Below are 115,343 nucleotides of genomic sequence, written 5' to 3' on the forward strand. Positions count from 1 at the left end.
AAATACACCGATCTGCTGACCAAGGGCCATGAGAACACGCAGTACATGCGCTTCGAACTGCACCGCGTGTGGGTGTTGCAGGCCACGCTCAAGTCCGGCTATCGCCATCAATACGCGAAACGGGTGCTGTATCTCGACGAGGACACGTGGAACGCAGTCGCCGCCGACAACTACGACGCCCGCGGCACGCTGTGGCGCACCAACTTCGCCCCGACGCTGTATGCCTACGACGCCAAATCGTTCTACTCGACCGCTGTGTTCTATCACGACCTGATCTCGGGCGCCTATTACGCGGACCGTCTGGCGAATCAGGAACCGATGCCGGTGCTCACACGTGGCTCGCAAATGACCGAAGCGTTTTTCTCACCCGACGCGATTCGTGGCGCGGGCAACTGATTTCGTTGCGTCTCTGTTAAAGCCAAAGCCGGGGACGAGTTCAGGTTCTGCCCCGGCGCTTTACTCTTTCTATTTTCGCTCGCCATGACTTCGACACTTCACGCCACACTCGGCGACGAGCTTTACCACGCATGGCGCGAACGCGCGCCGATTGCACCGTTCTCGGCGCGCGCCGGCGGTTTGCCGCTCGCCGACGCCTACCGTGTGCAGCAACACTTCGTCGCGCGCCGCATCGAAGCGGGTGAAACCATTGTCGGCAAGAAGATCGGCGTGACGAGCCAGGCCGTGCAGGACATGCTCGACGTACGCCAACCCGACTTCGGCGTGCTGCTTTCCGGCATGCACTACGTCGCCGGCGAGGACATCCCGATCGCGAAGCTGATCGCGCCGCGCGCGGAAGGCGAAATAGCGTTTTATCTGGAGCACGATTTGCGCGGCCCGGGCATCACCCGGGACGCCGTGCTTGCCGCGACGGAAGCAGTCGGCGCGTGCTTCGAGATTGTCGATTCGCGCATCCGCGACTGGGCGATCCGCATCGGCGACACGGTGGCCGACAACGCGTCATGCGGCGTCTACGTGCTAGGCGATGAACGCGTCGCACCTGACTCGCTCGATCTCGCCGCTTGCCGCATGACCCTCGACAAGAATGGTACGCGCGTAGCGGAAGGGCTCGGCGCTGCCGCGCTGGGTCACCCGGCCGACGCAGTCGCGTGGCTCGCGAACACGCTGGGCGAACTCGGCGTGCCGTTGCTCGCCGGAGAAGTCGTGCTGTCGGGTTCCCTGGCGGCATTGATTCCCGTTGCGTGTGGCGACCAGTTGCACATGCGGATTGAAGGCATCGGCAGTTGTTCCGTGCGCTTCATCTGACCGTTTGACTGTCTTTTCCTTGAGGATGCATTGAATGAGCAAGATCAAATGCGCGTTGATCGGGCCCGGCAATATCGGCACCGATCTGCTGTACAAATTGCGCCGCAGCGCGGTGCTCGAACCCGTCTGGATGGTCGGCGTCGACCCGGACTCCGACGGCCTCGCACGCGCCCGCGAAATGGGACTGAAGACGACCGCCGACGGCATTGACGGCTTGCTGCCGCATCTTGCCGCCGACGATATCCGCATCGCCTTCGACGCGACCTCCGCATATGTGCACCGCGAGCACTCCGACAAACTGACCGCGCGTGGCGTACGCGTGATCGACCTGACGCCCGCTGCAATCGGCCCGTTCTGCGTGCCACCGGTCAACCTCGCTGCGCAGATCGACCAGCTGGCCATGAACGTCAACATGGTCACGTGCGGCGGCCAGGCCACGATTCCGATGGTGTACGCAGTGTCGCGCGTGCAGCGCGTGGTGTATGGCGAAATCGTCGCGACTGTGTCGTCGCGTTCGGTCGGTCCCGGCACGCGCAAGAACATCGACGAGTTCACGCGCACCACGTCACGCGCGATCGAACAGATCGGCGGGGCGGCGGTAGGCAAGGCGATCATCGTGATCAATCCGGCCGAACCGCCGCTGATCATGCGCGACACGATCCATTGCCTGACTGAAACCGATCCGGATATCGAAGCGATTACGGCCTCGGTGCACGCAATGATCGACGAAGTACGCCAATACGTGCCTGGGTATACGTTGAAAAATGGCCCGGTGTTCGATGGCCGCCGCGTGTCCGTGTTCATGGAAGTTGAAGGCCTCGGCGACTACCTGCCGAAATATGCCGGCAACCTCGACATCATGACCGCCGCCGCCGCGCGTACCGCCGAACTGTTTGCCCAACAGATGCTTGCCGCATCGCCCGCCACCGCGTGAGGAGCCGACTATGTCTTTAGCAGGAACCCGAATTACCGTACACGACATGACCTTGCGTGACGGCATGCATCCCAAGCGCCATCAGATTTCACTTGACCAGATGTGCTCGATTGCGCGCGGACTCGACGCTGCCGGCGTGCCCTTGATCGAAGTGACCCACGGCGACGGCCTGGGCGGCGCATCGGTCAACTATGGTTTCCCGGCGCATACCGACGAAGCCTATCTGAGCGCCGTGATTGCCGAAGTGAAGCAGGCCAAGGTATCTGCCCTGTTGCTGCCGGGCATCGGTACGGTCGAGCATTTGCGCATGGCGCACGATCTCGGCGTGCATACGATCCGTGTGGCGACGCACTGCACCGAAGCAGACGTATCCGAGCAGCACATTGGTCTCGCGCGCAAGCTGGAGATGGATACTGTCGGCTTTCTGATGATGGCGCACATGTCGCCGCCCGAGCAACTTGTCAGCCAGGCGAAGCTGATGGAATCGTATGGGGCGAACTGTATCTACATCACCGATTCGGCCGGTTATATGCTGCCCGACGATGTGACCGCGCGCATCGGTCTAGTTCGCGCTGCGTTAAAGCCCGAAACCGAGCTGGGTTTTCACGGACATCACAATCTTGCGATGGGCGTCGCCAATTCGATTGCGGCTATTGCTGCCGGCGCCAATCGTATCGATGCGGCTGCTGCGGGGCTTGGTGCCGGCGCGGGAAATACGCCGATGGAAGTTTTTATCGCCGTGTGCGAGCGGATGGGGATTGAGACTGGCGTTGATGTTTTCGGGATTTCGGATGTTGCCGAGGATCTTGTGCTGCCGATTATGGATGCGCCTATTCGGATTGATCGCGATGCGTTGACGCTTGGGTATGTTGGTGTTTATTCGTCGTTTTTGTTGTTTGCCAAGCGGGCTGAAGCGAAGTATCGGGTTCCGGCGCGGGATATTCTTGTTGAGATGGGGAGGCAGCGGCTTGTCGGTGGGCAGGAGGATATGATTGAAGATACGGCGTTGACGCTTGCTCGGGAGCGGGGGGTTTTGGTGTAATTTTGTTTTTTTGCCTGCGCGGCGCTTGGGTGTTTTTTTATGGCGTTGGCCTTTCCTTGTTTTCTCAGTGGTCTATTAGCGTTCGCCCCTGTGCGGGGCAGGCACCTACTTTTCTTTGCCTGCTGCAAAGAAAAGTAGGCAAAAGAAAGCAGCTCACACCGCTAGCGCATAAGCGGGTCCCCCGCACAGTCGCGGTAGTGGTGCATCTGGAATCTGTGTTCTCGCACACTCCGCGTCAGTGACAAGGCCGTCATGCTTCCCGCCTCGCACTACGTGCTCGCCGGAACAGTTCATCGAAAACATGGGGCCCTGTTCTGGCGTGGTGGGTGCCATTGGCTTCGCCTCGCCAAGAATAGCGCTACACGGGAAACCAGTGCTTCATTTTCGAACGGCGAGCGCCATCGGTTTCGCCTCGATGAGAACAACGCGAGACGGGAAACCAGAGGCTTCGTTTGCGAGCGGCGAGTGCCATTGGTTTCGCCTCGGCGCGACGTAATGTCCGGTTACCTGGCCGTGAGATGCGCAAGTGCATGGTAGTTCAAACCCGATCTTCGAGTGAGGCGTCGGTACCCCGTAGCGCGTGAGACGATGAACCATTGCGCAGATCTGACGGCAGGCGCAAAAACAAGCAGACGGTTCGGGAAACAGGCTTCGGCGCGCGCAGCGCCGCCGGAAGAATGACTGCCTTGTCACTGACGCAGAATGTGCGAAAACACAGATTCCAGATGCACCACTACCGCGACTGTGCGGGGAACCCGATTATGCGCTAGCGGTGTGAGCTGCTTTCTTTTGCCTACTTTTCTTTGCAGCAGGCAAAGAAAAGTAGGTGCCTGCCCCGCACAGGGGCGACGCTAATAAACCGATAACAAATCAAGGAAAGGCCAACGCCATAGGCAGACAGGAAAGCGCCACGCAGGCAACCAAAATCAACCAAACTACAAACCTCAAAAACACAACCATGAAACACAACCCATATAGACCGGCAGCAATAGCTGCCCTGCTATCAGCAATAGCCCTAACAGCAACAGCACAACCCACCGCCGAAGGCAAACAAACCGACACCTACATCCAGATGGGAAAAATCCAGAACACCCGCGACCTGGCGGGCCTGACAACACCAGATGGCCAGCAAATCCAACCCGGCCGCCTCTACCGTAGTGGCAACCCGGCCTTCGCCACACCGACCGACATCGAAAAACTCAAGGCAATGCACCTGGACGTCGTGCTGGACTTCCGCGCTGCAAGCGAAAAGAAACCCGCCGAACAGGCCTTCGCCTCCCAATTCCCCTGGCAAGCCGACCCGGTGCTAGCTGGAAACCTCTCGCCCGAAGCGATCATTCCAATGCTCAAGCGCTCCACTCCAGCGCAGATGCATCAATTCATGGTCTCGCTTTACAGGCAATTTCCCAGCGACTACCAACCGCAATTCGGCCGTTTTCTGAAGCTGGCGGAAGAAGACAAAACCATCCTCTATCACTGCACCGCAGGTAAAGACCGCACGGGTTTCGCCACCGTCCTGCTGCTGTCCGCGCTAGGCGTCGATCGTGCAACCGTGATTGCCAACTACCTGGAATCGAACCGCTATAACGCGACAGGTAACGCACAAGCAACCGCGCAACTGCAAAAGATCGGCATCGCGCCCGACGTGCTGGCGCCACTGCAGGCCGTCGATCCCGACTACATTGGCGCGGCAATGGAAGTCATCGATCAGCAATACGGCGGCATGCAGCACTACCTCGTCGACGTCCTCCACGTGAATACGGCGAAGATTCGCCAGAATTATCTCGAGGCAACGCCGTCCGTCACTGCGAATCCCTGAGCCCATAAAAGGCACGGCATTTCTGGCCTCCCGCGCACGGTGCGGCGCGCCCCACGGCACGATTCGTCTTACCTGAAGAACAAAACCCCACGCTCCGAAGAACGTGGGGTTGACCGGCAGTCTGAAGGCGGTCCATGCACCGCCTTTGCTTCGTTTCGTTACCCCTCGAATACATGTCGCAACGGTGGCGGCACCGCGCCCTCGCGCACCTTGATTTCCACAACCTTTCTCGCCGTACTCGAAGGCCTCACATCCGCGGTGTCGACGTAAAACTGCGAGTACCAGTCGCGCATCTGATACAGCGGTCCATCGCCCTCGCACAAGAGCGGATTGTCGATTCGCGTCTTCGTGTCCCAGATCGCCACGTCCTCATAAAACGCGGCCTGCGCCTGCGCCGAATACGCGCGCGCAATCTCCATGTTCTGCTCGTCCGACAAGCCAGGGACCTTCTTTACCATCACGCCGTAACGCAGTTCGAAACTGTTCATGTCGATCGGCACATGGCAGTTCAACAGAATCGAATGAATCGGATGGCCGCCGCTCTGCCCCGTCATCTCGGTGATGTGATACGCCGGGCCAAAGTAAGTGGACAGCGCGATCAGCACGTCATCGCCAAGGCGTTCGCTGCGGCCAACCAGTAGTTGCGTGGCCTTGTGTCCTTCGAACAGATTCGCAAAGTAATCGATTGGCGCGCCGTGCACGGTTCCAAAGTGCGCCATGTCCGAAATGTTGTCGACCAGTTCGCGACAGTTGGTACCGATCACCATCTTGTCGACTACCCAATCCGACCATTCGTCGGAGAAACACGCGTCGATACGGGGAATCGTCACCTCTTCGGACGGCGGATTGCCCTCGGGATCGTGCCAGATGAACAGCAGTTGATTCTGCTCGCGAGTCTGCCACGTGCCAATTTTGGCTTTCGGCGGAATCCGCTTGCAGTAGGGGATTGACTGGCAATTACCGTCACCGTCCCATTGCCAGCCGTGAAACGGACACACCAGCGTGTCGCCGTCCACGCGGCCGGTGCTCAGATCGCCGCCCATATGCGGGCAAAAACCATCCACCACGTTCACGCGCCCCTGCGAATCCATGAACGCAGCAAGGCGTTGACCAAATATGTTCAACGTGTGCGGCTTGCCGTCTTTGTATTCGCTAGCCGGACCGAGGCAATGCCAACCGCGGGCGTAACGCTGCACCAGTGGCTGCGATTCAATTTTGTATGGACGTGCGGACATCTCTTATCTCCTCCAATGGAAAAGGCGGCGCTTCGGACCAGCCGCCGTCGTCAGTGTTCTTTCGAAGCGCGCAGACCTTCGCGCTCACGCCTGACGATAGACGTGGCGCGCACCGCTTTCATCGTCCCGACGGACTAGGGATTTCAGCTACCCGTTAGTGCTCCGGATTGCCATGCTCAAGCGCAGCCGGTTCGACTTCGCCGGAAGTCGATGCAGTGCCGCGCACGGGTGCACCAGGCGCTGTGGGCACATTCATCGGATTCCCTCTGCGTTCGCGACATTGGCGGCGTTTGCGATGTTTGCGATATTCGTGGCACTTGCGGCACTTGCGGCATTCGCAGCACTTGCGGCGTTCGCCGACTCCGCTGCATTCAGTACGCTCCCAACAGCCACGTTCGGCGCAGCACGCCGCTCCGCCCGCTCGACGCCAAGCCATGCCGCCAGCGCCGGCAACAGAAACACCGCGCCGAACAGATTGACGAGGAACATGAAGGCAAGCAGCACACCCATATCCACCTGGAACTTGAGCGCAGAAAATGCCCACGTTCCCACGCCGATGAACATCGTCACCGCGGTAAACAAGGCCGCGGTGCCGCGTTGACGCATCGCCGCCGCGAACGCATCGGACAAGGTGGCGCCGGCGCGCACCTCATGCTGCAGTCGTTCGTACAGATAGATGCCGTAGTCGACCCCTACCCCCACGCCCAGCGTAATCACCGGCAAAGTGGCAACCTTCAGGCCGATGCCGAGCCACGCCATCACCGCGTTGCATAAAATCGACACCACCGTCAGCGGCACGACGATGCACAACACAGCACGCCACGAACGGAAGGTCACGAAGCACAGCAATGCGATCGCGCCGAAAATCGACAGCAGCATCGCCACTTCGGCATCGCCGACCGCTTCGTTGGTCGCCGCCATCACGCCGACGTTGCCGCCGGCGAGCCGGAACGCAATATTCGGCGTGTGATCTTGCGCCGCCAGCCGTTTGATTTCATCGACGATATGCGCGATCGTCTTGCCCTCATGATCGGTGGTGTAGATCAAGACCTGAATCGCCTGGCAGTTCTCGGTGTTCATGCCGTTGTCCGGATCGAACGCACTCGCGCCTTGCGTGAGCCCATCACTCGAACGCGGCAGTGCGCCCCAACGCGGATTGCCTTCGTTGAAGGCGGCAATCGAGATTTTCGCGAGCGATGGCACGCTCACCACCGACTGCACGCCCGCCACCCCGCGCATTTCCATCTCGAAGCGCTCGATCGCGCTCATGACAGGGTAATGCAGACAGGCGTCATCGAAACCGGTTGTCTCGACGATCACCGCGAGCGCATCGACGCCGATGTTGTACTGGCTCGTGATTCGCGCGTTATCCAGGTTGTAACGCGACGTGCTGCGCAACTCGGGCGCGCCCGCGCCGATGTCGCCGATCTGCAGATTGCGCGACTCTTTCGCGCCGAACGCGAGCAGCAGCAACGCGACTACGAATACGCCAAGCGCCGGTACGGGTCGCGCGAACGTTGCGAAGCGCGTCCACAGGCGGCTGCCGCCTTGCGCCGCACGGCTTTGTGCACGCGCCAGAGTGCCTGCTTCCAGCCGCGTGTACGACAGCAGAATCGGCAGAAACACCTTGTTGGTGACGATCATCAGCAGCACACCGAGGCACGCCGTGACACCCAGCTCACGCACGATTTCGATCTGGATGCGCATGATCACCATGAAGCCGAGCGCATTCGTCAGCAAGGCCACCGTGCCTGGCACGAACAGCTTGCGAAACGCGTCGCGTGCCGCATCGGTCGAGGACATGCCGGCGACCAGTGCCTGCTTCCACGCATTCGTCATCTGCACAGCGTGCGAGACGCCGATCGAAAAGATCAGGAAGGGCACGAGGATCGACATCGGATCAATACCGAGACCCAGCACCGGCAACGCACCCAGCAACCAGACCACCGGCAGCAACGCGACAAACAGCGCGAGCACCGTGGTCTTCGCGGAACGTGTGTACGCAAACAGCAATGCCGCGGTAATCAGAAACGCGAGCGCGAAAAAGCCGATCACGCCACTGATTCCCGCCTCCACATCCCCTACCAGTTTCGCAAAGCCGATGATGTCGACCTCGACATCCTGATTCGAATAGCGCGCGCGGATCTGTTCGAGTTGCCGCGCCACCGCGCTGTAGTCCAGGTGCTTGCCGGTGACAGGGTCCGTCTCGCGCAATTCCGCGCGGATCAGCGCGGAATGCAGGTCGTTGCCGACCAGTCTGCCGATCTGTCCGGAACGCGCCACGTTGCGGCGCACTTTGGCGAGGTCGTCGGGATTCGCGCTGCTGAACTGGCCGGGCACCACGACGTCGCCGCGAAAGCCCGCTTCGGTGACCTCCGTATAGCGCACGTTCGGTGTGAAAAGCGAGAACACGCGCGAGCGGTTCACGCCGGGAATGAAGAACACGTCATCGGTTGCGTGACGCAGGTCGTCCATGAACGCCTGGTTGTAGATGTCGCCGTGACCCTTCCAGCGCAGACTCACGAGAATCGTATTTGCGCCCGGAAAGGCACTCGCATAGCGGTTGAACACCTGCATGTACGGATGCTGCATCGGGATCATCTTGTTGAACCCGGGATCGAGCCGCAGGCGCGTCGCGGAACAGCCCAGCGCGACCGTCAACGCGAGACATAGCATCAGCAGGATGCGCCGGTGTCGCATGATAGTGTCGGCGCAACGCTCGACAAAACGTGAAAGGCGGGACGAAGAAGGACGGGACGATGCGTTCATGATGCGTCTCACGGCAAGGCAAACGGGAAGCGCGACGGGCGTGGCGAGTCAGTGGCCGGCAAGCGCGCTATGGAGTTTCAGCGAACGAAGCCGCGCGTTCAGGAAGGTGACGCGCTGGGCGGCACAAGCGGGGACCCGAGCGGTGACGCAAGCGGCGACCGGACTGCGGGCGACACCGGCAGCAAGGCCACGCCGGCTTCCCCGCCCAATGCAAGCTCGCCATGCCCGGCGTCGACCACGGCAGCGAGGCTCTGCACGCCACCCACCTTGCGTATCGCGAAACTCTGTCCGTTATCGCGCGAGGTGACGATCGCGCCGCCCTGGCCGACCAGCACCAGTTCGCCGTCGGCGAGTTGCACCGCGCCGAAGTACGAGGTGCCGACGCGACTATCGATATGTGTCCACGTGTCGCCCTGATCGGTGCTGCGCAGCACGTTGCCACGCATGCCGTACGCGAGCCAGTCGCCATCAGCCAGCTTCAGCACGCCGAATAGCGAGCCCTGATAAGGCACGGGCCGCTTCTCCCAGCTCGCGCCGTTATCGGTTGAGCGCAGCAGCGTGCCCGTTTCGCCGGCGATCATCAGACGGCCGCTGGAATCGCCGGTAATTGCATTCAGGTGACGATCGTCGGCGGGCGTTTTCTGTTGAGCCCAGGTGGCGCCTGCATCGTGCGAGACAAACAACTGGCCGAAGCTCCCGCTGGCAAATACCAGTCCGCCCGCATTGCCCCACACGGACAGCAGCGGGTCCGAATGCTTGCGATCGAAGCGCACTTCGCTCCAGTGTGTGCCGCCATCGACGGTACGCACGATCCAGCCGTCGTGTCCCACCGCAATGCCGATACGCGGCGAGATGAAGAACACTTGCGTAAGCGCCGACGCTTCGTCGGACGTCACAGCGGCGCGCCGCCAGGACGCGCCCGCATCGTCGCTCAAGAGGATCACGCCGCGCTCGCCCACCGCGACGAGGCGCGTGCCTGCTCTGGCGAGTCCGTTGATCTGCAGGCGATCGGCCTGAATGGTCGTAGCCGCGAAAGCCGGCACCGGCCGAGGCGAAAACGCAAACAGCGCCGCGCCCAGCACCGCCGCCGAAAGCAGTAAACCAGGTATTGTCGATTTCATTTTTTGTCTCCTGTCGACCAGATGTCGATCGGAGTTGGCGCTTTAGCCCATGCAAAGCACTTACTCCGATCCCATGCAAAGCTGTTGGCGCTTCAGCGCACTACTCTGGTCCTATGCAAAGCTCCGAGCACGGTCTACGCCGCTGTTTCGAAGAGTGCCGCGGCGCCCATCCCGCCGCCGACGCACATCGTCACGACGACATAGCGCACGCCACGCCGCCGCGCTTCGAGCAACCCATGCATCGTCATGCGAGTGCCGGACATGCCGAACGGATGGCCGACCGAGATCGCGCCGCCATTCACGTTCAGACGGTCGGCAGGAATATGCAGTTGATCGCGGCAGTAAATGACCTGACACGCGAACGCCTCGTTCATCTCCCACAGGCCGATGTCGTTCACCGTCAGCCGATGACGCGCCAGCAGTTTCGGCACCGCGAGCGCCGGACCGATGCCCATCTCGTCGGCTTCACACCCCGCCACCGCCATTCCGCGGTAGATGCCGAGCGGCTTCAATCCTCGCTGCTTCGCCTCCGCTGCGCTCATCACGACCACCGCCGCCGCTCCATCGGACAGTTGCGACGCATTGCCCGCAGTAATGAATTCACCCTGTGCGACCGCTTCGCCGCCGCTCCAGACCGGCTTCAGCGCCGCCAGACTTGCCGCGCTCGTATCGGCGCGATTGCATTCATCACGTGTGGCCTGCACGCTTTCGCTGCCAACCTGCTTACCTTCCTTGTCGAACAACGCGCGCTGCGCCTCGAACGGCACGATCTCTTCGTCGAAACGGCCCGCTGCTTGCGCCGCCGCGGTACGCTGCTGGCTCGTCAGCGCGTATTCATCCTGCGCCTCACGCGAGATGCCATAACGGCGCGACACGATTTCCGCCGTTTCGATCATCGCCATGTATGCAGCCGGCTGATGCGCGAGCACCGCGTCCGAACGTGCACGGTACGTATTCTTGTGTTTGTTCTGCGTGAGCGTGATCGACTCGACGCCGCCCGCTACCACGATCCGTGCGTCGCCGCACAAGATGTTCTGTGCGGCCGTCGCGATCGTCATCAAACCCGACGAACACATCCGGTCCATCGCCATACCCGGCACCGAAGCCGGCAAACCCGCCGCAGCCGCCGAGAGCCGGCCGATGTTGTAGCCCTGGGTGCCCTGTTGCGCGGCGCAGCCCATCAGCACGTCGTCGATATCGGCGGGGTCGAGTTGTGCGCGCTCGATAGCAGATCGCACCACGTGGCCGCCGAGTGCGGGCGCTTCGGTGTCGTTGAATACACCGCGAAATGCCTTGCCGATCGGTGTACGTGCAACCGAGACGATGACCGCTTCGTTCATGAACTATTCCTCTACGGGTTCTACAGGGTTCTTCGGGTTTCTACAGGTAATAGCGGCTGATGGTGTCGGCCACGCACCCGGGTTTAGTCTCGCCGTCGATTTCCACGGTCACGCGAATCCAGGCCTGCACGCCGCCTTCTATCGCTTCAGCGCGCAGCAGTTGGCCGACGCCGCGAACGCGTGCACCGGCTCGCACGGGTGCGGGGAAACGGATCTTGTCGCAGCCGTAGTTGACACCGAGCCGCGCACCGTCGATACGTACGATCTGCGGCAAAAAGAAATTGACGAGCGAGAGCGTCAGGAAGCCATGAGCGATGCATCCGCCAAACGGACCAAGCCGCGCGCGTTCAGCATCGACATGAACCCATTGATGATCGAGCGTGGCGTCCGCGAACAGTGCGATGCGCGCCTGCTCGACCTGCATCCACGCGCTTTCGCCGAGCCGTTCGCCGACCGCTGCCACCAGTTCGTCCGGATGAGCGAACACACGAGCCGGTTGCGGGTTGCCGCACACTTCAGCCCGCACGTTAGCCATATTGCTATCCATCACGCGTGCTGACTGCTGACCGACAGCACTTCGCCGGTCATATATGACGCGTAGTCGCTTGCCAGAAAGACCATCACGTTCGCCACCTCCCACACTTCCGCGGCGCGTCCGAATGCTTCACGCGACGCCAGTTGATCGAGCAGATCGGCCGAAGCCGACTTCTTCAGAAAATCGTGCAGTGCAATACTCGGTGCCACCGCGTTGATGCGCACGCCGTACGGCGCAGCTTCGAGCGCGGCGCAGCGCGTCAGGGCCATCACCCCGGCCTTCGCTGCCGCGTAGTGCGCCTGTTCTGCCTGCGCCCGCCAGCCGAGCACCGACGCGTTATTCACGATCACGCCACGGCCACGCTGCTGCATATGCGGCAAGATCGCGCGTGTCATGCGGAAGGTGCCAGTGAGGCTAATGTCGATCACCCGCAACCATTCGGCATCGTCCATTTCGACGATGCGACGCGCGCCGCCGAGCCCGGCGTTGTTGATCAGCACGTCGACGCCTTGCATCCTGTCTTCGGCATCGGCCACCAGCGCACGTACGTCTTCTTCCACCGAGACGTTGCACAAACGCCCGTAGATCGCCTGCAAACCCGTTTCGGCGCGCAAGGTCTCGACCGCTTGCGCGAGGCGCCTCTCGTGAATGTCGGAGATGAAGAGCGCGCGGCAGCCTTCTTCGGCGCAGCGTTTGGCGGCGGCAAAGCCGATGCCCACACCGGCGGCCGCCGTAATCAGCACGGATTTGCCCGCCAGCAGTTGATGGCCCGGCACATAGGCAGGTGCGGTCCGCACCGTTTGAGACTCGTTCATAGGGTTCCTCGGGGTTCTCTTGGCATGCCGAGTCCGCGCTCGGCCATGATGTTCAATTGAATTTCGTTGGTGCCCGCGTAGATCGTGTCAGCGCGCGAGAAGAGGAACACGCCTTGCAGGCGGGTTCGCTTTGCATCGTCGCTGTCGATCAGATTGGCGTCGGGCCCAAGCACATCCATCGCCAGTTGGCCGAGCTCGCGATGCCAGTTCGACCAGTAGTATTTGTAGATCAGCGCTTCACGGCCCAACGCATTGCCGCCTTCATCGGCACCCGCGCCGGCCAGCATGCGCAGCGCGTTGTAACGCATCACGCGTAAGCCGGCCCACGCTCGCGCGATCCGTTGACGAATCAGCGGGTCGTTCGCGACACCCGCTTCATGCGCTGCGTCGACCACCCAATCGAGTTCGCGAATGAACTGCATCTGCTGACCGAGCGTGGACATGCCGCGCTCGAAACCGAGCAAAGTCATCGCGATGCGCCAGCCATCGCCGGGTTCGCCGACCAGATCTTCTGCTGCGGCAAGTGCGCCGTCGAAGAACACCTCGTTGAATTCGGCGCCGCCGTTCAATTGTTTGATCGGGCGAATCTCGACGCCGGGTTGATCGAGTGGCATCAACAGAAACGAAAGCCCGCGATTGCCGCGCGATTCCGGATCGGTGCGCGCGATCACAAAGATCCAGTCGGAATCGTGCGCGAGCGACGTCCAGACTTTCTGGCCATGCACGCGCCAATTGCCGTTTTCGTCACGGACTGCACGCGTACGGACGTTCGCGAGATCTGAACCCGCACCCGGCTCCGAATAGCCCTGGCACCAGAACTGCGTGCCGTTCAGGATGCCTGGCAGAAAACGCGTACGCTGATCGTCGGTGCCGCACGCAATCAAGGTGGGCCCGAGCAATCCTTCACCGATATGCCCCATGCGTCCTGGACCACCGGCGCGTGCGTACTCCTCGTGAAAAATCACCTGGTCGGCGACGGACATCGCCCGGCCGCCGTGTTCGGCGGACCAGTCCAGACCGGTCCAGCCGCCGCTTGCCAGTTCACGTTCCCATTTTTTTCGCAGCGCCGGATACGCTTCTTCGTCGCCGGGACCGCCGCGGTATTGCAGGCAGGCGAACTCGCCACGCAGATGCGTGCTCATCCAGTCGGCAACTTCCACGCGCAAGTGTTGCTGTTGCGTTTCGCTGTTCATCAGAGCACTCCCGCGAGGACGGCTTGCGCGTGATCGGCATGATTGAATGGCACAGGCCGCACTGCGCTCGAAGCCTCGCCGCGGTCGATCACCTGCTCAGCGATGAACGACAGCATCTGCGCGGTCGTGCCGAATTGCGCACTGCAAGCCTGCGCGCGTTTGAAATACAGTTGAGGGTCGTATTCCCAGGTGAAGCCGACGCCGCCGTGCAACTGGATCGCTTCCTGAGCGCAAAAGCGGAATGCATCGTTAGCGATGGCTTTTGCTGTGGCGATATCGGCAAGCACATCCGGCGGTAACGAAGCACCCGCCTGAGCGCGCATTGCGTCCGGCACCTGAGTTCGCGCTTGATCCCCAGCTTGATCCCACGCCTGCGCCGCGCCGAGCACGGCCGAACGGGCCGCCTCGATTTCGACCATCATCTGCGCGCAACGATGTTTGACCGCCTGAAACGATGCGATCGCACGGCCGAATTGCACGCGCTCTGCCGTATAGGAAAGCGTGAGGTCGAGGCATTGCTGCGCGCCACCGATCTGTTCGGCGGCCAGTGCCAGCGCCGCAAACCACGCGGTGACCGAGAGCGCGCGTTGCGCCTCGCGACCACACGCCAGCAGCGCGTTACGCGGCACATCGACCGCATTCAACTCGATATGCGCCAACGGACGCGTCGCGTCGAGCGTGACGAGCGGCGTGCGAGTGAGGCCGACAAGATCAGCGCAGTTCAATTCGAACAGCGCGATGGTTTGCGCTTCGTTCGCGATCAAAGCGGGCGCCAGCAACAGTCCGGCACTCGCTCCGTCAACGACCTGTGCCAAGGTTCCCGAAAGACGGTAACCGTCAGCCGTCTCTTCCGCATACACCGAAACCACCGGCGCATGAGCGCCAGGCGCAGCGTACGCCGAGGCTGTGCGCCCATCGACGCCAGTCGCTGCGTACGCAGAAGCCGTTCCTGCATCGAAGCCAGCGCCTGCTTGCAACGCAAGCGTCGCACTCACGTCGCCGCTCGCGATCCGCGAGAGCCATTCACGAGCCGCCGCTGATTCGCACTGCGCCAACGCCGTCGCCGCCAGGCATACCGTGCCGAAGTAAGGCACGCAGGCAAGGCGCCGCCCCATCTGCTCCATCAGCAACACCAGTTCCATCGCGCCCAGGCCCGCGCCGCCCACCGCTTCCGGCACGGTCAGCGCGCACCAGCCGAGCTCGCCTGCGAGCGTGTGCCACAGACCCGCGTCGCGGCCCGCGCTGTGTTCGATCGCCTGCCGCACCGCCGCCGAGGCGCTGCGCTCGGCCAGCACTTCGGCCGCCGAATCGCGGATCATGGTTTGTTCTTCGGAGAGAGCGAGGTTCATCGCTTCAGCTTCCGTAGACTTGCTGCGCCGGCCTACGTTGAGCGACCAGCGCCGCCACCGCGCCGCCAACGTCAGCAACATGCCAGCGCGCGCCATTGTCGATGCGCGGCCCTGTGTGCCAGCCTTCGGCGACCGCGATCATGCCGCCCGCCGCTTCGAACACCTGACCGTTGACCTCGCGCGATTGCGCACTGCCGAGCCAGACAACCAGCGGCGCGACGTTGGCCGGATCGAAGTAATCGAAGCCGTCGGCGGGCTTTTGCATCATCTCGGCGAACACGCCTTCGGTCATCGACGTGCGCGCCGCCGGGGCCAACGCGTTCACTCGTACACCGTAACGTTGCAACTCCGCAGCCTGCATCAACGTCAATGCCGCAATTGCCGCCTTGGCCGCGCCATAGTTCGCCTGACCGATCGAACCTTGCAGACCCGCACCCGAACTCGTATTGACGATGCGCGCATCCACCTCTCGCCCGGCCTTCGACGCGTCGCGCCACTCGCGCGCCAACAGTTGCGACAGACAGAAATGCCCGCGCAGATGCACCCGCATCACGTCATCCCAATCGGCTTCGGTCATGCTGGTGAACATCCGGTCGCGGCAGATGCCCGCGTTGTTCACCAGCACATGAATCTCGCCGAACGCCTCACGCGTGGCGTCGATGATGCGTTGCGCGGTGTCGATGCGCGTGATGTCGTCGGCATTCGCAAGTGCCCGGCCGCCGGCTCGAGCGATCTCGTCGCAGACGGCTTGCGCGGCTTCCTGACGAATATCGTTGACTACCACCGCCGCACCCTCGGCGGCAAACGCCAGCGCGTATTCACGGCCCAACCCTCCACCCGCGCCGGTGATGATCACGGTGCGGTCGTTGCAAATTCCCATGCTTTGATCCTCCAGACTGTGATGCGCTTACAGGCGCTCGATGATCGTGACGTTGGCAAGACCGCCGCCCTCGCACATCGTTTGCAAGCCGTAGCGGCCTTGCGTGCGTTCGAGTTCGTGCAGCAGGCTCGTCATCAGCCGTGCCCCGGTTGCGCCGAGCGGATGACCAAGCGCGATCGCGCCGCCGTTCGGATTGGTCTTCTCGTGCGGATAGCGCGTCTCAGCCAGCCACGCGAGCGCCACCGAGGCAAACGCTTCGTTCAGTTCCACCACGTCGATGTCCTCCAACCCGAGGCCGGCCTTCTTCAACGCGTGACGCGTCGCCGGAATCGGCGCGGTGAGCATCCATAGCGGATCGTCGCCGAGCACGCTCAGGTGATGGATGCGGGCACGCGGCGTGAGGCCGTAGCGCTTGAGTGCATCTTCCGAAACAATCAGCAGCGCCGCTGCCGCGTCACAGGTCTGGCTCGAGACAGCCGCCGTTAGCGCGCCACCGGGCATCAGCGGTTGAAGCGAAGCCATCTTGGCGAGCGTGGTGTCCTTGCGCGGCGTCTCGTCGTGAACGACACCGGCGAACGGCACGATTTCGCGCTTGAAGTGGCCACCTTCAATTGCCGCCAGCGCGCGCCGGTGACTCTCCAGCGCGTACCGTTCCATCGTTTCACGCGACAGGTTCCAGTGATCGGCGATTCGCTGCGCCGCATGGAACTGCGAGACCGGAGCATCGCCAAAACGTGCGCGCCAGCCGATGCTGCCCGAGAACGGATCGGTGAAACCAAGTGGCTCGGCCGCCGTCATCGCCGACGAAATCGGAATCTGCGTCATGGTCTGCACGCCACCGGCGACCACCACATCCTGCGTGCCGCTCATCACGGCCTGCGCGGCAAAGTGCACGGCCTGCTGCGAGGAACCGCATTGCCGGTCTATCGTGACGCCGGGCACGGTCAGCGGCAAACCGGCAGCGAGCCAGCAGGTGCGCGCGATATTGCCGGCCAGCGGGCCGATCGTATCGACACAGCCGAACACCACGTCGTCGTATTCATCGGCGGGAATGCCATTACGGGCGACCAGTTCCTTCAGCACGAAGCCGCCGAGATCCGCGGCATGCACCTGCGCGAGTCCGCCTTTGCGACGGCCGGTCGGCGTGCGCAGCGCATCGACGATATAAGCCTGTTTCATCACGATTCCAGTTCGAAAGTACGGGCCGGTCCGATCGGAGCACATGACTCGATCAGCGCGTCGGCCACGCGGGCCTTGTGAAACGTCGTGTCGCCCCAACTGCCGGAGAGTGCCCAGATGCGTTTCATGAAGATCTGCAGATCGAGCTCCCATGTGTAGCCGATCGCGCCATGCACCTGCATCGCATGGCGCGCGGCGAGCTGCGCCGCGGCGGTGGCGGCGAGCTTTGCGTGGGAGACATACAGCGCGCGGTTCGGGTCGTTGTCGGCGATCGCACAGGCGGCCCGATATACCACCGGCCGCGCGAACTCATAACGGATCGCAACGTCGGCGAGCAGATGCTTGAGCGCCTGATACGAGCCGATCGGCTTGCCGAACTGCTTGCGTTGCGCGCTGTAGTCGATTGCAACGTCGAGCACGCGTTGCGTGAGGCCGAGCAATTGCGCCGCGACGGCGAATGCGCCCTGGTCGAGTGCACGCGCCAGCAACGGCCGCGCCTCGGCGGCCGTTGCCACGCGTGTAGTCGACGTCGCCTGCCAATCGAGTTCGAACAGCCGACGCGAAGGGTCGATGCTCTCCACCGCGTTCAATCCGCAAGCGTCAGGTGTGAGCCAATGCAATTCGCCATCCCGCTCGCATAACAGAACCTGTGCGACGTGCGCATCGCTGACATACGGATTCACCGGATGCGCTATTGCCACGCGCGCCGTGCCCGCTGCGATATCGCGCAACAGCGCGTCGCGTTGTACGCTAGCGGGCAGACCTTCCAGCACGCCGACGGCCACGAGCGCCGTATCGAGTAACGGCTCAGGTCCCGCGAAATAACCATAGGTCTGCGCGAGCAACGCCCACTCCACAACGCCCAGCCCCAACCCGTCATGACTTTCCGGCACCGACACGGCTGTCAGCCCTTGTGAGGCGAACAGGTCCCACATGCGCTCTGAGCGGCCCGTGGGCGTGTTCCACAACTCGCGGATCAGCTCCGGCGTCATCTCCGTCATCAGAAAGCGCTTGACGCTACTCGCCAACGCCTCCTGATCTTCGTTGAATACGAAATCCATAGTTCCTCGCTCAATCCTTTAAGCGTCTGAATGCAGAGTGCATGCTGGTTGCAGCACCGGCATCATGAGCGCGGCATCCCCAACATCCGTTCCGCGATGATGTTGCGCTGGATCTCGTTGGTGCCCGCATAGATCGGCCCGGCCTGCGCGAACAGGAAACCGTCGAGCCAGGTGCCAAGCGCCGCGTGTTGCTCGTGCGTTTGCGGCACGACCTCGGCCCGCGCGCCGAGAATATCGAGCGCGGTCTGGTGCATGCGCAGATCGAGTTCGGACCAGAACACCTTGTTGGTACTCGACTCCGCACCGATGTGGCCGCCCTTCTGCAAACGGCCCGCGGTGGCGTAGGTGGAGAGCGCGTAGGCCTGCGCGTCCATCCAGGCACTGATTACCCGGTCGCGCAAGGTCGGATCGCGGTCAGCCTCCGCGCGGTGCGCCAGATAGAGCGCGCGTAGCGCTTCGGCGGTACGTTGAAAACGCGCGGGCGAGCGCAGCATCAAACCGCGCTCGAACCCGGCGGTTGCCATGGCGACCTGCCAGCCCATGCCCTCACCGGCGAGACGGTTCTCGACCGGCACGCGCACGTCGTCGAAGAAAATCTCAGCGAAACCGGTTTGGCCGTTCAATTGACGAATCGGCCGCACGGTAATGCCCGGTGTTGAAAGCGGCACCATCAGGAAAGTCAGCCCGTGGTGGCGCGTGGATTGCGGATCGCTGCGAAACAGGCCAAACAGCCAGTCGGCCCACACCGCGCGGGTCGACCAGATCTTCTGCCCGTTCAGGATGTACTCGCCGCCGGTACCGCCGTCAGTTCGAATAGCACTCGCGCGGATCGCGGCCATGTCGGAGCCCGCGTTGGGCTCGGACCAGCCTTGCGCCCATACGTGTTCGCCCGCCGCCATCGCGGGCAAGAAACGGGCCTTTTGCTCTTCCGTGCCGAAGTCCATCAAGGTCGGGCCGAGCAGGAAGATGCCGTTCTGATTGACGCGCATCGGTGCATCGGCGCGCCAGTATTCTTCTTCGAAGATCAGCCACTCGATCAGATCGCAGCCACGGCCACCCAGTTCACGCGGCCACGTCACCATGCTCCAGCGGCCCGAATGCAACGTGCGCTCCCATTCCCGATGCGCGGCAAAACCCGCTTCGGTATCGAAGCTCGGCAACGGTTCGCGCGGCACGTGGGCCGCGAGCCAACTGCGAATCTCCGCGCGGAACGCGCGCTGCGCCGGCGTGTAGTCGAGCTTCATGCGCGCGCTCCGGCTTTGCGTTCGGCTTCATTGGCACCATTGAACTGCGCGTCGCGCTTTTCGACGAAGGCCGAGCGTGCTTCCGCCGAATCGTTCGTCATATACGCCTGCAATGTAAAGCCCTGCTCCCAGCGGTATTTGTCTTCGAGGTCGCCGTCTTCGACACCGTTTAACGCTTCTTTCGCGAGTTGCAGCATCGCGGGGCTTTTCGCGGCGATCTTGCGGGCAATCTCGAACGCCGCCTCGCGCAGTTGTTCGCGCGGCACCACGCGCTCGACCGCGCCGAGCCGGTAAGCTTCAGCGGCGTCGACCATATCGCCCGTGAAATACATGGCACGCACTTTCTGCACGCCGAACATGCGCTGCAGATGCGCGCCGCCCCCCATCGCACCGCGGTCGATTTCGGGTACGCCGAAACGCGCACAGTCGGACGCGACAATCACGTCCGCCGCACCGCAAATGCCGATGCCACCACCCAGCACGAAACCATGCACCGCGACGATCACCGGCTTCGGATTGCGGTGTACGGCGCGAAAGGTCGCGTAATTTCCGGCGTTGACTGCGATGATCCGCTCGGGATGTGCCGCCAGTTCCTTGATATCGACACCCGCGCAAAAACCGCGGCCTGCGCCGCGCAGCACGATCACGTGCACGCTGTCATCGCGGCCGAGTGCATCGATTGCGTCGGCCAGCGCTTGCCATCCGCTTGCATCGAGCGCGTTGACCGGCGGCTGGTCGATCACCAGTTCGCCGATGCCGCCCTCGCGTTCTATTCTGAACGGCAGCGAGCGGACGCTATTGATAGGTTCTGTCATGTCTCCGTCCCTGGTGAATGATGTAGATTTGCTTTATGAGGTCACGCATGGCGTAGCGCAACGGCGGTGCATACGTTGGATCGTGTGTCCCGTCATGGGTCGATTCACACGTGAACCGGCGCGCCGCGCATCGCCGCCAGCGCGTCGAGCCTCGCCACGGCTTCGTCGACGATGCGCGCGATCAAGGTCTCGCACGGCTCGATCGCGCCGATCACCGCAGCGACCTGGCCGCTCGGCAATACGCCCTCGTCTGGATTCCCGTCGACGATCGCACGCTGGATCAGAAACGGTGCGTTCGCCGCCATCAACGTCTGGCTCGCGGTGTAGCTGTGATCGCGTAGTGCCTTGAAGCCGAGCGCCGCCATCTGGCTCAGGCTCATGCCGCTCTGACGGCGCCACGCTTCAGCCGTGCGCAACGCGAATAGCGTGCGACGCAACGGGCCGAATGCTTCAAGGCGAAGCAGATAAGGGTTGTCGATCATTCGTTGCGGCAAGCCGTCCAGTGCTGCGGACACGCGAATTTGCGAAGGATCGGCCACGGCGACGTAGCGATCGAGGGTCGCGCGCGGCACCGGCGACTCGGCTGCCATCAGAAAGCGCGTGCCCATTGCAATGCCTGCCGCGCCGTAGCCGAGTGCCGCCGCGAGACCGCGTCCGTCGAAGAAGCCGCCTGCTGCGATCACCGGCACGTTCACTGCGTCCAGCACTTTAGGCAGCAACAGCGTGGTCGGCATCGAGCCGGTATGGCCGCCGCCTTCAGCGCCTTGCACCGTGACCGCATCGGCACCCAGTTCGACCGCTTTGGCCGCGTGTTTCGGTGCGCCCACGGTGGGAATACACATCACGCCAGCGTCTTTGAAGCGGCGGATCGTCTTAGCGTCAGGTCCACGACCGTAGCTAACCGCACGCAGCCGGTGCTTGATCGCCAGATCGACCACCTGCGCCGCATTCGGCTGAAACATATGGAAGTTGATGCCGAATGGCTTGTCCGTCAGCTCCTTTACGCGCAGGATCTCCGCTTCCACGCGGTCGGCTTCGAGCGTCGCGCCGGCGAGAAAGCCGAAGCCGCCCGCATTACAGGTCGCGGCGACGAGCCTGGCATCGGCGACCCAACCCATGGCCGTCTGCACAATCGGATAGCGGCAACCGAGCAGATCGCACAAGGACGTATGCAAGGTTGCGCTCATGCGGCTTCTCCGTCGGCCTTTGCATCGCTGACGGCAGCGGGGCCCGGTCGCTGCGACTCGGCCATCTTGCGGGCGTCATAACCACCCAGCTTGTCGCCGCTCACCAGTTCGTTGTGCGCATGCGCGAAGTGATGCCATGCAAACGCCGCATCCATCGCCGCGCGCTTGCCTTGCAATTCTTCGACGTGGTTCACGGCCTGCTTGGTCAGCGTCAACCCGAGTCGCGGCATGCGCGCGATCTTCGCGGCGATTTCCGTCGTGGTGTCCTGCAAGCGCTCGCGTGGCACGACTCGATTGACCATGCCCATCTGATACGCGCGCGCCGCATCCATGCGCTCGCCGAGAAACAGAAACTCCTTGGCGATACGTGGATTCAATTCATAGGCATGCGCGAAATATTCGACGCCCGGGATACCCATGCGCACTACCGGATCGGAGAAGAATGCGTCGTCCGAGGCGACGATCAGGTCGCACACCCACGCCAACATCAGGCCGCCCGCGACACACGCGCCCTGCACCATCGCAATGGTCGGCTTGGGCAGATCGCGCCAGCGTCGGCACATGCCGAGATAGACCTCCTGCTCGCGAGCGTACAGAAACTCGCCGCCTTCCTTGCCAACATGGTCGTACCAGAGCGAAGTACGCTCGAACGACTGATCGATGTCGCGTCCCGGCGTGCCGATGTCGTGGCCCGCGGAGAAATGCTTGCCCGCGCCGGTGAGGACGATGACTTTCACCGCATCGTCGTTCGACGCGCGCTTGAACGCGGCGTCGAGCGCATACGTCATCTTCGAGTTCTGCGCGTTGTGATACTCGGGGCGATTCATCGTAAGCGTGGCGATGCCGTCGCTCACACGATACTCGACAACGCTTTCGTGGATGTCGTGGGTGGCTTGCATGATGTCCCTCACACGCGACGCGGCGCGGGGTTATTGCGCACGACGCTCGCACGCAGGTTGTGCGGATCGAGCGCGCGCACAATGCGCAGATCGTCGGCGCCTGGCGGCGGTGTCACATGCATGTCGGGATGCGCGCGCAGTTCGAAACCGGTCGCGTCCTGCACTTCGTCGAAACTCACACCGGGATGCAGCGAACGCACCTGGACCGCGTGATTCGCACCGCCGAAGTCCATCACGCACAAATCGGTAATCACGCTGCGCAGATCGGTGAACGCACGCATGCCGGGGATTTCGCGCGCCGGGTTGTAGCCCACGCTGCACACCATGTCGACTTCACCGGCAACGAATGTGCGCTTGCCGTGGCCGGAGACGAAAAACGAATTCGCGTGATTGATGCTGTTGCCTGGAAAACCGCGCGCGCCGAGCAATTGCGTTTTCGGGCGGGCATAGTCGTCACCGAGCCAGGAGATGTTGGCCTGGCCGAAGCGATCGATCTGCGTGGGCATCACCAGCGCGTGGCGTTTGCCGTGCCACACGCAATCGAACACACGCTCATAGGTCATCAAGCCGGACGCCTGCACGCGATAACCCGCTTCACGCGGCCCGAGCGGCACAGGACTTTCGACCAGGTACGCTTCACCGTCGGTGAGCATCAGACCCGCGTTGTACGCAAGGCGCGCGAGACCCGCGGCGAGGCGCGGTCCCGTGCCGATACCGGTCGCCAGCACTTCGCCGTCGTCGCGCCAGACGCGTGCCGCCGCGGCGATCATCAATTCGGCGAGGGAATAATCGAGAGAGTCGCTCATGTGCGCTCCATTACAGAATCGGCAACGGCAACGCCGCTACATGGGACCGCCCGCCTGCGCGTTGCAGATAGCCCGGTTCGTCGGCGCCTACTACGTCACTCAGGTAAGCGGCTGTTTGTTGCGGATCTTCCGCGCTCGCGCAATACGTCTTCAGATGCGGCAAATCCCAGCCGTAAGCCGGTGCGCACGAAGTGGGATGCGCGCCGCACGGCGCGTGCACCACGCCGCTTACGAGCGATCGTTCGAAGGTGTTGCGGCGCGCGAGATCGAGGTCCTCGCTCGCCAGCGTTTCGACCAGCGTCTCGCTGCTGACAAAGCACTGCTTCGCCGCGCGGGCGAACCACGCGTCGAAGAAAGGATCAGGACCGTCGATGCGCGTATTGCCCATCCTGTCCGCAGCGTTCACGTGCAGCAGCGCGGCGTCGAGTTCGAGCGCCGGCATCGCCAGCAGCGTTTCACCGCCATACGGCGATTGCACGGTGCGCAAATGCGATGCGTGTTTCAGCAGATCGGTGCCCAGGCCGACGCGCGTCGGCAAAAACGGCAGACGTGCCGCCGCTGCGCGCAGGCCGAGTTGCAGCAGGCCTTCGTCGAGTTCCCATACGTCGAGCGTGCCGTTTTCACGTGCCCGTCGAAAATGCGGTTCGAGCGGAATCACATCGAGCGATACGAAGCCGAACACCAGCTTGCGGACTTTGCCCGCTGCGCACAGCAACCCGACATCAGGGCCGCCATAGGCGACCACAGTGAGGTCCTTCAGATTCGAGCGGACAATCTCGCGCACGAGCGCCATCGGCTTGCGGCGTGGACCCCAGCCGCCGATGCCGATCGTCATGCCGTCGGCGAGTTGCGCGACGGCATCGCGTGCACTGAGTGCTTTATCGAGTGGTTTCATGCGTTATTCCTGCAGGTTTCCTGCGTGTTTGCTGACTAGGGCCTAGCGAAATCCAACGCTGAAGTCGTGACCCCACAGGCTCACGCGCGTCGCCTCGTAGACGTTGTGCTGCGCCCAGTCGACCGTCAGGCCGCCATAGCCGTACTCCAGGTCGAAGCCGCCCGGCGTTTTCATGTAGAACGAGATCATGTGGTCGTTGCAATGACGGCCAAGCGTGGCGGAGAGCTTCACGTTTTGCGCTGCAACCCGGTCGAGCGCGCGGCCCACTTCGTCCATCGAGTCCACCTCAGCCATCACGTGGATGCAGCCGGACGGCACCGCGAGGTCCATGATCGCGAGGCTGTGATGACGCGCGTTCTTGCAGTGCAGAAAATGAATGCGTTTCTCGGGCTCGGCCGGATCGTCGGTGAAGCGAACGCGAAAGATGTCGGAGAGTTCGAAGCCGAGCACGTCGCGCAGGAATGCGTCGGTCGCGTCGAATTGGGGAGCGGGCAGCACGGCGTGACCCAGGCCCATCGTGCCGGTGACGAACCCCGACACGCCGAGCGGCGAGGTGAAGCGCCGGAAATCGGTGCGCACGCCCCAGAAGAACTCGTGCCGGTTGCCGGACGGATCGGTGCACCACACCATCGCCTGCACGCGGCGCAGCGCGGTTTCCTGCGCACTGGCGCGGGTCGTTTCCATACCGGCCTGCTCAAGGGCGCGGATCGCGTCGTCGAACGCGGCCGCGTCGGCCAGCTCCCAACCCGACGCGAAGTAGCGATCGGCGTCGCCGGGTACGATCAGGTAGCGAAAATCGCGCTCGTCCATCTTCACGTACAGCGCGCCATCTGTTGCGTCTTGCGCCTGCATGCCCAGCACGTTTTCCGTGTAGCCGCGCCATGTGCCGACATCTGCCGACTGCACGACGACGTAGCCTAAAGCCCGCACATCGATCATCTCCGACTCCTCCAGAAGCTGTTGTTGTCAGGCTTATTCTGGCGGTCCCGGGGGCGGCTAACATCGTCTGTTGGGACTAGCTTGCAGCGGTGTTTTCGGCGGTTTTTTCGCTGTTTTTGGCATTACTTTCGACAGCTTCCCGCAAGCGGTATTTGAGCACCTTGCCGGCCGCGCTGACAGGCAGTTGATCGACCAGCGTGAGATGCCGCGGCACCTTGTAGTTCGCCATGTTCTTGCGGGCCCAGTCGATCAGTTCTTCCGCGCTCGCCTGCTCGCCCGAACGCAGCACCACATATGCATGCCCTACTTCGCCGAGCCGCTCGTCGGGTACGCCGACCAGCGCCACCTGCGCCACCGCCGGATGCGCGTTGAACAGCCGCTCGATCTCGGCCGGATAGCAGTTGAAGCCGCCGACGATGAACATGTCCTTGATGCGATCAGTGATGCGCAGATAGCCGCGTTCGTCGAGCGTGCCGAGGTCGCCGGTATGCAGCCAGCCTTCGCCGTCGATCGTGTCGAAGGTAGTGTCCTGCTGCCCGAAATAGCCCTGCATCACGTTGTAGCCACGAATCAGGACTTCCCCTGTTTCGCCGGTGGCAACCGCGTCGCCGCTGCTGTCGGCGATACGGATCTCCACCCCGGGCATCGCGCGGCCCGATGTATTAGCAACGGTCTCGGCATCGTCGCCGTTGCGGCACAGCGTGGCAAAACCGCATGACTCAGTGAGCCCATAGCCCGTCAATACTGTTTCGAAACCCAGTTGCGCGCGCATCCTTTCGATCAGACTCGGTGCAATCGCGGCGGCGCCTGTCACCGCGACTCGCAGTGAAGAGAGATCGCGCGTGGCCAGATCCGGCATGTCGAGCAACGCGTGGTACAGGGTCGGCGGTCCCGGCAAAACAGAGACACGATCACGCACAATGCGTTCGAGCACGCGCTCCGGGTTAAACACCAGATGCGGCAGCACGGTCGCGCCGCTCGCGAACGCCGTGAGCCAGCCGGCCTTGTAGCCGAAGGCGTGGAAGAAAGGATTGACGATCAGATAACGGTCGCTTTCGCGCAGCGTCACGATCTGCGCCCAATCGTGAACCGCGCGCAGGTTCTGACCGTGCGTCGTCATCACACCCTTGGGGCGACCCGTCGTGCCGGACGTGAACATGATGTCCATCAGCGTATCGGGGCGCACCGCCGCTTCGCGGGCGCGGAACGCCTCCATCGAGGTGCCAGCCGCGCGCAACAGGAACGCGTCCCAGGTTTCATCACGGCCGCCGCTCGATTCCGCTGCCGGGCCGTCGAACATCACCACCCGTTCGAGCGTGGCAGGACGGTGTGCCGCCAGCATGGCCGGATACGAATCGCCGAGGAAGGTGCCGCAGCAAAACAGCAGCCGCGCGCCGCTATCCTCGAGAATCGCTGCGGCTTCCAGCCCCTTCATGCGGGTATTGATCGGGACCAGCGCTGCGCCCGCGCTGTGAATCGCGAGTGCCGCCACGATCCATTCAGCAATGTTCGGCGCCCAGATCGCGACACGCTCGCCCGGCTGGATGCCGCAACTGATCAACGCGCGTGCCGCTTCGATCCGCGCAGCGTCCAGTTGCGCATAGCTCAGGTTGCCCTGGACTGTTTCGATCGCGATGCGCGTGCCGTAGCGCGTGGCGCCGCGCGCGATCAGCGCGGGCGTCGTCAGGATGTGGTTGAGCGTCATGATGAATTCGATGGATACGGTTCGCGGCAAGCGCAACACGCGAGAACCGCGCGTGCGAACCGCGAACCTAGTCGGGGAAAACCACGCGCAGCGTCGCGCTGGCGGGTGTCGCACTACAGGCAAGCGTCCAGCCGTCGGTCAGATCGGCCGCGTCGAGCACGTGGTTGGCGTTCAGGTTCACGCTGCCGGCTTCGACCCGGCACATGCAGGCGCCGCACAAACCGCTGCGGCACGAGTTGGGGGCCGGCACGTCGGCGCGCAGCATGGCATCGAGCAGGGTTTCGCCGGGTTCGCAGATGAAAGTGAAGGTGTTGCCGTCGAGCACGGTCTCGATCGCAGCGTTTGCGCCGGACGCTGTCTGGGGCGGTGCAATTGCGATAGGCACGTCAGGCGCTTCTGGCGCTATGGACGCAGCGCGCACTCCGGATGCTCCAGACGCCCCAGCGACCCCAGGCACGGACACCCCAGCCGTAACCGGCAAATCCGGCAGCGAAGCAAACCGCTCCACATGCACCTTCGCGCGCGGCAACCCCAGCGCAAGCATGGCTGCCAACGCGTTCTCCATGAACAGCGCCGGCCCGCAGATGAAGCATTCCTGCATACTCCATGGCCGCGCCAGTTCTTCCAGATGACGCTGCTGCGGAATGCCCTGCACGCTATCGAGCCAGTGAATCACGCGCAATCTTCCCGCGTGCCGCTGCCCGAGTTGCCGCAGTTCTTCGCTGAAAATAACCGACTGCGCGTCCCGATTCGCGTAGATCAGGGTCAGCATGCCGCGCCCGTTCACCAGCGCGGATTTGAGAATCGACAGCACCGGCGTGATGCCACTGCCACCCGCGAACAGGAGCAGGTCGCCATCCAGCGAACGCGGCGTGAACACACCCGCGGGCGCCATCACGTCGAGCTCGTCACCGGGCTGAATGCTGTCGCACATCCAGTTCGACACGCGCCCATCGCGCACCCGCTTGACGGTGATCTTCGGCGCGCGGTCGATGCCCGGCGCGCTCGAGAGCGAATAACAGCGCTGCACGATGGCATCCGCGCACGGCACCTTGAGCGTGAGAAACTGCCCCGGGCGATAGCTGAATGCATCGTGTAGCGCCTGCGGCAACTCGAACACGAAAGAGCGCGCGTCGGCGCTCTCCGCGATCACGTCCGCCACTTTGAGCCGGTGAAAACGCGAATCGGCCATGACGTGGGAACTCAGGCGACGCCCATGATCAACTGCGCGTTGTCGATGCGATACTCGCTGCCGTTGATGAAGCGCGACTCATCGGAGGCGAGGAACAGCACCAGATTCGCAATGTCTTCCGGCAAACACATACGAGCATGCGGATCGACCGACTGCGTGAGCGCTTCGCGTGTCCCCTCGGCCGCACCGAAGAAAGGCGCGGTCATCGGCGTGAGAATGCCGTCCGGGTGAATCGTGTTGCAGCGGACCTTGTAGCCTTGCTGCTTGCAATGCGCCGCGATCGCGCGCGTCATCGCCGTCACCGCGCCTTTGCTGGCCGAATACGCGCAGAACGCGCCGAGCCCACCCAACGCCGCCACCGACGACATGTTGACGATCGAGCCACCCTTCTCCTTCATCGCCTTCACCGCCGCACGGCAACCTAGAAAATAGCCCTCGGCATTGATGCGCAGCACGCGCTGCCATTGTTCGAGCGTGGTGTCTTCAATGCTACCGAGCAACAGCACCGCAGCGTTGTTGACCAGCACATCCGGCGTACCGAAGGCCGTTTGCGTCGCACCGAATACATCGTTCCAGCCGGTTTCGGACGTGATGTCGTGACGCACGAACAGCGCGGCGTCGCCGATCTGCGCAGCCACTTCGCGGCCGGCTTCTTCGTTGACGTCGGTGAGCACGACGCGTGCGCCTTCACGGGCGAACAGCAATGCGTCCTGTTTGCCGACGCCGCTCGCGGCGCCTGTGACGACGGCGATCTTGCCTTTGAGTCTGTCTCCCATCTTCGTTCTCTCTTTCAGTGTCAGTCAGTTTCAGTCAGGGAATGGGCGGTGTTCGCGAGAACCACGCCCGCTGCGGCCCGGCCTGCCTGGCGGCCGGACCAGATACAGTCCGCGAGCGAAAGGCCGCTCACGTAATGATTCGATGCGAGGCCGCACGCAGCCCGGCCGGCGGCGAACAGGCCTTCAATCGGCATGCCATGCGCCGACAACACCGCATTGGTCGTCTCGTCGACCTGCAAGCCGCCCAGCGTGATCGACGGGCAAGGGAACACGCGGCTGTCCGATGAAATGTCAATCGCGTAATACGGTCCTTGCGCGAGCGGATGCAACATGGCAGAGGACTTGCCGAACACACGGTCCATACCGTTAAGCGCACCCAGGTTGTAGGTATTAACGGTTTGCGCGAGCACCGCAGGATCGCTGCCGATGCGGGCGGCCAGATCTGCCAGCGAGCGGGCGCGCTTGCGGCCTGCCAGCATCAATAGCATCGCGGGTACGCTTTGAAACGCCCACAGCTTGCCGCGCAAACATTCCCTCAGCGCGAGCTTCACGAGCCGCGCATCGAGAATCAGCCACGCGTGCCCTTCGCGCGTTTCGCACATTGCGTGGCCGAGCGCCGCGCCATAGACTTCCTCGTTGCAAAAGCGCTCGCCGTTGCGATCCACGACACAGCCTTGCGCCCACGCATAAGGCGGATTGATGAAGCGCCATGCGGACACACGTTCAAGCCGCCGCGCCACGCCACCCGCAGACAAGCCGAGCCGGATGCCGGAGCCGTCACAACCGGTGGTGCCAAGACGCCAGTTCGGCAGATAACGCGGTGCGTAGTGCGCCACCATCGACCGGTTGAAAATGAAGCCGCCGGTGCTCAACACCACTGCATCGGCCTTGATCGTGATGAGCCGACCCTCGCGCTGCTCGAGGCGATGAAGCGCAACGCGCAATCGGTCGGCCCACGCCGGCATGCCGTTATGCAGGCGCTCCGCCCAGCGCGCAAGGCGCCGATGCGCGCGCTGGGCACGGCCCGGCGCTACTTGCCAAACCTGCGCACCGATCACGCGACCGCTGCGGTCGGTGACGAGGCGGCGCACGCTTGCGTGGCACATCGTGTCGACAAATGGTTGCGCATCCACCGCGCGTCGCAACGTGTCGTACAGCACACGACCCGACATGCCGTCGCCGACTACCCGATGCCCTCGCGGTGCCGGCGCATGTTCGCGCACGGCATCGCCCACTGCCTCATTGCCCGAGTAGTACAGGTAATAGCGGTTCTGCGGATACGAGGTCTTGCGTGGCGGCACCGACGCGGCAAAGCGTACGCCCAGACGTTCGAGCCAGCGCAGCATGTCGACGCTGCTTGCGCAAAAGCGTTTGAGCGTCGCCGCGGACATTGCGTCGCCGACTTCCTGCTGCAAATAATCGAACATCGCCTCGGGCGTGTCGCTGTAACCCGCTTCGGTTTGATAGCGCGTGCCACCGCCTGCGTAGACCACGCCACCACTTTTCGCGCTCGCGCCGCCGCCCTCGAAACGCTCGACGATCCGCACTTTCGCGCCTGCCGCCGCCGCTTCCAGCGCGGCACACGCGCCCGCCGCACCGAAGCCCGCGACCAGCACCTCGCACACGTCGTCCCAACGCACGCAGGCGGGATCGTCGACGACGAGCGGCGCTTCGACCGGCGTGGCCGATCCCTGCTGGACAGACGAAGGGCTCTGCATCACGCCACGCGCCCGCTTAGACCGCTGCGCAGCGCACGGGCGCCGCAGCGGTGGTATAGACACCGTCCACATACACCAGCGGATCGACTTCGCCGCTGATCAGCACCTGCTCGACACGGCCGATGAAAATTGCATGTGTGCCGTAGTCGAAGCGGCCGTCCTGCGTGCAGATGAGGCTCGCCTGCGCATCGTGCAGATACGGTACGCCATGATCCGAGCGCTGCCAGTTGCCGGTCGTGAAACGGTCTTCGCCCTTGAGGCGCCCGCTGCAATCGATCGCAATATGCTGATGCTGCGCCGAGAGCACGTTCACGCAAAACGCCGCGCTCTTATCCAGCGGCGGAAAAATCGACGAGGTGCGGTTAATGCAGATCAGAAGCGATGGCGGCTCGGTCGAGAGCGAATCGACCGCGGTGGCCGACATCGAATAGCGCCGTTCGCCGTCGCTGCAACTGATAACCGCGACCGAGCGTGCAAGGCGGCGCATCGCCAGCAGCATATCGGCGCGCAACGGATGTGAAGTGAGTTCGGTCATGACGTGACTCCGCGAAGTTCGCTGCTTGCAGCGCGTGCTGTTCCTGAGGTGCTGACCTCGCCGTTGCGATCATCGTCAGCGTCGGCAAGATGATTCGCGGCGATGTAACCGAAGGTCATGGCAGGGCCGAGTGTCGAACCCGCGCCGGGATAGCTCGCCCCCATCATCGACGCGCTGGTGTTGCCGATCGCATAGAGCCCGGCAATCGGCGTGCCGTCGGCGTGCAAAACCCGGGCGCGTGCATCGGTAAGGAGACCGCCTTTGGTGCCGATGTCGCCCGCGTCGATACGCACGGCGTAGAACGGTCCGGTCCCGATCGGCGCGAGGCACGGATTCGGCTTGACGCTGGGGTCGCCGTAGTAGGTGTCGAAGGCATTGCCGCCTTTGGCGAATTCTTCGTCGATGCCGGTCACGGCATAGCGATTCATTTTCACCACGGTGTCGCGCAAGCCTTGTACGTCGATGCCGATTTGCGCGGCCAGCGCATCGAGCGAATCAGCCTTGTAGAGCAAGGAACGAAACGCCGCAGGGATACGGGCGTCCGGCATCATCGCGCCGGGCATGATCGGCCCGCATGGATACTTGCGGCGGAATTGCGCGTCGAACACCATCCACGCCGGCACGCATGCGCCAGTTTTCGCATGGTCGCGATACATCGCCGGCACGAACTCCGAATAAGGCGCCGCCTCGTTGACGAAGCGCTTGCCGAATCCGTTGACCACCACGCAACCCGGCAGATTGCGTTCGACGAACAGCGCACGCTGCTTTTCCTCGTGGTCGACGTGGACTGTCGGCGCACCCCATACGTGTTCCATCAATGCGATCTGCGCACCCAGTTTCAGGCCAACGGCAATCGCATCCCCTGTGTTGTTCGGCGGCGTCGCACTCCACTGCGCTTGCGTGGGGTGCGGCAGATAGCGCTCGCGCATCGCCTGATTGCGTTCGAAACCGCCAGCCGCGAGAATCACGCCGCGTTTTGCGAGTACGCGCACATTTTTTCCATCGCGATCCACCACGACACCTGTTACGCGTCCGTCTGCTTCGAGCAACTCGCACATTGGCGCGTTGAGCCATAGCGGAATGTCGCGATCGAGCAATGCACGACGCAGGCCACCTGCCAACGCGTTGCCGAGCGTCAAGCGACGATCGCGCCGCGAGCGGCTGCGCGCACGTATATCGAGCCAGTAGCGGCCAAATTGCTTGAGCGCGAGCCCGATATAACCCGGCGCTTTCGACAGCAGCATGTGCGCCTCTTTCGACGTCACCGCCACTCGCCCACCGATCAGCGTCCCGGGTGAAGGCAGACGCAACCGTGCGAATTCTTCACCGAGCGACGCGCCGTCCACCGGCAAGGGATCGAGCGCGCGGTAACCCGGCATCGAGCCGGGCAGGTTCTGAAAGTAGTCCGCGTACTTCGGCAAAGCTTCATAACGCACCGGCGTATTCGCTTCGACATAGCGCAACATCTCCGGCGCGATGTCGAGATAGGCGTCGATCCGGTCGCCAGCGGTTACGCCTTTCGTGCAGGCATCAATGTAGGTTCGTGCGGCCTCGCGTGTATCTGTGGCGCCCATTTCGGCGATATGGTGGTTGCACGGAATCCAGATACCACCACCCGACACCGCCGAGGTCCCGCCGTACACGTCGCTCTTCTCGAGTACGATGACGGACAGGCCGCGGTCGGCCGCGCGGCAGGCAGCCAGCATGCCGCCCGCGCCGGAGCCGACCACCACCACGTCGAACACATGCGTCTGCGTTTGCTGTTCGCTCATGGCCGCATCCATCAAACGAAGAAATCGGTATTCGGCCGCCCGAGCATCACGGCGCCGAGATTCTGGCCGAAGCGGTCCAGGTTGTTTGCGTAGTGCGCGCGCGCTGCATGCAGATCGAGAAAGCGTCGTACCAGCGGATTGCGGTTATAAATGCCGTTGCCGCCCGCGTAACGCAGCAGCGCATTGGCGGCCTGCGCGCAGCGTTCGGCCACCTGCGCGGATTGATAGCGGAAATGCACGCGCCGCTCGATCGATACCGCCGGGCCGCCATTGGCCGCCGCGAGCAGCTCGGCGAAGTTGCGCCTGAGCAGCAGCTTCATTTCATCGAGTGCGACAGCCGCGTTGGCGCAGGCGGTTTGCGCACCGGTGTCGTCGGTGGTTTTCGCGCCACTGTTGGCGCTCACGCGCGTGGCGGCATACGACGTGAAGTCGTCCAGCGCGCCTTGCAACGCACCGATGCATGCCGTACACACCGCGCGTACGAAGATCTGCGCAAACGGCAGATGGAACAGCGGTGCATCGTTGAGCGCGAGACCAGGGCTCGTGCCCATCATGCCGTCGATGGCTTTGTGCGTGCGATAGTCCGGCACGAACGCGTCGTTCACCACGATGTCGTGACTGCCTGTCGCGCGCAAGCCCAGTACGTCCCAATCCTGTTCGATCGTGTAATCGCTTTTCGGCAGCAGGAAGGTACGGTATTCCGGCGGTTCGCCCTCTTTCGCCGGCGGCACCAGCGCGCCGAGAAAGACCCATTCGCACAGTTCGCTGCCGCTGGAAAACTTCCAGTGCCCGGACAGCCGGAAGCCGCCTTCAACTGGCGTCACCCGGCCCACCGGCATATAGGTCGACGCAATCAGCGTGCTTTGATCTTTGCCCCACACGTCCTGCTGCGCGCGTTCGTCGAACAGCGCCAGTTGCCAGTTGTGCACGCCGACCACGCCGTACACCCATGCGGTCGACATGCAACCGCGCGCCACTGCCATCTGGATTTCGAAGAAGGTTTGCGGGTCGAGTTCATAGCCTCCGTAGCGCTTCGGCTGAAGCACCTTGAAAAAACCAGCGGCCTGAAAATCGGCCAGCGTCTCTGCGGGAATCCGGCCATTCGCCTCGGCCTGAGCAGCACGCCCGGCGAGTACCGGCGCGAGCGCTTCGGCGCGGGCGATCAGTTCGGCTGCAAGGGCGTTCGAATCGTTGTCGCGATGCACGGCTGTCTCCATGGCGCGAAATGGGTGTCGCGCCTATTCTGTTGGGTTCATCTTCGAGCTCCGGCTACGGCGTCGCATCGTCTGAAGGGACTAGCGACGCCCGCCTCGCCCGCTGTTATGCAGCGACCTTATGCGGCAACCTGCGCCTTCTCCTTTTCGGCCTTCAGGCGACTGAAATACGGAATCACGTGCTCGCCGATATTGCGGATCGTTTCGAGCTGCGCTTCCTGAGACACCGTGCCCATCTGGCAAAGGAACAGCACTTCATCCACACCCGCTTCCATCAGCCGGCCCACATAGCCGATGCAATCGTCAACGGTGCCGTACGCGTGATTTGGGTTCATCATCGAAAGCGCCGGATCGCTGAAATCGACCACCACTTCTTCCGACGCGAAGCGCGAGCGGATCACCATTTCGCCGGTATTGCCCTTCACGAGGTCATCGCCCCAGTTATCCGGGTTCGGGCGTTCGCCGCCGGTGTACCAGTACGCCAGTGACTCCATGAAATAGCGCTGACCGCGAATGCCGATCTTGCGAGCCTGCTGGCCGTCGGTCAGCACCACGGTCGGGCACAGGGCCGCCAGATGCTGGGTCGGACGAAAGCCAACCTGGTCCTCGGCTTTGCGGGTCGCCCATGCTTCGCGATACAGCGCGTTTTTCTTCGCGACTTCGTCGGGGCCGCCGAAACCGAGCACCAATGCGCCCAAACCACGCTGACCGGCGCGCAGCAGGCCGTCGTTGTTGGTACACGCCATGTACATCGGCGGATGCGGGTCCTGGAACGGCTTCGGGTGAATCGGCCGTTTAGGAATCTTGATGTATTTGCCGTCGTGCTCGATCTCGTCCTGCACAAACATCTTCGGCACGAGGTACATCGACTCGTCGATCATTGGTTGCAGTTCGGCGAGGTCGTAGCCGAATGCACCTGCTTCCTGCTGGCTGCCGCCCTTGCCGACGCCGAAATGCACACGGCCGCCCGACAGAATGTCGAGCATGGCTACGCGTTCAGCCACCTTGATCGGATGATTCATCGCGGGCGGCAGGCAGATCACGCCGTGGCCAAGGCCGATGCGGGTTGTGCGGCCAGCCAGATAGGCGAGGAAAGTTTCCGGGGCGCTCATGTGCGCGTAGTTCGTCAGCGACGTGTGTTCGACGCACCAGACGGTATCGAAACCCATCTGTTCGGCGAGCAACGCCTGCTCGACGGTCTCCTTGAATACCCGGTGATCGCCTTCCCGCGAAGCATCCGTGGTCTGGGCTTCGTAAATCAGAGAAAACTTCATTGCGTGCGTCTCCATGAATTTTGGACTGTGCTGAAACGGGCGGTCCGCTCCCGACCCACCGATTCATACGATGATCGTGACGGTCCACGGAATGAAGTTTCAGTTCGCGCGTGCGGGCCGGCATCGTCTATTTGGATTAACGGTGTGCGATCTGGCGTAGAAGCTTTGATCGAAGGCGTTTTTTGCCTTGTGTTTCGGCTTGGGTTTCGCCGTGCTTTTTCATGCTTCGGCTAGTCCGATTGGACCTCGTGCTGCGTTCGCCCGCAGCGCTACGATCGAGCCGCTAAATAACGCGGCTCAACTGATGGGAGTGCAATGCAATGAAGGCTTCGATGATGCTGTACCCGGTCGACACGATCGATGCGGCGCTGCCGTTCTTTGTCGACGGGCTGGGCTTAACGGTGAAATTCCGCGACGGTGAGCGCTATTGCGCGCTCGACGGCGGCGCGCTGGGCATCGCTCTGGTGGCGGCCGAAGAACGGATCGTCGAGCGCGCGGCGTTGGTGTTTCGGGTGGACGAAAACGATGACCTGTACGCGGCAATGGAGCGCGTAGTGGCAGCGGGCGCGTCCGTGCGGGTACCTGTGCAGCAAGGGCCGCACGAGTTGCGCGCAGTGCTGGAAGACAAGAACGGCGCGTTGCTGGTGTTGTCGCAAAAGCGCACGGTTTAAAGCGTTGAATGGTGTGCCGCGCTTGATACAGGCGCGGCACACGCGGTGACTTCGTTCAAATCAGACGAGTTCCGCCCCGGTTCAACCGAGCGGCACCACACTACCCAGAAGAATGCGCACGAGCGTAGCCTGCCGCGTTACGCCCGTCTTCGAGAAGATCGCCCGCAGATGGGCCCGCGCGGTGTTCTTGCTGATGCCCAGGTCGTCGGCCGCTTCTTCCAGCGTCAACCCATTGGTCAACAGCAAGGCGAGCGAGGTCTCGGCGGGCGTAAGGTCGAACAGCTTGCGCACGATCTCCTGCGAGCCTTGGGATTTGCGATCGGGATCGCGCAAAAACAGCACGGTTGCCGGGCGCCGCTTGTTGTCCTCAGACCAGTCCGATAGCGGAATCGTGCGCACCAGCACGCCAAGTTTCGGCTTGTCGCAACCGCGCGTGATCGGCATGGCTTCGACAATCGGCGCGGCGGTGCCGAAATGCCCCATCAGCGCATGACGCACCAGACGTTGCAAATTGCGGTTCTCCTGCGCGTCGGTGGCCTCGACGTTGCCGTGCACGATACGCAGACCGTTGCTCTGCGCGAGAATCTCGTCGGCCACGCTGTTGGTGCGCATGATCGCGCCACTCTCGTCGAGCGTCACGGTACCCACCAGCATCCGGTCGATCGCGCTTGCATACAACGTGCGCTCCGACTCCACGATATCGAGCCGCGAATGCAGTTCGACCGCGCGCCGCAAATGCGGCAGCAACAGTGCGCAGAACGCCTTGTCGCGTGCGGAAAAATGCTTCGAATCGTGGCTGCGGCACACGCGAAACCGGCATTCAACGCCCGACTCCGTGCGTAAATCAGCGCCCATGATGTAGCGGATGTCCGCGGGCTTCAGGAACTGCTTGTAAAGCTCGCTCGTGAGCCACCCGGTGTCGCCGAATACTTCGTCGACCGTGACCACGCGATCCGCCGGCAAACCGACGAACGGGTCGAGCGAATAGTAGTAGTTGTTATACGACGCTTCGCCCGGCACGCCCGACCCCATTTCGGAAGCATGCACCATCAGGCCGCGCCGGTCGCTCGAAGGCGAACGCAGAATCAGGGTTGCATAGCTCGCGCCGAGCGAGGTGCGGATCAACTCCAGCGCGCTAGCCCACGGCGTGCTTTCCAGCGCCCCCTGATAGATACGCGCGGTCAGCTCGCTGAACTGCGCGACGCTCACCTCGGCCAGTTCACTCATGGCCTGGCCCTCTTCAGGGGCCCATTTTGTCTCCATCAACACTCCGTCCTCCATGCGATTTTGCATCGCGTCGCCAAGCTTAAGGGCCGATCTGTTTGCTGGCATCGGGGGAAGTACTTAGCTGAGGGAAGTTTCGCTGAGCGTGCGAACGAACTCTCGTCCAATCGGACGATGCTCCCTTGAAGCCGCCGCGCTTCAATGCATTCAGTGTTGCGGCGTGCGCGCCGAATAGCCTGAATTCCGGCTCGATTCGCGTCATGCACGGCCGCCTCGCTTATACCCGGTATAGCCGCTTTCACGACAGTTTTCTCAGGAGACCCGATGGCGCTCGATCCCCAGGCGCAGGCCGTGCTCGCCGCGTTCGCCGGCATGCCCCCGCTCGACTTCGCGCAACTCACCGCGCCCGCTTACCGCGCAATGCTCGCTGCGGGCGGCGGTTTTGCGCCCGGCGACGCCATCGCGGCGGAAGAGGATCTGATGATTCCGACCGCAAGCGGCCCGATTGACGCGCGCCTTTACCGGCCCGTAGTTGAAGATGGCGATAGCAACGGCCTGCTGCCCCTTACCGTCTTTTTTCACGGCGGCGGCTTCGTTTCCTGTGGGCTCGACACCCACGCCAACCTGTGCCGTTGTTTAGCGCAACGCGCGCGAACGGTCGTGCTATCGGTCGATTACCGGCTCGCGCCGGAAGCGCGTTTTCCGGCCGCCGCGCTCGATGCGTGCGACGCCGTGCGCTGGGCTGCTGCCAACTCAGCCGATTTACGCGTGCGTCCCGGCGCGCTGGCCGTAGCCGGCGACAGCGCAGGCGGCAATCTGGCCGCGGTGGCCGCGCAGCAGTTGCGTCATAGCGGCGTGAATATCGCGCATCAGTTGCTGTTCTATCCGGTGGTGGATTGCGCCACCGAGCATCCTTCATACAAATCGATGAGCGACGGCTATTTGCTGACGGCGGACATGATGCGCTGGTTCAAAAGTCAGTATTTCGCGGAGGGCGCCGATCGCGCCGATCCGCTCGCCAGTCCGCTCGCGGCAACCGATCTCACCGGCGTGGCCAGCGCCACCATCATCAGCGCGGAATACGATCCGCTGTGCGATGAAGTCGAGCATTACGCGGCACGCCTCGCGCAAGCGGGCGTACTCACGACCCATCTGCGCTGGCCGGGACAAATGCACGGCTTCGCCAGCTTGCTCGGCGCGCTCGATGCGGCCGACCACGCACTCACAATGGCAGCGCGAACCTTGCGCCATGCGCTGCACGCCCAGAACACCTGACCCCGCTCACTAGAAAAGACATGACTGCATTGATCCGCCTCGCGGCCGAAGACGGCATCGCGACGCTCACGTTCGACCGCCCCGAGGCGCTGAACGCCCTCAACGAAGCGATGGCAAACGAACTGAACGCCAAGCTCGTACGCCTCGCTAATCACGACGAGATCCGCGCGATCGTGCTGACCGGCGCCGCCAACGCCTTCATGGCGGGCGGCGATTTGCAGACCATGCGTGCCGCACTCGACGCAAAACCTGTGGTGCGGGATCGCGCGATCGGCAAGCTCGTGCGGCTTGCGCAAACCGTGGTCGAGAACGTCACGGGTTCGCGCAAGCCGGTGATCGCCAGCATCAACGGCGCAGTGGCGGGCTTCGGTTTGAGCCTCGTCTCGGCCTGCGATCTGGCTATCGCAGCAAAGAGCGCGACATTCACATCGGCGTATGGCCGAATCGGCACCTCCCCCGACGGCGGTGTGACCTACACGTTACCGCGCACGCTCGGCACCAAGCAGGCCGCGCAATGGATGTATCTCGACGAGCGGCATACGGCCGACGAAGCATTGCGAGCGGGCATCGTCAACTGGGTCGTACCGGACGATGAACTCGCCACACAAACGCGCTCTTTGTTAAAGCGGATGGGCGCCCTCTCGCCGGACGCATTCGCACAAACCAAGAATCTGATGCTGCACGCACCCGAGCGCAGCTTCGCCGAGCATTTGTACGCGGAGCAGCGCAGCTTTCTGCACTGCGCGGCAGGCGACGATTTCCGCGAAGGCATCGACGCATTCTTCGACAGGCGCGTGCCCGCGTTCGGTTCCAGCGCACGTTAAGCGTTTTTCCTCGTTTTTCTATACGCAGCAAACAGCACCCGCAGTAGCACAGGGATAAACCCATGAAACTCGCCACTACCAACGAAATCGTCGCCGAACTGAAAGCCGGCCGCATGATCATTCTGGTCGACGAGGAAGATCGTGAAAATGAAGGCGATCTGTTGATTGCCGCTGACTACGTCACCCCCGAAGCGATCAACTTCATGGCGCGCTTTGGCCGCGGCCTCGTCTGCCTGACGTTGAGCGCCGAGCACTGTGCGCATCTCAAGCTGCCGCCGATGGCGGAACAGAACGGCACGCAGTACGGTACCGCGTTCACGGTCAGCATCGAGGCGGCGCAAGGCGTCACCACCGGTATATCCGCCGCCGACCGGGCGCATACGATCCGCACCGCGATTCGCGCGGACGTGCGCGCTGAGCATCTGGTGCAACCGGGCCACGTGTTTCCTATCGCAGCGCGAAGAGGCGGCGTGCTGGTGCGTGCCGGACACACCGAAGCCGGCTGCGATCTCACCGCCCTCGCAGGGCTGACGCCCGCCGCGGTGATCTGCGAAATCATGAACGACGACGGCACCATGTCGCGCCTGCCGCAACTGATCGAATTCGCGGAACACCATGGCTTGAAGATCGGCACGATTGCCGATCTGATCCACTATCGAAGTACTCATGAGTCGCTCGTCGAGCGTGTCGGCGAGAGGCCGCTGCACACGCCGTGGGGACCATTTCGCGCCATTCAGTATCGCGACACCGTGCGCCAATCCACGCATCTGGCGCTGGTGCGCGGCAATCCAACGCCCGATGTGCCGGTGCTCACGCGCGTGCACGAATGCTTTTCGCTGCTCGACCTGCTCGATGCCGAACCGTCCGCGCATTCGTGGCCGCTGCACGCGGCGCTGCAAAAAATCGATGCGGCCGGATGCGGCGTAGCGGTCCTGCTCGATTGCGACATGCGGGCCGATGCGATGAACGGCAGCAACGGCATGCCGGCACGCAAGGACGGCCGACTCTCCGGGATTGGCTCGCAGATTCTGCGCGAACTCGGCGTGCGTCGATTGAATGTGTTGTCGAGTCCATTCAGGCTGCCGGCGCTATCCGGGCACGAACTGGAGATCATGGCGTTCATTCCGCTTGGCGAAGCGGATCTGGACAATCCGCATGCCTTTGAACGCGCGCCCGCCGCGCCGAAGGTTGGCGCGCCACGAATGTCCGTGCCTCTTCGGTCCACCGCAACGCTGCATGTCAACGCTGAGCCCGCGTCATACGAACTCGAAGCCTCCTCTTGGTGAATCCTGGATGATCAAGCACAACAAGCCTAATAAGCCTTATGTAGCCCTCGTCACGGGCGCCTCACGCGGCGCCGGCAAAGGTATCGCACTCGCGCTCGCCGCGACTGGCGCGACGGTCTACGTGACCGGACGCACACAACGCGAAGGCGACGCGCCACTGCCAGGCACTGTGCACGCGACGGCAATCGAAATCGATAAGCTCGGCGGCAAGGGCATTGCCCTCACCTGCGATCACGCCGACGACCGCCAGGTAGCAGAAGTATTCGACTACATCCGGCACAACAGCGGGCGCCTCGATATCCTCGTCAATAATGCCACTGCGTTGCACGACGAACTGATTCGCCCGGCACCGTTCTGGGAAAAGCCGCTCGACCTCGTGGATATTCTCAATGTCGGCCTGCGCTCCGCATATGTTGCGAGCTGGCATGCCGCGCCACTGATGGCCGCGCAAGGCGAAGGGTTGATCGCGTTCACGTCCTCGTTCGGTGCGAGCTGCTATATGCATGGCGCCGCGTATGGCGCGCAGAAAGTGGGTGTCGACAAGTTCGCCAAAGACATGGCCGTCGATTTAAAACCGTACGGCGTCGCGACAGCTTCCATCTGGATGGGCATGCTGCAAACCGAGCGCACCGCGCGCGTGATCGCCGAGCATCCCGAACAGTATGTGGGCTTCAGCGAGCTCGCTGAGACGCCGCAATTCACGGGACGCCTGATCGATGCGTTGTATCGCGACCCGCAACGTCAGCAGAAATCCGGTTTGGTGCTGGTCGGTGCGGAGCTTGCGCGCGAGTACGGTATCACCGAGCTCGACGGACGCCAGCCGCCCTCGCATCGCGAAGCGTTGGGTGGGCCAGTGCAGGCGCATCCTGCGATCGTGGCTTGATACGGTGTGCGGCACGTGTGGCACGGCGCAACAGCTCTGAATGATGTGCTGGGCTGTACCGCGCGGCTTCGTGTCTTTTCCAGCACCACCGGCGGCTAGAAGCCGGTCACCACCATCGCATACACCAGCGCCGCACCGCCCACTGCCCCGAGGAATGTGAAGCACTGCTCGTCGGCGCCCGAGCGGCGCGCCCAGATTCTTCCAGCCAGCGCGGCCAACCCGGTGATGCCCAGAAACAACGACAGCGACGAACCGGCCGTACACACCATGCCGGGAAATTCGTCGCTCCAGGCGCACGCATAGAGCTGCCGCACGGATACACCGACCACGCCGATCGCCACCAGTACGCCGGCAATCAGTCCATCCCGCTGAACTCTGGATTTCATCTGCAGCCCTCTCCGCATCACGCCTCTCCTCATCACACTCGTCCCCATTCCTAACGCGGCCCCAACGCCTGCCACGCGGCTGTGCGCCTCGATACGGTGGACGGGAAAGCCAAGTCGCACGGTTCTCGGTTCATACCGCCATTGACGGCGATACGACGCGTGCGAGCATCGTCCGGATGGACTAAGGGGATTGCCTGACGGATTGCGGGCGGGATTGCGGGGGACTGCAGAGGGTGACGGGACTGCCGAGGAATCGCGGAGGGGATTGCCGGGGGGAGTCTCGGGGGAAATTGCAGGTGGATTGCGAAGGAAACCACCATCGAAGAAAACAGTGGACGTGACGGCACTCGCCGTCACGTCGAAGCAATCAAGTGGTCACCGCGTCAGCGCGCGTCAGGCTGTTTTCGGCTTACCGACAAACCACGTCCCGATGACCTCTTCGATCGCGCGCGCAGCGGACAACAACGCCGCTTCGCCACGCGGCTTACCGACAATCTGAATACCGACCGGCAAGCCACTCGCGCTCATCCCGCACGGAATTGCGATGACCGGCATGCCGGTGAGCGTCAAAGCGTAGGTAATGGCGAGCCAATCGATATACGTATCGAAGTGCTGGCCCACCGCCTCGCGGATATCGCGCGCTTCCACCGGGAACGGCAGCACGATAGAAGCCGGACAGATCAGCACGTCATAGCGTTGCAACAGCGCGTTCATCTTGTGGAACAACGAGCCGCGCGTACGGTGTGCTGCGAGCATGGCGCGGTTATCCACCTGCAGACCAAACTCGATGTTCCAGATCACGTTGGGGTTCAGCACATCACGATGGTGAGCCAGCACCTCTTCATAGTTCGCCGCGTACGAGATACCTCGCAGCGCATGGAACGCCTGGGTTGCCCCGCTCAGATCAAGATCGCTTTCATCCACGCCGATGCCTGAACCTGCCAGGTGGTCCATCGTTTTACGGCAGATTGCGAGGATCTCCGGCTCAACCGTCGCAATACCCAGCCCTTCGCTGAATGCGACACGCGCCGGACGCTGCGGCCTGCGTGCATGCTCCAGAAACGACGTTGCCGGTTCGCTCAGCGACATCGGCGCGCATTCGACTTCGCCGCACATCGCGTCGAGCAGCAGCGCAGCATCGGTTACGTTGCGTGCCATCGGTCCATGAATACCCAGCGTGTCGTACGGATTGGCAGCCGGACCATACGACACGCGCCCCGGCGTGGGGCGCATTCCCACCACGCCGCAAAACGCCGAAGGCGTGCGCAACGACCCCGCCAGATCGGAGCCCTGCGCGACCCATGCCGTGCCCGATGCCAACGCGGCAGCCGCGCCCCCCGAGGAACCACCCGCCGAGCGCGACAGGTCCCACGGATTGCGCGTAATGCCGAACACGCTGTTATACGTATGACCGCCGGAACCGAACTCCGGCGTATTGGATTTCGCATAGACCACGCCACCGCGCGCTTCGAGCAGTGTCACGCCGGCATCGGATGTCTCCGGAATGCGATCGCGGTAGACGAGCGAACCACGTGTGGTGCGCACGCCGGCTACATCGGTCAAATCCTTGATCGGCACCGGCAACCCGCATAACAGGCCGCGCTCACCGACCGGCTGCTTCAGCAGCGCATTGGCATGAGCATGCGCGCGCTCGAAACACAACGTGGGCAACGCGTTGACTTGCGGTTCGACGCGCGCCACCTGAGCGGCAAGCGTGTCGAGCAGATCATGCGGACTGACTGACTCCTCGCGCAACAGATCGACAATTTCGCACGCGCTTCGCTCAATGAGACTCAAATCGACGGACATGGTGACTATCGGCTTCGTGGTGGGGATACCCGTTAGTTTCGCATGTCGCGCGTATTTGCGGCGTCGGCCGGGCACTTTTTTAGCGATCGCGGCTCTTTCATCTGAGCGCTTATGCGGCGGACATTGCGGACTCGTATGTAGCTTTGCTGCGGCGAGCGTCGGTCAGCATCATATCGGCCGCCTTCTCGCCGATCATGATGGAGGGTGCATTGGTGTTGCCGCTCACCAGTGTCGGCATGATCGACGCATCGGCCACTCGCAGGCCTTCGAGGCCAATCACTTTCAATTGCGGATCGACCACGCTGCCGGCATCAATGCCCATCTTGCAGGTCCCCGCTGGATGGAAGACCGTGGCCGCGTGCGCACGAATGTAATCGAGCAGCGCAACATCCGACTGCACATAAGCGCCCGGCAGCATCTCTTTGCCGCGGATTGGATCGAAGACCGGCGAGGCGAGGATCGAACGCGCAAGCTTGATGCCTTCGATCAGCACACGTGCATCCTCTTCGCGAGCGAGAAAGTTGTAGTCGATCAGCGGCGCACGCTTGTCCTCGCGCGACAGCGTAAGCATGCCGATGCTTTTCGGCCGCAGCACGCAGGTATGAATAGCGAATCCGTGACCGTATTCAAAAAGACGCCCACGATGGCTGCGATAGCCGGGCACAAAATGGAACTGCACGTCGGGGTCGCCTCCAGCGGCGTAACGGGTTCTCGCAAAGCCGCCGGCTTCGACGTAATTGGTGGTGAGCCAACCCTTCTTACGCAGCAGATACTTGAAGGGCGACGCAACTACCTTCGGCAGCGAACGCAGCGAAAAGCCGAGCGTTTTCGCGCTCGACGAACGCACGGTCACCAGGCCGTCGAGATGATCCTGCAGATTGCGCCCCACACCCGCGAGATGATGCTTGACGTCGATGCCACTCTCCCGCAAATGCGCAGCATCGCCGATACCGGACATCAGCATCAGATGTGGCGAACCGATCGCGCCCGCGGCGAGAACGACTTCCCGCTTTGCATTCAGCAGCAGGGTAGCGCCCTCCTTCTCGACGTACACGCCATGCACACGGCTGCCTTCGAGACGCAAGGACAACGCACGGCAATCGCTCAGCAGCGTGAGATTCTTGCGCTGCAGAACCGGATGTACGAACGCCCTATAGCTCGACAAACGGTGCGCCGCTTTCTGCGTCACGTCATACACGCCAACGCCGAATGGGTCGCCCGCATTGAAATCGCTGTTATGCGGCAGACCGATGCCGCGCGCGGCGTCAATAAACATCTGCGAGAGCGGATTCGGATCGCGCGGACGGTCGACTGACAACTCGCCGCCCGTCCCGTGATAAGTCTCGTCCTGGCCGAGCCGGTTGCCTTCCGAGCGCTTGAAGAACGGCAGCAGATCGTCGTAGGCCCAGCCTTTGCAACCCGCCGCGGACCAGCCGTCGTAGTCCGAGCGCATGCCGCGAATGTAGATCATGCTGTTCATCGAACTCGATCCGCCGAGCACCTTGCCGCGCGGGCAATGCAAGCTACGTCCGTTCAAACGCGTTTGCGGCGCGGATTCGAAGTTGTAGCTGTACTGCGGGCTCTTATAGAGCGTGATGGTGCCGGCCGGCACCTGCACGCGCGATGTGCTGTCAGAGCCGCCCGCTTCGACGAGACACACCGCATAGCGGCCATCCGCGCTCAACCGGTTCGCCAGCACACAGCCGGCCGAACCAGCCCCGATGATCACGAAGTCGAAGTCCATTGTTTGTGCTGTTTGACTCATTTTGTGCGGGCTCCAGCGGCGGGGGAATAGTCAGGCAGGCACGCGAGCAGTCGTGCGGGAAAACCGCTTGCAACCCACGTAGTAAACCAGCGAGGTCAACACCAGACCGACGACCCATGAAATATCCGCACCGTCGAGCTTCTTCGCGATCGGCCCGGTGTACAGGTCGGTTGCGACGAATGGCAGTTGCACGACAATGCCGAACAGGTACGAGAAGATCGCAATGCCGTTAAAGCGCCCGTAAATACCACCGTCCTGCCGGAAAAACGAGTCGACATCGTATTGGCCATGGCGCACGAGGTAGTAATCGATCAGGTTGACCGCCGTCCAGGGCACCAGCACGTACAACAGCAACAGAATGAAGTTCGTATAGGCCGCGAGGAAGTTGTTTTGACCAAACAATGCAATCGTCAGAGAAATGGCAAACAGCACCAGAGCGGTGACAGCACGCGCTCGTGCCTTGCCGGACCATGAGGGAAATAACGTTTGCAGAATCGTGATGGTCGAAAGCGCTCCGCAATACAGATTCATTGCGTTAGTCGCCGCAATGCCGATAGACAGTACGATCACGACCAGCGTGCTGATGCCGTGCGTAAGCATCGTGAGGCCGGTGACCACGTCTCCGTCCGCCACCATGAGGCCGATTACGGCGCCCAGCACCATCGGAAAGATCGAACCAAGCGAGCAGCCCCAATAGCTTGCCCAGAATGCGACACGCGAGCCGGTCTCAGCCGGCATGTAGCGCGAATAGTCGGACACGTAGGGCGCATAGGCGATCTGCCAGAGTGCCGCGACTGAAATCGTGCCGAGAAAGCCCGTCAGATTCGCGCTGTTCTTCGCGAAGAAATCAGCTGGCAGTCCATGCACGAAAATGATCCACACGAAGGCGAGCACCAGCACCGCACCGGAGCACCACGTCATCAACCGCGTATAGGCGTGAATCAGGTTGTAGCCGAAGATCGTCGCCACGAGGCTCAGTATGCCCACGACGATCACGCCGTCGTTCACACTGACGGCAGGGGTCAGGCTGCGCAGCGCCTGGCCGCCGAGGACGAGGTTCGACGCAAAGAACCCGAGGTACATGATCACCACGAGCCCCACCACCAGCAGCGAGCCGATCGAGCCGAACTGGCCACGCGTTTGCACCATTTGCGGGACACCCAACTGCGGCCCTTGCGCCGAGTGCAGGGCCATGAAAACCGCACCCACCAGCGTGCCGATCACGATTCCCAGCACGCCCCACCAGAACGGTTGCTTGAACACCGTGACGGCCAGCGCGCCGGTGACGATGGTCAGCAACATGATGTTCGAGCCGAACCAGATCGTGAACAGATCGCTCGCCTTGCCGTGCCGTTCGGCGGCAGGAATGGGCTGGATCGTGCTTTGTTCCAGACGGCCAATCGTATCTTCCTGATTCATCGGCTTGTTCCTTGAGATTCGTCAAATTGGATTCACAGCCCGACTGTTCAACAACAAAAAAACCACCGAAAGAACTAATTAGCTTTCCATTGAATTGGTTTTCCCTATGTTTTTCTCCACACGCATAGGGCGTGCCGAAGCAACCGTTGCATAGACGGTGCCTCTTCATTGGATCGGTTTAATCTTCTTGGAAAGAAAATGCGACTGCTGCGATAGTCGATATGCGGCGGATCGTGCTTACATTAAGCAGCATTTCATTTCGGAGACACGCTTGATCACCATCTATGGCGAGCGCCATCGCCTTCATCATGGCCGCAGCGAACTGATCGACGGCGAATTGAAGCCGTGCTTCGAGATGCCACGGCGCGTCGAGATCGTCCACGATCGCTTGCGCCAGGTCGGGCTCGGCGAGGTCATCGCGCCCACTCGCTTCGGCATCGACGCGTTGAGCCGCGTGCACAGTGATGCCTACCTGGATTTTCTGCAGACCGCATGGCGGGACTGGAGCGCGCTCGGCCGCACACACGATGCGCTGCCGACCATCTGGCCGGCGCGCGGCCTGCGGCGCGACCGCGCGCCGCTTAGCATCGACGGCAAGCTGGGTTTCTATGCAATGGATGCGGGTGCGCCGATCACCTCGGGCACCTGGCACGCGATCGAGGAATCCGCGCATGTTGCCCTGACTGGCGCGCAGTGCGTGAGCAACGGCGAGCGCGCGGCCTTTGCGTTGTGCCGGCCGCCTGGGCACCACGCGGGACGCGACGTGATGGGCGGCTACTGCTACCTGAATAACGCCGCGATTGCGGCCGAACACTGGCTCGCGCACGGCGCCAGGCGTGTAGCCATACTCGATGTCGACTATCACCATGGCAACGGCACGCAATCGATCTTCTACGAACGCGACGACGTACTGTTCGCCTCGCTGCATGCGGACCCCTCGATCGACTATCCGTATCTGCTGGGCTACGCGGAAGAAGCCGGCCGCGACGCCGGCGAAGGTTTCAATCTGAATTATCCGCTGCCGTGGGGCACGGATTGGTCCGGGTACTCAGCCGCGCTCGCTCATGCCGGCACGCAGATCAACCGGTTCGCGGCTGACGCACTGGTGGTTTCGCTTGGGGTCGATACGTTCGAAGGCGATCCGATTTCGCAGTTCCGGCTCACAAGCGACGATTATCCGCGAATCGGTGCGGCAATCGCACAACTCGGCTTACCGACGCTGTTCGTGATGGAGGGCGGTTATGCGGTGGAAGAGATCGGCGTGAACGCGGTGGGCGTATTGACCGGTTTTGAAGAACACTGAGGGTTGCGTTGCGGTGATATCCCATAAGAGCGCCGTGCTGCGCATGGAACTCTTATCGCATCGTTGTCAGGCGTGTGGCGCTTCCTGAGTTCCGGAAAGGCTCGATGAATGTGCGAACCGGCAGAGAGCCAGTTCGCACATCCGGTATCAGCTCTTGAGCCGATACCCGGTCTTGAAGATCCACGCGACGATCACGAGAAACACGGCCAGAAACAGCGCGGTCATGCCGAGGCTGACACCGACATCCACGTCGGCGAGGCCATAAAAGCTCCAACGAAATCCGCTGACCAGATAAACGATCGGATTGAACAGCGTCACGATCTTCCAGAAGGGCGGCAGCATATTGACTGCATAGAAACTACCACCGAGAAACGTGAGCGGCGTGATGATCAGGAGCGGTACGAGTTGCAGCTTCTCGAAGCTATCTGCCCAGATGCCGATAATGAAACCGAGCAGACTGAACGTGACCGCGGTCAGCACCAGGAACAGAATCATCCAGAACGGGTGCTGCACCTGCAGCGGCACGAACAGCCCGGCGGTAGCCAGAATGATCAACCCGAGCAGAATCGATTTGGTAGCCGCCGCGCCCACATAGCTCACGACGATCTCCAGATACGACACCGGCGCGGACAACAACTCGTAGATCGTGCCGGTAAAGCGCGGAAAGTAAATTCCGAACGATGCATTCGAAATGCTTTGCGACAGCAGCGACAGCATGATCAAACCCGGCACGATGAATGCGCCGTAACTGATGCCATCCACTTCCTTGATACGCGAACCGATTGCCGCACCAAATACGACGAAGTAAAGCGAAGTGGAAATCACCGGTGCGATGATGCTCTGCATCAGCGTGCGCCAGGTGCGCGCCATCTCGAACTTATAGATCGCGCGAATTGCGTAGATATTCATTGGTTACCTCGGAGCAGACTGACAAAGATGTCTTCGAGCGAACTTTGCGTCGTATGCAGATCCTTGAAGCGGATGCCGGTGTCGTCGAGCGCTTTGAGCAGCGCGATGATGTCAGTGCGTCCGCCCTCGCCCTCATACGTGTAGATCAACTCGTTGCCACCCTTGGCGACATCCAGCCCATAACCGGTCAGCGCCGGGGGCACCTCCGCGAGCGGACTCTCCAGTTGCAGCGTCAACTGCTTCTTGCCGAGTTTGCGCATCAATTCCGTCTTCTCTTCCACCAGCATGATCTCGCCCGCATTGATCACGCCGATGCGGTCGGCCATTTCCTCGGCTTCGTCGATATAGTGAGTGGTGAGAATGATCGTCACACCGCTCGCGGCGAGCGAGCGCACCAGTTTCCACATGTCGCGGCGCAACTCGACGTCGACACCGGCGGTGGGTTCGTCGAGGAACAGCACGCGCGGTTCGTGCGAGAGCGCCTTCGCAATCAGCACGCGGCGCTTCATGCCGCCTGACAGCGTAATAATCTTGCTATCGCGCTTTTCCCACAACGAAAGATCGCGCAACACCTTTTCGACGTAAGCGGGGTTTTTCGGCTTGCCAAACAGTCCGCGGCTGAACGAGACAGTCGCCCAGACGGTTTCGAACGAGTCGGTGGTGAGCTCCTGCGGCACAAGGCCGATCAGCGAACGTGCGCCACGATAGTCCACCGCGATGTCGCGGCCGTCCACCATTACGCTGCCAACGCTTGCCTTGACGATGCCGCAGATGATGCTGATGAGGGTGGTTTTGCCCGCCCCGTTGGGCCCAAGCAAGGCGAAGATTTCCCCGCGGTTGATCGCCAGATTGATGTTTTTGAGTGCATGAAAACCCGTGGCATAGGTTTTCGACAGATTCGTGACCGAGACGATTGGCTGCATGGATTCGACGATGGCAGACACCGGTATTTGATTGGAGGGAGGCGGTGCGAATACGCGACCGCACCCGCAATGTAAATGAAAGTGAGAAAGCGTGCAGTATAACCACGAGAATCCGAAGAAACCGATAGACCGGATCAAGGTCCGCCGGCGCAGCACGTCTGCCATTCAGGACCGGCTATGGTTTTGGCCGGATATTCTGGATATGCCGGATCCTGTCACGGTTCAGCGCATGCGAAGCTGCTGGCGAGATTCACGTTGCCCTTACCGCTGTAGCGGGGAAACAGCGGGTAACGGCACAACGGACGCGAGCGGCCGTTGGTCGCCGCCGCGATATCGGTAGCGGTCAAGGTTTCGGGCGATACACCACGCGTCACCCAGTTGTCGAGCGCGCCCAGCAGATCTACCGATGGAATGAACACGCCGCTGCCGTGTTGAAAACCCGGCACCATGTAGAGCCGCATGAACGCATTGACCTGGTCGATGCCGAAGCGATCGACCAGCGCTTCGTAGTAGGCGATCGTCTGGTTCGGGCTGATGACTTCGTCGGCGAGGCCTTGCAGCGTAATGAGTTTGCCGCCGTGCGCGATGTAGCGTGCGAGGTCGGGGTTCATCGCGCCGATCGTCTGTGAAAGCGCGATCAGTTGCCCACGATATTTTCCAGGATGCTGCGGATCGAATCTGAGCGAGTCGAACTCCGCGTCCCGCGTCACGAAATAACGGATATAGCCGTCTCCCTGCGCGAACAGGTAGCCGTTGGCGAAGAAGGTCGGTACCGGCAAGCGCTCCGGTTGATGCGCCAGCCCGAGCAGGCCGTTCAGATGCGTGCCCTGGAAGATGTTGTAGCCACGATAGCCCGTGACGTCCCACGCCAGTTTGTAGGGTAACGAGAGGCCGTCGCGCATCATCAGCAACGTGGAGAGTTGCGGGTCGGTGAGGCACTCGTCATGCGAGGGTGCACGTCCGGCGCAGCGCAACGAGGCGATGATTTCCGCTTCGTGTTCCCGGCACCCGGCAATGTCGCTGATGATGCCGTCCGCCGCGCCGTCGAGCCGATCGCAGACCGCGAGCGTTCGTTGATATACGTGCTCGAGCAACAGCGGTGGGATAAACCCACCGGGCGTCGCGTACTCCGCCTGACCGAGCTTCACGCCCATCAAACGCACGCCGGAAAAATTGAGCGCGGGTGAATTGGCGATCACCCCGTCGTAGTCGTCGGGATAGCGCTGCATCACCGTGTAGCCTTCGCGCCCACCTGTCGAGCCGCCGGCGAAATACATCCGTTGCGGCGGCCAGCCGTAGGCCCGCGCGATGAGCGCGAGCGCGGCGTCGTGCGTTTTCTTCAGATGCGCGTAGCCGAAATTCGTCACGGCTTCATCGACGAGGCCGAAAACCGCGAGCGATGAATTGCCCACATGCCCCGAGTCGTCGCCGAAGGTCGCATAGCCTTGCGCGAGCGGTGCGCGATCTGGAGAGAACGGCATCACGCCCGTACCGCTCACCACCACGCCGTTATAGCCCCCGCCACCGATCTGCAGCGCACGGCCGTTCCAGCGGCGCGGCAGATTCAGGTCGAAGCGGATATCGGGCGTGCTTGCCTTGAGCGCCTTGATGCGGCCCGTGATACGGCAATATTCGCCGCCCTGCTGATTGCCAGGCGCGGTAGCCGCCACCATCGCCGCGTTTTCGATCTGTACGCCGGCCGTGGGCAAGGCGATCAGTTCCGGCGGTAGCACCGCGCCGGCGAATTCTGCGCAACGCATGGCGAGCAGTGCTTCCCTGGGGGCGGCGAATGCCTCTGAGCCGCTCACCAGCCATAGCACTGCGCCGACGGCTGTGACGGCCGTGCGTGAACCGAGCGTGGAACGCACATGACGCAGATGGCGCACACGCGCCCTCACCCGTAACCTGCGCCGTTGGCGGCCGGGCGCGACTGCTGCCCCCTCCAGTCGTTCCAGCCGCGCGCGATCATCAACACCGCGCCGATGGCGACCAGATCGCCGCCGAGTCCGATCAGCGTGCCGCGAAAACCGTGGAACGTATGCGGCGTCGCCGTATCGACAACCAGCGACACCAGCGTGCCGGTAACGAAACACACAAGCCCGGTACGGCCGACCGTCACCACGGCCGGCAACCGCTGTGCGAGCCACGCGATGCTGCCCATGCGCACACACTGCGCGGCCACCCAGGCGATGACGATGAAGTTGATCACACGGTCCACGGAAAGGTTCTGTTTAAGCGTGCCGGGCAGCGGCTGCGTCAGCACAAAGAGTTTGACGACGGCGAACGCCAGCACCGCGACCACCGCGGCCCGCGTGAGCCAGCGCGCCGTAGGGGTTGCGTGAAAGCGCTCGCTGATGGGTTGCACCCGGCACAGAATGCCGAGCACGAACATCAGTTGCCATGCAAACGGATTAAAAGCCCAGTTGGCCACGTCGTCAATGCTGAATAGTGCGGCCAGCGGCCGGGCCAGCGCCCAGATCGTCACGCTCAAGCCCAGCGCCGCGAGCGAGGAGCGGCGCGCCAACGGCACCACGAACGGCACGAATAGCGCAAAGATCACGTACATGGGCAGTACGCTCGACAGATACGGCTGGCGCCGCAGCAGGGCAATATCGAACGCCTCGCGCAGCGGTTGAACCGCGAACGGCTGCCAGCCGGTCAGGTCAACCATCGGCTGGTTCAGATGTAAGAGCGCGAGGACGGCGCCCGATAACAGCGTCAATACGGCCGTCAACAGATAGGCGCGATAGATCTCCCAGCAGCGCCTGACGAAGCGCATCTTCGCCGCGCTCTCGCCGCGGCCGGCGAGCACCGCCGTATACGCTGCCGCCGACGCATAGCCGCCGAGGAACACGAACACTTCAGCCGAATCGCATAAGGCATAGGCATGCAACATCAGATGCGACAGCGTGCTACCAGGAATGTGGTCCAACACAATGACAATCAGTACGACGCCGCGGAAGAAATCCACTTCGATCGAGCGTCCGCGGCGGGTGTCCATTCAGGTTCTCGCAAGATAGTGCGTGCATGCAATACGCCGTAAAAATCGGTCGTATACCGTTGTTTCCGGTAGGAACTCCATGACAATAAAACGTTCCCACCATTGCCGTGCATCACATCGACGTACGCTGACAACCGCCCTCTAATTGCACGCGGAGTGGCAGCAATCCGAAATCCAGATGTCGGCGTACGGTAAAACTGCATCGTCACGCATTGAGCTACCGGAAAGTCTTGCGGCAAGTTTTGCGGCTTTAATGCGTCGAGCGCGAACGCAATCGGTAAGGGTCACGGAAAAAAATCACTGATTGTGACGCGCGATTTTTTTCGCTTTTTTTCATCGTAGGATGAATTCATACACGCCCGTCGGATGTCCCGCGTTTCGCTCGATGCCACCCTTCGACGGCGGCCACGCATGTGGACCGGACACGCTGCCGGGCTGATCTTCGATCTCCTGGCTCGCTGAGCGTCAGTGCGACGCCTTCTATTTGCCGTGGCTGAATTTACCGTCACCCATGCGCTCCGGTCCTTCCACTATCGCCCTGAACGGCAGCGCCTTGCGCGCCACCTTCACACTGGAAGACACCCACATGAACAACAGGATTGCCGGCTTCGACGGATTGCGTGCGATTGCAGTCCTGATGGTATTTTTTCAACACCGACTATTCGGCGAGATCGGCGAGATCGGTCACCTCGGCGTGTGGATCTTCTTCGCGCTGAGCGGCTTTCTGATCATCGGCATCCTGTCCGCGCAACGTACGCGCATCGAAAGAAACGGCAGCCGGTTCGGCGCTGAACTCAAGCGCTTTCTGTTTCGCCGCACACTGCGCATATTTCCGATTTACTACTTGATGCTGGTTGTGATGTGCGTGCTGATGGCGCTCGGCATGGCGAATCCTGAACTGGCCAGCGGCATGCCGTTTCATTTCGCTTACCTGTCGAACTTCTGGATCGGCTCCGTGCTGCATTACTGGCCGGGGCGTTACTCGCATCTATGGAGTCTTGCGATCGAAGAACAGTTTTATCTCGTGTTTGCGCCGCTGTTGCTGCTGGTTGCGGCGCGGCGGCATTACGCTGCGTGCCTCGCGATCGTCGTAGTTGGACTGGTTTCGCTGCTGGCGATGCGCGCGGCGCAGTGGCCGGAAATCACCATCTATACGCATCCACTGAGCAACTTCTGGCTGCTGGCGTTAGGTGGGATTGGCGGCTTGATGATCGCTGGGAAACAAAGCCGCTTGCGAGTCGTGCTCGGGCATGGCATGACGCTGTTCGTCTTGAGTATTTGCCTGGTGGTTTTTTGTGCGACTGAGCCAAGGTGGAGTCAGTTGGGCAGTTCGCTTGCTTTCACGATGGTCAGCGCCTTGTATGGCGTCTGCATTGCGGCGCTCGTGTGCTCGATTGCATGCTGCCGTAACGCGACAGTAATCGGCCTGCTCGAAACCGGCTGGCTGGTGAGCTTCGGGCGCATCAGCTACGGCTTTTATCTCTATCACAATCTGATTCCGGACCTGACCCGCAATCGCCACGCCACGGCGCTTTTCGGCGGCACCGTGCCGCTGTGGGCGCACGTCGCCGGCATTATCGCCTCGTTCCTGATTTCACTGGCGATGGCCACGCTGTCCTGGCGGCTGATCGAAGCGCCGATTCTTCGCTTGAAAACGCGGCGCGCACCAGTGGACGCCGCGACTTCAACACCCACGCAAACGCCGACCACGTTTGCCGCTGGCAATGGGCGTGCGATGAGAAATGAAGACGCCACTTCAGATGCCGTTTGAAGGAACCATTCCTTACGTTCCGCCTTCAGGCGGTTTGAGTAAGAGCGCGGTATCATGCAGCCCTCACTTAGCCGGCTGCTTCGAACCTTGCGCGACACGCGAGCACTGAACAGGCCGAACGATAAAAACAAACCACTGCACGCGCGCACTCCGGTTCATCTGATCCGCGCGGTTGGCTCGCGGACTTCAACGATGGTTCATTTCAGTTTCGCCAATGGCGTGCTTGGCGCGAGCCTGCAGACGCTCAGCCTTTACGCGCTGCTTGGCATCATTGCGGCGCTGTTGCTGGGCGGGATGGTCAAGGGCGTGGTGAGTATCGGCGTGCCGCTGGTTGCGATGCCGATTCTCAGCCAGTTCATGCCCATCAAGGAGGCCGTTCTATTGCTGTCCATGCCGATCATTCTCGGCAATATTCCACAGGCGCTGGAAGGCGGCGACATGCTGCCGACGGTCCGGCGCATTGCCGCGCCATTGATCGGTACGGTGATTGGCAACATCGTCGGCGTGAGCGTATTGATCTCGCTTGCGCCGCATCGCGCGCAAGCTGCTGCGGGCGTGTTGCTGATCGTCGCGGCGCTGCTCCTGTTGCTTTCGCCGAGACTTACGTTGAGGCCGGCATGGGCGAAGCCTGCGGGCTTCGTGCTGGGATTCGGTGCGGCACTGATGGAGAGCATCGCTTCGGTGCCGGGGCCTTTGCTGGCGATGTATTTGATCGCCACGGGCGCCACGGGGAAAGTCTTTACGAAGCAGATCGCGATTATTCTGGTGGTTTCAATTATCACGCTGGTCGCCACCTTTAGTGGCGGTGCGCATGCCAGCTGGAGCGATCTGGCCATTTCGGCCTGTGCGAGTGTGCCGGTAATCGTAGGAATGCTGTTAGTGCGGCCGCTAAGGGACAAATTGCCGCCAGGGGCCTTTCGGGTTCTGGTTCTGGTGTTCGTCCTGGCAGCCGCTGCACAGATGGTTTGGAAATCCGGCGTTTTATAAACGTTCGGGCTGCGCGTGCCGACAAATCCAAACCGTGGAACATGTTCTCTTGCGCTCCCGCCAGCGCAAAGCGGTTCAAGCGGCAGCCGGCTCGTGGACGATCTTCAGCGCGCTCTTGTGCTCCTTGATTAACCGGTAAACGGTTTCGCCAGGAACGGTCTCCCGTTCGAGCAGTTCGTCGGCAATGGCGCGCAGCACGGGCTCATAGGCCTGCAGCAGCCCATGGCACAACTCATTCAATTCCTTGAGCAGCACGTTAGCGTGCTCAATGGCGCTCTTCATTTGCAGGCCGGCGTACTGGGACGGCAGCGCTGCGAGGCTGAACAGATCGCCGTCGCGGTTGAAGCCAAACTTCGAGACCATGTCGAGACTGATGCGCGACGCCTCCTGCAAATCCGACGCAGCGCCACTCGACGCTTCGGAGAACGTGATAATTTCGGCATTACGCCCGCCAAGCAAGACCTGTATTTCGTTGCGGATTTCCGTTTCGCGGTACAGGTGCTTGTCCTGCGCCTTCGTGATGAGCGCGACACCCAACGCGCCGCCACGCGGCAGGATCGTGACCTCTTCGAGCACACCGGTGCCGAGCAGTGCGGCAACGAGACCGTGCCCCGCTTCGTGCACTGCGATACGCGTGCGTTCGTCCTCGCTCAGTGCCCGTTCGGCGCCGCTCACGTCGCCGATACGCGCAATCTTGATCGCTTCCATGAAATGCTTCGCGGCAATCTCCGTCTCGCCGGCTTTGCGCGCGACCAGCCCCGCCTGATTCACGACCATCGCGACCGTCGCTGGAGAAAGGCCCGTGGTTAGGCGAGCAAGCTGGTCGTAGTCGATGTCGGCGGCTTTCGACTTCAGCTTCTGCGCATAGAAGCGGAAAATCCTGGCGCGGTCTTCGCGGTCGGGCAAACGGACCTGCACGGTGCGATCGAACCGGCCCGGCCGGCGCAAAGCCTCATCCAGACTGTCAGGATGATTGGTCGCCGCGACGACGATGACGCCTTCGTTCGAAGCGAAGCCATCCATTTCCGCCAGCAATTGATTGATGATGCGGTTGCTCTCGGCTTCGACGGGACCGCCGCCGGTATCCGTGCGCTTGGCGAGGCCGTCCGCTTCGTCGATAAAGATGACCGTGGGCGCATTCTTGCGCGCGAGTTCGAACAGGTGTTTGACCTTCTGGATGCCAACGCCATAGTACTTCGCACTGAAATAGCTGCCCGTGATCGAAATGAAGTTCGCACCGCATTCGCCGGCGAGCGCCTGGGCAAGCCGCGTCTTGCCGACACCCGGGCCACCGACCATCAGAATGCCGCACGGTGCGCGCACCCCCATCGACGTGAATTGCTTCGGATCGGACAGATAGCCGCGAATGTCCGCGAGCGCCGCCTTCGCCTCACCCGCACCGATCACGTCGTCGAAACGCAGCGTGGGCGCCTTGCTGAGCAGCGACGCGCCGCCTCTCATCTCGCGACGCATGAACCACACCATGCCGCCGATCAGCAACAGCGGCAACAGCACGCTGATCGCGTCACGCACCTGGCCTAACACCGGAGCCCAGCGCGCCGCGCCGGTCCGGATGTCGGCATCGGGCAGCCAGACGAGCTGATAGGGCGCGGTCTGGTCAGCTTTGGATTCGCCGAGCAGCAGCGCATGCGAGAACATCGCGTTATGGTCAGTGACGAAGTATTTCGCGCCATCGCGCTTCGACACCAGAATCGCGTTGGGACTCACGCCGATTGCGGCCACGTTGGCCTCGTGGATATCACGCAACATTTGCGACGCGTCTTTCTCTTCGTGCGTCCACGCCGAGGTGTCGTGACGCATCTGGCTCGCGATGCCGGTCAGCGCCGGGGCGGCCTGCGCGCCGCGTTGCTGGTACTGCCAGGCGCTCAATGCGAGTAATACCGCGACTAGTGCAGCGCCGAGCCCAATGGCGATCTTGCGTGTGCGTCTTTTCCCAAGCGAGTTCTTTCCCGGCTTCATGAGTCACTTCCAAAAACGGGCCAATGGAGCCCTAATACTGGTCAAAATCAGGTGGTAGAGGTTGGCGAGGGGGAATCGGCTGACGCGACACCGCATATGCGCGGAAAGAAGGACATCGAACCATGCGTCCCTTTTAGCGGCTCGCACACCGGCCAGTATGCCGGATGGTCGCCTTTCCAATTTGCGGAAAAGGACCATTTCTACCGTGTATCCGGCGATTCATGCCGTCGGATTGGGGGAGCGATCGTCGCGTCAAAAATGACGGCCTGCCGCTCCGGCGCACAGTTTATCAGCCCACTATTCGCCGCGTATTCTGAATATCTGCACTTAACCGCGCCCTATTAAAAGCGGTCAACATTGCAGTAAATCGCGGAATATTGAAAACGCCCGTCCAGGCTGGCTGGCGGCGATTAGCTGGTGTAAGGAATGATACTGGGGATCAGCCGAGCGAGCGCCCGGCGAGGACAACACTTATGTGCCACCCTCGACCGGTCGCTCGGCCAAGTCTGGAGGCGCATACAGCAACACCCCCGAACGTCCGATGGGCAAGACGCCCACCTTTTTTTGCAACTGAGCGGCGAGCCTCTAATGGGCCCGTCCGCATCTCGCCGCACTCTCAGGTCCTTCTTTTTTATTGCCGGTGCCTTAAGACACCGGTCTGCTCTCCCGCAACTACCCCCGATCCTTGCAACCCTTCCCTTCAGCAGATTCAGACTCAGGCGGCCGTGCGCCGCCTCAGCTTCATCTGCGTTTCACTCCCGAGCTGGTCGAGAAGCTTGATAATCCGTTTGCGTTGGCTGGCAATCAACTCGTGAGTTTCTTCCAGCGCGCGAACGCGTTTTTCCCAGTACTCATGGTCGAGCGTGACTAGTACGCTTACCGCGTCCCCACGCGTTACGTACTGAACCATGCTCTCAAGATGTTCCAACTGGCTGTCTACCAGATTGGCCGGACGCCGCCCGCCACGCTGGGCGGGCGGAGGCTTATTCGTGCCGTTCATCTTTTGATACCCCGTAAATTGGCCGCCGGGCAAAGCCTGGGCCTCGCACCCATTGCGCCGCGAATGCTGATCGGCGCTCTTTCTGCGTGCAGTTGCGATTCCAGAAACGGGGCTTGTTTTAAACGGATTTATTGCGCCGTCAACGAAAGCGAGCTGCATCTAATCATCCGACAATACCGCAGGTTTTTTGTTTGGCTTTACCATACGTCTCAATTCCGGACGGCAGCATGTTAAATATTTGGTTACCATCGCTACCTCACTAGAGCCGCCTCCCCCAGTTCGCAGCAACCGATCCATGAACCAGCGCACATTGCCGCCGCACCTGGCCGCTGCCGCCGCAGCTGACTCGCGCTCCGCTATTTCCACGAGCCGCTTCAGCACGCACGCGCTCCCCGCCGAGGAACAATTTCTGGCGTGGCGCCAGCGCGTGGGACATGTGGTTGACGTACCGCCGTCGAAAGAGCAGGTCGCCGGGGGATTTCGCGGCGAAATCGATCTATACGCAGTCGGCGGAATGGTATTTACGGACTGCAGCACGGAATCGATGCTGCTGGAACGGTCGGTCGCGCGTGTTTCCACAGACTCGCGGCGCGATTACGCTTTTCACCTGTTCGTGGAAGGCGAAATCGGCCATGTGACAGGCATGCGCAAGAAACGCAGCGCGCCGGACTCGGTGCAGGGCATCGTCGCATTCGATCTGAACCAGCCGTTTCGGGCCGAACGGCCCGAATGCCGGCTTCTGAGCCTGTTTGTCCCGTCCGCGATCGTGGACGAAGAACTGCGCGACGGCGCGGCGATTCACGGCCGGATCGTGCAGCAGGGTTCGCCGCTGACCGGACTCGTGCTGGACCACCTGGCGGCAGTCGCCCGGGAAATCCCCACGCTCGACCCGGTCGCGGCGGCGGATGCATTACATGCCAGCGCCCAACTGCTGCTCGCCGCCTTCCGCAAGGATGCACGTCTGACAGGCGCGAGCCGGTCGGCGATGCAGGCTGCCGTGATGGGACAGGTGCGGCGCTACGTCGAAGCCAACCTGTACCAGGGTGACCTCACGCCGACCAGTGTGGTTCAGGCGTTGCAACTGAAACGCGCCACGATCTATCGCTGGTTCGAGCATGAAGGCGGGCTCGGCGCTTACATCCGCAATCGCCGGTTGCGGGAAGCGGCGGACGAACTTGTCCGTTTCCCGCATCTTCAGGTAACGGAAATCGCTTACGGACTCGGTTTCCAGAGCGCATCCGATTTCACTCGCGCATTTCGCCGCGCTTTCGACATGAGCCCACAAGATATGCGGTTGCGCGCGTTGGACCTGCAACACCGTAGCGCGTGGGAGCTTACGCCGACGGCTGCGAAGCACTGGCAACGCACGCATCCGGCGCCTTTGCCTCAGGAAATGCTCTCAGCGCGACAAGCGTGAGCAGGGTCGCGCCTATCAGATACCACGCCGGAATCATCGGGTCGCCTGTCCAGTTGATCAGCCACGTCACGAAGAACGGTGAAAATCCACCGAACAGGACAACACCGAAGCTGTAAATCACCGAAAGTCCGGCCGCGCGCCGATGCGCTGGAAAAGCTTCCATCATCAGCACGGAACCTGGGCCGGCGTTGTTGACCGCAAGCGCCACGTACGCCGTGATGATGACGAGCGCGGCGACGTCGCCCACGCCGTGCGTCAGCGCCCAGAATGCCGGCCATGTGAGCGCCAGCGAGGCCACAAGTGCCGCGTATTGCAGCGTCTTGCGGCTTGCGCAGCGGTCGGCCGCGCGCGCCACGAGCGGCGTCACCACGAGGATCACGAGCCCTGACAGGCAGGCCGTCAGAAGGCTGATTGCCGCCGGCCGATGCAGCGTACGGACCAGATAGGCCGGCATATAGAAGACGGTGAGGTAGATGCCCACCGAAGGCGCCGCCATCATCAGAAGGCCACAGACGAGGGGACGCGGATACTCCGCGAGCATGCGCCTCGGGCTAAGCCGCACACGCTGCGACGGCGCGGCGGCCGGCATCCGGCGACGCAGATACCAGCCGACCGGTCCGATCAGCCCACCCAGCACGAACGGAACGCGCCATCCCCAGTCATGCATGGCGGCGGGAGACAGTAGCACCGTGGTGCTCGCCCCGACCAGCGCGGCGGCGAAAGCGGCCGCGCCCTGGCTCGCGCCGCGCCAGCTCACCATGAAACAACGGTGCCGGTAGGCAACCGACTCCATCAACGAAGCCGATGCCGGCCCGATCTCGCCCCCTGCCGCGAGCCCCTGCATCAGGCGCGCGAGCACCATCAGCGCCGCCGCGGCGGGACCGATCGACGCATAGCCCGGCAGGCAGGCGATCAGCCATGTGCCAAGGGTCATTAGCGTAAGTGAAACCGTGAGGCCGGCTTTGCGGCCTCGGCTGTCGGCGATATGGCCGATCATGATCGCGCCGAGCGGACGCATCACGAAGCCCGCGCCGAAGGTGGCGAGCGAGAGCAGCAGCGACGATACAGGACTGCTCGATGGAAAGAACAGGTTACCGATGATGACTGCGGAAAAGCTGTAGACGGTAAAGTCGTACGCGACGAAACCGTTACCGATAACAATGGCGATGACGATACGCCTGAGTTCAGCGCGGGACGGTTGGCCCGCTTTGCGGGCAGCAGTTTGCATGGATTGCGGTCGACGGGGGAGCGTCGAGGTATTCAGGAGATTGGCAGAATGGGGGAAAGCTCTTTTCTTTAACGGCGCGAAACCACGCAACTTTACACTGAGTATGCCGATCTTCGCGTCGCGTACCCAACCGGCAAGGCGCAATTGTCAGGTGCGGCGAAAGCATCTGGCCACGCTGCTACACTTGCGCACCGCCAACTTCCCGAAGAATCTCCGCCGCCCGGCATCGTGCTGAACGTAATCTGCGTGAGCGGTCGCGTCACACATTCTGCGGCTGACACCCCTTCGCATCCCATGCTTCGATTCGAGAACCTCAGCAAGCGCTATAGCGAACGCATCATCTTTCAGGGACTGCATTACGACACCGCTGCAGGATGCGTGGCGCTCAACGATGAATCCGGCAGCGGCAAGTCGACGTTGCTTGGCATCCTCGCCGGCACGATCGAGCCCGACGCTGGCGAGGTGTGGCTCGGCGGCCATTCGCTGCGCGCCGCGCCGCACGAAGCGCAATCCGTGCTCACGTATGTCCCCGAAGACTGCATGACGTATCCGGACCAGACCGGTCGTGAGTATCTGGCGCGCGTGGCGTCGGAGAGAAAGACAGAGGTTGACAGCTACGCGCTCGATCTTGCCAATCGTTTCGGGCTCGAACCGCATCTCGACAAACGCTTCGAGCAGATGTCGTTTGGAACACGCAAGAAGATCTTCCTGACGGGCGCCGTACTCGGCGAAACCAACGTTGTGATCGCGGATGAACCGGTCGGCGGACTCGACGCCTCGGCGCGCGGCGTTCTGGTCGATCTGTTCAAAACGCTCGCCGAAACCCGCACGGTCTTTTTCTCAAGCTACGACACGGCCTTTACGGACGCTTGCGCGGCGCGAACCGTCCGCTTTGCGGATCTGGGGACGCGCGGCCAGGAAGTCTCTGCGCCGCCGGGTTAATACGCCCGCCCTTCAAACTTCACTGATAGCTCATTGTGAAAGTGGCGAGTCCCTTCACCGTACCCGGCCCTACTGTGCCGGTGGAAATGTACTGCGCGGTCAACGGTATGCGGGTCGTGCTCGCCGATGCACCGACAAGCCACTGATTTGGATTGCCCGCTACCGCTGAATCCGGCCCATAGCTGACCACCGTGCCACCACTATTGAGCAGGCGCAGCGCGACACCCGTCGCGGTCGACCCGCTCGCAAGCGTCAGATTGCTGGTCGTGTTGCCGGGAGCGGTTGCGTCAGTCAGCGTCACGTAGACATTCGCACCGGCCTGGCACGATAGTCCGATGCTGAGGTTCGTGTTGCCGACTGTCGTGCCCACAGGGCTCAATGCACTGGCATTGACGGTTGGCAGCGCGACGCTGACCGAGGGTGTCGTCACCGTGCAGGTGGTCGCGACGATGGACGTGTTGTTGACCGAAAGCGTCACCAGGGCCGGCGACGTGATATTCGCCGGAATATTGTGACTGACCAGTGTGAGCAATTGCGAGATGTTCACCGCGCCACCCGTCGTCACTTGTGCGGCCGTTTTGACCAGTTGATAGCTGAACGTGAAACTGCCCTGGAACGCAGCCGTCGTCGTGATCGGTGCGCCGAAATCGCCCCACTTGCCGAGCGCCAGGGTGGACAAAGTCGTATTGCCGTAGGTCACGTCCACAACCTTGATGCCGATCCCCGCGATGCCGGTATTCCACACGCCCGCTACCGCGCTGCTCGTCAATTGCGGGTAGTACTGGATATACCAACCGTTGTTGTACGGAGGCACCGTACCGGGATTCGACGGGCAGTTAACAGAAACAGTCGACGACCGCACCGGCCCAATTGCCGTGCCGACCGGTGTATCGCGCGGCACCGTGAGCGTGCCGAAGCTGATCGCCGCCGAACCGGTAATCGTGCATTGCAGCGCCGCGTAAGCGGGAACGCTGGCGATCAGGCCGGCACAGCCTGCAGCACATAACATCAGGATGCCAAAGTATTTTCTAACGGCGTCGTATGAGAAAGACATCTTCATTGCGCATTTCCTCCGGCGGACGAACCCGCCGCTGCTTCGTTCGCCACGCCGGCCACCCCGCCGCATACCGCGTCGATATGCGCATAGGCGCCGCGGTCTTCGCCCTTCGGCGGCAAGTGATAACCGAAGCCACACTGTTCATCCGCAGCATCGCCCCACTTCACGGTAAGCGCCCCGTCATCGGCCACGCCGCGCACGAAGATCCGGCTGTTCTGACCAATCGCGCCAACACTCTGCCCCTTCGTGTCGTACACGGTCGCGCCGAATGGCAACGGCGCGCCGTTCGGCAAGCGAGCCGCGATCACCGCCGCCCTGCCGGTCACCGTGCCGAAGTGGATCATCACCACCGAGTTGGCACGCGGCGCCACCTGCTGGCTGGTCGACTTGAATTCGACGTCGAGCGGGATCCCCTTCGGATCGATTTCGACTGTATTAAGGCTGTACGGCGTCAGATACGGAATCACGGCATAGCCGAAGTTGTCGATGCGCACGCCTGACGAATTGGTGATGCGGGCACCCTTTGCGTCTTTCGCCTCGACCACACCGATCGTGTCGCCCAGATCGTTGGCGAAGGTCACGCCGCCCGGATGCGCAACGATCGCCCCGGTCACGCCCGCCGACACTTGCGAGTAACCAGAGCCGCCGCTCGCGCTCGCTGCAAGCGTCGCGTACGGGCTACGGTACTGGCCGTTCACGCCACCCGTGCTCGAGCCCGGCGCATGGTTCGCCGTCACGCCATAGGTGAATTCGTTGTCCACACCGGCCGAGCCGTTCAGCATTGCCTGCTCGGACGAACCACTCTGACTGTTATGCGTAAAGCTGGTCGACAGGGTCGGCGCATGCTGGCTGGTGCCGAGCGGAATCGAAACGCTCGCGAAGATCTGGTTGTTCATCTGACCGGTCAGGCCGTCGCGCTGCCGCGACAGCGACACGTTGTAGCTGAAGTTGGTGCCGAGCGCACGCAACACGTTGTTGTAACCGATCTGGAATTGCGTGGTAGTGCCGCCGCGATTCCAGTAATCAAGCGTCGAGCCGACCACATAGGCATTGCCCCAGCCGTTGCCGAAGCTCTGGTTCATTGTCAGTTGGACCTGATTGCGCTGACGGTCGACCGAGCTCGGGTCCTGTCCCGCGGCAACTGCGCTGCGCGCCAGCATGGCGTCGCGCAACGCCCAGAAACCACTCGACGAATAGCGATAGGCGGCGACGGTGAAGTTCGTGTTGGTGGCCGGCACCAGCTTGCTGTAGCTGATTCGCACGCTCTGACCGGTAGTGTTGGTCACGCCGCGAATGTTGGCGCGCGCCTCGGTCACGTCTACCGCGACCGCGCCCAGGGGCGTGTTGACCGCCGCGCCGAGCAGCCCGGCGAGATAACCTTCTGCAACGATCGTCCCCGCGTAACCGGTGATGACGTTGTTGAAACCGTGCTGCACCGTTCCCTGAAGGAGATTGTCGTGCTGATTGACCTGCGCGTCGCGAAGCTGGCCCGCGGCGACATTGAAGCGCGTAATGCCAGGACGCAGCAACTGCGCGACCGACGCATAGGGCACCGAGAAACTATGCTGACTGCCGTCGGCTTCCGTCACCGTGACGAGCAGGTTGCCGCCGTAGCCGGTGGCGTAAAGATCGTTGATCTCGAATGCGCCTGGCGCGACCGTCGTCTCGTACAGCTTGTTGCCGTTCTGCGTGACGCTCACGCGCGCATTGGTCATCGCCACACCGCGAATCAGCGGCGCATAGCCACGCAGCGAATCGGGCAACATGCGGTCGTCGCTCGCCAGTTCGACACCGCGAATACCGATGCTATCGAAAACGGCGCCATCGGTAAATGCATCGCCGAGCGTCAACTGACTGCGAATCGACGGCAGATCGTGCTGCACGTAGGTCGCGATATTCTGATACGTGCGTGGTCCGTTCGATTGCCACGTCAGCGCGGAATTCTGCCGGAAGTGCCAACTGCCGACATTGATGCCACTATTCAACCCGAGATAGGTTTGCGTATTCGCTGCGCCTGAACCAGTCACGCGAAACGAGTTCAGGTTGTAGCCCAGGGTGGCCGAGGTCACGCCCTCGTCCCAGAACTCGGGGCTCACGTAGCCTTGCGGATTGCGCAGCAGCGCCACCTGCGGAATGCTCAGATCGAGCCGCAGATCGGACAGGTCGAAGGATTGCGACGCACCGTCGACGAGATCGGCGAGGTTCGCGCACTCACCCGCCTGCGCTTTTGCAAGTTCGCCACGGCCCTTGTCCGACAGTGCCGAGAAGTCCAGACCGAGGCGCTCGATCAGCGCCTTGCTGAAACACGGCACCGCGTTGCCCGCGCCTTCCCGTGCCACGAAACGCAACGCGTCGTGGCCTACCCAGTTTCCGTTCACGTAGAGATCTACTGTGTACTCGCCGGGCTGCACCGGATTGCCACGCTCGAAACGCGACACGTCCACGCTTTGCCCTTTCGGCTTCATCAGAAACTCACTGTTGAACTGCACGTCGGCAAGCATCGTCGAGCCGGCGAACGCCGGGGCCGTGCCCCAGGCGGCCAGCGCGCCAAGTATCACAGCGTGGCTGCGCCTGAGCGCGAACCAGTTTCCGGCTCGCGGCCGTGAGGAGTGTTCCCGGGTGCGCATGGTTACTTGCGGGTCTCGTCGCGCAGCGTTTTACCGTTGACACCGGCGCCGTAGTCGTTGATGAATGTGTAGTCGACCTGCGCGGGCACGACGGCGAGCGGTGCAACGTTGCCGACGTCGAAGTCGAAGTCGGCGCTCGCGCCCGGGTCGACCATGCCGCCCTTGTCGCTGGTCCAGTTCGTTGTGTTCTCGCTCACGACGATCTTGCTGAAAGTCACGTGATAAGGCGTCGGATTGGTCGCCTCGAGCGCGTAGCCGCCGTTGTCCTTGCGCACGAATTTCCAGCTGACTTTCGCGGCCGCTTCGTCCGCATTACCAGGGAGCCCCGTCGGACGAAAAAACAACTTGATGCGCGAACGGAACGCCAGTTGCAACGAATTCGGATCGCCCGCAGTAGCGCTGGCGTCCGCGCGCGGTGGCACTTCAAGCACGTTGAGCCAGAACAGCGACTCCTTGTCTTGCGGTAAGGGCTCCTGCGTGTAGATCAGGCGCAGGCTTTGCCCTTTCTTCGGATCGAGGCGAAACAGCGGCGGCGACAGGGTGAACGGCACCTTCGATTCGTCCGGCATCGCGTTCGGATTGCCTGTGTCGAGCCACACTTGCACCAATGCCGGTGCGTCACCTTCGTTATTGAGCTTGACAGTCACTTCACGCTCATTGGCCTGATAGATCACGCGCGTCCCGCTGATCACAACACCCGCATGCGCGCTGCTCACCAACCACGACAATGCGAAAACCGTCATCGCCTTTGATAAAATCTTTCGCATTATCACTTTGTTATCCTGATTACATGGCGAACTCCGGGTTCGCTCTGATCTCCTCGACAGCCGGCGCCTCTCACGGGCACCGGCTACCGCCCCGTAGCGTCTGGCTTTTACTGGTAGACGATCGAGTACATGACGGTCGTGTTGACCGTACCCGCCGTCGACGCGCCGTTCGTCGCAACGTATTGCGCGAAGTACTTGAGTGTGGCCGCACCGCTCGCCAGCGCGACGGCCTTCGAGTTCTGCGAGGCCTGGGCGGCACCCAGCGTGATAACGCTGCTGTCGCCGTTGAGCAGACCGATTTCTACGTTGGTCGCCGTACCCGAAGCGTTGACCAGTTGACCCGTGGTCGTATCGACGGTAGCGCCCGGCTCGAAATAGGTCGACACATTGCCCGAGTTCGGTGTGCAGTTCGATAGTGCGATGTTGAACGGTGTGCGGCCGGCAGTCGTGCCAGCAGTAGCGAGCGCCGATGTCGAGACGGTCGGCAGCGTGACGGTAAAGTTCTTGCCGGCGCCGTTGCCGCTGATCGTGCAGGTCTGACTCGTAATCTGACCGGTGAACGTAATGGTGCCGTCTGCAGCCTGCGAAATAGCCGGCATGGCAGCTGCGGCAGCAATAGCCGTAGCGAGTACGCCTGAGCGCGTGAGTTTCATGGTTATCCCCATTGATAAATAGTGCGTCGTATTAAAAGACCGTGTGTGTGGCGGGTTAAGCAATGGTGTTGCGCTCAAACCAACCGCGCCGGGTCCAATTATCGGGACGACGTCAAAAAGGGACAGTCAAGCAATGTCAGGGATAACGAGGAAAGTTTGAAGTAATGTCAAAAGGGACAATTTTTAAAGTAAAAACGACTTAAGCGGACACTGCGCTCCTGAAAATGACGTCTACGCTACCGGTTTTTGTTCATATGAATAGCGCGGACTGAGCAAAATCTACGTTTATTGAATGGGGGCAAGTCGATTTTGCCGGAAAGAGCTTTTTGTTGTCCGTTGCTGAGCTGTCAAATCGACTTAACTAAAGCTCGTTGCCTCGCTCCCCAGCAGTGATCACGCCTCGGACTACCTCGACGCATTCAATTGCCGCGCAGGTATCTCTGACGACATCTATTCGCGGAGTCCGAAATGAAACGTGCGCTTCTGATGCTTGCGCCCGTCGGCGGTATGCTGGTTGGCACCGCCTATGCGCAAAGCTCGTTGACGATCAGCGGAACAACGTACACGTATTGTGCCGCCGAGGGTCAATTCTGTTCGTTCACGGGCACGGCGAATGTCGTCTACGGCACGACTTCCCCTACCCTTCAATACGACATTAATGGCCCGTTCACAGGCGGGGTGCAGTGCTCGACGGGAGCGGTGTCGAGTACGGATCCCGCGTTCGGGTATGGGAAGAGTTGCTGGTACAAAAACAGTTCGACGCCCACGCCGACTCCGACACCCACCCCTGCTCCGGCGCCGACACCGGCTCCTGCCTGGACGCAATGCGCAGTCGAAAACGCGCGCTGTTCGTTCACCGGCAAGATGACCGTGCTTTACGGCGCAAGCACGACTGCAAATAACGTGAGCAAAGTTTTCACCAACGGCACGACTTGCAGCAACACGGCTTTCGGCACTGACCCGGCGTACGGGACTTCGAAGTACTGCTGGATTCCGAAGGCACCGGCGTCGACGCCGACACCAACACCGACACCAACACCAACACCGACGCCAACACCGACACCGACACCGACACCAACACCAACACCGACGCCAACACCGACGCCAACACCGACACCAACGTCTGCGATCGCCTGCGCGGCACCGACGACTACAGCCGGAGGCACCGCCAACGGCCTGATCGCCGCCGACACGCCGAGCAGCGACGGCACCCGCCTCTTCAATCGGGGCAGCAACTTTCAGGTGTCGTTCGTCACCACGGCGAAATCGGCGGACACAGTTGTCTGGTCAATGCAGGATCAACTGGGCAGCATCAAGGGCGGCGGCTCGTTCGCCGTGCCGAGTGGGACGCAGTCCAGCACGCTATCCTGCCAGAGCACCGCGGCAGGTTACTTCGCGATCACGGCGACGCTGTCGCACGCGGGCGGCACGTTGCCGCAATCGGGCACGCGCCCAACCGGCATTGCCACGTTCGGTATCTTGCCAAACCTGTCCGGCACGATACCGGCTGTTAGCTACGCGCATCAGGAACAGCACCGCTTCGGCATGCAAGGCTTCAACGACAATGGGCCGATGCTCGCGGCGCTCGGCATCGCCCAAACGATCGACGACCGTGAGCTGTCCGCCATGGAGCCCAACGCTGCGAATACGTGGACGCCGGCCTTATCGGATCTCGATCCGTTCTACACGAACGGCAAGATCATGCGGCTCATCAGGCTGGACGGCATTCCCGCGTGGGCCAGTCCGACGGGTGCCTTTCAGGACGATACAAACGCGCCGACGAACGAAACCTACTATCAGAACTACATGGCGCGCGTGGGCACCGATAGCGCCGCGATCCGTCAGCAGTATTTTCCCAATCAGCAAAACGACTACTACCAGGTAACGTGGGAGCCTCAATGGGTCGATTCGACCGCCAACTTCATCGCGATGTACGCGGCCGTCTATGCAGGCCTGCATTCGACTGATCCGAACGCGGTCGTGATGGGCACGTCCAATGTCTTTCCTGCAAACTGCTCGACGCAATGTACGCAGGGATATCTTGCCACCTATGCCCCGCTGGGCCTCGGCAAATACATCGACGGTGTGACGACACACGGTTACTACAACGCCGGCACGTTCGCGGCGCATCCTCCCGAACAATACGACACCGATCCGAATCCCTCGAATGTCGCGAACGCCCTCGATCAGCAGATGAGGTCATTGCGCTCGCAAATGCAGACGGTCAAGCCGAACATGCGCCTGTGGGTGACCGAACTCGGCATCACTTACGACTCCGGCGCGGCTTATGGGGCGAACTATCCGCCGGCGAACCAGCTGTACGGGCAGGCCGCCGTCGCATTGCGCGCGCATTTGATCATGCTCGGCGAGGGTGCCCAGGTCACCTACTTCTTCTACGGCGCGGACTATCCGGCGGACGTGGGTATCGGCACGTTCTTCGATCTCACCGATCCACAGGGGCAATACGGCGCAACCAATCTGAGCCCCAAACCAGAAGCGCTGGCGTTCGCCGCGTTGACCCGCGTTCTGGACGGAACGCAAACGCTCGGAGTCCTGAACGGACTTCCCTCGATGGTCTATGGCTACGCATTCCAGCAACTGAATTCAGGTTCGGTGATCGCGGCGCTATGGACACACAACAATTCGAACTGGCCGACGTCGTCGGGTACATACAGTTCAACCTATAGCACCGGCTATGCATTGACCGTGAACTCAACCGGCACGAATGGCAACGTGAGCGTCATCGACATGATGGGCAATGTGACCTCAGTGGCCTATACGAACGGCGTGGTGAATCTCACGCTGACCGAGTCGCCCATTTACGTTGTGCTGGCGAATTCGAATGCGATACAAGGCAAGTACACGGCACCTGTGGGTTACACGGGGCAATAGCGGTGCTGCCGATGAGCGTAGGGTGATTCAGTGTCAGTGAACCATCGTCACCGGGGTAACCGTGCGCCTCGCCAGCGAGGCGAGCATGGCCAGTCTTCGGAAGAAGCCCATATGACTGGCATCGATCACCATCACGTCGGGCTGGGTGGTCGCCACGTAGTCGGCGATCGCTTTCGTGCGGTGGCCGAAGACGCGTTTCCAGTGATATGGCACGCCGGCTTCTTCGAGAATCGTGCGGACGTCGATCAATGCCTTCAGCATGGCCTGCTTTTCATGGCGTACCAGCGAGCTTCGACTGTGAAAGGCCGCCGCGCGCCCCTGATCTACCGGCTCAAGTACTTCCAGCAATTCGACTTCGGTTACGCCGCGCTCCAGAAACATGAACGCCGCGTAACGCGCGGCTTCTATCGCGCCGCCGTGGTCGAGAACAGGGATCAGCATTCGTATCATTGAAAACTCCGGGACCGCTATCTGGTACTCTGAGCTTAGCCAAAGCCGCGTTAAAGTCGCGTAAAAATCTAAGCCGCGTTTTTGCCGTATCGGACGAGGCAAATTGCGCAGCGGCACCAAGCGTCATCACGATGCCTGTATCGCAGCAGGATTCAGTTCGATATGCAAAATCACGAGCCACCGCTTCGGACAATCCTCAGCAATCTGCGGATCCTGCTTCCTGTCGCCGCCCGTCTTTACGAAACCCTTTGCACGTGCGAAGCCGAACGCGCGCCGCGCGTCGGATTGCAGCCACAGTGTTAGCAGCCCGCATGTCACGCAACTGAAAAGCCAGATCGTTTCATGAGGCAGCGTGGCATCGAGTTGCTGCGCGACGTACGTGAAGATAGTCGTGAGAACCTGATTGGTGACGAAGGCGATGGCGACAACCTTGCACATCCCTCTGAGCATCATGGCGGGTCTTGAGGGCGTCATGGAATCTCAAACCTCCAGCATCCGGCGTGCTTCCACCTCGGCCAGGGCCAGTGCTTCGCCTGAATCACGCATCGGCCGGCCGCAGCCACGTCCGGTCACCTGCTGGATCTGTTTGTCTTGCCGGGTTGTCGTCACACACAGTGCGCCTTTGAACATGTTGCCCGGTGCGGGAAACACACAAGCCTCGACAGTCACGTTGCCCTTTGTTTGTTTGAATGCCATACAACCTCCAGCCAATTACAGATTTTTCTTGCGGCGGAACGCCAGACTCAAACTCTACTGGCAACGCCGTAAAGGCCGAGAAACGATTACCGCCGGCGCTGTAAAAATTCTGTGAAATTCACCGCGCGCCGACCAACCGGTAGCCCACGCCGGCCTCGGTGACAATGTGTTCTGGATGCGCGGGATCGCATTCGAGCTTGTGGCGCAGATGCCCCATGTAGATCCGCAGATAGTGGTGGTTGTCGGTTTGCAAGGGGCCCCATACCTCGCCGAGCAGTTGCTCATGCGTCAACACTCGCCCCGCATGGCGCACCAGCGCGGAGAGAAGGCGATATTCGGTGGGGCTGAGATGGACGATCCGGCTGCCACGCACCACCGTCCGCTCGCCGAGATCGACCGTGACGAGGCCGAACTGAACCTGAGGCACGCCAACCCTGCCGCCGTTGGCCTGCCTGCGCAAATGCGCGCGGATCCGGGCACTCAGCTCGGGTAAGCCGAAGGGTTTAGTAAGGTAATCGTCGGCGCCGGCGTCGAGCGCGGCGACCTTGTCTTCCTCGCGGCTGCGCGCCGACAGGACGATCACCGGCATCGCGGACCAGCCGCGCAACTCACGGATCACCTCGATGCCATCCATGTCCGGCAAACTCAGATCGATAATGACGAGATCCGCCAGCCTTGTCGCAGCATGGGCCAGGCCCTGTGCGCCGGTCTGCGCCTCGAAGACACTCATACCGGCCGCTTCGAGGTACGTGCGAACGAAACGGCGAATGGCTTTGTCAGCGTCGATCACAACGACTGTAACGGTGGGATCGCTCATGAATGGGCCACGTCGACAGCACCCCGTTAAGGTCGCGGCCAACGTCCAGGCGGGGTCTCCAAAGATTATTGAACAGGCGCGCTTCAGGCGTGCGCCGGCAAAGCAGCAACAGCCAGGCAATAGCCAGGCAACGGGCTCAATGCATCGGCTTGAGATCGTCCAAAGCCAGGTTGAGCTTCAGCACATTCACGCGTGCCTCACCGAAGATACCGAACTGCCGCCCCGACGTATTACGCGCAACAAGATTCGCCACCTGATCCACCGGCAGACCACGGGCCTTCGCCACACGCGCCGCCTGATAAGCGGCCGCCGCAGGGCTGATCTCCGGGTCGAGGCCACTGCCTGACGACGTCACGAGATCCACCGGCACCGGTTGCGACATGTCGTTACCGGCGGCCTTCAATGCATCGAGACGGCCTTTGATTTCGTCGGCAAGTGCGGGGTTGGTCGGGCCGAGGTTCGACCCACCCGAATTCTGCGCGTTGTATGGCTGGGGCGTGGTGGCCGACAGGCGTCCCCAGAAATAGTACGGCGCATCGAACTGCTGGCCGATCAGCGCGGAGCCGACGGCCTTGCCGTTCTTCTCGATCAGACTGCCGTTCGCTTGCGCCGCGAATGCCACATGACTGATTGCGGTCACGACGATCGGATAGACCACCCCGGTGATCACAGTCATCAGGATGAACAGGACGAGTAGTGGACGAAACAGCGTTTTCATGATGTTCACCCTCTTGGGTCAGACCCAGCCGAACACGTTCAGCACCATATCGATCAGCTTGATGAACGGGAACGGCAGCAGTATCCCGCCCAGGCCGTAGACGAGCAGATTGCGGCGCAACAGCGAGGCCGCGCCGAGCGGCCGGTACTTCACGCCCTTGAGCGCGAGCGGAATCAGCGCCACGATAATCAGCGCATTGAAAATCACCGCCGACAGAATCGCCGACGACGGTGAGCTCAGATGCATCACATCGAGCACACGCAGTTGCGGATAGGTCGTCGCGAACGCCGCCGGGATGATCGCGAAGTATTTGGCGACGTCATTCGCAATCGAGAACGTGGTGAGCGAGCCGCGTGTCATCAGCATCTGCTTGCCGATCTCGACAATCTCGATCAGCTTGGTCGGATTCGAATCGAGGTCGACCATGTTGCCGGCTTCCTTCGCGGCCTGCGTGCCGGTGTTCATCGCCACCGCCACGTCGGCTTGCGCGAGCGCCGGGGCGTCGTTGGTGCCGTCGCCGGTCATCGCCACGAGCCGCCCTTCGGCCTGGTGCATGCGAATCGTCGTCAGCTTCGCCTCGGGCGTCACCTCGGCGAGAAAATCGTCCACGCCGGCTTCGGCGGCGATCGCTGCAGCCGTCAAACGGTTATCGCCCGTCACCATGATGGTCTTGATGCCCATCTTGCGGAGTTCAGCGAAGCGCTCCTTGATGCCACCCTTGACGATATCCTTCAGCTCGATCACGCCCATGCAGCGTGCGGCGCTCTCGCCGCGTACCTGCTGCGCGACGACCAGCGGGGTACTGCCGCGCCGCGCGATTTCCGTCACCGCGGCGGTCAACTCCGCGGGGAAACGGCCGCCGTGCGCCTCGACATAGTGCTTGATCGCATCGGAGGCGCCTTTGCGAATCTCGCGGTCGGGCAGATCGACACCGCTCATGCGCGACTGTGCGCTAAAGGCAAGGAAGGTTGCCTGCAACGCATGCATATCGCGTTCGCGGATATTGAAGCGCTGCTTCGCGAGCACGACGATGCTGCGCCCCTCCGGTGTTTCGTCGGCGAGTGACGACAACTGCGCGGCGTCGGCGAGCAGTTCCTCCGTGACGCCCGGCGCGGGCGTGAACGCCGAAGCCTGGCGATTGCCGAGCGTGATCGTGCCGGTCTTGTCGAGTAACAATACGTCAACGTCGCCGGCCGCTTCCACGGCGCGGCCGGAGGTGGCGATCACGTTCGCCTGCATCATCCGGCTCATACCGGCCACACCGATCGCCGACAATAACCCACCGATCGTGGTCGGAATCAGGCACACCAGCAGCGCGACCAGTGCGGTAATCGTCACCACGTGACCGGCTTTCGCGGCTTCGACCGAGAACATCGAGAACGGCAGCAGCGTCGCCGTAGCGAACAGCAGCACAAGCGTCAGCGCGACCAGCAGGATCGTCAGGGCGATTTCATTCGGCGTCTTCTGACGCTTCGCGCCTTCGACCATCGCAATCATCCTGTCGAGGAAGGCCTCGCCCGGATTCACGCTGACCCGCACGACGATCCAGTCCGACAGTACACGCGTGCCGCCCGTCACCGAAGAAAAATCGCCGCCCGACTCGCGGATCACCGGTGCGGATTCCCCGGTGATCGCCGACTCGTCGACCGAAGCGACACCTTCGATTACCTCGCCGTCAGCCGGGATCACGTCGCCGGTTTCGACCAGCACGACATCGCCTTTACGCAGATCGGTGGCTGTCGTGATGCGGATCGGCGACTTGGGATGCGCTTCCTGCAGCTTCTTCGCCATCACGTCGCGTTTCGCGCTGCGCAGCGACGCGGCCTGGGCCTTGGAACGGCCTTCGGCGAGCGCCTCCGCGAAGTTCGCGAACAGCACCGTGAACCACAGCCAGAGCGCGATCGCCAGGATAAATCCAGCAGGCGCCTCGGCCTGGCCGCCGAGCGCGGCGATCCACAGAATGGTCGTCAGAATGCTGCCGACGTACACGCAGAACATCACCGGATTACGCAACTGATGGCGGGGCGCGAGCTTCCTGAACGAGTCGACGAGGGCCGGCCGGGCAATCGACGGGTCGAACATCGAGCGCGCCGCGTTACGTGCCTGACCGATGTTGCCAGGCTGATGAACCGGCGGTTGGAGTCCGTTAGTCATACTATCCTCTCAGTCAATGTCCCGCGACCATGATCAGATGTTCAACGACGGGGCCAAGCGCTAGCGCAGGCACGTACGTCAGTGCACCGACCAGCACCACTGTGCCGAGCAGCAGCACGACGAACAGCGGGCCGTGCGTCGGCAGCGTGCCGGCGGTAGCGGAGATGCGTTTCTTGGCGGCAAGCGATCCAGCGATCGCCAGCACCGGCACAATCGAACCGAAGCGGCCGAACCACATGACGACGGCCAGCGTTCCGTTGTAGAACGGCGTATTGACCGAGAGGCCCGCGAAAGCGCTGCCGTTGTTATTGGCGGCCGAACTGTAGGCGTAGAGGATCTCGGAGAATCCGTGCGGCCCGGGATTGGCGACACCGGCCACGCCGGCTGCCGTCAGCACGGCGATCGACGCACCGACCAGCACAAGCAATGGCGTGAGCAGCACGGCAATCGACACCATCTTCATTTCGTACGATTCGATCTTCTTGCCGATGTATTCCGGTGTTCGCCCAATCATCAGGCCCGCCACGAACACCGCGAGCAAAGCGAACACGAGCATGCCGTACAGACCCGAGCCGACGCCGCCAAAGATCACCTCGCCGAGTTCGATCAGCAGGAGCGGCACGAAGCCGCCCATTGGCGTCAACGAATCGTGCGTGTTGAGCACAGCGCCACACGATGCGGAGGTGGTCGCCACGGTGAAGATGCCGGACTGCGCGATGCCGAAGCGGGTTTCCTTGCCTTCCATGTTGCCGCCCGGTTGCAGCGACGATGCGGTTTGATCGACATGCAGCGACGTAAATAGCGGATTACCGTTCTGCTCAGACGAAATCTCGCCCCAACAGGCGACCGCGAAAGCGATCGTCATCGCGGCGAGCACCGCATAGCCCTGGCGCTGGTCGCCCACCATCCGGCCGAACACCACGCACAACGCAGCCGGAATAACGAGCATCGCTATCATCTGAACGAAGTTGGCGAACGGCGTCGGGTTCTCGTACGGATGCGCGGAATTGGCGTTGAAAAAGCCACCGCCATTGGTTCCGAGCATCTTGATCGCTTCCTGCGACGCAACCGGCCCCATGGCGATGGTCTGCTTGTCGGCCTTGTTGTCCACCATCACCGGGTTGCCCTTGGCGTCCTTGACGGCGTTGCCCTGAGCATCGGTTTTCGGGATTTGATACGTCGTCACCTGCAGCGTCGGCACGTCTTCGTACGACCTGAAGTTCTGAATCACGCCCTGACTGATGAAGACGAGCGCGATAACCGTCGCGAGCGGCATGAGGATATACAGCGTGATACGTGTCAGATCGACCCAGAAATTACCGATCGTCGCCGTCGTATGGCGTGCGAAGCCGCGAATCAGTGCGACCACGACAGCAATGCCGGTGGCCGCCGAAAAGAAGTTTTGCACCGTCAGCGCGGCCATCTGCGTCAGATAGCTGACGGTCGATTCCGGCGTGTAGTCCTGCCAGTTCGTGTTGGTCACGAAGCTGATTGCCGTGTTGAAGGCGGCGTCGGGCGTCATCGGTCCGAAACCCTGCGGATTCGCGGGCAGCCATTGCTGCAAACGCAGAAATCCATACACCGCGAGCACACCGAGCGTGTTGAACACCAGCACGGCCAGCGCATAGTGCTTCCATGACATTTCGGCGCCGGGGTCGACCCCGGCGAGCTTGTAGAGCGCGGTTTCGATCGGTCGCCCAATGCGGCGAACAACGACCGAAGAACCGTCCACCACACGGGTCATATAACGGCCGAGTGGTATGGCGAGCGCGATCAGCACGACGATGTACAGGCCGGGCTGAAACAGGTTATTGAAGTTCATTCGAGAGCCTCCGCGCGTAGCAAGGCGTACACGAGGTAAGCAAACAGAATCAGCGTCGAGGCCGCCGCGAGCCAGGTCATCCAGGTAGTCATGGACGGCCTCCGGGCGCGCGGCGAAGCTTGTCGCAGCCAATCACGAAGGCCGCGACCAGGCCGCTGAACGCAATGATTGCGATGAGGTAAAGCAGATCCATGGTCTGGTCTCCCACGAGGGACTCCTGCACCATGAAATCTAGGAAAATCCGCGTAAACGCAGCGTTAATACTTCGGGGCGTTTCGTAAAAACGATGGGCGTGGTGCGAGAGATCTGCGGGCTGGCGCAGCTATATGGGCTTGCTGGGAGACTTTCAGGCGCTTTGAGCTGCCCCTTTAGAGCAGCCGGCGCCAGACAGCAGCCTACGCCGCCCGAGCCGCTTTATCGTGCGCGGCCTGTTCGAGCCAGAGCTGGCTATCGGGAAACCAGAATGCGTCCGGGCGCGGAGGCGATACGAGCTTGACCGGAAGAGAGGGATTGAATATTTTCGACCACGCGGACAGATAAGACGGCGTCTTCACGAGGAACCCGCAATTGGCCAGCAGCAAGCTGGAAACCAGTGCCTCGCGGCCGATTTCGAGTCCCGGATAGCCACTGAAGTGAACGGGCGTGCTGCCACGTGCAAGGTGTTTTGCCGGTGCTACCCTGACCGGCTTGCTGAATGGCCAGACGATAAAAAAGTCGATAAACGCCTGCTCGTCGCTCGAGATGAAAATATTGGTGAGCTGCGGGTTTTCCGCAAGCGTCGATTCCACCTGCCGGCAAAAGCTTCCCCATGAAACCGGAATGGCTTCCAGCGTTTTATCAGTACCTCTGAAATGCGCGCCAAGAGTCGTTGTGCCGATCCCGAGCTTCCGGCAGATCGAGTCGACTTCTTCGTAGATATGCGTGGCCGGCCGATAGTGCGCGAAGAAGAGTTCGCTTGCGCTTCTGAGTTGAAGCCTGGCCTCATAACGCTGACGAAAGCCCAACTGAACCAGGTCGCGAACTGTCGACGTTCTCACCTTATGGGTGAGCGCGGCTCCCGAGGCAGGGTGCACAGACTCGAAGAAAACCGACAACCAGTCAAGTTTTCCTTCGGCGTCACCGTACAGCCCGCCGCGTGCGCTAATACACGGGGTGAGGCATTTCTCGTCGCAATACATCAGAATAAACAGGACCATCTGCAACACGGAGAAAAACCCGGAGTTCTCCTGAATCTCGATGGAAAAAATGCCCCTGTTCAGGCGCTGTGTCGCATGAAGCGAAATCCGGCGCGGCGTGGCCACGGAATGCTTGAACCCCTCGCTGCGTCGGAATTGTTTCGCCCGGTCGACCACCTTTCTCAACATACCTGGCTCCTAATTAATTAGGTATTCTTTGAAATGGCACGCACCTGTTTGCTGCGAAGGTATGGATGCCCCAGCATAGCATTTCAAAAAGTCGAGCCAAGTAAGTCTGGCTCGTCTTAGTGAGCTAACGTACAAAGGACCGGTAAGGTTTTCCCTGGATAGGCGAGCGGCACTGCCAGCTCAGTCCGGCATCTCCCCGGTGTACTCATAGGCCACCGTTCCCCTGGGATGCCTGAACCACCCCGGATCCCGATAGTCATTGCGCCCCAACCCCTCTCGCACTTTCACCACGCTGAACATGCCACCCATTTCCAGCGCGCCGAACGGCCCTGTGCCGGTCATCATCGGCAGCGTGTTGTCGGGTAGCGGCATTTCCATCCCGCCCATCGAGCCACCTGTGCTGCCCATCGCCATGTAGTCCGGCACCAGCTTGTTGATCCGTTTCGCGAGGTCCTTCTGCGGCACGCCGATCAGGTTCGGTACCTGATGCCCCATCGCGTTCATGGTGTGATGGGATTTGTGGCAATGAAATGCCCAGTCGCCAGGACGGTTCGCCGTGAATTCGATGGCACGCATCTGGCCGACGGCGACATCCGCGGTCACTTCGGGCCAGCGGGCGGAAGGCGGAATCCATCCGCCGTCCGTGCCCGCCACTTCGAAGTGATAGCCGTGCAGATGGATCGGATGATTGGTCATCGTCAGATTGCCGACGCGGATGCGCACGCGATCGCCGGCCCGCACCGGCAAAGCATCGATGCCCGGAAAGACGCGCGCATTCCACGTCCACATGTTGAAGTCCGTCATCTCGTTCACGCGCGGCGTGAAACTGCCCGGGTCGATGTCATACGCGGACATGATGAATACGAAGTCACGATCCACCCGCATGACATCCGGGTCTTTCGGGTGAACAATGAACGTGCCCATCATGCCCATTGCCATTTGCACCATCTCGTCGGCGTGCGGGTGATACATGAAGGTGCCGTGCTTCTCCAGCTGGAACTCGTAGACAAAGGTCTTGCCCGGCGGAATATGCGGCTGCGTGAGACCGCCGACGCCATCCATACCGCACGGCAGAAGCATGCCGTGCCAGTGAACCGTAGTGTGCTCGGGCAGCCTGTTGGTCACGAAGATGCGAACCTTGTCGCCTTCGACCGCCTCGATGGTCGGCCCCGGCGCCTGACCGTTATAGCCCCACAGGTTTGCGCTCATACCCGGCGCCAGTTCGCGCACCACCGGCTCGGCGATCAGATGAAACTCCTTCCATCCATTCTTCATGCGCCACGGCAGCGACCAGCCGTTCAACGTGGCAACGGGCGTATACGGCCGGCCATTCGGCGGTGCGAGCGGTGCCTGCATCGTGGCCGTGGCCATCGTGGGCGCCTCAGGCAATGACGCGGCGCCGGCCTTGCTGACCAGTGCCGCCCCCAACAGCGCGGCCCCAGAGCCGCTGAGAAAATTTCGACGAGACACCATGTTATTGACCTTCGGAATCTGTGGACGACGCCGGCGGCGTCATGGATGTAATTGACGCAGCAGCCATCGCGAGAGTCGGCAAGCGGCCACCGAGCGCCTGCTGCAAGTCGGTCTCCGCGAGCCAGTAGTCTTTGAGCGCGTCGATATAGCTGTTCACCGCGCCGATCTGGTCGCGCGAATCGGCGAGCAGTTCGAACACGCTCGCGAGCATGCCGTTATAGCGAAGCAGCAGTTCGTCCGAAATCGTTTTGCGGATCGGCACGACTTCGTCACGATAGTGCTTCGCAACGTCGTAGTCGGTCACATAGGCCGAATACGATTCCCGAACCTCCGAGCGCGCGTTGATCGCGGTCTCGGCAACGCGGTTCGTCGACTGCAGGTAGATCGCTTCGGCGCGCGCTACCTTCGAGGTGCCCCAGTCGAAGATCGGAATCTCGACGCTGATCTCGTAGCCCTGTTCGCGGCCGTCGGAGGTCGTGAAATTATTCTGATAGCCGACATCCAACGCATTGATGAAACGCGTTGCCTGGACGAGGCCTAATGAGCTAGCAACACGCTGGGTCTGCAGTTTCGCCGCCTGAATGTCCAGCCGGTTCTGCATCGCGAAGCGCTCGAGGTCCTGCAACTCGGGCCGGGCTGCGGGCAGATCGGGCAGACGCTCAGGAAGGTCGTACTGCGCTTGCGGCCCCCAGAGACCCATCGTGCGTGTGAGCTTCTCACGCGCGGATACGGACTGCTGCCGCGCCTTCGCCAGTTGTGCGACGGCTTCCGCATAGAAAGCCTGCTCACGCGCATAGTCGAGCTTGCTGAAGTTGCCGGCTTGCTGCATGCGCAATGCGAGTTCCGCGCCGGCTTGCGCCGAGTCCTTCACCTGCTCGGCGTAGGTTGCGGACTGCTTCGCCGCGACCGCGCCGATATAGGCGCGTCGAGTATCGGCGGCGACCTTGAGCATGGCGTCCGCCGCGAGCAGCCGGGTCTGCTCGAAACGGCGGCCCTCGATGCGTGTCGCCAACGGCAGCGTCAGCACGTTCAACAAGCCGAGCGTGAACGTGCGGCTGATGCTCAGATCGTTGCCGCCGCGCGTGCGGCTGAATGTGAAGCCGGGATTCGGCAGCCGTCCCGCCTGCACCAGATCCGCTTCGGCGATGCCGAGTTCGCTGTATGAGGCTTGCAATCCGCGGTTGTTCAACAGCGCGATCTGGATCGCGTCGTCCATGCCGAGTGGCTGCGATAGCAGTTCCTGAGTGCGTTTGGCGACAGCGCTTCGGTCTTCGTCCGTCTTGACCAGCACGGCGTCTTTTTCAAGCCGCTGCGATGCTGTTGTGGAAACGGTGTCGAAGCCGCCGTCCTTCGAAAACGTCGCGCAGCCGGCGAGGAACGCCAGCGCGGTGACGGCGACGATGACTCGGCCGTGATGAAAAAGATGCGGCCTCATTTCGCCGGCTCCTCGTGATGGGCGCCGTGGTTAGAGCCGCCGTTGGTCTCGTCACCTGAATGCATTTGACCGTGCTCCATCCCGGGCTCGTCTGATGAACTCGCCACCGCGCGATTGAGCGCTTGCCAGGTCGGCGCTTGCTGCTCCCGGAATGGCCGATAGCCCACGAAGGCGGACGGCACATTGACCGCCGGAACCGATGCCGCGGAATCCGCCGGGTCAGGGCCTATGGGTGTGGCGTGCACGAGCGCCGGCAATACCGCCGTCGCGCCGAGCAGCGCTGCAATAAACGTTCGCATTGATTGTCTCGTCGTATGTCACCCGGACGGCCGACGTGTGACATACGGCCATCAAGGCGAAATTGAACATCGCAGCATCACGCTGCGAGGGAACTAGACGAGAGCGATTCGGGGAGGTCGTTCGATGCCGTCAGTCAGAAATGACGCGACACGGACAGAGGGAGCGAGAGGCACAGCGAAATGAACTGCGTCGGCGGATATCGCCGCAACCGGAGCGGCCGGCAAGCCGCCGCCGAAACAGCACGACGCACATGTCGAACAGCTGTGCGCATGATGCGCGCCACCAGCATGACTGTGGTTCTGCGAATCGGCACCGGCGATGTCATTGGCGCTATCGGCCATCATCGCAGCATGGTCATGCGGGTGAGTCGCCTCGCCAGCATTCTCATGGGACATGGACACCCCTTCTCCACCACGCGAGGACTCGCATTTCATGGAGACGGCCGCGAACGACTGAACCGGAAGGCTCAGCGCGAGCAGCACGACCAGGAAGAGTTTGCGCCAGTAAGACATGGGTACGGAGTCTAGCATGCTGATTAAGAAGACTGTAAGGTCGGAACCGGACCAGTCTGAAGCGGCTTTTTGCTTCGATACGGCCAAGGTTGGCGACAGCATGAAAATAGGCATATATGCTTGACCTTCCCACCATGGGAAGGCCCAGGCTTGAGTTCTGATTTCTCACTGGAGGCAGGAAATGGAACTCGAAATCCCGGATATGACATGCGGCGGCTGCGCCAACGCCATTACTCGTGCAGTGACCGGACTCGACCCCGCGGCGAAACTCGAGGTCGATGTCCCCGTTAAAATCGTGACGGTCACGTCGACGTTGTCGTCGGCACACATCATTGAGGCAATCGAAGCGGCGGGGTTTCATCCTTCGCTCAAGCGCTAAACGGATCGCATCAGGCTATGTCTGCCGATTAAGCCTTGCGACCTGTTTGCGGCATTATGGTTGCCCGACATAACTTTTGTCCCAACGGAAAACCCAACATGAAAAATCTTCGCGCATTCCGCGCCTTGTGCCTTTTCAGCGGCATTGCGTTTGCTGTCGCCGCGGCGCCCGTCCACGCCCAGCAGAGTGCGTCGATGCCAGGCATGGACATGTCCGGGTCCGCGGACACCGCGTCGAGCGCATCGACACAGGCATTCAAGGACGCCGACGAGAAAATGATGCAAGCCATGGAAGCGCCCGCCTACACGGGCGATGCCGACAAGGACTTCGTCGCCCACATGATTCCGCATCATCAAGGCGCGGTCGAAATGGCGCAGGTGGAACTGAAATACGGCAAGGATCCCGAGTTGAAACGCCTGGCCCGAAACATCATCAAGGCACAACACGATGAGATCGCGTTCATGCAACGCTGGCAGGCCAAGCACGGTGTGAAGTGACAGCAACATTGCCGCGTGAATGCTTGACGCTTTGACGCCGCGCCAGGCCCTCACGCCACCGCGAAGTCATCGACGGCGACTTCGCGGTGGCCGGGCAGCGCAGACTGCGGTCGATCTGGCAATCTCCCTGCGAGCGCGAGATAGCTTCGCGACACTTTTCTCTTAAGGCTGGCCCGGTCTCACCCTCGAACGGCCGGGAAAACCACCGAGACCACCAACCCTCGCCCGGCCGTTCCATCGCCCAACGCAAGCTCAGCCCGATGCGCACGTGCAATTTCGCGCACGATCGACAACCCGAGCCCACTCCCCTCTTCGCTGGAGGCACGAAAAAACGGTTCGAAAACGCGCTCACGAAGCTCGGCGCCGATACCCGGTCCCTCGTCCGTGATGGTCAAGGCCACCCGCTCGCCCGTCGAATCGATCTTGAGCGCGACATGCCCGCCGGCTGGCGTATAGCGAATGGCATTGTCGAGCAGGTTGAACAGCAGAACGGACAGCAATGGCTCGTTTCCCATCACTTCGGCAGGCTCATGGAGTTCAGCCGACAGTTCAACCTGCCGGCGCTGCGCGAGCAACGCAAGCTGTTCAATGGTTCCGGTCGCAACCGCACGCAGATCGACGGGCGCCCCCTCGAAGTCGGCATAGTCCGCGGCTTCCGCCTGAGCGAGCAGCAACAGCTGATTGGTCAGCGCAACCAGTGAGAGGTTGCTGCGGTGCATGGCCGCCAGCGTCTCCTTCACTTGGGCGAGATCGTCCTGGCGTCGCGCATATTGCAATTGCGTGCCGAGCAAGGTGAGCGGCGTTCTCAACTGATGAGCCGCGTCGGCAATGAAGCGCCGTTGCATCGCCGTTTTCCGCTCGATAATATCGAGGCACTGGTTGAACGCGGTGACGATCGGGCGCAATTCATTGCGCAACGGATCGGCCCGCACTCGCAACGACACGTTCGGTGCGCGCCCAAGCATGTCTTTTGCGAGCCTCATCAACGGACGCAGTTCAAAGGTGAGCCCGACGCAAACCAGTACCACCGCGATCGCCACGATGCTCGCGAAGTGCAGCATCTGCGGCCGCCACAGCGCGGCGGCGGTGGCATCGCGTTGACGCAGGGTACGCCCGACCGACACGACGACCTGCCTGATCGCGCCCGAGTCGTACATCGGGCGAATCAGCGACACCGCGCGGATCGGATGTCCGCTCACGGTCGCGTCGTACCACAGGGGCGAATCGGCGGGCACGCGCAGCGGGAAATCCGACGTCCCCGCAATGGTCGCGCCGCCCACTTCGCGAATGCTGAAATAGACCAGGTCACCGTACGGCGAACTTAATATCTCGATCGCGCTGGGGGATATCTCCGCGTGCAGATAGCCGTTCTCCCATTGGATATCGCCCGCCATCACGCGCGCCGAAGATAGCAACGCCTCGTCCTGCAACAGCCACGCCGTGCGCTGCGCGTTGTCGCGTGCGATCAGTCCCGCCGCGACAACGTACACGGTCATCGGCAGCAGCAGCCACAACAGCAGCCTTAATCGCAGGCTATTCGTCATCGGCGCCGTCTTCAAGCAGATAGCCGAGGCCGCGCAGCGTGATGATGGTTGCGGTACTCTTTTCGAGCTTTTTGCGCAGCCGCGACACGTAGATCTCGATGGCGTCTTCGCTGGTCGGCGCATCGGCGTTGCTGAGCGAATCCGCGAGCATGGTCTTGGCGACCGTCTTTTTCGCGCGCAGGATCAAGGCCTCGAGTACCGCGTGTTCTCGCGGCGTCAGCGTCAGCGGTTCGCCTTCGACAGCGAACTGGCAGCGGTCCATGTCGTACGTGAGATTGCCGCATTTGAGCCGGTTCGAGCGGGACGGCGCCTGCCGCCGCGCCAGCACCTTCACACGCGCGACCAGCTCGCGTGCGTCGAATGGCTTCACGATGTAGTCGTCCGCGCCGGCGCCGAGGCACACCACTTTCTCGTCGACGGCGCCGGTCGCCGTCAGGATCAACACCGGCGTTGCGTCCTCGCGCTCGCGCATGCGGCGCAATACGCTTTTACCCGACAAGTGCGGCAGATTCAGATCGAGCAGCACGACGTCGTACGGTACCGCGCGCAGCGCGCTTTCGGCCGCTTCGCCGTCGCTGACACGATCGAGCATGAAGCCGTCGTCCCGCAGAATTTTCGCGAGCCAGTGCGCGAGCTGATCATTGTCTTCGACGAGCAGTAGCCTCATCGCATCTATCCCCAAAGCGTTCATGCCGTTCTGTACTGCTCCCGCGCCTGGGGTGAACGGTACAGGGCCAGTGTCGCGGTCACGCCGCAAAGTGCTGCAAATGTCATCCATGCGCCCGGCGAAGCCTTATCACCGGTAGTATGAATCAGCCAGGTCGAGATCGCAGGCGTAAAGCCGCCGATCACCGTGGCAAGACTGTAAGCCATCGAAAACCCGGTCGTCCGCACATGCACCGGCATCAATTCCGTTAGCGCGACGACCATCGCGCCGTTGTACCACGCATAGAGCAACGACAGCCAGAGCTCGACCAGCAGCAGACGCCCGAACGACGGTTGCGCCACCATCCATTGCATTGCCGGATAAGCGGTAAGGATCGCGAGCACGGTACAGGCGAGCAGCACGGGACGGCGACCGACGCGATCGGACACAGCGCCCGCAATCGGCAGCCACACGAAATTCGACACGCCGACACAGACCGTGACCAGCAGCGCGTCCAGCGACGACAGCTTCAGCACGACCTTGCCGAACGTCGGCGTGTACGCGGTGATCAGATAGAACGATGCAGTCGTCATGATCACGAGCCCCATGCCCGCCAGGATGAGCCGCGAATGCTGCACCATCGACCGGGCGATTTCGGCCATCCCCGGGCGATGGCGGCGCGCGATAAACTCGTCGGTCTCACGAAGCGAGCGCCGCACATAAAAGAGGAACGGCACGATCAGACAGCCAATCACGAACGGAATACGCCATCCCCATGCGTTCATCTCCGACGCAGGGATGAGGCGGTTCAGCAGCACACCGAGCGACGCCGCGAACACCACCGCGACCTGCTGGCTCGCGGACTGCCAGGAACAATAGAAGCCGCGATTGCCTTTGGTCGCGATCTCCGAGAGATACACGGACACGCCACCCAGTTCGACCCCGGCAGAAAAGCCTTGCAGCAGCCGGCCAAACAGCACAACGGCAGGCGCGACCAGACCAATCGACGCGTAGCCCGGTACGAACGCGACACACGCGGTGCCGACCGCCATCAGCATCAACGACAGAATCAAGCCCTTGCGGCGGCCGTGGCGATCGATGTACGCACCCAGCACGAGCGCACCGATCGGACGCATCAGAAAACCCGCGCCAAATACCGAAAGCGCGAGCATCAGAGACGCGAATTCGTTGCCGGTCGGAAAGAAGGTGGCGGCAATCGCGGCCGCGTAATACCCGTACACGGTAAAGTCGTACATCTCGAGAAAGTTACCGCTGGTGACGCGAAAAACCGCGCGCACCCGCGACTCCTTCGAAGCATGCGGCGCATCCGCCGTCGCTGTTTCGTTAGCCGAAGTTGAGAATGTCATGGTGACCTCGAAAGAGAGGGACGAACACGTCCTCGGCGGCCGTTGAGGCCACCGGGTCCGGCTTCGTTGACTAGGGAAAAGGAAGGGTCAGCCGATCATCATCACGGACTTGCCCAATTGACGGCGTGCCTCGAGCGCTTCGTGCGCTGCTTCGACGTTGTCGAGCGTGTAGCGGCCGCTGATTTCGACCTTCAGCGTACCGTCCTGCAAGGCGGCAAAAATTTCGTCGGCGCGGCGCTGCACGGTCGCGGCATCCGCGAGATGATCCGCGAGACGCGGGCGTGTGAGGAACAGCGAACCGGCCTCACCGAGTTCGATCGGATCGAGGTCGTTCAACGATCCGGACACCGAGCCGTAGTTCACGACCAGGCCGCGAGTCCGGGTGGCGCGAAAGCTGTCGCGCAAGGTTGCACGTCCCACTGCATCGAACACGACGTCGACACCGCGTCCGTCCGTCGCTTCCCGCACGCGGTCGGCAAAGCGCCCGTCGTCATACAGCATCACGTGATCGGCGCCATGTTCGCGCGCAACTTCGGCCTTTGCTTCGTTGCTCGTCGTTGCGTAGACCGTTACACCGCGCCGCTTTGCGAGTTGGACCAGCAACTGCCCGATGCCACCCGACGCGGCATGCACGAGACACGTGCTGCCTGCGCCAAGATGCGCGACGTCTTCCAGCAGATAGTGCGCCGTCGATCCCTGGAAAATCGCCGCCGCCGCGAGATCGAACGGAATCGCCGCAGGAATATGCGCGACGCGCGACGCCGGCACCACGGCGTACTCGGCATATGCGCCCCACGAAATACACCAGGCAACACGGTCGCCGCGCTTCAGTGAGGTGACGTTCGAGCCCGCCTCGACGACCTCGCCCGCGCCTTCCATTCCGAGCGTGCACGGCAGCCGTACCGGATAGGTACGCGAGTCCTTGTATTTGCCCTGACGTGTATGAACGTCCATGAAGTTGATGCCCGCACAACCCACCCGGATCAGCACGTCGTCGGGACCTGGCGACGGAATACCGGTTTCGACTCGCTGCAGGACTTCTGGACCGCCGTATTGCTCGATGCGTATGGCCTTCATAGCTCGTATTCCGTGTCTCGAATGAATGTTGTTTGCCGCCGGCACCGTGTCCGTCTCGTGATGCATGGATCGTTCATCAGCGGCTCGCTACGGCATTGGCCTCAATGGCAAACCTGTTGGTATAGGTTCGCGCCAGATCGACATGACGCGGCTCGATTGCGGGGTTGACCGCGGCTAGCGCGCTCAGTACGGTCTGCGGCGCGCCGTCAGGCATCCTGCCGTCACGCGAAAACGAGGGAATCGAGGCAGTGAGCGCCTGCAGGTAGAGCGGCTCGTTCGTGCCGACGAATTTCCGCGGCAACACGGCCACGATGTCGCCGGCACTGTGCGAGGAAATAAATGCGAGTGCGCGCACAAGCGCACGGACGAGGCGCCTCGTTGCATCCGGATGGGCGGCGACCCACTTGCGCTGTGCATATAAACATGCGCCGGCATACGGGCCGCCCAACGCCGTACGCGTACCCCCGATACTGCGCATGTCCACCAGCACCTGCGCGGCGCCTGCGTCCAGCAGCCTCGATGCCGTGGGTTCCTCAACCATGCCTGCATCGATCGATCCTTTCATCATCGCGTCGACAAAGCCGTCGTCGGGACCCAGCGGCACCACCGTATAGGCGTTCGCTGCCACACCGGCGTGCTGCGCGAGATAGCGGCTCAGGAAATACGTCGAAGCGCCGAACCCCGTCACACCGAGTTTTCGGCCACCTGCATCGGCCATCGTCCGCATCGGCTTCGCGACCCGGGTCGACGCGAGTTCAGCAAGCCCCGCGGACTGTCCCAGCACGACGACGGCTTCGACTTCCAGGCCCCGGCTCTGAAGATCGATCGTATGGTCGTAGTAGCCCACCGCGCCTTGAACTGCGCCGGCGATCAGTTCGGTCGCGGTATCGACGCCGGCGGGTTCCGAGACGATGTCGACATCCAGCCCCTCATCGCGGAAGTAGCCCAGCCGCGATGCCAGCGTGACCGGCAGATAGATGATCTTCGACACGCCGCCCGTCATCAGTGTCAGCTTCTCCGCTTCGGCACGGGGCATCCAGAACAGGAACGCACAGGCAGTCGAGGCGAGCGCCATGAAGCGGGCGAACGGTGGCATATCGGGGTGTCTCCTGTTGCGAAGCACCCGCCCGATATCTACGGATCGTCTGATGCAACGCTTGCATGGAGTATAAAAAACCAACGCCTTCTGCCTGCTTTCCGTCGGAACGAAATATTCTGGGTGTTTACCCCGACGGGTCGCTAACGGGCGGCGAACGCCGCAATGCCGCTCGGCCTGCCCGGTGGTGGCAAGCGGTGCAAATGCAGCCGATCTTCGGAAGATGGCCAGGAAAGCGATGGCAATCGCTTTTCAGGGAGGTTTGGACCAATATGATGCAACCGTTCTGGCCGCTACCGGCGCTCGCGATTGAGGGCTTGGCGTAAGGGACTTCATGGGCTAGTGCGTCACGGCGTTGCTATTCTCCGGCGTGGTGTTCATTCCGGGCCTGACTCTCTTCCAGTCGCTTGCGAACGGAGGCGCGACACATGGATGCTCACGAACCTGTCACACGGCTGACACAGCCTGTCCGCCGCCCGGTACTGGTCTGGGACGCGCCGGTGCGACTGTTTCACTGGCTGGTGGTCATGCTGGTCACGGCGGCCTATGTCACCTTGAAGCTGAACTGGATCGACTGGCACGTCCGGGTCGGCGAGACACTGCTCGCGTTGGTTATTGCCCGGCTGCTGTGGGGCTGGTTGGGCAGCGAGACCGCGCGTTTTCGCAATTTTGTGACGTCGCCCGCGGCTGCGCTGCGTCATTTGCGCCACCTGTTTCGCCGCGAGCCGGACGTGCAGGTGGGCCACAATGCGGCCGGCGGCTGGATGGTCTTGCTGCTGCTCGCGTTGCTGCTGGTCGAGACGCTGAGCGGGCTTTACGTCAACAACGACATCGCCGACGAAGGCCCGTTGAGCGAAGTGGTGCCCGCGTGGCTCGCCAACGCGATCTCGACGCTGCACGGGCTTGTCTGGGACGTGCTGCTCGCCGCGGTGGCGCTGCACGTACTCGTAATCGCTCTCTACGCAGTAGCGAAGCGACACAACCTGCTGCGGCCGATGCTAACCGGCTACAAACTGTTGCCTCCGTCCATCGACGCGCCGCGGCAGAGGCCAGCGCTGCTGGCGCTCCTGCCGCTCGGTGTCGGCGCTGCCGTGGTGATGCTGCTCGCGGCTTATCTCTGAGCTCGCCGCGAACCTGACCTCTGCGTGCCGCTTCAGCGATTGCGTCAGTTGCTCTTCGGCGGTACCACCTGGCCGCGGATCTCGCCACCCGGATTGTTCTTGGTGTGAACGTTGATATACATGTCACCCGCTTCAAACATCTTGGCGTCCTCCGGGGATAGCGTGGCCTGACCACTGAGCGGGCTCGTCATCTCCATGGTGCCTTTCTGGGAGAGCCAGACCTTCACGCCGGCGTTTTTACCGGCCGGTGCGGGCCCGTGGAAATGCGCCATCGTGGCCTGACCCGACAATCCGCTGAAGCTGACGTTCCAGGTTACGACCCGCGTGCTGGCGTCGTACGTAAGGGCGGCGCTGCCGCTGCCGGGGGTCTGCACCGGCGGAACCTGTTGGGCGCCCGTCAACGGCACCTGAAATGAGACCGGCGCCGCTTGCGCCAAGGTCAGCGTAGCCGACAAGGCCAGGCCACCGAACACCATGAAGGCGCGCTGCGAGATGGATCGTGACATCTGGTTTTCTCCTTTTGGGTTTGCCCTTGCTGGGCGGTAGCCACTATCGAAGAGTGCGAAAGGCCTCGTCGGCGCCGCTGGCAGCCAAAGAGGTGAGATAAGGATAGACGCAAGCCGCCGGTAACTCCAGGTGGGGTGCGGAAGTCTTTGGCCTGCGCAACGAGAAGACGCAGCAGGTTTCAACGGGACTAACGGCTTCTTCCGTCCACATGACGCAGCGGAATCGCCGACACGTCAAGACCGTCGATACAGAATGCGTTCACGCTGTACATGGCAGGATCGATACGCCGCTGATGAAAAGTGTAAATGCCACAAGTCGAGCAGAAGTGATGATGGGCTCGCCCGGTATTCCATCGATACGAACTCAACGCACTATGCCCTTCCAGGATCTGCAGACTATCGCGCGGCACACTCACCATCACCGCGCGCCGCTTCGTGCATAACGAGCAATTGCAGATCACGAGTTCGTCGATCTGCGCGTCAAAGGCAAACTTGACCGCGCCGCAATGGCACGAAGCTGTATAGCGTGGCATCTTTCCTCCGTTTGAGCATGTCGGCAGCGCCGCGCCGCCTTCACGGCATCAGCAGAATTTTCGAGCCGATCTTGTTGCGCGCCATCTCGAAGCCCTCGAGCGCATCGGCAAGCGGCAGCCGATGCGTGACCATCGGCACCAGCGCGGCATGATGCTCGACGACGAAATCACGCACTTCCGCCCATGTCGCGCGAGAAGCGCGGTAAGTACCGCGAATCTGATGACGGTTGCGCACGAGTTTAGCCGCGTCGAAACGGACCGGCGCGCCGTGGATGCCGCAGATCACCATCACGCCCGAAGGCCGCAAGAGATCGAGACCGGCCTGCACCGTGGACTGCACACCGGTCGCCTCGATGACGATATCGAACTCGTCCGCGCCGCTCAGTTGCTTCGCATCGGACAGCGGACGCTCTTTCAGATCGAGGGTCTTGTCGATGCCAAGTGCGCGCACTCCATTGAGGCGGTCCCGGTCGTCATAGCCGGCCACCACAACGTCCGCGCCGCGTACTTTTGCGAGTAACGCGATGCCCTGCCCGATGGTACCGGGCCCCATCACGAGCACCTTGTCGCCGCGCTTCACATCGGCGGCCTTCACCGCGCTCAATCCGATCGATAACGGTTCGCATAGCGCCGCGATCCCGAGATCGAGATCGCCGGGCAACGCGAGGCAGTTGATCGCCGGCACGCGCACGGACCGCGCAAAGCCGCCATCGCGCAACATACCGATGCCGCGACGGTCACGGCATTCGTCGCGCCGCCCTGCCGTGCAAAAGCGGCATACGCCGCACTCAACCGACGGAATCACAACGACCGGCTGCCCCGCCCGAAGATCGACAACGCCCTCTCCCACACTCGCAATCCTGCCGGCAAACTCGTGACCGATCGTGACGGGAAACGCCTGCTTCAGAAAGTCGTAACCGCCCGACCAGTCGTAGATATGGACGTCGCTGCCGCAGATGCCGGCGGCAACCACGTTGACAATCACTTCGCCCGCGGCGAGCGCCTGCGGCGGCGCTACCTCACGAAGTTCGAGGCCGAACGCGGCGGCTGTTTTTTGCAATGCTTGCATGAGTTGCTCCTGACAGCAGTATCGGGTTCAAAGCGGCGAATTGGAGGCCGGTATGGCTCGCAGCAACGACGCATCCACCTGAGAATGCCTGATACCGAAGACAAGCTCGTAGACGTCGACAATCGCCGGTTGCGTGGCTCCGGCAAACCGAAGCGCGAGCCTACTGAGCGCGATCTCGTGCGCCCTCAACGTAGCCTCGTCGACGCCTTCCGCCAGCAACACATGGGTCGGTTCGTCGGCATTCGACCATTTCTCGAATGCGTCCGGCACCGACAATCTGACCTGCCCCAGGTGCGCCGAGCTCACACCCGCCAACGCCATGCACGCGTCGGTCAACGCCCGGCCGTCGAACTGTTCGGCCGCACTGATACGAACGCACGCGATGGCCTGTCCCGATACGTTACCGGTGGACGTAACGGTGTCGCACGTCGCACGCACCACGTTTTTTAGCAGCGGACGCATCGACGCCGACCGCGCGGTGGGCCGTTCGATCACGTCGAGATAAGCAGCCGAATCGAATACCGCCGATGTTTCAGTCTCGTACAGCGTGAAGTAACGGTGCTGCCCGGGCGCCGACGACCGGTAGCGGCGGCCGGCGATAAAGCCGGCAATGCCGACCCGCTCGGGCACATGTTCGTCCGTATGCCAACGGTTGTATTCCGTGTCGAATTCAGCGCTGACGTCGTTCCATAGCGCGAGAAACGCGGAACCGGAAATGGCCATGATGCAACACTCCAGTTAATCGAAAACACTTCAGGACGGGCGGGCGTGCAGCACGCGCGGCGCGGCTGCGGGCATGCTGAACATGCACAGCGCGGCAACTAGCGCGGGCACCGCGACCAGCATGAACAAAGTCTCATAGCCCAAGCCCGACGACAGCAGGAATCCCCCCATCACCGAGCCGAGCATCGAGCCGAACCGGCCGATGCCGGTGGCCCACGCCACACCTGTCGCGCGGCTGGTGGTTGGATAGTGAGTCGCCGCCAGACCGTTGATGCCGACCTGTGAACCGCTGATGCAAAAGCCCGCGAGAAAAACAATCGGGCCGAGCACCGCGGGTGTCGTGTAGGTCTGCCCGACCAGGTAGATCACGGCGCCGGCGAGACAGTACGCGCAGCCCAGCACCCGGTGCGGCGTTGCCAGATCCATGACGCGACCGAGCAGCAGACCGCCGCATGTGCCGCCGACGGACCAGAGCGCCGTAGTCAGCGCCGCCGCCTTCATCGTGCCGCCTGAATGGGTGATGATGGTCGGCAGCCAGCTCGACATCAGATACAGCACCGACAGGCCCATGAAGAAGGTCGTCCACAGCAGCAGCGTGCCACGGCGATAAGGCGCCACCAGCAGTTCGCGCACCGCCGAGCGCAGCCGCTCCGGTTCACGCGCGACAAATTGGCTATCCTCCCGCACCGCAGCGGCCGCGATCCGTTGGCCGAAAGCACGCAGATCCGCTTGCCGATCCGGACGGCGCAGTGCGAGAAAGCGCATCGACTCCGGCAGCCACAACCACAACACCGGCAGCAGCAGCAAAGGCGTCACCCCGCCGACGATCAACATAGCGTGCCACCCGAAGCGCGAGATCACCTGCGAAGCCACCACCCCGCCGAACGCCGAGCCGAGCGAATTGCCGCACAGCATGATCGTGATGATGGTCAGGCGCCGGCGCGCGGGGGCATATTCCGCCGTCAGCGTCACCGCGGTCGGCGTGGCGCCACCGATGCCGACACCGGCGACGAATCGCAGCAACGCCAGCTCCGTCACGTTGGTGGCCAGCAGGCTGAACAACGTCGCGAAGCCAAAAAACGCGACCGATGCGAGCATCACCGGCCGTCTTCCGTAGCGGTCGGCGAGCGGACCGAAGATCAGCGAACCGGCCATCATGCCGATCAGGCCGAACAGGAAAATCGGCGAGAGCTGGTTGACCGTCAGCCCCCACGACGCGCCCACCGACGGCGCGATATACGCGGCGAGCCCGATATCGATACCGTCGATCGCCACCGTCAGGAAGCAAAGCACGATGACCAGCCACTGGAAACGGCTGAGTGGCTGCGTATCGACAAACTCCTGCACATCGATCAAATCATTCTGCTTCATGCTGCATGTCTCCTGCTCACATCCTGTTTTGCGCGTCTGGTTCGGCGGGTCGATGCCGGTGTCTTAGAAGAGCTTTCTGAGGCCTACTCGCAAGGCCAGCTGATTCGAGTTGCTCGACGGCGACAATCCGAACAGATCCGCTACAGCCTGTTTGCCGGTCGAATCGACGCCGCTCGCGTGCTGCCAGATAGTCATGCCGTACACGTAAGTCGACTTCGAGAAGAGATAGGCTGTACCGGCTTCGAGCGAGTTGTAGTGACCGCCCGGCGAAGCACTGTACTGCCATGCCACGCCGCCCATTGTGGCTGGAGTGAAATTGAACGCGTAATTCAGCTGGTAGTTGTTGAACGCGGCGTTCGCGGGCGCCGTGCGATTCGACGCCGTTCGGACAATGTCGAGAAACCGCACATTCGAATACAGAAACGACCACTGAGAGCGGCCATATACGTATTTCGCGCCGCCGCCGAGCACCTGCTGGCTGGTCGCAGTCACATAGTTCTGGAAGATCGGATTGGTGACCGGATTGGTAAAGGCCGCGCCCGCCACCGGCGAGGCGCCCGCACCGAAAATCGAGGTCGCCGGCGTTCGCATGTTCATGTACGCGCCCGCAAGCGTGAGGCCGCCATTCACATATTGCGCGCCGGCGCCGTAAGTCCTGTCGTGCGAGAAATCGCCCGGCGTACCACCGAGGCTCAGCATCGCGCTGTAGTTGAAGCCGCGATAGACCGGGCTTTCGTATTTGATCACGTTGCTGATCTTGTTGTAATTCCACGAACCGTCGATATCGCCGAGCGTGGCGCCGAGCCCACCCGCGAACAGAAAACTGGTGCTCAGCGGCACAAAGTAGTCGTTGGTCATGGAGTACTGACGGCCCAGGTAGACATTGCCCCAGTCGCCGCTCAGACCCACGAACGCCTGTCTGCCAAAGAGGGTATTGGCGGGCTGAAAGGCCCCCGTTTCGACACTGAAGCCCGCCTCGAGCACGAAGATCGCCTTGAGGTTCGAGCCCAGATCCTCCACGCCACGCATGCCGAACTTGTCGCCGGCGCGCCCGCCGCTATAGGTTTGCACGGCCGACTTGCCGCCCTGATTGTTGGTATAGGTGAGCGCGCTATCCACCGCCCCGTATAGCGTCACACTACTTTGCGCGTGCGCTAGCGCGCACGCCGCCAATGGCAGGCAAGCAACCAGATGTTTCAATTCCGTCTCCTGTTCGTTATCCGGGGCCGCGGCTGGCGCACCCTCTTTTTTAACGAGGGCACCCGGTAATGGGCGACCTGTCAGGAAATGATCGCCGAAACGGGCGGCCGGAAATAGCAGCAAACGGGAAGTTCAGAACACGGTTTCTGGAAAATATCGGCGCGCGCGGCCGGAAGCGGCGACACACGTCAGAGGAAATCGTCCTCACGGGCGAGCTCGGCGAGGCCCTGCGTCAGAAAATCGAGCAGCGCGTGGAACAACTTCGGATTGTTGTGATCCGCCGGGCGCAGCACCTTGATCCAGAAGTCCGGCAACTCGAAACCTGCGAGGATCTGCACGAGTTGCCCCTGCTTGACACTCGCCTTCGCGCGGTAACGCGGCAGCACCGCAATGCCGAGACCGTCCACGGTAGCGCGATGCATCGCGTCGATGTCGTTGGTCGAGAACGCGCTATTGACGGCCACGTCGATACGGCCCGAGCCATGTTCGTCGAAGGTCCACGTGCGAACCGGACTGACATACGAATAGAGCAGACATTGATGCGCGGGCAACTCGGATGGATGAACCGGCTCGCCGTATTTCTCCAGATACGCCGGCGCCGCATAGACGAGCCGCTTGAACGGGCAGAGCGGAAATTCCTCGACGCCGTCATAGGCGACCGGCAAACCCGTGATCACGAAATCGAAGCCCTCGAGCAGAGGATCGACCGGCCGGTTCCTTAATTGCAACTCGATGTCGACTTTCGGATGAGCACGGAAAAAGTCGTTCAGCAGTTTGCCGAGAAAATGATTCGTGAACGACGACGGTGCCTTGATCCGCAATCTGCCCGTGAGCGCCGGGCCATCGTCGATGGGGCCGCTCATCAGGCGCTCATAGGAGGCGAGAAAATCGCGCGCCAGGGCAACCGTCTCTCTCCCGCTCGAGGTCAGATGCAAACTGCGCGTGGTGCGTTGAAACAGCAGCGTGTTCAGTTCTTTTTCGAGCGCGCCGACCCGTTTGGTGACCACCGAGCCCGCCAGGTTCAAGCGCAGCGCAGCGCCGGAAAAACTGCCGATCTCCGCCACCGCGAGAAACGCCCGAACGTTTTCTACGCTGTCCATATGTAACCGTTTCCGATAGTTTTTCTATTCAACTGCCTTGCAGCAGCTCAGTCGATTATGATTTTTTGCCGTCGCAAGTATAACGATCGGCAGCGATCCGGCCTGGACCGCACTCTCGCGCCGCCAAAGGCCGACGTTAAGGACAGACGTTGCGACTTCACGCAGACCCAACAGAATCGCTCACAGCACCCCGCTATGCCGTCTGTCCCAACTGCTCGCCGAACTGCAGCGCGGCAAGCTGGGCATAGAGCGGCGAACTCAGAAGAAGCTCGGCATGACGACCCTGCGCGACGATGCGGCCTTGTTCCAGCACGACAATGCGGTCGGCCTGTTGTACGGTCGCGAGACGATGCGCGATGACCAGCGTGGTGCGGTTTTGCGCGGCGTTGTCCAGCGCCTTCTGGACCAGCCGTTCGCTGGCGGCGTCGAGCGCGCTCGTGGCTTCGTCGAGCAGCAGGATGGGCGGGTTCTTCAGAATCGCGCGAGCGATCGCAATGCGCTGGCGTTGCCCGCCAGACAACCGCACGCCGCGCTCGCCGAGAAACGTGTCGTAGCCTTGCGGCAGTTCCTCGATAAAGCCGGCCGCGGCGGCCATGTCGGCAGCCCGTTGTACTTGCGCAAGCGTGGCGTCCGGCGCGCCGTAGCGGATGTTGTCCAGCACGCTTCCTGAAAAGATCACCGACTCCTGTAGCACTACTCCAATTTCCTTGCGCAATTCGACGAGCGGCACGTCACGCGTCGGCACACCGTTGATCAGAATGCTGCCGGACTGCGGATCGTAAAAACGGAGCAGCAGTTGGAACAGCGTGGTCTTGCCCGCGCCGGACGGTCCGACCAGGGCGACATGTTCTCCCGGACGGACATCGAGTGAGAGGCCGGAAAGCGCGGCAATGCCAGGGCGCGAAGGATACGAGAAGCCGACGTTGTCGAAGCGGATGCCCTCGCCTCGCGCAGGCAGTGCGACCGTGGTTTCGGCCTGTACCACCGGCGAGCGCGCCGCCAGCAATTGCAGCAACCGTTCGGTCGCGCCGGCCGCGCGCTGCAGATCGCCCCACACCTCGGCAACGGCTCCCACGGCGCCGGCCGTGAACACCGCGTAGAGGATGAACTGGGACAATTGGCCTGCCGTCATCCGCCCGGCGAGCACCGCCTGTGCCCCGAGCCATAGCACGAACACAATGGCGGTGAACACCAGCACGATCACCACGGCGGTCAACCAGGCGCGCGCGCGAATGCGCGTGAGCGCCGTCTCAAAGGCCGCCTCCACCGCGCCGGCAAACCGCCGCGTCTCAAAGGGCTCCTGCGTGTACGACTGGACGGTCGGCATGGCGTTGAGCACCTCGCCCGCCAACGCGCTCGTGTTCGCGATCTTGTCCTGACTCGCGCGCGAGAGCCGCCGCACGCGCCGCCCGAAGATCACAATGGGCGCGACCACCACGATCAGCGTCGCGATGATATAGCCCGACAGCACCGGGCTCGTCACCGCCAGCATCGCCACACCACCGGTCAGCAGGAAGAAATTGCGCAACCCCAGCGACAGACTGGTGCCGACTACCGCCTGGATCAACGTGGTGTCGGCGGTGAGCCGTGAGAGCACTTCACCGGTCTGTGTAGTCTCGAAGAACTGCGGACTCATCCCCAGCACGTGGTCATAGACCGCACGCCGCAAGTCGGCCGTGACCCGCTCGCCCAGCCATGACACGAGGTAGAAGCGCAGCGCCGTGGCGCCGGCCAGTACCAGCGAAACGATAAATAGCGCAAAGAAATAACGATCGATGTGCGCCCGGTCTCCCCCCGCGAAGCCACGATCGATCAGGTATTTGAATGCCACCGGCAACACCAGGGTGGCGCCAGCCGACGTCACCAGCGCGAGAAACGCGAGTGCCCAGCGGCCGGCATAGGGGCGCAGGAAGGGAAGCAGGGCAAACAGGGGGCCAATACGGGCTGAAGGCGGTGAAGGTGGTGAAGGCGACGAAAGCGGGACAGCGTCTGGCATGAGAATTCCCAAGCGACTCGAAAGTCACCCGATTGTGCCAGTCCTGCGGATTCAACGTCGGTTCATGTAAAAGCCTGACACTGCTCCATCCGTACTTTCCGTACTTCTGTGTCTACCACGCACCGTCCTGAAGGGCCGACGGCCTGTCTAGCTGGGCGTCGGTCGCCAGACTGCCTCCGCGTACTTGCTGCGAGTGCCCATCTGGTTCAAGATCAAGCCGACTTATCCGGAACAGGCCATTCCCATGACAGACGACTCCGATCCCGACAAACTGAAAGGCCCCGGCGGCCTGACGTTGCGCCAGATCCACGAACAGGTGCAAAAGAGCGTCGAGCGCGACCGCGAAGAGCAGGCGTCACGCAACGCTATCGCTCCACAGAGGAGCAGATGGCAACGTTGGGTGCGTTACGTGTGGGGCCGCAGCGGGCGTCGTTAGGCAGCGAGCTTATTCCCGCCAGGGCAGTCGCACTCGCCGCTTACCGGTCGCTTCCTAGTCATTGTCTTTCGCAACGGCCGCGCCAGCGATGCCATGACGCGCGAGAGCCGCCGCGACGAAGCCCGACGCTTTCATGTCCTCGACGAACTTCGCAAGATAGGCGGCCGCTTCATCGCCTCTTGCTTTCGGCACACCCATTGCCTGACGGATCACCATGAAGCGTTGATCGAGCAACCGCAACCCACCCGCTTTGGCCGCATCGTTTTCCAGTTGCTGTTTGACGCCCGCGGCCACGTCCAGATGCTGATCCAGAAAGCCCTGCACCACCGCCGGCGAAGTCGGAATCCGGACGATCGTCGCGCGATGCAGTTCTCGCGTCAGGAACAGATCGTAGGCACTGCCTTTGCCGACCGCGACCGTCACACCAGGTTGGTCAACCTGCTCGTTGGCGCTAATCGGCGACGCGTCGCGAACGAGATAAAAGCCTTCGATCAACACATACGGTTTCGTGAAACTGATTTCCTCTCCGCGCTTTGGATCGACGGCGAAGAAGCCGATATCGGCCTTGTCCTGATTCACGTTTTCAACCGAGGCGCCCGCCGATTTGACCGCGACCAGTTGCAGCGGCACGCCGAGTCGTTTGGCGAATTCGGTAGCGAGATCGACGGACACGCCGACCGGTTTTCCCGTCGCAGGATCGAGACTTGCGAGGACTGGATTGCCGAGATTGATCGACGCACGCAAGGTGCCGCTCGGTGCGAATATTTTCGCCATTGATGTGCCTTTCTGATTCGACGGTTGTAAACCCGTTGTTGGTGAAGCGCTCGCGCCTTGCGTTTGCGCGAAAGCAGGCATCGAAATGGACAAGGGCAAGATGACAGCCAATGCCAGCACGGCTGCCAATCTTGTGAAACCAGTGCTGCGGCATGTCGTGATTGAAATCTTCGTCATCCTGGATGGTCTTGAGTTAACGATCAGATTTGCCCGGCAGCGATGTCCTCGAGCGACCTTCCGCGCGTCGGCACCCCCATGAGTACCACGGCCATCGCACCGATCAGCAGCACAAGCGTTGTCGCACCGAACACTCCGGCAAAGCCCAGCAGCGGATAAACGTATCCGACGAGGATAGGCGCGGCAATCGCCCCCAGCCGGCCAATTGACGAAGCGAGCCCGGTGCCCGTTGCGCGCACGTCGGTGGGGAAAACCTCCGGGGTATAAGCATAAACGCCGGCATAGGTGCCGTTCATGAAGAACGACAGCAGGATTCCCGACATCATGATGCCGGCATCCGTACGCGTCAACGCAAGCCCAAGTGCCGATACGCCGCCCAATATCATGTATGACGCGATCGTTGCCTGCCGGCCGATCTTCTCGTTGAGCCACGCGCCTGAAAAGTATCCCGGGATCTGCGCACAGTAAATCACGAGCGAATAGGAAAAGCTCCGCGTGATCGTCATCCCGTTCTGAACCAGCAAGCCGGGAATCCACGTGAAAAAAGCGTAGTAGCTGAACGTGATGGATAGCCACATCAGCCACGTCATGGCCGTGATGCGCGCGAGCTTTGCCGACCACAACGCCTTGACGTTCGCGACAATCGAGGCGCGTCCGGCTGCGACCGGAACGGATCCGTCACGCACGGGTGGCAGCGGCTCCAACTGCACGCCGGTCTGGGTTATCTCCGCCTCCATCCGCGACACGATCGCATCGGCCTCCGCGTGCCGGTCGCGCGCCTCGAGCCAGCGCGGCGACTCGGGCAACGCGCGGCGCCACCAGAGCAGCATCAGAATGGGTAGCGCGGTAATGACCATGACTGCGCGCCACGCATTCGGTGCGAGCGGGATCACCAGATAGCCGAGCAGTGCGGCCGCCACAAAGCCAAAGGAGAAAAACCCCGCGAGGCTGCCGGTGAAACTCCCACGATACCGTCGCGCCACGAACTCCGAGAGAAACGGCGCGACGATGGCGCTCTCCGCGCCTGTCCCCAACCCGGCGACAATGCGTGTCGCAAGAAAAAATCCCCAATCATTCGCGAGCGCGCTGGCAAGCGACGCTATGCAGTAGATCACGAGCGCATACATCATGACCTTGCGTCGGCCGATGATATCGCCCAGCATGCCCGCGAGCATCGCGCCGGCGAAATAGCCGATGAACGTCCCGCTTCCCAGCACGCCTGTCTGTACACTCGTCAGCCCCCATTGCGTGCGCAATACCGGCAGCAGGAAAGCGAGCACGGCTGCGTCCATCGCATCGAAGGTATAACCGAGGCCGCCCATCAACAGCAGACGGCGGTGAAACCCTGAAAACGGCAGGCGTTCGATGCGGGCAGCGATCATCGACATGAACAGGCTCCGATAGGAACGGCGGGAAGCTGCGGACGCAGGGCGATACGTTCAAACGCTCTCGAGCTCGTTGACGAAGATTCGGCCGTCTTTCATCACGAGCGGAATATGCTCGCCTTGACCTAACAGGCAATCGACGGACTTCAGAGGATTGCCGTCGACCACCAGCACATCGGCATGAGCACCCGGCATGATTCTGCCGAGTTTGCCCTGCATACCGAGCACTTCCGCGCCCACGAGCGTCGCGCTTGCGATCGCCTCGGCCGGCGACAGGACTTCAGCCAGGATCCGGAACTCATCGCTTTGCAAGCGCTGCGCCTCGCCGAGCAAGTCCGTGCCAAAGCCCATCTTGACCCCGGCGCGCTTCATGATTTCAATCGAGTGCATGCCGGCGCCATGCACGTCCGCGACCTTGGCAATGCTTGCCGGTGGCAGCCCGTATTTCTCGCCTTCGCTTGCAAGGGCGTCGTACGTGACAAGGGTTGGCACAACATACGCGCCGTGCTCCGCGACGAGGCGAGCGGTCTCATCGTCAATCAGATTGCCGTGTTCGATCGTGCGCACGCCACAGCGCACAGCGCGCGCAATCGCCGCAGACGTATAGGCATGCGCCAGCACATAGGTGCCGCGCCCCTGAGCTTCGGCGACTATGGCGCGGATTTCATCTTCGGAGTAACCGAATGCGCCGACCGGATCGGTCGGTGAAGCAACGCCGCCCGAAGCCATGATCTTGATCTGGTCGGCGCCCATCTGCAGTTCTTCGCGTACGGCCCGGCGCACTTCATCGACGCCGTCCGCCACGCGGCCAAGCGCGCCCACACGCACGCAGCATCCGCAGGGTGCATCGGGCGGCATGTAGTCGGAACGGGCGCGCGAATCGGCATGACCACCCGTCTGGCTTAACGCGCGGCCGGAAACGAAAAGGCGTGGACCTTCAATGAGCCCTGACTCGACCGCCTGCTTGAATGGATACCCGGCACCCCCTGCGTCACGCACGGTGGTAAAGCCGCGGCGCAGCATCGCGCGCATGATCGGCACGGCGCGCAGCGTAACCAGCACATTGGGTAGCGTCGCGACGCGCGGCAGGTTGAACTCGATCGCCACGACGTGCACATGCAGATCGATCAGCCCCGGCATGATCGTCTTGCCTTTAACGTCAATGACGCGCGCGTTGCTGCTTTTTATCGGCTTGTCGGAAACTTCGCGGACGAAACCGTCCTCGATGAGGACTTCGAAGCCCTCTAGCAGATCAGGGTGGGTAGGATCGAGAAGCGCGCCGTTACGTAGGAGGAAAGTGCTCAACTGTTGTCTCCTTCAGGTTTCAATCACAGCGCCCGGCGTCCGGGCCTCGCCGCAAGTATGCAGGCTGGCGCAGGTAAGCGCTGCCAGGATTTTCATCAAGATGGGTCTGATACGCTTCAAGTGTGGCCGCTGACAATTACCTGACGCACAGCGGCACGCGAATCACGCTTCATTGAGCGGCGGAAGTGGCGCCCTTTCCTGCTGCTGCAATCTTCTCTTTTTCCAGGCGCGTCGCAATGCGGTTTCCGCATCCTTCCAGTGAAAGTCGCGCGCAACACCTTCGGCAAAATGCACGGTCACCGCGTCGGCCAGTTCCGCTACCTTCGGGTCCTCTGCGCGAGGGAGATTCTCCAGCCGTGCCGGGTGTCCGAAGTCCCCGCTCCGGTCCATCCAGCGATACAACGCCGGAATGGTGCGCGACCATTCGCCCTTACGCGCAACCGCACATAGCCCGCGCCACGCTACCGCTTCGCTTTCGAGCCACCGTTTTCGCGCGTCATCTACCTGATGTTTTGCGCGCCGCAGGAACATTGCGATGCGCCCACGTGCCCACACCACCACGAGAAGGCCCAGCACGATCGCACAGCCGGCGATCAACTGTCCGCTGTGAATCACAATGATTCTGTGCGGAAGACCCTGACTCATCACATCGGCAGGGATTTCAAAGAGAGGTTTCTCGCGCACGGTGGCCGCGGAAAACGTCACACCCGGCAACGCGATCGTCTCTTTCTTTTGCGTTTTCGTGTTCCACCAGTCGATCGTCACGGGCGGCAGCTTGAACCGGCCGTTGTGATCGGCAATGTAGGTCACGCTGTCGGTTCGCTCGCCCGCGACCAGTCCCACCCTGTCCTGCACGATATTGCGGGTCGTGGACGGTTTGGCGTAGCGCTTCAATCCGTCGACCTCGCCCAGATTCACCGGCGGAATCATCATCGATTCGGTGCCGGCCGCGCTCTGCGTAATGGTGCGCGTAATCGAATCCCCTACCCGAAGGTGCTGATTCGACGGTTCGATTTCTTGCGTGGCCGTGAGCTTTGGAGTCGGAAAGAATACTCCCATGTCCTGCGCACCCGGCGGCAAAGTCGTCACGAGTTTAAGCGCGGGGGTCATGACCTGCACCGGGGTGCTCATGCCACCCGGAAAGACGGTGATCGCAAAAGGCGGGATGTCATAGGTCTTGCCTGCCTGAGGCGCAATGCGATAGGCCCGGCTCACGCCGAACCAGCGCACACCGCCGATGTCCTCAGAAAGGTTGTCGGCCTGTTCGTCCGGCAGGCTCACGATCGCATCGGCGATGGTGAAGAGCGGCCAATTCGGCGCCTCGGTAAACCAGGTGGTCGTCAGCAGGTCGACGACAAGTTTGACCTCGCTGCCCGCTACAACCGGCCCGGCGGGTTCGAGATGTGCGCGAACCATGGTCCGCGGCGCGGGGTCGGCGAACGCCGGTGTCGAAACGCAAGCCGCGCCAAGCCACGCGATGACAAGCAGAAACCGCAGGAAAACCGCTGTCATGGCGCGCCCGCTCCCTTTGCATCGGATTCCTGCTCAAAGCGCTGCTGCAGAAAAACCGCGGGGGAAGTATTCAGATTGCGCATCCAGAGTTCTTCGCTCGGACGCGGCGCACCCTCGATCACGGTCGATGTGCCCCGTCCTTTCTTTTTGTCCGTCTCCACCTGATCGGGCGGATCTTCCTCCGGGTCCATCTCATCCTGCTTGTCTTTTGCCAGCAGTCGCTGCAGGAAGTCCCGATTGGCGGCCGCCTCGGGCAGCGCCGGCTGAAGTTTGAGCGCGTTGTCGTACGCCTTGATGGCGGCGGCGTAGTCGTCGAGATGCGCGAGCGTATTGCCCATGTAGAAATACGCTTGCGCCGTCTTCAGACGCGAAAAACTCTCCAGCGCGCCGGCATAGTCGCCCGCGAGATATTGCGCGCGCCCCTTCCACATCGGATCGTCGAAACGTTGTGCGGCGATCCTGTAATCGCCGTGCTCGAAATGCCAGCGGCCCTGCTGATCGTGCGTGGCGAACAGGTCGATCCAGTGCCACTCGGCGGCCTGTGCGTGACGGGGAATCGCGCTGAAGGCCAGCGAGATCAGAACCACAGGCAGCCACTTCACGGTCCAGCCGCGCCGGAAACTCCACAGCGCGAGCAGCAGTAACGGAAGGACGAGCCAGTAGCCCGTTTCTTTCCAGCGCGGCACGATCTTCGACTCATCTTCTTGCGCGAGGTAAGCCTGCGCACGATGCTGGACCCACACCACGTCGTCATCGTCCACCCGCATGCTGGCGAGCGGAATACCGGCTTCATCCGCTACTTTGCGGATCGCATCGGCATCGAAGGTACCCATCAGCGGGCGGCCTTCAGAGTCCATCGCGATCATGCCGTCAGGGCCGCGTATCGGGCCGCCGTTTTCCGTGCCGACCGCAAGCCACAGCAGTTGATGCCGCAGCGACCTGGCCTTTTGCACGAAAGCGTCGGTCTGATTCGTATCGAAGCCGTCGCTCATGAAAACGATCGTGCCCGCAGCGGGATCGTTCGCCAGAAGCCGTTCGGCCGCATCGAGTCCGGCGGTCGCGTTCTTCCCGTCGCGCGGCATCAGCGAGGGCGAAAGCGCCGGCACGTAGAGTTCGAGCATGGCCGGGTCCTCAGTGGGCGGCACCACGAGGTGACCCGTCGAGGCAAACACCACCAGCCCGGTGCGCGCGCCTTTGCGTGCCCTCGCCAGGTCGAGCACCTTCTGTTTGGCACGTTCCAGCCGCGTGGGCGCGACATCGGTTGCGTCCATCGAATGAGCCAGTTCAAGTACGACGACGAGCGGCGCCTTGTCCTGATTGAACGGCGGACGCTCCTGCTGCCAGCTCGGGCCCGCCGCGGCGAGCGCGCCGATGCCCAGCAGCAGAGCCAGCGTGTGAACCGGCTGAATCACGCGACGCTTCGTATCGCCAACGATCAGATGTTCCAGCAACATCGGATCGATGACGTTGCGCCAACGCGCCCGCACACTGTTGCGGCGAAACCAGACGAGCGGCAACAACACCGCGGGAATCAGCAGCAGCAACCATCCTGGCCGCAGAAAATGGAAGGCCGTCAGATCAATTTCCACGACGCGCCTCCGCAATGGCAACGCGTTCCGGCGGCCGCTCGCGACGCGGCGCACGCAGCACCGCAATCAGCAGCGCCAGCACATGGTAGAGCGCGAAAATCCCCACCGCGAGCCCAGCCGGCACCCAGTAGAAATCACGCTGCGGCCGGTAGATTTCGCGCTTCACTTTCTCGGGCGTGAGTTTGTCGAGCGTGGCGTAGACATCGGCCAGATCCTGCTGCCGCCCAAGTGCGCGAAACGCACGGCCTCCGGTAATGCTTGAAATGCGCGCGAGCGCATCGAGATCGACCTTGTCCTCGCCAGTCGTATCCGGATCGCCTATTCCAATGGTATGGATCACCAATTTATGGTCTTTGGCGATTTCAGCAGCGCGCTCAGGTGGAATGGCGCTGCTGGTGTCATTGCCGTCGGTCAGCAAGATCAGCACCTTCTCCGGCGCCGGCGAGTTTGCCATCAGCTTGACCGTCAGGCCGATCGCGTCGCCAATGGCGGTACGCGGCCCCGCCATGCCGATCTGCATCTGGTCGAGCAGTACCTGCACGGCGGCGTGATCGAGCGTGAGGGGTGCCTGCGGATAGGCGGCGTCACCGAACACGACAAGGCCGAGGCGGTCACCCTTACGCTTCGCGATGAAATCGGACACCACCCGTTTGACCGCAGTCAGCCGGTCCATCCGAACGCCGGCGGCATCGACGAAATCACGCGTTGCCATCGAGCCCGACAGGTCGATGGCGAGCATCAGATCGCGCGCCGGCTCTTCGCGTACGATCGGCGCTTCGACATAGACCGGCTTGGCCGCAGCGATCACCAGCAACACCCACAGCAAGGGCAGCAGCAGACGTTGCAGCCAGTTACGGCGCAACCGCACGCCGCCGGGTGCCGGCTTTTCGCCGGCGGCGTGCGCCATCTCATGAAAGAACGGCATACGCACCGCGGAAGCCCTGGTGCGATAGGCGGGTACCAGCCACCACACGAAAAGAGGCAGAGGCAGCAGCGCGAACAGCCACGGGAAATCAAACTTCCACATGATGATGTTCGATCCAGTCGCGTGTATGGCCGATGAGCGCTGCCGCGTCGCTGTCGGAAATCCCGGCAACCACCTCGGGCGGTGCATAGCTCGCGAGGGCGAGGAGCGCCCCGCTTCTGGCGTCGAAGCGGCCGCGCGTACGTTGCAAAAACGCGAGCCACTCGCCGCCGGTCAGCGCAGCGACCTGCTCGCGCGGCGCGATCACGAGCGCGGTGCGCTTGATCAGGCGCGGTACGGCGGCGAGCGCATTCGCGCGTTGCTCACGGTCCGCGTGGGTGGACGCGAGACTGGCTTCGATGCTCTCCAGTTCCATGAGCGCGGCCCGCCGGTAGCGCTGCTTCTCGTGGCGGCGCCGGCCAAACCAGATCGCCACGCCAAGCGCCGCCAGCAGCACGACGGCAACGAACACCCAGCCGATGGTATGTGGTGCGTACGACACTGCTTCAGGCAATGGCAACTCCTGTAACGGCTTGAGTTGTCCTGACGAATCGGGTGGAACGGGCAACGCACGGCTCATAGACCGCTCCCCGAGCCAGGTCGCGCGCGCTGGCCGAAGAGCCGCCGCACCTGCTCGACCGTCGGCTCTGCCGTCGAGAGCGCCATCAGCGGTACGCCGCTTGAGCGCAGCAACTCCGCCACCTCGGCGGTGCGGCCACTGAACAGGCTCGACAGCGGCGCACGAACCCGCTCCTGCTCGATACGCAGCTCCACCTGCAGATGCCCTTCGCTGACCACCAGCGCGCGGTGTTCGGGCATGTGCTGCCACAAGGGATCGAAGATCATTGCCGCGACGACGTCGTTGTGCGCAGACAACTGCCGCAACAGGCGCTGCGTGCGTTCGTTCGCACCGGCAAAATCGCTGATGATGCAGATCAGGTAGTCGTGACCGGCTAACTGAAGCACCCCTTCGAGCGCTGCGTTCAGTTGAGCGTAGTCGGTACGTGCTTCGCTATCTGCATGCAGCGCGCGGTTCATCCCAGCGAGTGCGCCGAACAGGACCTTGATGCGGCTGCGGCTGCGCAGCGGCCTCACCCGTACGATCCGGTTATCGTTGAACAGCACGCCGCCGACCCGGTCGCCAGCGGTGAAACCCATCCACACGGCAAGCGCAGCCACTTCGGCGGCCACGACCGACTTGAACGCGCGCCGCGACCCAAAAAACATACTCATGCGTTGATCGACAACCACCAGCAGCGGCCGGTCACGCTCTTCGGTATAGGCGCGAATCTGCGGCTTGCCGAGACGCAGCGAGACCTTCCAGTCGATGTGACGGACATCGTCACCGGGCAGATAGGCGCGAATCTCTTCGAAATTGAGCCCGCGCCCGCGCAACCGCGACGCATGACTGCCTGAGAGCACGCTCGATACCGGCGCGGGTGCGATGAAGCTCAGCCCGCGGGCATGAAACTCGAGCTTCGCCAGATGCGCCGCGTCGACATACACGCGACCGATTGCAGCGTTTTCGGATTCGGACGTCATGACCACGGCGATCCCCCGCGTCGATGCGACGATGTGTATTGCACTATGAGTCAGGCCGGCACGGCAACCTTTTCGATGAGCCGGTCGACCACGGCGTCGGCACCGATATTCTCGGCATTGGCGTCATAAGAAAGTATCAGCCGATGCCGCAGTACCGGGTGAACGACCGCGCGCACATCGTCGGGCGTGACGAACTTTCGATCCTGCAGCCAGGCCTGCACCCGGCTCGCCCGGTCAAGGCCGATCGAGCCGCGCGGGCTTGCGCCGATTTCGATCCATTTGCCGAGGTCCGCGTCGAGGTCCCTACCATGCCGCGAAGCATTGACGAGCGACACAATATAGTCATCTACCGCCGGAGCGACCGTGATTTGCCTGATTTCTTCACGCACCGCGAAAATGACATCTTGCGAGAGGACGCTGGGCGCGCTGCCAACCTCACTGCTTTCGCGCCGCAGCAACCGCAACATGTCAATCTCGCTTTGCGGTGATGGATAAGTAATTAGCACTTTAAGAAGAAAACGGTCCATTTGCGCTTCAGGCAAAGGATAAGTACCTTCCTGTTCAATCGGATTCTGCGTTGCCATGACAAGAAACAGATCCGGCATCTTATGCGTTTTACCTGCGACGGAAATCTGTCGCTCTTCCATTGCCTCCAATAGTGCGGATTGAACCTTGGCGGGCGCGCGGTTAATTTCATCGGCAAGAATCAGATTGCCGAAGATCGGCCCGGGCTGAAAACTGAGCGTACGTTCCGTGCCGCTTTGCAGCAGTGTTTCGGCACCGGTGATGTCGGACGGCAACAGATCGGGGGTGAACTGAATGCGGCTCATGGTGGCGGCGAGACGTGTGGCAATGGCTTTGACGGTACGGGTTTTAGCGAGTCCGGGCAGGCTCTCGAGCAGCACGTGACCGTCTGCCAGCAGTGCTATCAGTACCTGCCGGACAACGGCTTGCTGGCCCACTATCGCTTCGTTGACACTCGATTCGAAGCGCAGGATCGTTTCGCGCATAGCTCTTGATTTCCCCAATCATTGAACGGTAGACCAACCTGGATGCCAATGCTCGCCGCCAGACACGTTAATGCACGCTCGCTATTTCGTCAAAGTTTCGCCGATAAGTAAAAAAAGCGTGAAATGTATTTGAAAAATTGTTAGCCTCCATCTGACGTTTGCAGAAACTGCATTCGGGGTATCTGCTACCAGCATAATTTATCATTCGTATCGCTAAGCTTCTTCTGTGCCACTGAGAACTGGCCACATTTGCTAAAGGGCCAGCAGCTTCACCTGCCTGAGAGAAGAGATGATGAGTTCAGGAAAACGTGGCACGGAAACGGCTGCCCGCTCTAAAGGCGTGTCCGCCGCAACCCCGGCGCCCGCCATGCGTTATCGCAAGCTGCTCCTGTGGGGCGCGCTTCTCGTTATGCTTCCCGCATGCGTCGGCGCGGCAGTCAGTTGGGCCGTTACCTCACATAGCCAACCCCATTCACAAGTCGTCTACGGCGACGGAACGCATGGCCCACTTGGCATGGCCTGGGTTCCGGGCGGCCAGTTCCTGATGGGCAGCGATTCGAAGCAGGCACAGCCCAACGAGCGTCCCGCCCACAAGGTACGCGTGCACGGTTTCTGGATGGACCGTCATCACGTGACCAATGCCGAATTCCGCAAATTCGTCGAAGCAACCGGCTATGTCACGACCGCCGAGAAGAAACCCGATTGGGACACCCTGAGGGTGCAGTTGCCGCCTGACACGCCGCGTCCGCCTGACAGCGCGATGGTGGCAGGCGCGATGGTATTCGTCGGCACGAACCATCCAGTGCCGCTGGAAGACTATTCGCAGTGGTGGCGTTATGTGCCCGGCGCGAACTGGCGTCACCCCACCGGACCGGACAGCAACATCATCGGCAAAGACGATCACCCGGTGGTTCAGGTTTCCTACGAAGATGCGCAGGCCTATGCAAAATGGGCCGGCAAACGCTTGCCCACCGAAGCCGAATGGGAGTTCGCCGCCCGTGGCGGGCTCGAACAGGCCACTTACGCGTGGGGCAATCAGTTCGCACCGAACGGCAAGCAGATGGCCAACGTCTGGCAAGGTCAGGAGCCGCAGGCATTCCCTGTGGTCAGCCCCAAGGCGGGTGGCGCACTCGGCACGAGTCCGGTCGGCACCTTTCCGGCGAACGGGTATGGACTCTCCGACATGACCGGCAATGCGTGGCAGTGGGTGGCCGACTGGTATCGCGCCGACCAGTTCCGTCGTGAAGCGGTGAGCACGAGCACGATCGACAACCCGATCGGTCCACGCGATTCGTGGGACCCGGCCGACCAGGGCGTACCCGTAGACGCACCCAAGCGGGTGACACGCGGCGGCTCGTTCCTCTGCAATGAAGCCTACTGCCTGAGCTACCGCCCCAGCGCGCGGCGCGGCACCGACCCCTACAACAGCATGTCGCATCTCGGCTTTCGCCTCGTGATGGACGAAGACACCTGGAAGCAACCACTAGCACGTCAGGCATCGGCCCGCGCTGCCAGCGCCGATGGCGGTTAGCGCGCTCCATACCTTTGAGCTGTAACGATTTCGCCTGGGATTCTGCGCTTGCGAATCCTGGATGTGTGCAATCGGAATGGAGGTCGAATGCAATCAAGCTGTCAACCGAGCGGGTCGGTGCGTGTCGCGGGTTCGATCCGCCCTGCGTTCAGATCGGTGTTCGGTGTCGCCGTGGTCGCGCTCAGTGCCGCGCTATGTAGCGCCGGTTGCACGACGCCTGGTAGCGCCGCGAACGTATCACCACCGGCGGCCAACTCGACCGCCGCGCTGCCATCCTGGCGTGACGGACCGGCAAAGCAGACGATCCAGAAATTCGTCGCCGATGTCACCCGCGAAGGCTCGCCAAACTACGTGCCGCCAGCCGAACGCATTGCCGTGTTCGACAACGACGGCACGCTATGGAGCGAGCAGCCGCTGTACTTCCAGTTCGCCTTCATGCTCGACCAGGTGAAAGCGGCAGCACCGAAGCATCCCGAGTGGAAGAAAAATCCGGCCTTCAAGGCGTTGGTGGCCAAAGACTATGGCGCACTGGCGAGCCAGCAGAAACAGGTGCTGCAACTGGTCGCCGCCGCCAATAGCGGCATGACCGTGGACGAATACGACAAGACCATCCGCGACTGGCTGGCCAGCGCCCGGCATCCGAAATTCAATCGTCCCTACACCGAACTCGTCTATCAACCGCAACTGGAGTTGCTCGCCTATCTCCGCGCCAACGGCTTCAAGACTTTCATCGTGTCGGGCGGCACCATCGAATTCATGCGTCCGTGGGCCGAGAAGGCGTACGGCATTCCACCCGAGCAGGTGATCGGCTCAAGCCAGGTCGTGCAGTACCAGATGCATGATGGTCAGGGCACGCTGGTGCGCCAGCCGAAAATCGATTTCGTCGACGACGGTCCCGGCAAACCTGTCGGCATCTATCGGAACATCGGCCGCAAGCCGATTCTCGCGTTCGGCAATTCGGACGGCGATCAGCAGATGCTGCAGTACACCGCGTCCGGCAGCGGGCCGCACCTCGCCTTGCTGGTGCATCACGACGACGCAGTACGCGAATTCGCCTATGACCGCACCTCGAAGATCGGCAAGCTCGACAAGGCCTGGGACGAAGCGATCGCCGACGGCTGGACCGTGGTCAGCATGAAAGATGACTGGCAAACCATCTATCCCGCACCGAAGCAGTAGTCGGATGCAGGAGAGCGCGCGCCGCGTGCAGGTTGCGGCCGCTACGAGGCAACCTCGCGCGCAAGGAACGCGCAACGGGTGAACCGAAGTCAACTCCATTGGAGCGACACGATGAGAATGTTCCTGCGAAAGGGGCGCTACGCAGCCGGGGCGACAGTCATCGCCCTCGCCACGTTCGCTGCATTGATTCTTCCATCCATCAACGCGCCCGCGCAGACTCAAGCGCCGGCCAAACCGGCGGCGGCACCGGCCACCAAAGCGCCACCACCACAGCCGGCCGCCAAAGCCTCGTCGAAACCCAACATCCTCGTGATTTTCGGCGACGACATCGGGCAGGCGAATATCAGTGCGTACACGCGTGGCGTGGTGGGCTACAAGACGCCGAACATCGATCGCGTTGCAAACGAAGGGATGATCTTTACGGACTACTACGCCGAGAACAGCTGTACGGCAGGGCGTTCGTCCTTCATCACCGGGCAGACGCCGTTGCGTACCGGGCTCTCCAAGGTCGGTGCGCCTGGTGCACCGGTCGGCCTGCAGAAGACCGACATCACGATCGCCCAGGCGCTCAAACCGCTCGGCTATGCGACCGGCCAGTTCGGCAAGAATCACCTTGGCGACAAGAACGAGTATCTGCCGACCAATCACGGTTTCGACGAGTTCTACGGCAACCTGTACCACCTGAACGCCGAGGAAGAACCCGAGCGTCCGTACTGGCCGAAGGACAAGAACGACCCGTACGTGAAGAACTTCTCGCCGCGCGGCGTGATTCATAGCACCTCGGACGGCAAGGTTCAGGACACCGGGCCGCTCACGGCCAAACGCATGGAGACCATCGACGACGAAACCGGCGCCCACGCGGAAGAATTCATCCGCAAGCAGGTCAAGAACGGCACACCGTTCTTCGTCTGGATGAACTACACGCGCATGCACGTCTTCACGCACGTGCGGCCTGAATTCAGAGGCAAGAGCGGCATGCCCGGCAATGAATATGCCGACGGCATGTGGGAGCACGATCAGGACGTCGGCAAATTGCTCAAACTGCTCGACGATCTGAATATCTCCAAGAACACGATCGTCGTCTACACGACCGATAACGGGCCGAATGCGTTCACGTGGCCCGATGCGGCAACCACGCCGTTCCGCAGCGAAAAGGACTCCAACTGGGAAGGCGCGTTCCGGGTGCCGGCGATGGTGCGATGGCCAGGCCATATCAAGCCGGGCACAACGTCCAACGAGATGTTCTCGGGGCTCGACTGGTTCCCCACGCTGCTTGCGGCCGCCGGTGACACTGGCGTCAAGGACCGGCTCCTGAAGGGATGGGCGCCTAAAGCGGGCGGTGCGAGCTTCAAGAATCACCTCGATGGATACAACCAGCTACCGTTCCTGACAGGACAGACGACCAAGGATCCTCGCACCGAGTTCTACTATTTCGACGACGACGGCGATCTGGTGGCCATGCGCTGGGATCAGGACGGCAACGCCTGGAAGGCCGTGTTCTGCGAGCAGCGCGCGAAAGGCAATCTGAATATCTGGCAGGACCCGCTTATCTGCCTGCGTCTGCCGAAGCTGTTCAACCTGCGCATGGATCCTTATGAACGGGCGGACATCACTTCGGATCAGTACAACGACTGGGTCACGAAGAATGTTTACCTGAACGGCATCGCCACGATGAAGGCGTCGACGTTCCTGGAGACCTTCGTCAGCTATCCGCCGAGCCAGCGGCCCGCGAGCTTCAGCGTGGATGGCGTGCGCAAGCAGGTCGACAAGAAGATCGACGAGTCCTTCAAGAAGCGCGGACTCGAGTAAGACGTAGTGCGGTTGCGCCCGCCGGCTTTAACCGGTGGGCGCAACTTTTCGGTCGCGCGCAGCCGCGTCGAACCGATCCAGATCACTTCAATTCGGTTCAGTTCACACCATCCCGGCGCAACTCATCCCATGACCCAAACGCTGGCCAACCGTGCCAAAAGCTCACGCCGTGAGCGCCGCGCACATGAACGCGCACAGCGTCGCGACGATGCACACTCGCACGAGCCCCAGAAAGAAGTCGACAGCCCAAGCTTGCCGATCGCCTGGCCGCTGCTGCTTCTGCTCGCCTCGGGCGCGGCATCACTGATTTACCAGGTCCTGTGGATCAAACAGCTCGCGCTGGTGGTCGGCGTCGAGGTGCAAGCCATCACCACCGGTGTCAGCGCTTTTTTTGCTGGCCTCGCACTAGGCGGCTGGATCTTCGGCAGGCTGGCCGACCGGCTTGTGCGCCCCTTGCGCCTGTACGCGCTGCTCGAAGCCGGCGTGCTGGTACTGGCGCTCGCCAGCACGTGGATGCTGCCGCATGCTGCGGCGCCATTCGCCTCGCTGCAAGATCGGATCGGATTGCTGGCCTGGGCGCTACCCTTCGTCCTGGTCGGCCTGCCCGCCGTACTGATGGGCGGCACGCTGCCGGTGCTGATGCGCGCGCTGTGCCCCGCTGCCGCCCATATGGGCCGCTCCGGCGCCCGTCTCTATGCCGCCAATACGGCCGGCGCGATTGCCGGCACGCTGGCCGCGAGTTTTATCCTGATCCCATGGCTCGGCGTGCTGGGCAGCGCCTGCGCCGCTGCCGCGTTGAATGCCGGCGCGGCGCTGGTCGCCGTACTGCTCGGACGCGCGCAGCACGCCTTCGTACCGGCAGTTGGATCGCCCTCACCGGCCATCACTCCGGGCCAATCTAAAGCGGACATCCCGCACGACGTGTCCTCCCCGGCTGCTGCCGTGCGGACCACCGCGCACGACGCGCCCTCGCCAACCGACACCGCACGCGCCGCGCGTACCTCGAAGGCCCGCCTTGCGCTCGTGCTCTACGCGATCGCTGGCGGCGTCGCGCTCGGTTACGAGGTGGTGTGGTCGCAGGTGATCGTGCAATTCATCAGCACCCGCAGTTTTGCCTTCGCTGTGGTGCTTGCCACCTACCTCCTGGGCCTCGCGCTCGGTAGCGCGCTGGCATCGCGCTACGCTGACCGGGCGCGAGATCCGTGGGGCGTGTTCGCCGTGCTGATCGTGTCGGCCGGACTGGTCGCGCTGCTGGAGATTGCCGTTCTGGGCAACTGGCTACCGCAATGGCAAAGTTTCGCCCGAGAAGCCGCGCTCGGCGCTACCGGCAGTCTTTTGTCAGCCATGTGCGCAGGCTTCGCGGTGGCGGCCGTGTGCATCGTCTTCGTTCCTACCCTGCTGTTGGGGGCAGCGTTCCCCTTCGCGTTGCGTCTTAACGTGGACAACCGGCATACGGGGCGCGACGTCGGTGCTGTGGTTGCGCTCAATACTGCTGGCGGGATCGCCGGCACGCTCCTGACCGGCTTCGTGCTCGTGCCGGAACTAGGCCTCATCCACACCCTCGCGGCACTCGCCATCCTCGCGGGCGCAGTGAGTCTGATCGCCGTGTTGCGCGGCTCGGACGTGCGGCCGTTCGCGCGCTGGGGAGTGCCGGTCCTT

At 62.0% G+C, this 115,343-nt stretch carries 102 protein-coding genes and 1 pseudogene (2 of these 103 running past the window's edge); 25 read left to right on the plus strand and 78 right to left on the minus strand.

Annotation, left to right across the window (positions count from 1 at the left end; translation table 11 throughout):
- The 5 genes from PQR40_RS01245 to PQR40_RS01265 all read left to right on the plus strand — a co-directional run.
- A protein-coding gene (locus tag PQR40_RS01245; RefSeq protein ID WP_408508248.1) for a DUF1329 domain-containing protein crosses the window boundary here: on the plus strand, nt 1–396 show its 3' end. It extends 996 nt beyond the left edge of the window; the window shows 396 of its 1,392 coding nt (coding positions 997–1,392); its start codon lies off the left edge, out of view; the stop codon is at nt 394–396.
- 84 nt (nt 397–480) lie between these two features.
- A complete protein-coding gene (dmpE, locus tag PQR40_RS01250) occupies nt 481–1,263 on the plus strand; it encodes a 2-oxopent-4-enoate hydratase (protein WP_408392444.1) in 783 nt (260 codons plus the stop codon).
- Nucleotides 1,264–1,297: 34 nt separating this feature from the next.
- Nucleotides 1,298–2,197: an acetaldehyde dehydrogenase (acetylating) gene (locus tag PQR40_RS01255; protein WP_408508249.1), complete on the plus strand. Its 900-nt coding sequence runs from the start codon at nt 1,298–1,300 to the stop codon at nt 2,195–2,197.
- A 10-nt stretch (nt 2,198–2,207) separates the two neighbouring features.
- On the plus strand, nt 2,208–3,239 hold the full coding sequence (gene dmpG, locus PQR40_RS01260) for a 4-hydroxy-2-oxovalerate aldolase (RefSeq protein WP_408508250.1): 1,032 nt from the start codon (nt 2,208–2,210) through the stop codon (nt 3,237–3,239).
- A gap of 826 nt (nt 3,240–4,065) precedes the next feature.
- Nucleotides 4,066–5,058 carry a tyrosine-protein phosphatase gene (locus PQR40_RS01265; RefSeq protein WP_408508251.1) on the plus strand — a complete coding sequence of 331 codons (993 nt, stop codon included), beginning with the start codon at nt 4,066–4,068 and terminating at the stop codon, nt 5,056–5,058.
- A gap of 158 nt (nt 5,059–5,216) precedes the next feature.
- Here PQR40_RS01265 and PQR40_RS01270 read toward each other — a convergent pair whose 3' ends face one another.
- The 26 genes from PQR40_RS01270 to PQR40_RS01395 form a co-directional block, all read right to left on the minus strand.
- The gene (locus PQR40_RS01270) at nt 5,217–6,293 is read right to left on the minus strand and encodes a 3-ketosteroid-9-alpha-monooxygenase, oxygenase component (RefSeq protein ID WP_408228027.1); all 1,077 of its coding nucleotides are present in this window, start codon (nt 6,291–6,293) and stop codon (nt 5,217–5,219) included.
- Between the two features lie 252 nt (nt 6,294–6,545).
- Nucleotides 6,546–9,062 carry an efflux RND transporter permease subunit gene (locus tag PQR40_RS01275; RefSeq protein ID WP_408508252.1) on the minus strand — a complete coding sequence of 839 codons (2,517 nt, stop codon included), beginning with the start codon at nt 9,060–9,062 and terminating at the stop codon, nt 6,546–6,548.
- 98 nt (nt 9,063–9,160) lie between these two features.
- Nucleotides 9,161–10,183 carry a WD40/YVTN/BNR-like repeat-containing protein gene (locus PQR40_RS01280; protein WP_408228021.1) on the minus strand — a complete coding sequence of 341 codons (1,023 nt, stop codon included), beginning with the start codon at nt 10,181–10,183 and terminating at the stop codon, nt 9,161–9,163.
- A gap of 134 nt (nt 10,184–10,317) precedes the next feature.
- Nucleotides 10,318–11,523: an acetyl-CoA C-acyltransferase gene (locus PQR40_RS01285; RefSeq protein ID WP_408228018.1), complete on the minus strand. Its 1,206-nt coding sequence runs from the start codon at nt 11,521–11,523 to the stop codon at nt 10,318–10,320.
- Between the two features lie 40 nt (nt 11,524–11,563).
- Entirely contained in the window at nt 11,564–12,058 is a 495-nt protein-coding gene (locus tag PQR40_RS01290) for a MaoC family dehydratase (RefSeq protein WP_408228015.1), read from the minus strand.
- Nucleotides 12,059–12,069: 11 nt separating this feature from the next.
- Entirely contained in the window at nt 12,070–12,873 is an 804-nt protein-coding gene (locus PQR40_RS01295) for an SDR family oxidoreductase (protein ID WP_408228012.1), read from the minus strand.
- Nucleotides 12,870–14,066: an acyl-CoA dehydrogenase family protein gene (locus PQR40_RS01300; RefSeq protein ID WP_408508253.1), complete on the minus strand. Its 1,197-nt coding sequence runs from the start codon at nt 14,064–14,066 to the stop codon at nt 12,870–12,872. Before PQR40_RS01300 ends, PQR40_RS01295 begins: the two co-directional genes overlap by 4 nt.
- Nucleotides 14,066–15,415 carry an acyl-CoA dehydrogenase family protein gene (locus PQR40_RS01305; RefSeq protein ID WP_408508254.1) on the minus strand — a complete coding sequence of 450 codons (1,350 nt, stop codon included), beginning with the start codon at nt 15,413–15,415 and terminating at the stop codon, nt 14,066–14,068. The genes PQR40_RS01300 and PQR40_RS01305 overlap by 1 nt, the downstream gene beginning before the upstream one ends.
- A 4-nt stretch (nt 15,416–15,419) precedes the next feature.
- Nucleotides 15,420–16,295: an SDR family oxidoreductase gene (locus tag PQR40_RS01310; RefSeq protein WP_408340048.1), complete on the minus strand. Its 876-nt coding sequence runs from the start codon at nt 16,293–16,295 to the stop codon at nt 15,420–15,422.
- 27 nt (nt 16,296–16,322) lie between these two features.
- Nucleotides 16,323–17,474 (minus strand): acetyl-CoA C-acetyltransferase, encoded by a 1,152-nt coding sequence (locus tag PQR40_RS01315; protein ID WP_408392468.1) that lies wholly within the window; start codon nt 17,472–17,474, stop codon nt 16,323–16,325.
- The gene (locus PQR40_RS01320) at nt 17,474–18,535 is read right to left on the minus strand and encodes an acyl-CoA dehydrogenase family protein (protein ID WP_408340052.1); all 1,062 of its coding nucleotides are present in this window, start codon (nt 18,533–18,535) and stop codon (nt 17,474–17,476) included. Before PQR40_RS01320 ends, PQR40_RS01315 begins: the two co-directional genes overlap by 1 nt.
- A gap of 62 nt (nt 18,536–18,597) precedes the next feature.
- Nucleotides 18,598–19,779: an acyl-CoA dehydrogenase family protein gene (locus tag PQR40_RS01325; protein ID WP_408227994.1), complete on the minus strand. Its 1,182-nt coding sequence runs from the start codon at nt 19,777–19,779 to the stop codon at nt 18,598–18,600.
- Nucleotides 19,776–20,594 carry an enoyl-CoA hydratase family protein gene (locus tag PQR40_RS01330; protein WP_408484273.1) on the minus strand — a complete coding sequence of 273 codons (819 nt, stop codon included), beginning with the start codon at nt 20,592–20,594 and terminating at the stop codon, nt 19,776–19,778. The genes PQR40_RS01325 and PQR40_RS01330 overlap by 4 nt, the downstream gene beginning before the upstream one ends.
- A gap of 104 nt (nt 20,595–20,698) precedes the next feature.
- Nucleotides 20,699–21,781, minus strand: coding sequence for an NAD(P)H-dependent flavin oxidoreductase (locus PQR40_RS01335; RefSeq protein ID WP_408508255.1), 1,083 nt, complete (start codon nt 21,779–21,781; stop codon nt 20,699–20,701).
- A complete protein-coding gene (locus PQR40_RS01340; RefSeq protein ID WP_408227985.1) occupies nt 21,778–22,680 on the minus strand; it encodes an enoyl-CoA hydratase in 903 nt (300 codons plus the stop codon). The genes PQR40_RS01335 and PQR40_RS01340 overlap by 4 nt, the downstream gene beginning before the upstream one ends.
- An 8-nt stretch (nt 22,681–22,688) precedes the next feature.
- Nucleotides 22,689–23,486, minus strand: a complete 798-nt coding sequence (locus tag PQR40_RS01345) for a CoA-transferase subunit beta (RefSeq protein WP_408508256.1) — start codon at nt 23,484–23,486, stop codon at nt 22,689–22,691.
- A 10-nt stretch (nt 23,487–23,496) separates the two neighbouring features.
- On the minus strand, nt 23,497–24,381 hold the full coding sequence (locus tag PQR40_RS01350) for a CoA transferase subunit A (protein WP_408508257.1): 885 nt from the start codon (nt 24,379–24,381) through the stop codon (nt 23,497–23,499).
- A gap of 42 nt (nt 24,382–24,423) precedes the next feature.
- Nucleotides 24,424–25,320: a VOC family protein gene (locus PQR40_RS01355; protein WP_408508258.1), complete on the minus strand. Its 897-nt coding sequence runs from the start codon at nt 25,318–25,320 to the stop codon at nt 24,424–24,426.
- A gap of 76 nt (nt 25,321–25,396) precedes the next feature.
- On the minus strand, nt 25,397–27,025 hold the full coding sequence (locus tag PQR40_RS01360; protein WP_408508259.1) for a FadD3 family acyl-CoA ligase: 1,629 nt from the start codon (nt 27,023–27,025) through the stop codon (nt 25,397–25,399).
- Nucleotides 27,026–27,092: 67 nt separating this feature from the next.
- On the minus strand, nt 27,093–28,217 hold the full coding sequence (locus tag PQR40_RS01365; protein ID WP_408227971.1) for a 2Fe-2S iron-sulfur cluster-binding protein: 1,125 nt from the start codon (nt 28,215–28,217) through the stop codon (nt 27,093–27,095).
- An 11-nt stretch (nt 28,218–28,228) separates the two neighbouring features.
- Nucleotides 28,229–28,993: an SDR family oxidoreductase gene (locus tag PQR40_RS01370; protein WP_408227968.1), complete on the minus strand. Its 765-nt coding sequence runs from the start codon at nt 28,991–28,993 to the stop codon at nt 28,229–28,231.
- 20 nt (nt 28,994–29,013) lie between these two features.
- A complete protein-coding gene (locus tag PQR40_RS01375) occupies nt 29,014–30,711 on the minus strand; it encodes an FAD-binding protein (protein ID WP_408508260.1) in 1,698 nt (565 codons plus the stop codon).
- A gap of 16 nt (nt 30,712–30,727) precedes the next feature.
- Nucleotides 30,728–31,246, minus strand: a complete 519-nt coding sequence (locus PQR40_RS01380) for a flavin reductase family protein (RefSeq protein ID WP_408508261.1) — start codon at nt 31,244–31,246, stop codon at nt 30,728–30,730.
- Nucleotides 31,243–33,018, minus strand: coding sequence for an FAD-dependent oxidoreductase (locus PQR40_RS01385; protein ID WP_408508262.1), 1,776 nt, complete (start codon nt 33,016–33,018; stop codon nt 31,243–31,245). The genes PQR40_RS01380 and PQR40_RS01385 overlap by 4 nt, the downstream gene beginning before the upstream one ends.
- Before the next feature lie 11 nt (nt 33,019–33,029).
- Nucleotides 33,030–34,223, minus strand: a complete 1,194-nt coding sequence (locus tag PQR40_RS01390; protein WP_408508263.1) for an acyl-CoA dehydrogenase family protein — start codon at nt 34,221–34,223, stop codon at nt 33,030–33,032.
- A gap of 128 nt (nt 34,224–34,351) precedes the next feature.
- A complete protein-coding gene (locus PQR40_RS01395; protein WP_408508264.1) occupies nt 34,352–35,506 on the minus strand; it encodes an LLM class flavin-dependent oxidoreductase in 1,155 nt (384 codons plus the stop codon).
- A 320-nt stretch (nt 35,507–35,826) separates the two neighbouring features.
- Between PQR40_RS01395 and PQR40_RS01400 the strand changes: the two genes are divergently transcribed.
- Nucleotides 35,827–36,177, plus strand: coding sequence for a VOC family protein (locus PQR40_RS01400; RefSeq protein ID WP_408227953.1), 351 nt, complete (start codon nt 35,827–35,829; stop codon nt 36,175–36,177).
- An 81-nt stretch (nt 36,178–36,258) separates the two neighbouring features.
- Here the strand turns inward: PQR40_RS01400 and PQR40_RS01405 are convergent, their stop codons facing one another.
- A complete protein-coding gene (locus tag PQR40_RS01405) occupies nt 36,259–37,440 on the minus strand; it encodes a helix-turn-helix transcriptional regulator (RefSeq protein ID WP_408508265.1) in 1,182 nt (393 codons plus the stop codon).
- A gap of 285 nt (nt 37,441–37,725) precedes the next feature.
- On the opposite strand from PQR40_RS01405, the gene PQR40_RS01410 reads away from it, so the two are divergent.
- The 4 genes from PQR40_RS01410 to PQR40_RS01425 all read left to right on the plus strand — a co-directional run bounded on the left by PQR40_RS01410 (nt 37,726) and on the right by PQR40_RS01425 (nt 41,669).
- On the plus strand, nt 37,726–38,676 hold the full coding sequence (locus PQR40_RS01410) for an alpha/beta hydrolase (protein ID WP_408508266.1): 951 nt from the start codon (nt 37,726–37,728) through the stop codon (nt 38,674–38,676).
- Nucleotides 38,677–38,696: 20 nt separating this feature from the next.
- Nucleotides 38,697–39,500 carry an enoyl-CoA hydratase/isomerase family protein gene (locus tag PQR40_RS01415; protein WP_408508267.1) on the plus strand — a complete coding sequence of 268 codons (804 nt, stop codon included), beginning with the start codon at nt 38,697–38,699 and terminating at the stop codon, nt 39,498–39,500.
- Nucleotides 39,501–39,562: 62 nt separating this feature from the next.
- Nucleotides 39,563–40,786 carry a bifunctional 3,4-dihydroxy-2-butanone-4-phosphate synthase/GTP cyclohydrolase II gene (gene ribBA / locus PQR40_RS01420; RefSeq protein WP_408508268.1) on the plus strand — a complete coding sequence of 408 codons (1,224 nt, stop codon included), beginning with the start codon at nt 39,563–39,565 and terminating at the stop codon, nt 40,784–40,786.
- A 7-nt stretch (nt 40,787–40,793) separates the two neighbouring features.
- Nucleotides 40,794–41,669 carry an SDR family NAD(P)-dependent oxidoreductase gene (locus PQR40_RS01425; protein ID WP_408508269.1) on the plus strand — a complete coding sequence of 292 codons (876 nt, stop codon included), beginning with the start codon at nt 40,794–40,796 and terminating at the stop codon, nt 41,667–41,669.
- A 95-nt stretch (nt 41,670–41,764) separates the two neighbouring features.
- Here PQR40_RS01425 and PQR40_RS01430 read toward each other — a convergent pair whose 3' ends face one another.
- The 4 genes from PQR40_RS01430 to PQR40_RS01445 all read right to left on the minus strand — a co-directional run bounded on the left by PQR40_RS01430 (nt 41,765) and on the right by PQR40_RS01445 (nt 47,048).
- Complete coding sequence (locus PQR40_RS01430; RefSeq protein ID WP_408227936.1) at nt 41,765–42,055, minus strand: hypothetical protein; 291 nt, start codon at nt 42,053–42,055, stop codon at nt 41,765–41,767.
- Between the two features lie 393 nt (nt 42,056–42,448).
- Nucleotides 42,449–43,864, minus strand: a complete 1,416-nt coding sequence (locus PQR40_RS01435) for an amidase (protein WP_408508270.1) — start codon at nt 43,862–43,864, stop codon at nt 42,449–42,451.
- A 109-nt stretch (nt 43,865–43,973) separates the two neighbouring features.
- Nucleotides 43,974–45,629 (minus strand): GMC family oxidoreductase, encoded by a 1,656-nt coding sequence (locus tag PQR40_RS01440; protein ID WP_408508271.1) that lies wholly within the window; start codon nt 45,627–45,629, stop codon nt 43,974–43,976.
- Between the two features lie 30 nt (nt 45,630–45,659).
- Nucleotides 45,660–47,048, minus strand: coding sequence for a purine-cytosine permease family protein (locus tag PQR40_RS01445; RefSeq protein WP_408227929.1), 1,389 nt, complete (start codon nt 47,046–47,048; stop codon nt 45,660–45,662).
- 271 nt (nt 47,049–47,319) lie between these two features.
- On the opposite strand from PQR40_RS01445, the gene PQR40_RS01450 reads away from it, so the two are divergent.
- A complete protein-coding gene (locus tag PQR40_RS01450) occupies nt 47,320–48,351 on the plus strand; it encodes a histone deacetylase family protein (RefSeq protein ID WP_408508272.1) in 1,032 nt (343 codons plus the stop codon).
- A gap of 147 nt (nt 48,352–48,498) precedes the next feature.
- On the opposite strand, the gene PQR40_RS01455 is transcribed toward PQR40_RS01450, so the two are convergent.
- The 4 genes from PQR40_RS01455 to PQR40_RS01470 form a co-directional block, all read right to left on the minus strand.
- Nucleotides 48,499–49,260 carry an ABC transporter permease gene (locus tag PQR40_RS01455; RefSeq protein WP_408227923.1) on the minus strand — a complete coding sequence of 254 codons (762 nt, stop codon included), beginning with the start codon at nt 49,258–49,260 and terminating at the stop codon, nt 48,499–48,501.
- Nucleotides 49,257–50,183 (minus strand): ABC transporter ATP-binding protein, encoded by a 927-nt coding sequence (locus PQR40_RS01460; RefSeq protein ID WP_408228084.1) that lies wholly within the window; start codon nt 50,181–50,183, stop codon nt 49,257–49,259. Before PQR40_RS01460 ends, PQR40_RS01455 begins: the two co-directional genes overlap by 4 nt.
- A gap of 215 nt (nt 50,184–50,398) precedes the next feature.
- Nucleotides 50,399–52,003, minus strand: a complete 1,605-nt coding sequence (locus PQR40_RS01465) for a tannase/feruloyl esterase family alpha/beta hydrolase (protein ID WP_408508337.1) — start codon at nt 52,001–52,003, stop codon at nt 50,399–50,401.
- A gap of 74 nt (nt 52,004–52,077) precedes the next feature.
- The gene (locus PQR40_RS01470) at nt 52,078–53,184 is read right to left on the minus strand and encodes an OpgC domain-containing protein (protein ID WP_408227920.1); all 1,107 of its coding nucleotides are present in this window, start codon (nt 53,182–53,184) and stop codon (nt 52,078–52,080) included.
- A gap of 586 nt (nt 53,185–53,770) precedes the next feature.
- Here PQR40_RS01470 and PQR40_RS01475 point away from each other — a divergent pair.
- Nucleotides 53,771–54,955 carry an acyltransferase family protein gene (locus PQR40_RS01475; RefSeq protein WP_408227917.1) on the plus strand — a complete coding sequence of 395 codons (1,185 nt, stop codon included), beginning with the start codon at nt 53,771–53,773 and terminating at the stop codon, nt 54,953–54,955.
- A gap of 192 nt (nt 54,956–55,147) precedes the next feature.
- Nucleotides 55,148–55,942 (plus strand): sulfite exporter TauE/SafE family protein, encoded by a 795-nt coding sequence (locus PQR40_RS01480; RefSeq protein ID WP_408227914.1) that lies wholly within the window; start codon nt 55,148–55,150, stop codon nt 55,940–55,942.
- A gap of 75 nt (nt 55,943–56,017) precedes the next feature.
- On the opposite strand, the gene PQR40_RS01485 is transcribed toward PQR40_RS01480, so the two are convergent.
- Both PQR40_RS01485 and PQR40_RS01490 read right to left on the minus strand, forming a co-directional pair.
- Entirely contained in the window at nt 56,018–57,922 is a 1,905-nt protein-coding gene (locus PQR40_RS01485) for an ATP-dependent metallopeptidase FtsH/Yme1/Tma family protein (protein ID WP_408227912.1), read from the minus strand.
- A 715-nt stretch (nt 57,923–58,637) separates the two neighbouring features.
- On the minus strand, nt 58,638–59,081 hold the full coding sequence (locus PQR40_RS01490) for a hypothetical protein (RefSeq protein ID WP_408340090.1): 444 nt from the start codon (nt 59,079–59,081) through the stop codon (nt 58,638–58,640).
- Between the two features lie 136 nt (nt 59,082–59,217).
- Here PQR40_RS01490 and PQR40_RS01495 point away from each other — a divergent pair, with 136 nt between their 5' ends.
- Nucleotides 59,218–60,339, plus strand: coding sequence for a helix-turn-helix transcriptional regulator (locus PQR40_RS01495; RefSeq protein ID WP_408508273.1), 1,122 nt, complete (start codon nt 59,218–59,220; stop codon nt 60,337–60,339).
- Here the strand turns inward: PQR40_RS01495 and PQR40_RS01500 are convergent.
- Complete coding sequence (locus tag PQR40_RS01500) at nt 60,257–61,567, minus strand: MFS transporter (protein ID WP_408508274.1); 1,311 nt, start codon at nt 61,565–61,567, stop codon at nt 60,257–60,259. The genes PQR40_RS01495 and PQR40_RS01500 overlap by 83 nt on opposite strands.
- 294 nt (nt 61,568–61,861) lie before the next feature.
- On the opposite strand from PQR40_RS01500, the gene PQR40_RS01505 reads away from it, so the two are divergent.
- Nucleotides 61,862–62,509: an ABC transporter ATP-binding protein gene (locus PQR40_RS01505; protein WP_408508275.1), complete on the plus strand. Its 648-nt coding sequence runs from the start codon at nt 61,862–61,864 to the stop codon at nt 62,507–62,509.
- A gap of 19 nt (nt 62,510–62,528) precedes the next feature.
- Here PQR40_RS01505 and PQR40_RS01510 read toward each other — a convergent pair whose 3' ends face one another.
- The 4 genes from PQR40_RS01510 to PQR40_RS01525 form a co-directional block, all read right to left on the minus strand.
- Entirely contained in the window at nt 62,529–63,569 is a 1,041-nt protein-coding gene (locus PQR40_RS01510) for a fimbrial protein (RefSeq protein ID WP_408508276.1), read from the minus strand.
- On the minus strand, nt 63,566–66,193 hold the full coding sequence (locus tag PQR40_RS01515; protein ID WP_408508277.1) for a fimbria/pilus outer membrane usher protein: 2,628 nt from the start codon (nt 66,191–66,193) through the stop codon (nt 63,566–63,568). Before PQR40_RS01515 ends, PQR40_RS01510 begins: the two co-directional genes overlap by 4 nt.
- Nucleotides 66,194–66,195: 2 nt before the next feature.
- Nucleotides 66,196–66,960 (minus strand): fimbrial biogenesis chaperone, encoded by a 765-nt coding sequence (locus PQR40_RS01520; protein WP_408508278.1) that lies wholly within the window; start codon nt 66,958–66,960, stop codon nt 66,196–66,198.
- Between the two features lie 107 nt (nt 66,961–67,067).
- Nucleotides 67,068–67,613 carry a fimbrial protein gene (locus PQR40_RS01525; protein WP_408227888.1) on the minus strand — a complete coding sequence of 182 codons (546 nt, stop codon included), beginning with the start codon at nt 67,611–67,613 and terminating at the stop codon, nt 67,068–67,070.
- 468 nt (nt 67,614–68,081) lie between these two features.
- Here PQR40_RS01525 and PQR40_RS01530 point away from each other — a divergent pair, with 468 nt between their 5' ends.
- Nucleotides 68,082–70,505: a hypothetical protein gene (locus PQR40_RS01530; protein ID WP_408508279.1), complete on the plus strand. Its 2,424-nt coding sequence runs from the start codon at nt 68,082–68,084 to the stop codon at nt 70,503–70,505.
- Between the two features lie 33 nt (nt 70,506–70,538).
- Here PQR40_RS01530 and PQR40_RS01535 read toward each other — a convergent pair whose 3' ends face one another.
- From PQR40_RS01535 to PQR40_RS01600, 14 genes are all read right to left on the minus strand, one after another.
- Nucleotides 70,539–70,955: a universal stress protein gene (locus PQR40_RS01535; RefSeq protein ID WP_408508280.1), complete on the minus strand. Its 417-nt coding sequence runs from the start codon at nt 70,953–70,955 to the stop codon at nt 70,539–70,541.
- Between the two features lie 126 nt (nt 70,956–71,081).
- Nucleotides 71,082–71,429 carry a hypothetical protein gene (locus PQR40_RS01540; RefSeq protein WP_408508281.1) on the minus strand — a complete coding sequence of 116 codons (348 nt, stop codon included), beginning with the start codon at nt 71,427–71,429 and terminating at the stop codon, nt 71,082–71,084.
- A gap of 6 nt (nt 71,430–71,435) precedes the next feature.
- Nucleotides 71,436–71,651, minus strand: a complete 216-nt coding sequence (locus PQR40_RS01545; RefSeq protein ID WP_408508282.1) for a hypothetical protein — start codon at nt 71,649–71,651, stop codon at nt 71,436–71,438.
- A 118-nt stretch (nt 71,652–71,769) separates the two neighbouring features.
- A complete protein-coding gene (locus PQR40_RS01550; protein ID WP_408207262.1) occupies nt 71,770–72,468 on the minus strand; it encodes a response regulator in 699 nt (232 codons plus the stop codon).
- A 136-nt stretch (nt 72,469–72,604) separates the two neighbouring features.
- Nucleotides 72,605–73,186 carry a potassium-transporting ATPase subunit KdpC gene (gene kdpC, locus PQR40_RS01555; RefSeq protein ID WP_408339000.1) on the minus strand — a complete coding sequence of 194 codons (582 nt, stop codon included), beginning with the start codon at nt 73,184–73,186 and terminating at the stop codon, nt 72,605–72,607.
- 18 nt (nt 73,187–73,204) lie between these two features.
- A complete protein-coding gene (gene kdpB / locus PQR40_RS01560; protein WP_408228078.1) occupies nt 73,205–75,268 on the minus strand; it encodes a potassium-transporting ATPase subunit KdpB in 2,064 nt (687 codons plus the stop codon).
- Between the two features lie 85 nt (nt 75,269–75,353).
- Nucleotides 75,354–77,162, minus strand: coding sequence for a potassium-transporting ATPase subunit KdpA (gene kdpA, locus PQR40_RS01565; protein WP_408508283.1), 1,809 nt, complete (start codon nt 77,160–77,162; stop codon nt 75,354–75,356).
- The gene (gene kdpF, locus PQR40_RS01570; RefSeq protein WP_028193906.1) at nt 77,159–77,254 is read right to left on the minus strand and encodes a K(+)-transporting ATPase subunit F; all 96 of its coding nucleotides are present in this window, start codon (nt 77,252–77,254) and stop codon (nt 77,159–77,161) included. Before kdpF ends, kdpA begins: the two co-directional genes overlap by 4 nt.
- A complete protein-coding gene (locus PQR40_RS01575; protein ID WP_199203111.1) occupies nt 77,251–77,355 on the minus strand; it encodes a potassium ABC transporter ATPase in 105 nt (34 codons plus the stop codon). Before PQR40_RS01575 ends, kdpF begins: the two co-directional genes overlap by 4 nt.
- A gap of 202 nt (nt 77,356–77,557) precedes the next feature.
- Nucleotides 77,558–78,526, minus strand: a complete 969-nt coding sequence (locus PQR40_RS01580) for an O-fucosyltransferase family protein (protein ID WP_408338996.1) — start codon at nt 78,524–78,526, stop codon at nt 77,558–77,560.
- 180 nt (nt 78,527–78,706) lie between these two features.
- Entirely contained in the window at nt 78,707–79,999 is a 1,293-nt protein-coding gene (locus tag PQR40_RS01585; protein ID WP_408338994.1) for a multicopper oxidase domain-containing protein, read from the minus strand.
- A 1-nt stretch (nt 80,000) separates the two neighbouring features.
- Nucleotides 80,001–81,434 (minus strand): TolC family protein, encoded by a 1,434-nt coding sequence (locus tag PQR40_RS01590; protein WP_408388095.1) that lies wholly within the window; start codon nt 81,432–81,434, stop codon nt 80,001–80,003.
- Complete coding sequence (locus tag PQR40_RS01595; protein WP_408388093.1) at nt 81,431–81,733, minus strand: hypothetical protein; 303 nt, start codon at nt 81,731–81,733, stop codon at nt 81,431–81,433. The genes PQR40_RS01590 and PQR40_RS01595 overlap by 4 nt, the downstream gene beginning before the upstream one ends.
- A 93-nt stretch (nt 81,734–81,826) precedes the next feature.
- The gene (locus PQR40_RS01600; protein WP_408508284.1) at nt 81,827–82,360 is read right to left on the minus strand and encodes a hypothetical protein; all 534 of its coding nucleotides are present in this window, start codon (nt 82,358–82,360) and stop codon (nt 81,827–81,829) included.
- A gap of 67 nt (nt 82,361–82,427) precedes the next feature.
- On the opposite strand from PQR40_RS01600, the gene PQR40_RS01605 reads away from it, so the two are divergent.
- Together PQR40_RS01605 and copM are read left to right on the plus strand one after the other, a co-directional pair.
- A complete protein-coding gene (locus PQR40_RS01605) occupies nt 82,428–82,625 on the plus strand; it encodes a heavy-metal-associated domain-containing protein (protein ID WP_408227853.1) in 198 nt (65 codons plus the stop codon).
- A gap of 98 nt (nt 82,626–82,723) precedes the next feature.
- Nucleotides 82,724–83,122, plus strand: a complete 399-nt coding sequence (copM, locus tag PQR40_RS01610; protein WP_408227850.1) for a CopM family metallochaperone — start codon at nt 82,724–82,726, stop codon at nt 83,120–83,122.
- Nucleotides 83,123–83,301: 179 nt separating this feature from the next.
- Here the strand turns inward: copM and PQR40_RS01615 are convergent, their stop codons facing one another.
- From PQR40_RS01615 to PQR40_RS01635, 5 genes are all read right to left on the minus strand, one after another.
- Complete coding sequence (locus PQR40_RS01615) at nt 83,302–84,666, minus strand: sensor histidine kinase (RefSeq protein ID WP_408508285.1); 1,365 nt, start codon at nt 84,664–84,666, stop codon at nt 83,302–83,304.
- Nucleotides 84,656–85,333 carry a response regulator gene (locus tag PQR40_RS01620; RefSeq protein WP_408388087.1) on the minus strand — a complete coding sequence of 226 codons (678 nt, stop codon included), beginning with the start codon at nt 85,331–85,333 and terminating at the stop codon, nt 84,656–84,658. The genes PQR40_RS01615 and PQR40_RS01620 overlap by 11 nt, the downstream gene beginning before the upstream one ends.
- 20 nt (nt 85,334–85,353) lie before the next feature.
- Nucleotides 85,354–86,679: an MFS transporter gene (tcuC, locus tag PQR40_RS01625; protein WP_408227841.1), complete on the minus strand. Its 1,326-nt coding sequence runs from the start codon at nt 86,677–86,679 to the stop codon at nt 85,354–85,356.
- An 87-nt stretch (nt 86,680–86,766) separates the two neighbouring features.
- Complete coding sequence (locus tag PQR40_RS01630) at nt 86,767–87,756, minus strand: quinone oxidoreductase family protein (protein WP_408227838.1); 990 nt, start codon at nt 87,754–87,756, stop codon at nt 86,767–86,769.
- Between the two features lie 76 nt (nt 87,757–87,832).
- Nucleotides 87,833–88,852 carry an ABC transporter substrate-binding protein gene (locus PQR40_RS01635; RefSeq protein ID WP_408508286.1) on the minus strand — a complete coding sequence of 340 codons (1,020 nt, stop codon included), beginning with the start codon at nt 88,850–88,852 and terminating at the stop codon, nt 87,833–87,835.
- 190 nt (nt 88,853–89,042) lie between these two features.
- On the opposite strand from PQR40_RS01635, the pseudogene PQR40_RS01640 reads away from it, so the two are divergent.
- Nucleotides 89,043–89,195: pseudogene (locus PQR40_RS01640) on the plus strand (TIGR00366 family protein); the annotation flags it as partial.
- Between the two features lie 85 nt (nt 89,196–89,280).
- The gene (locus PQR40_RS01645; RefSeq protein WP_408227832.1) at nt 89,281–89,973 is read left to right on the plus strand and encodes a cytochrome b/b6 domain-containing protein; all 693 of its coding nucleotides are present in this window, start codon (nt 89,281–89,283) and stop codon (nt 89,971–89,973) included.
- 44 nt (nt 89,974–90,017) lie between these two features.
- On the opposite strand, the gene PQR40_RS01650 is transcribed toward PQR40_RS01645, so the two are convergent.
- The 8 genes from PQR40_RS01650 to PQR40_RS01685 all read right to left on the minus strand — a co-directional run bounded on the left by PQR40_RS01650 (nt 90,018) and on the right by PQR40_RS01685 (nt 98,471).
- On the minus strand, nt 90,018–90,479 hold the full coding sequence (locus PQR40_RS01650; protein ID WP_408508287.1) for a CHRD domain-containing protein: 462 nt from the start codon (nt 90,477–90,479) through the stop codon (nt 90,018–90,020).
- 188 nt (nt 90,480–90,667) lie between these two features.
- Complete coding sequence (locus PQR40_RS01655; protein WP_408227826.1) at nt 90,668–91,012, minus strand: GFA family protein; 345 nt, start codon at nt 91,010–91,012, stop codon at nt 90,668–90,670.
- A 40-nt stretch (nt 91,013–91,052) separates the two neighbouring features.
- Nucleotides 91,053–92,081 (minus strand): zinc-dependent alcohol dehydrogenase, encoded by a 1,029-nt coding sequence (locus tag PQR40_RS01660; protein WP_408508288.1) that lies wholly within the window; start codon nt 92,079–92,081, stop codon nt 91,053–91,055.
- A 27-nt stretch (nt 92,082–92,108) separates the two neighbouring features.
- Nucleotides 92,109–92,804 (minus strand): hypothetical protein, encoded by a 696-nt coding sequence (locus PQR40_RS01665; RefSeq protein WP_408227820.1) that lies wholly within the window; start codon nt 92,802–92,804, stop codon nt 92,109–92,111.
- 30 nt (nt 92,805–92,834) lie between these two features.
- Nucleotides 92,835–94,175 carry an MFS transporter gene (locus PQR40_RS01670; RefSeq protein ID WP_408508289.1) on the minus strand — a complete coding sequence of 447 codons (1,341 nt, stop codon included), beginning with the start codon at nt 94,173–94,175 and terminating at the stop codon, nt 92,835–92,837.
- Nucleotides 94,176–94,238: 63 nt separating this feature from the next.
- Nucleotides 94,239–95,375 carry a porin gene (locus PQR40_RS01675; RefSeq protein WP_408227814.1) on the minus strand — a complete coding sequence of 379 codons (1,137 nt, stop codon included), beginning with the start codon at nt 95,373–95,375 and terminating at the stop codon, nt 94,239–94,241.
- A 188-nt stretch (nt 95,376–95,563) separates the two neighbouring features.
- Nucleotides 95,564–96,475 (minus strand): LysR family transcriptional regulator, encoded by a 912-nt coding sequence (locus tag PQR40_RS01680; protein WP_408227811.1) that lies wholly within the window; start codon nt 96,473–96,475, stop codon nt 95,564–95,566.
- A 193-nt stretch (nt 96,476–96,668) separates the two neighbouring features.
- Nucleotides 96,669–98,471: an ABC transporter transmembrane domain-containing protein gene (locus PQR40_RS01685; protein ID WP_408227808.1), complete on the minus strand. Its 1,803-nt coding sequence runs from the start codon at nt 98,469–98,471 to the stop codon at nt 96,669–96,671.
- 244 nt (nt 98,472–98,715) lie between these two features.
- On the opposite strand from PQR40_RS01685, the gene PQR40_RS01690 reads away from it, so the two are divergent.
- Nucleotides 98,716–98,907: a hypothetical protein gene (locus PQR40_RS01690; RefSeq protein WP_149667994.1), complete on the plus strand. Its 192-nt coding sequence runs from the start codon at nt 98,716–98,718 to the stop codon at nt 98,905–98,907.
- A gap of 54 nt (nt 98,908–98,961) precedes the next feature.
- Here the strand turns inward: PQR40_RS01690 and PQR40_RS01695 are convergent, their stop codons facing one another.
- The 9 genes from PQR40_RS01695 to PQR40_RS01735 all read right to left on the minus strand — a co-directional run bounded on the left by PQR40_RS01695 (nt 98,962) and on the right by PQR40_RS01735 (nt 109,165).
- Nucleotides 98,962–99,681, minus strand: a complete 720-nt coding sequence (locus PQR40_RS01695; protein WP_408227805.1) for an ABC transporter substrate-binding protein — start codon at nt 99,679–99,681, stop codon at nt 98,962–98,964.
- Nucleotides 99,682–99,881: 200 nt separating this feature from the next.
- Nucleotides 99,882–101,246, minus strand: a complete 1,365-nt coding sequence (locus PQR40_RS01700) for an MFS transporter (protein WP_408388075.1) — start codon at nt 101,244–101,246, stop codon at nt 99,882–99,884.
- A gap of 51 nt (nt 101,247–101,297) precedes the next feature.
- Nucleotides 101,298–102,548, minus strand: coding sequence for a metal-dependent hydrolase family protein (locus PQR40_RS01705; protein WP_408338958.1), 1,251 nt, complete (start codon nt 102,546–102,548; stop codon nt 101,298–101,300).
- Nucleotides 102,549–102,710: 162 nt separating this feature from the next.
- On the minus strand, nt 102,711–104,060 hold the full coding sequence (locus PQR40_RS01710; protein ID WP_408508290.1) for a hypothetical protein: 1,350 nt from the start codon (nt 104,058–104,060) through the stop codon (nt 102,711–102,713).
- Entirely contained in the window at nt 104,057–105,649 is a 1,593-nt protein-coding gene (locus tag PQR40_RS01715; RefSeq protein ID WP_408508291.1) for a vWA domain-containing protein, read from the minus strand. The genes PQR40_RS01710 and PQR40_RS01715 overlap by 4 nt, the downstream gene beginning before the upstream one ends.
- Nucleotides 105,639–106,676, minus strand: coding sequence for a vWA domain-containing protein (locus PQR40_RS01720; protein WP_408508292.1), 1,038 nt, complete (start codon nt 106,674–106,676; stop codon nt 105,639–105,641). The genes PQR40_RS01715 and PQR40_RS01720 overlap by 11 nt, the downstream gene beginning before the upstream one ends.
- Nucleotides 106,663–107,193, minus strand: coding sequence for a DUF4381 domain-containing protein (locus PQR40_RS01725; RefSeq protein WP_408508293.1), 531 nt, complete (start codon nt 107,191–107,193; stop codon nt 106,663–106,665). The genes PQR40_RS01720 and PQR40_RS01725 overlap by 14 nt, the downstream gene beginning before the upstream one ends.
- Nucleotides 107,190–108,155: a DUF58 domain-containing protein gene (locus tag PQR40_RS01730; RefSeq protein WP_408227785.1), complete on the minus strand. Its 966-nt coding sequence runs from the start codon at nt 108,153–108,155 to the stop codon at nt 107,190–107,192. The genes PQR40_RS01725 and PQR40_RS01730 overlap by 4 nt, the downstream gene beginning before the upstream one ends.
- 50 nt (nt 108,156–108,205) lie before the next feature.
- On the minus strand, nt 108,206–109,165 hold the full coding sequence (locus PQR40_RS01735) for an AAA family ATPase (protein WP_408227782.1): 960 nt from the start codon (nt 109,163–109,165) through the stop codon (nt 108,206–108,208).
- 289 nt (nt 109,166–109,454) lie between these two features.
- On the opposite strand from PQR40_RS01735, the gene PQR40_RS01740 reads away from it, so the two are divergent.
- The 4 genes from PQR40_RS01740 to PQR40_RS01755 form a co-directional block, all read left to right on the plus strand.
- On the plus strand, nt 109,455–110,696 hold the full coding sequence (locus tag PQR40_RS01740) for a formylglycine-generating enzyme family protein (RefSeq protein WP_408227779.1): 1,242 nt from the start codon (nt 109,455–109,457) through the stop codon (nt 110,694–110,696).
- An 87-nt stretch (nt 110,697–110,783) separates the two neighbouring features.
- A complete protein-coding gene (locus PQR40_RS01745) occupies nt 110,784–111,875 on the plus strand; it encodes an HAD family hydrolase (protein ID WP_408227777.1) in 1,092 nt (363 codons plus the stop codon).
- Between the two features lie 111 nt (nt 111,876–111,986).
- Nucleotides 111,987–113,684: an arylsulfatase gene (locus PQR40_RS01750; protein WP_408338944.1), complete on the plus strand. Its 1,698-nt coding sequence runs from the start codon at nt 111,987–111,989 to the stop codon at nt 113,682–113,684.
- A 129-nt stretch (nt 113,685–113,813) separates the two neighbouring features.
- Nucleotides 113,814–115,343: the 5' portion of a fused MFS/spermidine synthase gene (locus PQR40_RS01755; protein WP_408227772.1), read on the plus strand. The gene runs 1,173 nt beyond the window's last position; the window shows 1,530 of its 2,703 coding nt (coding positions 1–1,530); its start codon is at nt 113,814–113,816; its stop codon lies off the right edge, out of view.

It is taken from the genome of Paraburkholderia sediminicola (genome assembly GCF_046026855.1).
Classification (GTDB): domain Bacteria; phylum Pseudomonadota; class Gammaproteobacteria; order Burkholderiales; family Burkholderiaceae; genus Paraburkholderia; species Paraburkholderia sediminicola_A.

Excerpts from the sequence above, each read along its gene's own strand:
- dmpE (WP_408392444.1), top strand. The coding sequence starts at position 481 with ATGACTTCGACACTTCACGCCACACTCGGCGACGAGCTTTACCACGCA.
- PQR40_RS01255 (WP_408508249.1), top strand. The coding sequence starts at position 1,298 with ATGAGCAAGATCAAATGCGCGTTGATCGGGCCCGGCAATATCGGCACC.
- dmpG (WP_408508250.1), top strand. The coding sequence starts at position 2,208 with ATGTCTTTAGCAGGAACCCGAATTACCGTACACGACATGACCTTGCGT.
- PQR40_RS01270 (WP_408228027.1), bottom strand. The coding sequence starts at position 6,293 with ATGTCCGCACGTCCATACAAAATTGAATCGCAGCCACTGGTGCAGCGT.
- PQR40_RS01275 (WP_408508252.1), bottom strand. The coding sequence starts at position 9,062 with ATGAACGCATCGTCCCGTCCTTCTTCGTCCCGCCTTTCACGTTTTGTC.
- PQR40_RS01280 (WP_408228021.1), bottom strand. The coding sequence starts at position 10,183 with ATGAAATCGACAATACCTGGTTTACTGCTTTCGGCGGCGGTGCTGGGC.
- PQR40_RS01285 (WP_408228018.1), bottom strand. The coding sequence starts at position 11,523 with ATGAACGAAGCGGTCATCGTCTCGGTTGCACGTACACCGATCGGCAAG.
- PQR40_RS01290 (WP_408228015.1), bottom strand. The coding sequence starts at position 12,058 with ATGGCTAACGTGCGGGCTGAAGTGTGCGGCAACCCGCAACCGGCTCGT.
- PQR40_RS01295 (WP_408228012.1), bottom strand. The coding sequence starts at position 12,873 with ATGAACGAGTCTCAAACGGTGCGGACCGCACCTGCCTATGTGCCGGGC.
- PQR40_RS01300 (WP_408508253.1), bottom strand. The coding sequence starts at position 14,066 with ATGAACAGCGAAACGCAACAGCAACACTTGCGCGTGGAAGTTGCCGAC.
- PQR40_RS01305 (WP_408508254.1), bottom strand. The coding sequence starts at position 15,415 with ATGAACCTCGCTCTCTCCGAAGAACAAACCATGATCCGCGATTCGGCG.
- PQR40_RS01310 (WP_408340048.1), bottom strand. The coding sequence starts at position 16,295 with ATGGGAATTTGCAACGACCGCACCGTGATCATCACCGGCGCGGGTGGA.
- PQR40_RS01315 (WP_408392468.1), bottom strand. The coding sequence starts at position 17,474 with ATGAAACAGGCTTATATCGTCGATGCGCTGCGCACGCCGACCGGCCGT.
- PQR40_RS01320 (WP_408340052.1), bottom strand. The coding sequence starts at position 18,535 with ATGGATTTCGTATTCAACGAAGATCAGGAGGCGTTGGCGAGTAGCGTC.
- PQR40_RS01325 (WP_408227994.1), bottom strand. The coding sequence starts at position 19,779 with ATGAAGCTCGACTACACGCCGGCGCAGCGCGCGTTCCGCGCGGAGATT.
- PQR40_RS01330 (WP_408484273.1), bottom strand. The coding sequence starts at position 20,594 with ATGACAGAACCTATCAATAGCGTCCGCTCGCTGCCGTTCAGAATAGAA.
- PQR40_RS01335 (WP_408508255.1), bottom strand. The coding sequence starts at position 21,781 with ATGAGCGCAACCTTGCATACGTCCTTGTGCGATCTGCTCGGTTGCCGC.
- PQR40_RS01340 (WP_408227985.1), bottom strand. The coding sequence starts at position 22,680 with ATGCAAGCCACCCACGACATCCACGAAAGCGTTGTCGAGTATCGTGTG.
- PQR40_RS01345 (WP_408508256.1), bottom strand. The coding sequence starts at position 23,486 with ATGAGCGACTCTCTCGATTATTCCCTCGCCGAATTGATGATCGCCGCG.
- PQR40_RS01350 (WP_408508257.1), bottom strand. The coding sequence starts at position 24,381 with ATGAAACCACTCGATAAAGCACTCAGTGCACGCGATGCCGTCGCGCAA.
- PQR40_RS01355 (WP_408508258.1), bottom strand. The coding sequence starts at position 25,320 with ATGATCGATGTGCGGGCTTTAGGCTACGTCGTCGTGCAGTCGGCAGAT.
- PQR40_RS01360 (WP_408508259.1), bottom strand. The coding sequence starts at position 27,025 with ATGACGCTCAACCACATCCTGACGACGCCCGCGCTGATCGCGCGCGGC.
- PQR40_RS01365 (WP_408227971.1), bottom strand. The coding sequence starts at position 28,217 with ATGGCCGATTCGCGTTTTCACCGGCTCAAAGTGGCGGACGTGATCGCG.
- PQR40_RS01370 (WP_408227968.1), bottom strand. The coding sequence starts at position 28,993 with ATGGGAGACAGACTCAAAGGCAAGATCGCCGTCGTCACAGGCGCCGCG.
- PQR40_RS01375 (WP_408508260.1), bottom strand. The coding sequence starts at position 30,711 with ATGCAGAGCCCTTCGTCTGTCCAGCAGGGATCGGCCACGCCGGTCGAA.
- PQR40_RS01380 (WP_408508261.1), bottom strand. The coding sequence starts at position 31,246 with ATGACCGAACTCACTTCACATCCGTTGCGCGCCGATATGCTGCTGGCG.
- PQR40_RS01385 (WP_408508262.1), bottom strand. The coding sequence starts at position 33,018 with ATGAGCGAACAGCAAACGCAGACGCATGTGTTCGACGTGGTGGTGGTC.
- PQR40_RS01395 (WP_408508264.1), bottom strand. The coding sequence starts at position 35,506 with ATGAAGTTTTCTCTGATTTACGAAGCCCAGACCACGGATGCTTCGCGG.
- PQR40_RS01400 (WP_408227953.1), top strand. The coding sequence starts at position 35,827 with ATGAAGGCTTCGATGATGCTGTACCCGGTCGACACGATCGATGCGGCG.
- PQR40_RS01405 (WP_408508265.1), bottom strand. The coding sequence starts at position 37,440 with ATGGAGACAAAATGGGCCCCTGAAGAGGGCCAGGCCATGAGTGAACTG.
- PQR40_RS01410 (WP_408508266.1), top strand. The coding sequence starts at position 37,726 with ATGGCGCTCGATCCCCAGGCGCAGGCCGTGCTCGCCGCGTTCGCCGGC.
- PQR40_RS01415 (WP_408508267.1), top strand. The coding sequence starts at position 38,697 with ATGACTGCATTGATCCGCCTCGCGGCCGAAGACGGCATCGCGACGCTC.
- ribBA (WP_408508268.1), top strand. The coding sequence starts at position 39,563 with ATGAAACTCGCCACTACCAACGAAATCGTCGCCGAACTGAAAGCCGGC.
- PQR40_RS01425 (WP_408508269.1), top strand. The coding sequence starts at position 40,794 with ATGATCAAGCACAACAAGCCTAATAAGCCTTATGTAGCCCTCGTCACG.
- PQR40_RS01430 (WP_408227936.1), bottom strand. The coding sequence starts at position 42,055 with ATGAAATCCAGAGTTCAGCGGGATGGACTGATTGCCGGCGTACTGGTG.
- PQR40_RS01435 (WP_408508270.1), bottom strand. The coding sequence starts at position 43,864 with ATGTCCGTCGATTTGAGTCTCATTGAGCGAAGCGCGTGCGAAATTGTC.
- PQR40_RS01440 (WP_408508271.1), bottom strand. The coding sequence starts at position 45,629 with ATGAGTCAAACAGCACAAACAATGGACTTCGACTTCGTGATCATCGGG.
- PQR40_RS01445 (WP_408227929.1), bottom strand. The coding sequence starts at position 47,048 with ATGAATCAGGAAGATACGATTGGCCGTCTGGAACAAAGCACGATCCAG.
- PQR40_RS01455 (WP_408227923.1), bottom strand. The coding sequence starts at position 49,260 with ATGAATATCTACGCAATTCGCGCGATCTATAAGTTCGAGATGGCGCGC.
- PQR40_RS01460 (WP_408228084.1), bottom strand. The coding sequence starts at position 50,183 with ATGCAGCCAATCGTCTCGGTCACGAATCTGTCGAAAACCTATGCCACG.
- PQR40_RS01470 (WP_408227920.1), bottom strand. The coding sequence starts at position 53,184 with ATGGACACCCGCCGCGGACGCTCGATCGAAGTGGATTTCTTCCGCGGC.
- PQR40_RS01475 (WP_408227917.1), top strand. The coding sequence starts at position 53,771 with ATGAACAACAGGATTGCCGGCTTCGACGGATTGCGTGCGATTGCAGTC.
- PQR40_RS01480 (WP_408227914.1), top strand. The coding sequence starts at position 55,148 with ATGGTTCATTTCAGTTTCGCCAATGGCGTGCTTGGCGCGAGCCTGCAG.
- PQR40_RS01485 (WP_408227912.1), bottom strand. The coding sequence starts at position 57,922 with ATGAAGCCGGGAAAGAACTCGCTTGGGAAAAGACGCACACGCAAGATC.
- PQR40_RS01490 (WP_408340090.1), bottom strand. The coding sequence starts at position 59,081 with ATGCAGCTCGCTTTCGTTGACGGCGCAATAAATCCGTTTAAAACAAGC.
- PQR40_RS01495 (WP_408508273.1), top strand. The coding sequence starts at position 59,218 with ATGAACCAGCGCACATTGCCGCCGCACCTGGCCGCTGCCGCCGCAGCT.
- PQR40_RS01500 (WP_408508274.1), bottom strand. The coding sequence starts at position 61,567 with ATGCAAACTGCTGCCCGCAAAGCGGGCCAACCGTCCCGCGCTGAACTC.
- PQR40_RS01505 (WP_408508275.1), top strand. The coding sequence starts at position 61,862 with ATGCTTCGATTCGAGAACCTCAGCAAGCGCTATAGCGAACGCATCATC.
- PQR40_RS01510 (WP_408508276.1), bottom strand. The coding sequence starts at position 63,569 with ATGAAGATGTCTTTCTCATACGACGCCGTTAGAAAATACTTTGGCATC.
- PQR40_RS01515 (WP_408508277.1), bottom strand. The coding sequence starts at position 66,193 with ATGCGCACCCGGGAACACTCCTCACGGCCGCGAGCCGGAAACTGGTTC.
- PQR40_RS01520 (WP_408508278.1), bottom strand. The coding sequence starts at position 66,960 with ATGCGAAAGATTTTATCAAAGGCGATGACGGTTTTCGCATTGTCGTGG.
- PQR40_RS01525 (WP_408227888.1), bottom strand. The coding sequence starts at position 67,613 with ATGAAACTCACGCGCTCAGGCGTACTCGCTACGGCTATTGCTGCCGCA.
- PQR40_RS01530 (WP_408508279.1), top strand. The coding sequence starts at position 68,082 with ATGAAACGTGCGCTTCTGATGCTTGCGCCCGTCGGCGGTATGCTGGTT.
- PQR40_RS01535 (WP_408508280.1), bottom strand. The coding sequence starts at position 70,955 with ATGATACGAATGCTGATCCCTGTTCTCGACCACGGCGGCGCGATAGAA.
- PQR40_RS01540 (WP_408508281.1), bottom strand. The coding sequence starts at position 71,429 with ATGACGCCCTCAAGACCCGCCATGATGCTCAGAGGGATGTGCAAGGTT.
- PQR40_RS01545 (WP_408508282.1), bottom strand. The coding sequence starts at position 71,651 with ATGGCATTCAAACAAACAAAGGGCAACGTGACTGTCGAGGCTTGTGTG.
- PQR40_RS01550 (WP_408207262.1), bottom strand. The coding sequence starts at position 72,468 with ATGAGCGATCCCACCGTTACAGTCGTTGTGATCGACGCTGACAAAGCC.
- kdpC (WP_408339000.1), bottom strand. The coding sequence starts at position 73,186 with ATGAAAACGCTGTTTCGTCCACTACTCGTCCTGTTCATCCTGATGACT.
- kdpB (WP_408228078.1), bottom strand. The coding sequence starts at position 75,268 with ATGTTCGACCCGTCGATTGCCCGGCCGGCCCTCGTCGACTCGTTCAGG.
- kdpA (WP_408508283.1), bottom strand. The coding sequence starts at position 77,162 with ATGAACTTCAATAACCTGTTTCAGCCCGGCCTGTACATCGTCGTGCTG.
- kdpF (WP_028193906.1), bottom strand. The coding sequence starts at position 77,254 with ATGACTACCTGGATGACCTGGCTCGCGGCGGCCTCGACGCTGATTCTG.
- PQR40_RS01575 (WP_199203111.1), bottom strand. The coding sequence starts at position 77,355 with ATGGATCTGCTTTACCTCATCGCAATCATTGCGTTCAGCGGCCTGGTC.
- PQR40_RS01580 (WP_408338996.1), bottom strand. The coding sequence starts at position 78,526 with ATGTTGAGAAAGGTGGTCGACCGGGCGAAACAATTCCGACGCAGCGAG.
- PQR40_RS01585 (WP_408338994.1), bottom strand. The coding sequence starts at position 79,999 with ATGGTGTCTCGTCGAAATTTTCTCAGCGGCTCTGGGGCCGCGCTGTTG.
- PQR40_RS01590 (WP_408388095.1), bottom strand. The coding sequence starts at position 81,434 with ATGAGGCCGCATCTTTTTCATCACGGCCGAGTCATCGTCGCCGTCACC.
- PQR40_RS01595 (WP_408388093.1), bottom strand. The coding sequence starts at position 81,733 with ATGCGAACGTTTATTGCAGCGCTGCTCGGCGCGACGGCGGTATTGCCG.
- PQR40_RS01600 (WP_408508284.1), bottom strand. The coding sequence starts at position 82,360 with ATGCCTATTTTCATGCTGTCGCCAACCTTGGCCGTATCGAAGCAAAAA.
- PQR40_RS01605 (WP_408227853.1), top strand. The coding sequence starts at position 82,428 with ATGGAACTCGAAATCCCGGATATGACATGCGGCGGCTGCGCCAACGCC.
- copM (WP_408227850.1), top strand. The coding sequence starts at position 82,724 with ATGAAAAATCTTCGCGCATTCCGCGCCTTGTGCCTTTTCAGCGGCATT.
- PQR40_RS01615 (WP_408508285.1), bottom strand. The coding sequence starts at position 84,666 with ATGACGAATAGCCTGCGATTAAGGCTGCTGTTGTGGCTGCTGCTGCCG.
- PQR40_RS01620 (WP_408388087.1), bottom strand. The coding sequence starts at position 85,333 with ATGAGGCTACTGCTCGTCGAAGACAATGATCAGCTCGCGCACTGGCTC.
- tcuC (WP_408227841.1), bottom strand. The coding sequence starts at position 86,679 with ATGACATTCTCAACTTCGGCTAACGAAACAGCGACGGCGGATGCGCCG.
- PQR40_RS01630 (WP_408227838.1), bottom strand. The coding sequence starts at position 87,756 with ATGAAGGCCATACGCATCGAGCAATACGGCGGTCCAGAAGTCCTGCAG.
- PQR40_RS01635 (WP_408508286.1), bottom strand. The coding sequence starts at position 88,852 with ATGCCACCGTTCGCCCGCTTCATGGCGCTCGCCTCGACTGCCTGTGCG.
- PQR40_RS01645 (WP_408227832.1), top strand. The coding sequence starts at position 89,281 with ATGGATGCTCACGAACCTGTCACACGGCTGACACAGCCTGTCCGCCGC.
- PQR40_RS01650 (WP_408508287.1), bottom strand. The coding sequence starts at position 90,479 with ATGTCACGATCCATCTCGCAGCGCGCCTTCATGGTGTTCGGTGGCCTG.
- PQR40_RS01655 (WP_408227826.1), bottom strand. The coding sequence starts at position 91,012 with ATGCCACGCTATACAGCTTCGTGCCATTGCGGCGCGGTCAAGTTTGCC.
- PQR40_RS01660 (WP_408508288.1), bottom strand. The coding sequence starts at position 92,081 with ATGCAAGCATTGCAAAAAACAGCCGCCGCGTTCGGCCTCGAACTTCGT.
- PQR40_RS01665 (WP_408227820.1), bottom strand. The coding sequence starts at position 92,804 with ATGGCCATTTCCGGTTCCGCGTTTCTCGCGCTATGGAACGACGTCAGC.
- PQR40_RS01670 (WP_408508289.1), bottom strand. The coding sequence starts at position 94,175 with ATGAAGCAGAATGATTTGATCGATGTGCAGGAGTTTGTCGATACGCAG.
- PQR40_RS01680 (WP_408227811.1), bottom strand. The coding sequence starts at position 96,475 with ATGGACAGCGTAGAAAACGTTCGGGCGTTTCTCGCGGTGGCGGAGATC.
- PQR40_RS01685 (WP_408227808.1), bottom strand. The coding sequence starts at position 98,471 with ATGCCAGACGCTGTCCCGCTTTCGTCGCCTTCACCACCTTCACCGCCT.
- PQR40_RS01690 (WP_149667994.1), top strand. The coding sequence starts at position 98,716 with ATGACAGACGACTCCGATCCCGACAAACTGAAAGGCCCCGGCGGCCTG.
- PQR40_RS01695 (WP_408227805.1), bottom strand. The coding sequence starts at position 99,681 with ATGGCGAAAATATTCGCACCGAGCGGCACCTTGCGTGCGTCGATCAAT.
- PQR40_RS01700 (WP_408388075.1), bottom strand. The coding sequence starts at position 101,246 with ATGTCGATGATCGCTGCCCGCATCGAACGCCTGCCGTTTTCAGGGTTT.
- PQR40_RS01710 (WP_408508290.1), bottom strand. The coding sequence starts at position 104,060 with ATGACAGCGGTTTTCCTGCGGTTTCTGCTTGTCATCGCGTGGCTTGGC.
- PQR40_RS01720 (WP_408508292.1), bottom strand. The coding sequence starts at position 106,676 with ATGTGGAAGTTTGATTTCCCGTGGCTGTTCGCGCTGCTGCCTCTGCCT.
- PQR40_RS01725 (WP_408508293.1), bottom strand. The coding sequence starts at position 107,193 with ATGAGCCGTGCGTTGCCCGTTCCACCCGATTCGTCAGGACAACTCAAG.
- PQR40_RS01730 (WP_408227785.1), bottom strand. The coding sequence starts at position 108,155 with ATGACGTCCGAATCCGAAAACGCTGCAATCGGTCGCGTGTATGTCGAC.
- PQR40_RS01735 (WP_408227782.1), bottom strand. The coding sequence starts at position 109,165 with ATGCGCGAAACGATCCTGCGCTTCGAATCGAGTGTCAACGAAGCGATA.
- PQR40_RS01740 (WP_408227779.1), top strand. The coding sequence starts at position 109,455 with ATGATGAGTTCAGGAAAACGTGGCACGGAAACGGCTGCCCGCTCTAAA.
- PQR40_RS01745 (WP_408227777.1), top strand. The coding sequence starts at position 110,784 with ATGCAATCAAGCTGTCAACCGAGCGGGTCGGTGCGTGTCGCGGGTTCG.
- PQR40_RS01750 (WP_408338944.1), top strand. The coding sequence starts at position 111,987 with ATGAGAATGTTCCTGCGAAAGGGGCGCTACGCAGCCGGGGCGACAGTC.